General features: G+C 49.7%; 111 protein-coding genes, 3 tRNA genes and 2 pseudogenes (2 of these 116 cut by a window edge). 56 read left to right on the plus strand and 60 right to left on the minus strand.

Going from position 1 to position 115,343, the window contains the following annotated elements; genetic code table 11:
• A protein-coding gene (locus KDW_RS14615) for a SirB1 family protein (RefSeq protein ID WP_162005239.1) crosses the window boundary here: on the minus strand, window positions 1–655 show its 5' portion. The gene continues 242 nt to the left of window position 1, outside the view; 655 of the gene's 897 nt are visible here — the first part of the coding sequence; its start codon is at window positions 653–655; the stop codon falls past the left edge of the window.
• A gap of 93 nt (window positions 656–748) precedes the next feature.
• On the minus strand, window positions 749–1,165 hold the full coding sequence (locus KDW_RS14620; protein ID WP_151756637.1) for a DUF983 domain-containing protein: 417 nt from the start codon (window positions 1,163–1,165) through the stop codon (window positions 749–751).
• A 218-nt stretch (window positions 1,166–1,383) separates the two neighbouring features.
• Here KDW_RS14620 and KDW_RS14625 point away from each other — a divergent pair, with 218 nt between their 5' ends.
• Both KDW_RS14625 and KDW_RS14630 read left to right on the plus strand, forming a co-directional pair.
• Complete coding sequence (locus KDW_RS14625) at window positions 1,384–1,827, plus strand: SRPBCC family protein (protein ID WP_151756638.1); 444 nt, start codon at window positions 1,384–1,386, stop codon at window positions 1,825–1,827.
• Window positions 1,828–1,943: 116 nt separating this feature from the next.
• On the plus strand, window positions 1,944–3,920 hold the full coding sequence (locus KDW_RS14630) for an acetoacetate--CoA ligase (protein ID WP_151756639.1): 1,977 nt from the start codon (window positions 1,944–1,946) through the stop codon (window positions 3,918–3,920).
• Window positions 3,921–4,018: 98 nt separating this feature from the next.
• On the opposite strand, the gene KDW_RS14635 is transcribed toward KDW_RS14630, so the two are convergent.
• Window positions 4,019–4,579: a hypothetical protein gene (locus KDW_RS14635; protein WP_151756640.1), complete on the minus strand. Its 561-nt coding sequence runs from the start codon at window positions 4,577–4,579 to the stop codon at window positions 4,019–4,021.
• Between the two features lie 28 nt (window positions 4,580–4,607).
• A complete protein-coding gene (locus KDW_RS14640; protein WP_151756641.1) occupies window positions 4,608–5,846 on the minus strand; it encodes a hypothetical protein in 1,239 nt (412 codons plus the stop codon).
• 635 nt (window positions 5,847–6,481) lie between these two features.
• On the opposite strand from KDW_RS14640, the gene KDW_RS14645 reads away from it, so the two are divergent.
• Both KDW_RS14645 and recQ read left to right on the plus strand, forming a co-directional pair.
• On the plus strand, window positions 6,482–7,447 hold the full coding sequence (locus KDW_RS14645) for a response regulator (RefSeq protein WP_151756642.1): 966 nt from the start codon (window positions 6,482–6,484) through the stop codon (window positions 7,445–7,447).
• Between the two features lie 323 nt (window positions 7,448–7,770).
• Entirely contained in the window at window positions 7,771–9,984 is a 2,214-nt protein-coding gene (recQ, locus tag KDW_RS14650; RefSeq protein ID WP_233097704.1) for a DNA helicase RecQ, read from the plus strand.
• A 67-nt stretch (window positions 9,985–10,051) separates the two neighbouring features.
• Here recQ and xylA read toward each other — a convergent pair whose 3' ends face one another.
• The gene (xylA, locus tag KDW_RS14655) at window positions 10,052–11,266 is read right to left on the minus strand and encodes a xylose isomerase (protein WP_151756644.1); all 1,215 of its coding nucleotides are present in this window, start codon (window positions 11,264–11,266) and stop codon (window positions 10,052–10,054) included.
• Window positions 11,267–11,513: 247 nt separating this feature from the next.
• Window positions 11,514–11,714, minus strand: a complete 201-nt coding sequence (locus tag KDW_RS14660; protein WP_151756645.1) for a hypothetical protein — start codon at window positions 11,712–11,714, stop codon at window positions 11,514–11,516.
• A 323-nt stretch (window positions 11,715–12,037) separates the two neighbouring features.
• Between KDW_RS14660 and KDW_RS14665 the strand changes: the two genes are divergently transcribed.
• Both KDW_RS14665 and KDW_RS14670 read left to right on the plus strand, forming a co-directional pair.
• Complete coding sequence (locus tag KDW_RS14665; RefSeq protein WP_162005240.1) at window positions 12,038–13,030, plus strand: DUF3558 family protein; 993 nt, start codon at window positions 12,038–12,040, stop codon at window positions 13,028–13,030.
• Window positions 13,031–13,114: 84 nt separating this feature from the next.
• The gene (locus KDW_RS14670; RefSeq protein ID WP_151756647.1) at window positions 13,115–13,759 is read left to right on the plus strand and encodes a DUF4870 domain-containing protein; all 645 of its coding nucleotides are present in this window, start codon (window positions 13,115–13,117) and stop codon (window positions 13,757–13,759) included.
• 110 nt (window positions 13,760–13,869) lie between these two features.
• Here the strand turns inward: KDW_RS14670 and KDW_RS14675 are convergent, their stop codons facing one another.
• The 5 genes from KDW_RS14675 to KDW_RS14695 form a co-directional block, all read right to left on the minus strand.
• Entirely contained in the window at window positions 13,870–14,322 is a 453-nt protein-coding gene (locus tag KDW_RS14675; protein ID WP_151756648.1) for a hypothetical protein, read from the minus strand.
• Window positions 14,323–14,330: 8 nt separating this feature from the next.
• Window positions 14,331–15,323: a serine/threonine protein kinase gene (locus tag KDW_RS14680; protein WP_151756649.1), complete on the minus strand. Its 993-nt coding sequence runs from the start codon at window positions 15,321–15,323 to the stop codon at window positions 14,331–14,333.
• Between the two features lie 175 nt (window positions 15,324–15,498).
• Window positions 15,499–15,732: a PLD nuclease N-terminal domain-containing protein gene (locus KDW_RS14685; RefSeq protein ID WP_151757374.1), complete on the minus strand. Its 234-nt coding sequence runs from the start codon at window positions 15,730–15,732 to the stop codon at window positions 15,499–15,501.
• Window positions 15,733–15,937: 205 nt separating this feature from the next.
• Window positions 15,938–16,594, minus strand: coding sequence for a nitroreductase family protein (locus KDW_RS14690; protein WP_151756650.1), 657 nt, complete (start codon window positions 16,592–16,594; stop codon window positions 15,938–15,940).
• Between the two features lie 125 nt (window positions 16,595–16,719).
• Window positions 16,720–17,907 (minus strand): lactate 2-monooxygenase, encoded by a 1,188-nt coding sequence (locus tag KDW_RS14695; protein WP_151756651.1) that lies wholly within the window; start codon window positions 17,905–17,907, stop codon window positions 16,720–16,722.
• A gap of 494 nt (window positions 17,908–18,401) precedes the next feature.
• Between KDW_RS14695 and KDW_RS14700 the strand changes: the two genes are divergently transcribed.
• The 8 genes from KDW_RS14700 to KDW_RS14735 all read left to right on the plus strand — a co-directional run bounded on the left by KDW_RS14700 (window position 18,402) and on the right by KDW_RS14735 (window position 25,681).
• Window positions 18,402–19,700, plus strand: coding sequence for an acyltransferase family protein (locus KDW_RS14700; protein WP_162005241.1), 1,299 nt, complete (start codon window positions 18,402–18,404; stop codon window positions 19,698–19,700).
• A 79-nt stretch (window positions 19,701–19,779) separates the two neighbouring features.
• A complete protein-coding gene (locus tag KDW_RS14705) occupies window positions 19,780–20,022 on the plus strand; it encodes a DUF6582 domain-containing protein (protein WP_151756653.1) in 243 nt (80 codons plus the stop codon).
• A gap of 672 nt (window positions 20,023–20,694) precedes the next feature.
• On the plus strand, window positions 20,695–21,759 hold the full coding sequence (gene pdhA, locus KDW_RS14710) for a pyruvate dehydrogenase (acetyl-transferring) E1 component subunit alpha (protein WP_151756654.1): 1,065 nt from the start codon (window positions 20,695–20,697) through the stop codon (window positions 21,757–21,759).
• Between the two features lie 2 nt (window positions 21,760–21,761).
• Complete coding sequence (locus KDW_RS14715; protein ID WP_151756655.1) at window positions 21,762–22,751, plus strand: alpha-ketoacid dehydrogenase subunit beta; 990 nt, start codon at window positions 21,762–21,764, stop codon at window positions 22,749–22,751.
• Window positions 22,752–22,758: 7 nt separating this feature from the next.
• The gene (locus KDW_RS14720) at window positions 22,759–24,063 is read left to right on the plus strand and encodes a dihydrolipoamide acetyltransferase family protein (protein WP_151756656.1); all 1,305 of its coding nucleotides are present in this window, start codon (window positions 22,759–22,761) and stop codon (window positions 24,061–24,063) included.
• A 177-nt stretch (window positions 24,064–24,240) separates the two neighbouring features.
• Entirely contained in the window at window positions 24,241–24,552 is a 312-nt protein-coding gene (locus KDW_RS14725; RefSeq protein ID WP_151756657.1) for a hypothetical protein, read from the plus strand.
• A complete protein-coding gene (locus KDW_RS14730) occupies window positions 24,552–25,247 on the plus strand; it encodes a hypothetical protein (protein ID WP_151756658.1) in 696 nt (231 codons plus the stop codon). The genes KDW_RS14725 and KDW_RS14730 overlap by 1 nt, the downstream gene beginning before the upstream one ends.
• Before the next feature lie 89 nt (window positions 25,248–25,336).
• A complete protein-coding gene (locus KDW_RS14735) occupies window positions 25,337–25,681 on the plus strand; it encodes a hypothetical protein (RefSeq protein ID WP_151756659.1) in 345 nt (114 codons plus the stop codon).
• A 54-nt stretch (window positions 25,682–25,735) separates the two neighbouring features.
• Here the strand turns inward: KDW_RS14735 and namA are convergent, their stop codons facing one another.
• From namA to tnpA, 4 genes and pseudogenes are all read right to left on the minus strand, one after another.
• The gene (gene namA / locus KDW_RS14740; RefSeq protein WP_151756660.1) at window positions 25,736–26,851 is read right to left on the minus strand and encodes an NADPH dehydrogenase NamA; all 1,116 of its coding nucleotides are present in this window, start codon (window positions 26,849–26,851) and stop codon (window positions 25,736–25,738) included.
• A gap of 378 nt (window positions 26,852–27,229) precedes the next feature.
• Window positions 27,230–28,315, minus strand: a complete 1,086-nt coding sequence (locus KDW_RS14750) for a family 8 glycosyl hydrolase (protein ID WP_307767741.1) — start codon at window positions 28,313–28,315, stop codon at window positions 27,230–27,232.
• Window positions 28,215–29,733: pseudogene (locus KDW_RS14755) on the minus strand (zinc ribbon domain-containing protein). The gene KDW_RS14750 and the pseudogene KDW_RS14755 overlap by 101 nt, the downstream one beginning before the upstream one ends.
• A 26-nt stretch (window positions 29,734–29,759) precedes the next feature.
• Entirely contained in the window at window positions 29,760–30,170 is a 411-nt protein-coding gene (tnpA, locus tag KDW_RS14760; RefSeq protein ID WP_151755659.1) for an IS200/IS605 family transposase, read from the minus strand.
• A 29-nt stretch (window positions 30,171–30,199) separates the two neighbouring features.
• Here tnpA and KDW_RS14765 point away from each other — a divergent pair, with 29 nt between their 5' ends.
• The 7 genes from KDW_RS14765 (at window position 30,200) to KDW_RS14790 (ending at window position 36,355) form a co-directional block, all read left to right on the plus strand.
• Window positions 30,200–31,369, plus strand: coding sequence for an RHS repeat-associated core domain-containing protein (locus KDW_RS14765; protein ID WP_162005242.1), 1,170 nt, complete (start codon window positions 30,200–30,202; stop codon window positions 31,367–31,369).
• Window positions 31,370–31,663: 294 nt separating this feature from the next.
• The gene (locus KDW_RS31745; protein ID WP_162005243.1) at window positions 31,664–31,948 is read left to right on the plus strand and encodes a hypothetical protein; all 285 of its coding nucleotides are present in this window, start codon (window positions 31,664–31,666) and stop codon (window positions 31,946–31,948) included.
• A gap of 255 nt (window positions 31,949–32,203) precedes the next feature.
• Window positions 32,204–33,844, plus strand: a complete 1,641-nt coding sequence (locus tag KDW_RS14770; protein ID WP_151756665.1) for an IS1634 family transposase — start codon at window positions 32,204–32,206, stop codon at window positions 33,842–33,844.
• A gap of 173 nt (window positions 33,845–34,017) precedes the next feature.
• On the plus strand, window positions 34,018–34,605 hold the full coding sequence (locus KDW_RS14775; RefSeq protein WP_151756666.1) for an RHS repeat-associated core domain-containing protein: 588 nt from the start codon (window positions 34,018–34,020) through the stop codon (window positions 34,603–34,605).
• Between the two features lie 162 nt (window positions 34,606–34,767).
• Window positions 34,768–35,064 (plus strand): hypothetical protein, encoded by a 297-nt coding sequence (locus tag KDW_RS14780; protein WP_151756667.1) that lies wholly within the window; start codon window positions 34,768–34,770, stop codon window positions 35,062–35,064.
• Window positions 35,065–35,076: 12 nt separating this feature from the next.
• Window positions 35,077–35,418 carry an RHS repeat-associated core domain-containing protein gene (locus KDW_RS14785; RefSeq protein WP_151756668.1) on the plus strand — a complete coding sequence of 114 codons (342 nt, stop codon included), beginning with the start codon at window positions 35,077–35,079 and terminating at the stop codon, window positions 35,416–35,418.
• A gap of 553 nt (window positions 35,419–35,971) precedes the next feature.
• Complete coding sequence (locus KDW_RS14790) at window positions 35,972–36,355, plus strand: hypothetical protein (protein WP_151756669.1); 384 nt, start codon at window positions 35,972–35,974, stop codon at window positions 36,353–36,355.
• 102 nt (window positions 36,356–36,457) lie between these two features.
• On the opposite strand, the gene KDW_RS14795 is transcribed toward KDW_RS14790, so the two are convergent.
• From KDW_RS14795 to KDW_RS14805, 4 genes are all read right to left on the minus strand, one after another.
• A complete protein-coding gene (locus KDW_RS14795; RefSeq protein WP_151756670.1) occupies window positions 36,458–36,661 on the minus strand; it encodes a hypothetical protein in 204 nt (67 codons plus the stop codon).
• A gap of 192 nt (window positions 36,662–36,853) precedes the next feature.
• Complete coding sequence (locus tag KDW_RS14800) at window positions 36,854–38,017, minus strand: aldehyde dehydrogenase family protein (protein WP_162005244.1); 1,164 nt, start codon at window positions 38,015–38,017, stop codon at window positions 36,854–36,856.
• On the minus strand, window positions 37,951–38,604 hold the full coding sequence (locus KDW_RS31750; protein WP_162005245.1) for a hypothetical protein: 654 nt from the start codon (window positions 38,602–38,604) through the stop codon (window positions 37,951–37,953). The genes KDW_RS14800 and KDW_RS31750 overlap by 67 nt, the downstream gene beginning before the upstream one ends.
• Window positions 38,605–38,693: 89 nt before the next feature.
• The gene (locus KDW_RS14805) at window positions 38,694–39,464 is read right to left on the minus strand and encodes a 2-phosphosulfolactate phosphatase (RefSeq protein WP_151756672.1); all 771 of its coding nucleotides are present in this window, start codon (window positions 39,462–39,464) and stop codon (window positions 38,694–38,696) included.
• A gap of 310 nt (window positions 39,465–39,774) precedes the next feature.
• Between KDW_RS14805 and KDW_RS14810 the strand changes: the two genes are divergently transcribed.
• Together KDW_RS14810 and KDW_RS14815 are read left to right on the plus strand one after the other, a co-directional pair.
• Complete coding sequence (locus tag KDW_RS14810) at window positions 39,775–43,050, plus strand: S41 family peptidase (RefSeq protein WP_151756673.1); 3,276 nt, start codon at window positions 39,775–39,777, stop codon at window positions 43,048–43,050.
• Window positions 43,051–43,234: 184 nt separating this feature from the next.
• Window positions 43,235–43,810, plus strand: a complete 576-nt coding sequence (locus KDW_RS14815; RefSeq protein WP_151756674.1) for a DUF4870 domain-containing protein — start codon at window positions 43,235–43,237, stop codon at window positions 43,808–43,810.
• Between the two features lie 100 nt (window positions 43,811–43,910).
• Here the strand turns inward: KDW_RS14815 and KDW_RS14820 are convergent, their stop codons facing one another.
• Window positions 43,911–44,402: a hypothetical protein gene (locus KDW_RS14820; protein ID WP_151756675.1), complete on the minus strand. Its 492-nt coding sequence runs from the start codon at window positions 44,400–44,402 to the stop codon at window positions 43,911–43,913.
• A gap of 596 nt (window positions 44,403–44,998) precedes the next feature.
• On the opposite strand from KDW_RS14820, the gene KDW_RS31755 reads away from it, so the two are divergent.
• Window positions 44,999–45,571, plus strand: a complete 573-nt coding sequence (locus KDW_RS31755; RefSeq protein ID WP_162005246.1) for a S8/S53 family peptidase — start codon at window positions 44,999–45,001, stop codon at window positions 45,569–45,571.
• A gap of 2 nt (window positions 45,572–45,573) precedes the next feature.
• Entirely contained in the window at window positions 45,574–46,374 is an 801-nt protein-coding gene (locus KDW_RS14825; RefSeq protein ID WP_162005247.1) for a S53 family peptidase, read from the plus strand.
• A gap of 70 nt (window positions 46,375–46,444) precedes the next feature.
• On the opposite strand, the gene KDW_RS14830 is transcribed toward KDW_RS14825, so the two are convergent.
• Window positions 46,445–48,250 (minus strand): WD40 repeat domain-containing serine/threonine protein kinase, encoded by a 1,806-nt coding sequence (locus KDW_RS14830; RefSeq protein ID WP_151756677.1) that lies wholly within the window; start codon window positions 48,248–48,250, stop codon window positions 46,445–46,447.
• A 346-nt stretch (window positions 48,251–48,596) separates the two neighbouring features.
• On the opposite strand from KDW_RS14830, the gene KDW_RS14835 reads away from it, so the two are divergent.
• The 3 genes from KDW_RS14835 to KDW_RS14845 all read left to right on the plus strand — a co-directional run bounded on the left by KDW_RS14835 (window position 48,597) and on the right by KDW_RS14845 (window position 51,005).
• Window positions 48,597–48,899: a GlsB/YeaQ/YmgE family stress response membrane protein gene (locus KDW_RS14835; protein WP_151756678.1), complete on the plus strand. Its 303-nt coding sequence runs from the start codon at window positions 48,597–48,599 to the stop codon at window positions 48,897–48,899.
• 192 nt (window positions 48,900–49,091) lie between these two features.
• A complete protein-coding gene (locus KDW_RS14840) occupies window positions 49,092–49,436 on the plus strand; it encodes a peptide chain release factor family protein (RefSeq protein ID WP_151756679.1) in 345 nt (114 codons plus the stop codon).
• Between the two features lie 69 nt (window positions 49,437–49,505).
• The gene (locus KDW_RS14845; RefSeq protein WP_151756680.1) at window positions 49,506–51,005 is read left to right on the plus strand and encodes an outer membrane protein assembly factor BamB family protein; all 1,500 of its coding nucleotides are present in this window, start codon (window positions 49,506–49,508) and stop codon (window positions 51,003–51,005) included.
• Between the two features lie 53 nt (window positions 51,006–51,058).
• Here the strand turns inward: KDW_RS14845 and KDW_RS14850 are convergent, their stop codons facing one another.
• Together KDW_RS14850 and KDW_RS14855 are read right to left on the minus strand one after the other, a co-directional pair.
• Window positions 51,059–51,562, minus strand: coding sequence for a hypothetical protein (locus tag KDW_RS14850; RefSeq protein ID WP_151756681.1), 504 nt, complete (start codon window positions 51,560–51,562; stop codon window positions 51,059–51,061).
• 309 nt (window positions 51,563–51,871) lie between these two features.
• A complete protein-coding gene (locus tag KDW_RS14855) occupies window positions 51,872–52,201 on the minus strand; it encodes an aldo/keto reductase (RefSeq protein WP_151756682.1) in 330 nt (109 codons plus the stop codon).
• A gap of 138 nt (window positions 52,202–52,339) precedes the next feature.
• Here KDW_RS14855 and KDW_RS14860 point away from each other — a divergent pair, with 138 nt between their 5' ends.
• Window positions 52,340–52,762: a PPOX class F420-dependent oxidoreductase gene (locus KDW_RS14860; RefSeq protein WP_151756683.1), complete on the plus strand. Its 423-nt coding sequence runs from the start codon at window positions 52,340–52,342 to the stop codon at window positions 52,760–52,762.
• Window positions 52,763–52,919: 157 nt separating this feature from the next.
• Entirely contained in the window at window positions 52,920–53,408 is a 489-nt protein-coding gene (locus KDW_RS14865) for a DinB family protein (protein ID WP_151756684.1), read from the plus strand.
• An 11-nt stretch (window positions 53,409–53,419) separates the two neighbouring features.
• Here the strand turns inward: KDW_RS14865 and dhaM are convergent, their stop codons facing one another.
• From dhaM to KDW_RS14890, 5 genes are all read right to left on the minus strand, one after another.
• Complete coding sequence (gene dhaM, locus KDW_RS14870) at window positions 53,420–53,824, minus strand: dihydroxyacetone kinase phosphoryl donor subunit DhaM (protein WP_151756685.1); 405 nt, start codon at window positions 53,822–53,824, stop codon at window positions 53,420–53,422.
• A 16-nt stretch (window positions 53,825–53,840) separates the two neighbouring features.
• Window positions 53,841–54,473 (minus strand): dihydroxyacetone kinase subunit DhaL, encoded by a 633-nt coding sequence (dhaL, locus tag KDW_RS14875; protein ID WP_151756686.1) that lies wholly within the window; start codon window positions 54,471–54,473, stop codon window positions 53,841–53,843.
• 19 nt (window positions 54,474–54,492) lie between these two features.
• The gene (gene dhaK, locus KDW_RS14880; RefSeq protein ID WP_151756687.1) at window positions 54,493–55,494 is read right to left on the minus strand and encodes a dihydroxyacetone kinase subunit DhaK; all 1,002 of its coding nucleotides are present in this window, start codon (window positions 55,492–55,494) and stop codon (window positions 54,493–54,495) included.
• A 78-nt stretch (window positions 55,495–55,572) separates the two neighbouring features.
• Window positions 55,573–57,252, minus strand: a complete 1,680-nt coding sequence (locus tag KDW_RS14885; RefSeq protein ID WP_151756688.1) for a glycerol-3-phosphate dehydrogenase/oxidase — start codon at window positions 57,250–57,252, stop codon at window positions 55,573–55,575.
• 102 nt (window positions 57,253–57,354) lie between these two features.
• A complete protein-coding gene (locus tag KDW_RS14890; RefSeq protein ID WP_151756689.1) occupies window positions 57,355–58,248 on the minus strand; it encodes an MIP/aquaporin family protein in 894 nt (297 codons plus the stop codon).
• Between the two features lie 390 nt (window positions 58,249–58,638).
• Here KDW_RS14890 and KDW_RS14895 point away from each other — a divergent pair, with 390 nt between their 5' ends.
• Complete coding sequence (locus tag KDW_RS14895) at window positions 58,639–59,805, plus strand: aminotransferase class I/II-fold pyridoxal phosphate-dependent enzyme (RefSeq protein ID WP_151756690.1); 1,167 nt, start codon at window positions 58,639–58,641, stop codon at window positions 59,803–59,805.
• 242 nt (window positions 59,806–60,047) lie between these two features.
• Here KDW_RS14895 and KDW_RS14900 read toward each other — a convergent pair whose 3' ends face one another.
• Window positions 60,048–60,245 carry a helix-turn-helix domain-containing protein gene (locus KDW_RS14900; protein ID WP_151756691.1) on the minus strand — a complete coding sequence of 66 codons (198 nt, stop codon included), beginning with the start codon at window positions 60,243–60,245 and terminating at the stop codon, window positions 60,048–60,050.
• Between the two features lie 547 nt (window positions 60,246–60,792).
• On the opposite strand from KDW_RS14900, the gene htpG reads away from it, so the two are divergent.
• Both htpG and KDW_RS14910 read left to right on the plus strand, forming a co-directional pair.
• The gene (gene htpG / locus KDW_RS14905; protein ID WP_151756692.1) at window positions 60,793–62,673 is read left to right on the plus strand and encodes a molecular chaperone HtpG; all 1,881 of its coding nucleotides are present in this window, start codon (window positions 60,793–60,795) and stop codon (window positions 62,671–62,673) included.
• Between the two features lie 477 nt (window positions 62,674–63,150).
• Complete coding sequence (locus tag KDW_RS14910; protein ID WP_151756693.1) at window positions 63,151–63,390, plus strand: hypothetical protein; 240 nt, start codon at window positions 63,151–63,153, stop codon at window positions 63,388–63,390.
• A gap of 150 nt (window positions 63,391–63,540) precedes the next feature.
• Here KDW_RS14910 and KDW_RS14915 read toward each other — a convergent pair whose 3' ends face one another.
• Complete coding sequence (locus tag KDW_RS14915; RefSeq protein WP_151756694.1) at window positions 63,541–64,401, minus strand: aldo/keto reductase; 861 nt, start codon at window positions 64,399–64,401, stop codon at window positions 63,541–63,543.
• Between the two features lie 300 nt (window positions 64,402–64,701).
• Here KDW_RS14915 and KDW_RS31760 point away from each other — a divergent pair, with 300 nt between their 5' ends.
• The gene (locus KDW_RS31760) at window positions 64,702–64,869 is read left to right on the plus strand and encodes a hypothetical protein (RefSeq protein WP_162005248.1); all 168 of its coding nucleotides are present in this window, start codon (window positions 64,702–64,704) and stop codon (window positions 64,867–64,869) included.
• Entirely contained in the window at window positions 64,838–65,854 is a 1,017-nt protein-coding gene (locus KDW_RS14920) for a M20/M25/M40 family metallo-hydrolase (protein ID WP_151756695.1), read from the plus strand. The genes KDW_RS31760 and KDW_RS14920 overlap by 32 nt, the downstream gene beginning before the upstream one ends.
• 55 nt (window positions 65,855–65,909) lie before the next feature.
• Here the strand turns inward: KDW_RS14920 and KDW_RS14925 are convergent, their stop codons facing one another.
• Window positions 65,910–67,025 (minus strand): glucose 1-dehydrogenase, encoded by a 1,116-nt coding sequence (locus KDW_RS14925; RefSeq protein WP_151756696.1) that lies wholly within the window; start codon window positions 67,023–67,025, stop codon window positions 65,910–65,912.
• 462 nt (window positions 67,026–67,487) lie between these two features.
• On the opposite strand from KDW_RS14925, the gene KDW_RS14930 reads away from it, so the two are divergent.
• Complete coding sequence (locus KDW_RS14930; protein WP_151756697.1) at window positions 67,488–68,705, plus strand: acyl-CoA dehydrogenase family protein; 1,218 nt, start codon at window positions 67,488–67,490, stop codon at window positions 68,703–68,705.
• 86 nt (window positions 68,706–68,791) lie between these two features.
• Here KDW_RS14930 and KDW_RS14935 read toward each other — a convergent pair whose 3' ends face one another.
• From KDW_RS14935 to KDW_RS14945, 3 genes are all read right to left on the minus strand, one after another.
• Complete coding sequence (locus KDW_RS14935) at window positions 68,792–69,970, minus strand: GNAT family N-acetyltransferase (protein WP_162005249.1); 1,179 nt, start codon at window positions 69,968–69,970, stop codon at window positions 68,792–68,794.
• A 177-nt stretch (window positions 69,971–70,147) separates the two neighbouring features.
• On the minus strand, window positions 70,148–72,328 hold the full coding sequence (locus tag KDW_RS14940) for a beta-galactosidase (protein ID WP_198925268.1): 2,181 nt from the start codon (window positions 72,326–72,328) through the stop codon (window positions 70,148–70,150).
• Window positions 72,329–72,430: 102 nt separating this feature from the next.
• Window positions 72,431–73,288 (minus strand): helix-turn-helix domain-containing protein, encoded by an 858-nt coding sequence (locus KDW_RS14945; protein WP_151756700.1) that lies wholly within the window; start codon window positions 73,286–73,288, stop codon window positions 72,431–72,433.
• Between the two features lie 139 nt (window positions 73,289–73,427).
• Here KDW_RS14945 and KDW_RS14950 point away from each other — a divergent pair, with 139 nt between their 5' ends.
• The 3 genes from KDW_RS14950 (at window position 73,428) to pheA (ending at window position 76,212) form a co-directional block, all read left to right on the plus strand.
• Window positions 73,428–74,372, plus strand: a complete 945-nt coding sequence (locus KDW_RS14950) for a phytanoyl-CoA dioxygenase family protein (protein WP_151756701.1) — start codon at window positions 73,428–73,430, stop codon at window positions 74,370–74,372.
• Window positions 74,373–74,649: 277 nt separating this feature from the next.
• Window positions 74,650–74,838 (plus strand): hypothetical protein, encoded by a 189-nt coding sequence (locus tag KDW_RS14955; protein ID WP_151756702.1) that lies wholly within the window; start codon window positions 74,650–74,652, stop codon window positions 74,836–74,838.
• 489 nt (window positions 74,839–75,327) lie between these two features.
• Window positions 75,328–76,212: a prephenate dehydratase gene (gene pheA, locus KDW_RS14960; RefSeq protein WP_151756703.1), complete on the plus strand. Its 885-nt coding sequence runs from the start codon at window positions 75,328–75,330 to the stop codon at window positions 76,210–76,212.
• Window positions 76,213–76,285: 73 nt separating this feature from the next.
• On the opposite strand, the gene KDW_RS32810 is transcribed toward pheA, so the two are convergent.
• From KDW_RS32810 to iscB, 3 genes and pseudogenes are all read right to left on the minus strand, one after another.
• Window positions 76,286–76,432 carry a hypothetical protein gene (locus KDW_RS32810; RefSeq protein WP_198925269.1) on the minus strand — a complete coding sequence of 49 codons (147 nt, stop codon included), beginning with the start codon at window positions 76,430–76,432 and terminating at the stop codon, window positions 76,286–76,288.
• A gap of 5 nt (window positions 76,433–76,437) precedes the next feature.
• Window positions 76,438–77,319: a P-loop NTPase gene (locus tag KDW_RS14965; protein ID WP_198925270.1), complete on the minus strand. Its 882-nt coding sequence runs from the start codon at window positions 77,317–77,319 to the stop codon at window positions 76,438–76,440.
• 182 nt (window positions 77,320–77,501) lie between these two features.
• A pseudogene (gene iscB / locus KDW_RS14975) lies at window positions 77,502–78,789 on the minus strand (RNA-guided endonuclease IscB).
• 574 nt (window positions 78,790–79,363) lie between these two features.
• On the opposite strand from iscB, the gene KDW_RS14980 reads away from it, so the two are divergent.
• From KDW_RS14980 to KDW_RS32820, 5 genes are all read left to right on the plus strand, one after another.
• A complete protein-coding gene (locus KDW_RS14980; protein WP_162005251.1) occupies window positions 79,364–80,053 on the plus strand; it encodes a Crp/Fnr family transcriptional regulator in 690 nt (229 codons plus the stop codon).
• A gap of 115 nt (window positions 80,054–80,168) precedes the next feature.
• Entirely contained in the window at window positions 80,169–81,200 is a 1,032-nt protein-coding gene (locus KDW_RS14985) for a decaprenyl-phosphate phosphoribosyltransferase (RefSeq protein WP_198925271.1), read from the plus strand.
• Window positions 81,201–81,215: 15 nt separating this feature from the next.
• Window positions 81,216–82,301, plus strand: coding sequence for a lysylphosphatidylglycerol synthase transmembrane domain-containing protein (locus KDW_RS14990; RefSeq protein ID WP_151756705.1), 1,086 nt, complete (start codon window positions 81,216–81,218; stop codon window positions 82,299–82,301).
• The gene (locus tag KDW_RS32815; RefSeq protein ID WP_198925272.1) at window positions 82,298–82,795 is read left to right on the plus strand and encodes a glycosyltransferase; all 498 of its coding nucleotides are present in this window, start codon (window positions 82,298–82,300) and stop codon (window positions 82,793–82,795) included. Before KDW_RS14990 ends, KDW_RS32815 begins: the two co-directional genes overlap by 4 nt.
• 68 nt (window positions 82,796–82,863) lie before the next feature.
• Window positions 82,864–83,067: a hypothetical protein gene (locus KDW_RS32820; protein WP_198925273.1), complete on the plus strand. Its 204-nt coding sequence runs from the start codon at window positions 82,864–82,866 to the stop codon at window positions 83,065–83,067.
• Between the two features lie 131 nt (window positions 83,068–83,198).
• On the opposite strand, the gene KDW_RS15000 is transcribed toward KDW_RS32820, so the two are convergent.
• Together KDW_RS15000 and KDW_RS15005 are read right to left on the minus strand one after the other, a co-directional pair.
• Window positions 83,199–83,768 carry an NYN domain-containing protein gene (locus KDW_RS15000; RefSeq protein ID WP_151756706.1) on the minus strand — a complete coding sequence of 190 codons (570 nt, stop codon included), beginning with the start codon at window positions 83,766–83,768 and terminating at the stop codon, window positions 83,199–83,201.
• A gap of 264 nt (window positions 83,769–84,032) precedes the next feature.
• The gene (locus KDW_RS15005) at window positions 84,033–84,989 is read right to left on the minus strand and encodes a hypothetical protein (protein WP_151756707.1); all 957 of its coding nucleotides are present in this window, start codon (window positions 84,987–84,989) and stop codon (window positions 84,033–84,035) included.
• A 230-nt stretch (window positions 84,990–85,219) separates the two neighbouring features.
• On the opposite strand from KDW_RS15005, the gene KDW_RS15010 reads away from it, so the two are divergent.
• A tRNA-Asp gene (locus tag KDW_RS15010) sits at window positions 85,220–85,295 on the plus strand.
• A 361-nt stretch (window positions 85,296–85,656) separates the two neighbouring features.
• Here the strand turns inward: KDW_RS15010 and KDW_RS15015 are convergent.
• Window positions 85,657–87,057, minus strand: a complete 1,401-nt coding sequence (locus tag KDW_RS15015) for a hypothetical protein (protein WP_151755362.1) — start codon at window positions 87,055–87,057, stop codon at window positions 85,657–85,659.
• Between the two features lie 245 nt (window positions 87,058–87,302).
• Window positions 87,303–87,956: a hypothetical protein gene (locus KDW_RS15020; RefSeq protein ID WP_151756708.1), complete on the minus strand. Its 654-nt coding sequence runs from the start codon at window positions 87,954–87,956 to the stop codon at window positions 87,303–87,305.
• A gap of 274 nt (window positions 87,957–88,230) precedes the next feature.
• Between KDW_RS15020 and KDW_RS15025 the strand changes: the two genes are divergently transcribed.
• Entirely contained in the window at window positions 88,231–88,404 is a 174-nt protein-coding gene (locus tag KDW_RS15025; protein WP_198925274.1) for a type II toxin-antitoxin system HicB family antitoxin, read from the plus strand.
• A 153-nt stretch (window positions 88,405–88,557) separates the two neighbouring features.
• A tRNA-Asp gene (locus KDW_RS15030) sits at window positions 88,558–88,633 on the plus strand.
• Between the two features lie 232 nt (window positions 88,634–88,865).
• On the opposite strand, the gene KDW_RS15035 is transcribed toward KDW_RS15030, so the two are convergent.
• From KDW_RS15035 to KDW_RS15045, 3 genes are all read right to left on the minus strand, one after another.
• Entirely contained in the window at window positions 88,866–92,108 is a 3,243-nt protein-coding gene (locus KDW_RS15035; RefSeq protein ID WP_151756709.1) for a bifunctional cytochrome P450/NADPH--P450 reductase, read from the minus strand.
• A 23-nt stretch (window positions 92,109–92,131) separates the two neighbouring features.
• On the minus strand, window positions 92,132–92,755 hold the full coding sequence (locus KDW_RS15040) for a TetR/AcrR family transcriptional regulator (RefSeq protein WP_151756710.1): 624 nt from the start codon (window positions 92,753–92,755) through the stop codon (window positions 92,132–92,134).
• 219 nt (window positions 92,756–92,974) lie between these two features.
• A complete protein-coding gene (locus KDW_RS15045) occupies window positions 92,975–94,492 on the minus strand; it encodes an alpha/beta hydrolase (RefSeq protein ID WP_151756711.1) in 1,518 nt (505 codons plus the stop codon).
• Between the two features lie 397 nt (window positions 94,493–94,889).
• Here KDW_RS15045 and KDW_RS15050 point away from each other — a divergent pair, with 397 nt between their 5' ends.
• Entirely contained in the window at window positions 94,890–95,897 is a 1,008-nt protein-coding gene (locus KDW_RS15050) for an alpha/beta hydrolase (protein ID WP_151756712.1), read from the plus strand.
• Here KDW_RS15050 and KDW_RS15055 read toward each other — a convergent pair.
• Complete coding sequence (locus KDW_RS15055) at window positions 95,894–96,808, minus strand: ribonuclease Z (protein WP_151756713.1); 915 nt, start codon at window positions 96,806–96,808, stop codon at window positions 95,894–95,896. The two genes, KDW_RS15050 and KDW_RS15055, sit on opposite strands and share 4 nt — an antisense overlap.
• A 291-nt stretch (window positions 96,809–97,099) precedes the next feature.
• On the opposite strand from KDW_RS15055, the gene KDW_RS15060 reads away from it, so the two are divergent.
• The 3 genes from KDW_RS15060 (at window position 97,100) to mutM (ending at window position 99,930) form a co-directional block, all read left to right on the plus strand.
• Window positions 97,100–98,077: a hypothetical protein gene (locus tag KDW_RS15060; RefSeq protein WP_151756714.1), complete on the plus strand. Its 978-nt coding sequence runs from the start codon at window positions 97,100–97,102 to the stop codon at window positions 98,075–98,077.
• Window positions 98,078–98,231: 154 nt separating this feature from the next.
• Window positions 98,232–98,879, plus strand: coding sequence for a DUF3267 domain-containing protein (locus tag KDW_RS15065; RefSeq protein ID WP_151756715.1), 648 nt, complete (start codon window positions 98,232–98,234; stop codon window positions 98,877–98,879).
• 94 nt (window positions 98,880–98,973) lie between these two features.
• A complete protein-coding gene (gene mutM, locus KDW_RS15070; RefSeq protein WP_151756716.1) occupies window positions 98,974–99,930 on the plus strand; it encodes a DNA-formamidopyrimidine glycosylase in 957 nt (318 codons plus the stop codon).
• 77 nt (window positions 99,931–100,007) lie between these two features.
• On the opposite strand, the gene KDW_RS15075 is transcribed toward mutM, so the two are convergent.
• Window positions 100,008–100,454 carry a hypothetical protein gene (locus tag KDW_RS15075; protein ID WP_151756717.1) on the minus strand — a complete coding sequence of 149 codons (447 nt, stop codon included), beginning with the start codon at window positions 100,452–100,454 and terminating at the stop codon, window positions 100,008–100,010.
• Window positions 100,455–101,198: 744 nt separating this feature from the next.
• Here KDW_RS15075 and larB point away from each other — a divergent pair.
• Window positions 101,199–102,071: a nickel pincer cofactor biosynthesis protein LarB gene (gene larB, locus KDW_RS15080; protein WP_151756718.1), complete on the plus strand. Its 873-nt coding sequence runs from the start codon at window positions 101,199–101,201 to the stop codon at window positions 102,069–102,071.
• Window positions 102,072–102,161: 90 nt separating this feature from the next.
• Window positions 102,162–102,437 (plus strand): hypothetical protein, encoded by a 276-nt coding sequence (locus KDW_RS15085; RefSeq protein ID WP_162005252.1) that lies wholly within the window; start codon window positions 102,162–102,164, stop codon window positions 102,435–102,437.
• A gap of 240 nt (window positions 102,438–102,677) precedes the next feature.
• On the opposite strand, the gene ftsZ is transcribed toward KDW_RS15085, so the two are convergent.
• The 4 genes from ftsZ to KDW_RS15100 form a co-directional block, all read right to left on the minus strand.
• Entirely contained in the window at window positions 102,678–104,177 is a 1,500-nt protein-coding gene (gene ftsZ, locus KDW_RS15090) for a cell division protein FtsZ (RefSeq protein ID WP_198925275.1), read from the minus strand.
• 452 nt (window positions 104,178–104,629) lie between these two features.
• Window positions 104,630–104,755 carry a hypothetical protein gene (locus KDW_RS34940; protein ID WP_269822445.1) on the minus strand — a complete coding sequence of 42 codons (126 nt, stop codon included), beginning with the start codon at window positions 104,753–104,755 and terminating at the stop codon, window positions 104,630–104,632.
• Window positions 104,756–104,857: 102 nt separating this feature from the next.
• Window positions 104,858–105,295 carry a response regulator gene (locus tag KDW_RS15095; RefSeq protein ID WP_151756720.1) on the minus strand — a complete coding sequence of 146 codons (438 nt, stop codon included), beginning with the start codon at window positions 105,293–105,295 and terminating at the stop codon, window positions 104,858–104,860.
• A 156-nt stretch (window positions 105,296–105,451) separates the two neighbouring features.
• Window positions 105,452–106,039 (minus strand): LOG family protein, encoded by a 588-nt coding sequence (locus KDW_RS15100; protein ID WP_151756721.1) that lies wholly within the window; start codon window positions 106,037–106,039, stop codon window positions 105,452–105,454.
• Between the two features lie 502 nt (window positions 106,040–106,541).
• Here KDW_RS15100 and KDW_RS15105 point away from each other — a divergent pair.
• Together KDW_RS15105 and KDW_RS15110 are read left to right on the plus strand one after the other, a co-directional pair.
• Window positions 106,542–106,724 carry a hypothetical protein gene (locus KDW_RS15105; RefSeq protein ID WP_151756722.1) on the plus strand — a complete coding sequence of 61 codons (183 nt, stop codon included), beginning with the start codon at window positions 106,542–106,544 and terminating at the stop codon, window positions 106,722–106,724.
• A gap of 2 nt (window positions 106,725–106,726) precedes the next feature.
• Entirely contained in the window at window positions 106,727–107,392 is a 666-nt protein-coding gene (locus KDW_RS15110; RefSeq protein ID WP_151756723.1) for a sensor histidine kinase, read from the plus strand.
• Here KDW_RS15110 and KDW_RS15115 read toward each other — a convergent pair.
• Window positions 107,377–107,604: a hypothetical protein gene (locus tag KDW_RS15115; protein WP_162005253.1), complete on the minus strand. Its 228-nt coding sequence runs from the start codon at window positions 107,602–107,604 to the stop codon at window positions 107,377–107,379. The two genes, KDW_RS15110 and KDW_RS15115, sit on opposite strands and share 16 nt — an antisense overlap.
• A gap of 338 nt (window positions 107,605–107,942) precedes the next feature.
• On the opposite strand from KDW_RS15115, the gene KDW_RS15120 reads away from it, so the two are divergent.
• Window positions 107,943–108,019: transfer RNA gene (locus KDW_RS15120), tRNA-Arg, on the plus strand.
• A gap of 157 nt (window positions 108,020–108,176) precedes the next feature.
• On the opposite strand, the gene KDW_RS15125 is transcribed toward KDW_RS15120, so the two are convergent.
• From KDW_RS15125 to KDW_RS15165, 9 genes are all read right to left on the minus strand, one after another.
• Window positions 108,177–109,157, minus strand: coding sequence for a tyrosine-type recombinase/integrase (locus KDW_RS15125; protein ID WP_151756725.1), 981 nt, complete (start codon window positions 109,155–109,157; stop codon window positions 108,177–108,179).
• Between the two features lie 165 nt (window positions 109,158–109,322).
• A complete protein-coding gene (locus KDW_RS15130) occupies window positions 109,323–110,270 on the minus strand; it encodes a TOTE conflict system archaeo-eukaryotic primase domain-containing protein (RefSeq protein ID WP_151756726.1) in 948 nt (315 codons plus the stop codon).
• Between the two features lie 343 nt (window positions 110,271–110,613).
• Window positions 110,614–112,140, minus strand: coding sequence for a hypothetical protein (locus KDW_RS15135; RefSeq protein WP_233097705.1), 1,527 nt, complete (start codon window positions 112,138–112,140; stop codon window positions 110,614–110,616).
• A 108-nt stretch (window positions 112,141–112,248) separates the two neighbouring features.
• Window positions 112,249–112,974, minus strand: a complete 726-nt coding sequence (locus tag KDW_RS15140; RefSeq protein WP_151756727.1) for a sigma factor — start codon at window positions 112,972–112,974, stop codon at window positions 112,249–112,251.
• Window positions 112,971–113,576 carry a glucosaminidase domain-containing protein gene (locus KDW_RS15145; protein WP_151756728.1) on the minus strand — a complete coding sequence of 202 codons (606 nt, stop codon included), beginning with the start codon at window positions 113,574–113,576 and terminating at the stop codon, window positions 112,971–112,973. Before KDW_RS15145 ends, KDW_RS15140 begins: the two co-directional genes overlap by 4 nt.
• Window positions 113,573–113,869, minus strand: a complete 297-nt coding sequence (locus KDW_RS15150) for a helix-turn-helix domain-containing protein (RefSeq protein ID WP_151756729.1) — start codon at window positions 113,867–113,869, stop codon at window positions 113,573–113,575. The genes KDW_RS15145 and KDW_RS15150 overlap by 4 nt, the downstream gene beginning before the upstream one ends.
• Window positions 113,870–114,251: 382 nt before the next feature.
• A complete protein-coding gene (locus KDW_RS15155; protein WP_151756730.1) occupies window positions 114,252–114,464 on the minus strand; it encodes a hypothetical protein in 213 nt (70 codons plus the stop codon).
• Between the two features lie 29 nt (window positions 114,465–114,493).
• The gene (locus tag KDW_RS15160; RefSeq protein ID WP_151756731.1) at window positions 114,494–115,015 is read right to left on the minus strand and encodes a hypothetical protein; all 522 of its coding nucleotides are present in this window, start codon (window positions 115,013–115,015) and stop codon (window positions 114,494–114,496) included.
• Between the two features lie 18 nt (window positions 115,016–115,033).
• Window positions 115,034–115,343, minus strand: the 3' end of a protein-coding gene (locus KDW_RS15165) for a hypothetical protein (protein WP_151756732.1). It continues 830 nt past the right edge of the window; 310 of the gene's 1,140 nt are visible here — the last part of the coding sequence; its start codon lies beyond the right edge, outside the window — the gene reads right to left on this strand; it ends in the stop codon at window positions 115,034–115,036.

Consider the following 115,343-nt stretch of genomic DNA (forward strand, 5'->3'; position numbering starts at 1 on the left):
TACTCTTCAGATTATTCAACATGCGAATCAAGATTTTCCGTGAGGAAAGAGCTTCCAGCCAGCGTGGATTGATCGTGTGTTGTCGTTGCGTAATCTTCTGGATACGCTCCAGGCATTCCGCTTCATTCAGCAGCTCTCCATTGGCAAAAGGATCAATATAGATACTACCCTCAGACCAGCGGTAGCGCACCATAAAGTGGTGGGGAAATCCAACCCCCTCAAGCTCAATACCTGCGCGTTTAGCAACTTCCATATACAATACTGAGAGCGTGATCGGGAGGCCTGTCCGTTCTTCCAGGACTTTATTCAGGAAGCTGTTATTCGGATTATAGTAGTCGCGCTCGTTGCCGTGGAAATGTTCTTCGGTGATCAATACCTGATTCAATGCGTGAATCAGTACTAACGGATGATCCGTATCAGGAGCAGAGGTTTCAGCCTGCTCAGAGCGGAATTTTTCTAATAACAAGCGAACCCGCTGCGCGAGCGCATCGAGGTGCATAAAATGTGGAACGGGATCTAAGTCTGGATAAGCCACACTTGCGATCAGCAGTGCTGCTCGTGCGAGGTCGATCGTCTTCTCATTCCCACCAACCAGGTCTGCAAACTTCTGGTATGTTCGTTGTTGTGCTGTCTGTCGTGAAAAATTATCTGCCATGCTCCTGGCATTTAACCATAAAATGCCAGGCATGCGCAAGTTGCTCGGCTTGTTGATCGCGTTTCATCAGCGGCTGCGGCACAGTGCATGCCCCTATGATTGCTTATCGTTGATGCCGCGTGAACGCTTCAAAAGCGGTGACTCATCGGGCAGGTCGCTGCCGGAGGTAGGATTCAGATAGTGATCCATTGCCAGCCAGAGCCCACGGCTCGGACGGAAAAAGAGTAGCGGTAGAATGACCACAAACGGGCCACCAATCAACAGCACCGGTAGCACTGGAACCGTCTGGATCGCTGCCAGTGGCAGGACAATTCCGGCTGCGATAAACTCGCTGATCACCAGGTTGATCGCCATCGAACTGGTATAGTAGCCCTCTTCACGCTCAAAGCGGAAATGGCAGACGGGGCAGCGTTCATTCATTTTAAACACGCCACAAAACAATTTGCCCTGACCGCAGACAGGACACCGTTGGAGTAATCCGCGTAATAGAAGTTTGGAAAATCTATTCATATAGTACTTCTCTGTAACTTTCCTATGGGAGAGATGATAACTATTGTTGTACCTGTACGTAAATTAATTCATAGCCATTTGAACATTTACTTATACTATATTGTACCACGCTGAGTCGCGTATCTGTCGACACACCGCTTCTGAGCGCTTGCTACGCCACCGAGGAATATGTGGGATAATGTTTAAAGGTGCTATCGTTGCCAAAGGAGGAAGTTACCATGATTCGTTTAGAGAGAAGCATCACCATCGCCAGACCCATCGAGGCCGTGTTTGCCTACGTTACCGATATGAACAAAGTTAAATCATGGTTACCGGTCAGGGATATTCGTGCCCTCTCACCCGGTGTTATCGGTGTTGGATCCACCTACGCCCAGACTGCGGTCTTTATGGGCCGTGAATTCGCCTCTACCATCGAAGTCACCCAATACCAACCCACGCGGCTCTTCGCCTTCAAAATGATCCAGGGTCCCTTCCCACTCTCCAATACCATGACCCTGGCGCCCACCCCTGGCGGAGGCACGATCCTCACCATCATCGGAGAAGCCGAACCCGGCAGCGCCCTCAGCTTTATCGGCCCCTTCGTGACCCCTATCGTCAAAAAGCAAATGGAGACCCAGGTCAATCAGCTAAAACAAGCCATAGAAACCACCGTTGGACGCTGATGGGCAGCAGTGATATAAGGTATACTATTGATACGCAGGGACGATGTCGTTCCTGTGACTGACATCGCTCACCAGAGCCCCATACTGCACCGTTGAAGATGAAAGGCAGCATGATAATGGATACCCCATTTGGCGAAGAACAGCCCCTCTGGACCCCGTCTGAAACCGTTATTCGCGACGCTAATATATCACAGTATATGCATTGGTTGACTCAGGAACGTGGCCTGCACTTTGAGGACCGTGAAGCTCTCTGGCGCTGGTCGGTTGAAAAGCTAGAGGATTTCTGGGCCTCCCTCTGGTCCTATTTTTCGATCAAAGCCTCGCAGCCATATAATGCCGTGTTGAGTAGCCATACTATGCCGGGAGCCAGCTGGTTTTCTGGCGCGCGCCTCAACTATGCCGAGCACATATTTCGCAACGCGACCAGCGATCGGCCCGCGCTACTCTTTCGCTCCGAGCGCCAGGCGCTGACCGAGATATCCTGGCAAGAACTGACCAAAAATGTGGGTGCGCTGTCCCAATCATTACGAGCCATGGGTGTACAGCCAGGCGACCGTGTGGTTGCATATGTTCCCAACATTCCCCAGGCTATTACCGCCTTCCTGGCCTGTGCCAGCGTTGGTGCCATCTGGTCCAGTTGCTCACCGGACTTTGGGATCAGCAGCGTCACCGAGCGCTTTCAGCAGATCGAACCCAAAGTTCTGTTTGCGGTAGATGGCTATCAATATGGCGGTAAAAGCTTTGATCGCTTGCCAGTCATCCATGAGCTACAGAAGCAACTGCCCACGCTGCAAAAGATCGTGGTCATTCCTTATTTAAAGACTGAGCCCTCGCTTGAAGGCATCGGGCATGGCGTGCTCTGGTCCGAAGTGCTACGCGAGCCAGCCGAGCTCACCTTTGAGCAGGTACCTTTTGACCATCCTCTCTGGATCCTGTATTCATCGGGCACCACCGGACTCCCCAAAGCGATTGTCCAGGGCCATGGTGGCATCTTACTTGAACACCTCAAAGCGTTGACGCTGGATGTCGATTTAAAGCCCGGCGACCGCTTCTTCTGGTTCACCACCACCGGTTGGATGATGTGGAACTTCCTCGTTGGTGGTTTGCTGACGAAGTCCGTCATCCTGTTATATGATGGCAGTCCCGGCTATCCCAACCTGGAGACCCTCTGGCAATTTGCCCAGGAAAGTCAGATGAGCTTCTTCGGGACCAGTGCCAGCTATATCGCTTCCTGTATGAAGGCTGGCATCGAGCCAGGACAGAGCTATGATCTGAGCCATCTACGCGGCATCGGCTCCACTGGTTCACCGTTGCCACCAGAAGGTTTCCACTGGATCCATGAGCATATACGTGAGGATCTGTGGGTAGCCTCGGTCAGCGGAGGCACCGATATCTGTTCGGCCTTTGTGGCCGGCTCCATCGTGCTGCCCGTCTATGCCGGAGAACTGCAATGTCGATCCCTGGGAGCCAATGTGCAGTCCTTTGACGATGCTGGCCAGCCCTTGATCGAAGAGGTCGGTGAACTCGTCGTCACGGAACCGCTGCCCTCCATGCCCCTCTTCTTCTGGAACGATCCCGATCAGCAGCGCTATCGCGAAAGCTACTTTGCCACCTATCCCGGCATCTGGCGTCACGGTGACTGGATCCGCATTACCGAGCGTGGTAGTGCCGTCATCTATGGTCGCTCTGACTCAACTATCAACCGTATGGGAATTCGGATGGGTAGCAGTGAAATCTATCGCATCGTCGAAGGCCTGCCCGAAGTCCTGGATAGTTTGATCGTCGGCGTCGAGCGTCCTCATGGCGGCTATTACCTGCCCCTCTTCGTAGTCCTGCGACCCGGAGTAGAGTTGGATGACAGCCTGAAAGCCAGAATCAAGAGCGAACTGCGCACCCACATCTCGCCGCATCACGTGCCCGACGAAATCCTCGTCATCTCGGAAGTCCCGCGTACACTCAGTGGCAAGAAGCTAGAGGTACCTGTCAAGAAGCTCCTGATGGGCCTTCCCATGGAAAAAGCCGTCAGCCTGGACGCCCTCAGCAACCCCCAGGCCTTCCGCTACTTCCAGGAATTCGCCAGTCAGCGTAATTAAGACAACTTAAGCATAAGAACTTAAGAAGCGAGAGAGCCAGCATAGTTTACCGAAAAAAAACCATGCTGGCTCTCTCATGTATCAGTCGCATTCAGCGTTTATGCCATATTTGCTCTGGATGTGAGCAGGCGCTGGCGATAGCGGTGTTGATGAATAATCCAGAAGGCGATAAAGACCAGCGGGGAAGAGCCGATGAGCCAGGCCAGCCAGGGTGCCATCGCCCCTGGTGCCCCGACCACGACCTGGATGCTGGCCTGCCCTGCCCCTTTGGGTCCATCGAGTTGTGTGACGATATTCCATGCCCCTTGTACTGGAATATGGACACTGGCTTTCAGACTGCCTTTCCCGTCTCCGACAGGAGTTAGATTCGTGGGTAGATTGATGCCATTGGTGCCAGGACCCGGCTGCATAATTACTTTGCCGTTCAGCTTGAGGGAGGCATCACGCGGCACAATGGTGATATCGAACTGCTCATCAGTAATTGGTGGATCCTTTGAGAGATTGACCGCAATGATATAAGGACCCGCCGACACCGTATCGATACGGGCTGCCTGCGTACCACTATCCTGACTGGCTGCCCGGGCCATGCCACTGGTCAGGAGCAGCATACTGAAGCCAAGCATGCAGAGCAATGCGAGTGGGCGTAGAATTTTATCCATCGAAACCTCTTGTTTCTTTACCGGCCGTTTAGCGCTTACTCCAGCGCCAGATATCACCAAAATCGTCACCGAGCCATGCTCCCAGCGCACCGAAGCCCATCGCTATAATGACAGAGACTACCACGATCATACCCATCTGGACCGGCTCAACAGGAATCCCTTTTTCGGGTAGAAAGATCGGGGCATAGGGTGTGTATTTGAGTAGGATGAAGGGTGTGAATAACAATATTGGTAGTGAGGCCAGCGCTCCTATGATCAGTGTTGTGCGCATCGAGAAATTTGGGCTATCGGTCTTGCGCTGCTGGCGGTAGGCCAGGAAATCTATGATCAGCGCTGAGAGCAAAAAGGCTATCGGGAGCAAGGCATAATCCAGTTGAAAGTGTGGTATCAGGCCCGGTTGACGGTAGGGCATATGTTGCACATCAACCGCCGTCCGAATCGCCCAGGGCACAAAGAGTTCGACGACAATGGTATGCAGCATCAGCACAAAAATCAGGAGTGTGGCCGTTCCCACCTTCTGGGTACTCCGCAGTACTGCCAGCATAAAGAGGAGGCAACCGGCTACCAGAGGCAAAGGATAGGTGTCGATATGGATGGTACCAATAGTGATAATTGGAAATTGCAAAAAGCCGGTCAGGGCATAATTCAGAATACTACCCATCGTCATGACGATACCCAGTTCAAGCGCCGTCAGACCAAAGTAGCGCCTGGGTTCTCTGGTGGATGCGCGCTCAATTGCCGCCTCAGAGGCAAAGACATACACCATACCTAGCATACCGATCAGGCCGCCAGTCACACCCATCATATGGAAAGGAGCCCAGAGCGCAATATCAATGCCATAGAGCTCATGCCAGTAGTTGTCCAGTGGCGCGGAAATCAATGAGAGCAGTGCACCAAAGCCAAGTACGCTAAAGCCGAGTGGCGCATGGAAGAAACGAAAAATAGCCACGGTCGAGGTATCATCCACCCCGGGTGTATGGCGACGATAGCGAAACGTCTCCCACAGCACAACCGCCAGCGCCAGCAGGCCAGCGCCAGACACACAGGTATAGATCAATGTATGCGGTGGGGTCCAGAACTGATCGCGGCCGACATACGCATGCCATTCACGATCCCAGACCGCTCCCAACTCGCCTTGCAGTAAAAAAAAGAGTAATAGCCAGGCGCTGACGCGACGTAAGGTTCGCTCCTGAGAATGTGTTGTGGTCAGTGTTCGCGCAGGTATTTCAGTTGACTGTGGTGTTGCATGGACCTTTGATTGAGCCATATAGCAGACTCCTATCCTATTGATAAATGGAAAATAAAGAATAAGCTCAGAATGTGTTTGACTCTCTAGCCGACAATAGTTGGCCTTAACTCAAAGCAGCGATGCTTCCTCCCGCTCTCTTTCTTATGAGAGCTATTATCTATTTAACCTTTTGTATTTTATCGTATCATATGGTTTTTTACTATGCTATATCTTCCTCAATCTACTTACAGCTGTCTGTTTCAAGATATATCAATGATGTTCCTGTTACATTCCGTTTGAGCCATGGGAGCATAATGGATGGCCACCTGCTTGTGAATGAATACAAAAACCATGGCTATCTGCGTTAATCACTATGAATGCATTGCAATCTCAATCGTTCCAGGTTGTTTACTTTCAGCTTCACACCAGTAGTATTTTTTGCTATCAAAAGGCAGCATATTAAAGAAAGAAATTTCTAGCTGAAGAGTACATTTGGTGGAGAAATGTTCACATATTTGCTTAAATGCTCGTTTGAATGGTACTATGACACTGCCAGGATTGTAGAGTAACTAGCTGATTTACCCGCATAATTGTACGTACATTACAACATTCAAGATTGCTTTTTCAACGCTATATTGCACGAGCAAATAGCGAACAAAACGGGGGGTGTGTCCATGGCAACTACGCCGAAGGTGCTTATTATTGATGATAGTTCTACGCAGTGCTTGTTTATGCAACAATCTTTGCGGAGCGCAGGCTATCAGGTAGTAGTTGCCAATGACGGAAAGCAAGGGCTGCGCATCATCGCGCAAGAGAATCCACAGTGTGTCGTACTGGATATTGTGTTACCCGGGATGAATGGTTTCGAGGTATGTCGCTATCTGCGTTCTCAGGACGCCTGGCGCACGTTGCCTGTGATCATGATCAGTTCCAAAAATTCCTCTTCAGACCGCTTCTGGGCCATGCGCCAGGGCGCCAATGCGTATTTAACCAAACCATTCAAAGCTAATGAGTTAGTGGAAGCAGTCCAGGAGAACATCTCCGAACGTCCACGTACCCCCAATACATCCGTGCGTCCACCTGTTTCTCAGCGACCTCTTGATCCTCACACGCCTCTTCCCGCTACCAGACAGGACTCAGGCGCATATCGGCCGGTTGACGTGCAAGCGCCATTTGCTTCTGTACGTAACACGCCGGGGCGGCAGAGACCACCCACTGACCCATTCGCTGTACCTGTAGAGCAGCAGGCCATGCAGAACCAGCACAGTCAGGGTATACCACTCTCCTCGAATTCTCGTGCGCAACAATTTGCTTTTCCACCTTTGAATGTCCCGGGTAAGCCAGAAACCCCCACTCCATCTGGCGCAACTGGTCCTCAGCGTCCAGCTGCCACTAATCCTATCTTCCCATTGTTGCTCTTGGTCCCGAAACGCATTGATTATGTGGATCCGCCCCGCATCGCAGATCCTCGGACGCGCCAGCTCTATCAGATCATCGACGGCCAGAAAAATGTCGAGATGCTTCGAGTGCTGACCAACATGACAAAAGAGGAGCTGCTAAGCACCTTGCGCCAGCTTGTCCGGCAGCAACACATCCACCTTTATGAACCCGGCGGCCGACTCATCGACAGCAACATTTAAATCCAGCGTAGCGGCAGCGCTGGTCGCTGCGACCGTTGGGCGTTCGAGCAAGCAGGCCCGTACACCCTTGAGCGCACTATGCTCAAGGGTGTGTAGTGCGTAGTAAAACACGAAAACAGGTATAATCACAAAAAAAACACAATAATTTGCTCTATCTGTTTTGATCGCATATAGACAGCTGTGAGATACTATACTTTGTGTCTTTAGAATGCAAGCGACCAGATGCATCACCCGCTGAACCCATTAGTATGGTGACATGCTATCGCCGCCCGCATATTGATGTGACGTAGGGAGTCCATGGATTAGCTGGATCAGGGAGTATATTGAAATTGTTGCATGTCGATCAAGCGCTGAAGCAGTATTTTGGTTATGATAGTTTTCGTCCGGGACAGCAAGAAATTGTTGAAGCCGTCCTGGAGCAGCAGGATATGCTGGTATTAATGCCAACCGGTGGTGGTAAATCGCTTACCTATCAATTACCCGCCCTGTTATTACCAGGACTGACTATAGTCGTTTCTCCATTGATTGCTTTGATGCAAGATCAAGTCAGTCGCTTGCAGGAGAATGGTATCGAGGCTACTTTTGTCAATAGCTCGCTACCATATGAGGAGGCGGCACGTCGTGAGCGGGCGGCCATGACTGGTCAGATCAAACTACTCTATGTGGCCCCTGAACGTCTCCTTAAGCCCAGTTTCCTGGCCTTTCTTGAACATATCAACAACACCATTGGTCTCTCGTTGCTGGCCGTCGATGAGGCTCACTGTGTCAGTGAATGGGGACACGACTTTCGCCCTGAATATCGCCAGATTGGTTCGGTGCGCAACCGTTTTCCAGATATGCCGATTCTGGCTTTGACCGCCACGGCTACCGAACGTGTTCGTGAGGACATTCTGACCCAGTTACAGCTGCGGCAGCCACGTGTGCATCTGGCCAGCTTTAATCGTCCCAATCTCTCCTACGAGGTCCGCAAAAAGCACAAAGGTTCATACGATGAGCTGGTCCAGGTGCTGCGCGATAAAGCCGGCGAATCTGTCATCATCTATTGTTTGAGTCGCTCAGGTGTGGAGAAACTCAGCGCTGATCTTGAGGAAGATGGCATCGTCAATCTCCCCTATCACGCTGGCCTATCGCCCAAAATACGCAGCGAGCATCAGAATCGTTTTATTCGCGACGATGTGCCAGTGCTGGTGGCCACGATCGCTTTTGGTATGGGTATTGCCAAGCCAGATGTGCGCGCGGTCATCCATTATGATCTACCGAAAAACCTGGAAGGCTATTATCAGGAATCTGGCCGTGCCGGTCGTGATGGTCAGCCAGCCGACTGTATCCTTTTCTTCAGCTACTCCGATCGTGTGCGAACGCAATATTTTATCGCGCAGAAAGAGAGTGAGCAGCAGCAGGCCATCGCGCTCCAGCAATTGCAGCAGGTCTTAAAGTATAGTGAGAGTTCTCAATGTCGCCGCCGCGTTCTGCTCAGCTATTTTAGCGAGGAGTTTCCGGACGCCAATTGTGGTAATTGTGACAACTGCGTGCAGACCGCGCAAGTTGAAGAGCGTAGTGAAGACGCACGTCTGTTTCTATCGGGCGTCCATCAGACCCGTGAGCGCTTTGGCCTGTATCACATTGTTGATGTCCTGCGGGGAGCCAACACGCAAAAGATCCGTGATTTTCGCCACAACCTCCTCCCCATCTATGGTCATGGCAAACAGTTCAGCCGTGAAGAATGGGTCTCGCTCGGCCAGAATCTATTACAGCAAGGCTTCTTATCAGAGCGGCGCGATAACTATTCTACTTTCCGTTTAAACGCCAACTCGCTCAAGCTACTGGATGGCGAGGTCCAATTTTATCAGAAGGTGACCCCTAAAGCAGCCAGCCGTGGAGCCGCAGCCACCCCTGTTAAAGCAGCCCAGGTCGTTGAGCTAGATGCCGCCGACAACCAGTTCCTACAGCGCTTACGCGCCCTGCGCAAGCAACTGGCAGACGAGCATAATGTTCCGCCCTACGTTGTCTTTACGGATGCCGCCTTGCGGGCCATGGTCCAACAACTGCCCATGAGCCAGGCCCAATTTCTGAAGGTACCCGGTGTGGGTGAACAAAAGCTGAAGGCCTACTATACGCCCTTCACCGACGAGATCAAAGCCTATGCCGAGCAGCATCCTGACAAAGTTCCGGCCGCACCCGCCACACCTGAGCGTGCGAAGCCAGCGTCCGCACGCTCAGCCGTCTATATACGTCGCAATATCGTCAACCTGGCCCAGCAGGGATTTAGCCTGCGTGAGATTGCGCAGGCCTGTGATCGCGCACCATCCACGGTCGCTGAGTATCTCACCGCAGCCATCACCGAAGGAGAGGTCACTGATCTGGCCCATCTGGTCCCGAGCGAGCAGTATCAGGCCATCGCCCGAGCCATTCAAGAAGTCGGGGATGAGAAACTGAAGCCGATTAAAGAATCTCTCGGGGATCAGTATTCCTATGAAGATATTCGTCTGGTGCGTGCTCATTTGCAAGCCAGCCAGACAGAGAATGTGACCTCCTGAGCCAGCGCTTTTTGCAGACCAGACACAAAGAAGCCCGGTACCCGTTAATGGATACCGGGCGTTTGCTTTAGCGTACACCCAGGATATGTTCAATGGCCAGTTGATCCAGCTTCTCATACTGATAGCCACGCTGACCCAGGGCGGTTGGATCAAAGGTGGTCTCTCTCAGTTTGCTGGCCAGTTCCTTACTATAACCGGAGCGTACCTGATTCAGCAGGGCGATATGGTCCGCGTTGCCGCCGTTAACGGTCGCCAGCAACTGCTGTACCGCTGGATCCGCATCGAAGCGACGCGCCTTCTCACGCAGGATATTATAGGTACGCATACAGCCGGCCGCGAAATCCCAGACTCCCTGTTCATCCTCGGTACGATAGGCATGGGCATCAAAATGGCGTGGACCATCATAGCCACTGTTCTCCAGCAGGCGTACCAGGAAGAACATACTCTTGATACTCTCACTCCCAAAACGTAGATCCTGATCGTAGCGCGGACCTTTCTGATCATTGAGATCGATATGGAAAAGCTTGCCGGCCTCCAGTGCCTGCGCAATGCCATGGACAAAGTTGAGTCCAGACATGTGTTCATGAGCCACCTCGGGATTCACACCCACCATATCGGGATGGTCGAGGGTATAAATAAAGGCCAGCATATGTCCAACCGTCGGAAAATACGTATCCGAGCGGGGTTCGTTCGGCTTGGGCTCCAGCGCGAAACGCAGATCGTAGCCATTATCGATGGCATATTCGCACAGGAAATTGATCGCGTCACGCATGCGCTTTACGGCTTCGACAGGATCTTTGCTGACTTCGCTATCGACACCTTCGCGACCACCCCAGAACACATAGGTTTTTGCACCCAGTTCCACGCCCAGATCGATGGCACGCATCGTTTTCTGGAGCGCAAAGGCACGCACGCTGGGATCGACCGCCGTGAATGCGCCATCTTTAAAGGCAGGATGAAAGAAAAGATTGGTGGTTGCCATTGGCACAACCATCCCATAGTCATTCAGTGCCTTTTTAAAGTCACGCACGATCTGATCGCGCTGTGCTGGTGTTGCATCAAACGGAACCAGATCATTGTCGTGGAAATTGACACCCCAGGCACCTAGCTCTGAAAGTTTCTGTACACTATGGATAGGATTAAGGACCGGGCGCACCACATCGCCAAATGGATCCCGCCCCTGGTTCGCAACCGTCCAGAGTCCAAACGTAAATTTATCTTCTTTTTTCGGTGTATAGTGATCGCTGGTACTTTCCTTGGTTAACTCAGTTGGTAGCGTCATTGGTGGCCTCCATGTATCTGTAATAACGACGTTGAATGCAATTCATTATAGACTTTTGCTTCTCGTTTTGTAAAACCATGTTTGTCGTCATCCACTTATCCTGACCAGAGGCATATCTTCATGCGGAGGACAATAAAAAGCCCACTCCTCAGCGTGAGAAGTGGGCGGAGACAAAATGTACGCGTAAGCAACTGCCCTACGAAAATGAGTTCAGATTATTATTTATAGGAACCGACAAACACTTATATTAGCTCACAAACTCTGTCAATTTACCAGTTTGGAAAAGCCAGCGAAAAAACTCCAGACGGCGATGATTATCAGATGCTTGATCTAGTTCATTAGGAGAAAGTTGTTTACGAAACTTTGTAATTCGATCAATTTCTGTATCTCTGAAGCCCGCTTTACGTAACATTTCAAATGCTTCTTTATGATCCATATAGTGAAACATACATGTCTCCTTAATAAATTGTATTACCTCTATAAATTGTATTACCTCATAATGAGCAGGGCTCTTACTTTCATTACGAAATTTTTGGCCAGGTGGATGTGCATTCGGGTAGCAATTTTGTAAAGAGAATAGATATTCCCTGACGCTTTTTTGTCTGGATGGCGATGACATCGCTTTTCTGTTTCGTTCCTTTTTCAGGAATATCGGGGCAATCTGTATAATGGAAAAAGCAATTCCAATTGCTTTCCGTCTGAGGATAAGCATAAACGTATTTTTAAGCCGGTAAGCTCGTTTACCGGATAGTGGTAATAGAGGAGGGGAATGTGGTAAGTCGCCAAATCCGTGTTCTTGGTTTTATCTGCTTGTGTTTGCTCAGTCTGTCAGCCTGTGGTGCACAGAGCGACAAAAGTAGTTCTACTTCGAAGCCGGTAGCTCCGGCCAAACAGCATCCTGCGCAGATTGCATCGTTCGATCCCTGTACATTGTTTTCCAAAGATGATGTAAGTCATGTATTGGGTGGTGCGGTAGACGTACAGCCTGAATTTGGCTCTCCCATGTGTACCTATAAAGTACATGCCGGTTTCCAATCCCCGCGTGCCAAGGGACCCAAAACCGCTGATATGATGGATCCTGAACAGCGCAGGATCCTGGTAACCGTCGGAAATAGCGATGATGCTCGTGGTTATGTTGATCAGGACCGACTCAATACCGATAAAGGTATTCCGACCCGGATCATCCAGGGCGTGGGCAGCAGCGCATTTAGTGTGCCTCTCAAAACTGGTAAAGCCATTATTGGCTCGCAGGGCAACACGGTTTATACCATCACTATGATCTATCCACATATGGATGCTACTTTGATGGATAATTCCTTGAAAACGCTGGCCCAGGATGCCAGTCGCACGATCGCCGCTAATGCACCTACCCTGGCAGCGCCTGCTCCGCATCCCTGTAGTATGGTGAATGCCCAGAAAGCCAGTCAGCTTTTTCAGCAGCCAGTGAAATGGTTTTTCACGGTCAACGGTACTGGTGCCGCCAGTTGCGATTACATCACCACGAAGGGCACTCCTCATCGGGTAGAAGTTATTTCCGTGAATCGTGCGGATATTGCGAAAGAACTCTACAATAGCGTGGATCGTAAGCTAGCGAGCGATAACAAACAAACCCTTAAAGGTATCGGAGACGCAGCGCTCTACGATAAACGCAACTCCACCTGGATCCTGAAAGGTGATACCGTCGTCCATCTGATCATTCTAGGTGAAACGTCGGCGGAAAAAATGCTCTTACCTTTATCAAAAGATGTTGTCAAACATTTTTAGGTGAGTAAAAGGATCTAACCTTTCCTCTGTCTTAGCGTAAATACATCGTAGAAAAGTTTTTCGTTAGGGACGGAGGATGCTCAGATGAGTACAAATCCTAATCAAGGACAGCAACCCGATTCATCCAGGCCTTATGGTGGCTATGGTGGATATAATCCAACCAATCCTGCAGAGGATCCCTATGGAGCGAGCCAGCCACAACCCGCGACTGGCTCTCCACAGGGGGATCCGAATTACGCTTATGGGCAGGGCGGTCAACAATATGCAACTGGACAGCAACAACAGCAGCAGCAACAACAACAACAACAACAATACAATGCCTATGTGCCTCCCAGCAGTGTCAGAGGCACTCCTGGCAGCCAGGCTGGCGCAACAGATGCACGTTCCAGAAGATTAGCCTTATTCAGCTATCTTGGAGGATGTTTTACTGGCATCTTTTTCTTTTTCACGCAGCGAAGAAACAATTTTGTACGCTTTCATGCCGCACAATCCATTGTCGTGTTTACACCCCTCCTGATTGCTTCCATCGTGTTACAGTTAATCTTAAAGATATGGATTATCGGTGGCCTCCTGACCCCGCTCATCGGTGGTTGTTTGCTTCCTCTTATCGGGTTCGCTAGTTTAGTGCTCTGGGCTTTCCTTATGCTCCAGGCCTACCGTGGCGTCCGCTTTAAGCTGCCAATCATAGGAGATTATGCTGAGGCATTAATGGCGCGCTTTTCCAAATAGGATCGCCCATAGCCGTTGTAGTGTCCAGCCGTATGCTGACAGAAGAATACAAGCATGAATTGTATTCTTCTGTTAGCTCCCCTATGCTCTGGCAGTAAAAATGATTAAAATTAAGAAGTCAAGCGCAATATATAATATGTTAAAAATAAGAAGCCAATCACAATATAAATAGATGTAAAAATAGCGCTTAATGTCAGACCAGTAGTGGCTGTGGCTGTTTTTAGTTTCCGTTGCTTCGCAAATTTTTGACCTTTAAGCCCACAAATGACCCCTAGCAAAGAAGGCATCAACAGTGCTAAGTAGAATAAAATTGTGGTAGAAACATTTGATGCGAAAGCATGAGAAATATTTGAACATAAAAAGATTGGCCAGAGAATACTTATGATGCCACAGATAACGCTGAATCTGGCATAGGCATTGGGTGGTGCTGGTGGTGTAAAAGATGGCAATGCTTGAGCGGCAGGTGCATACATCTGTTGTTGTGGGTAATAATAGTTCGAGGTCACGCCTCCTCCAGCTTGATTGTTGAGGAGCGAGCCAGGAACCACACCTGGTGTAATCATCGTCGGATTTACGGTGGTATAGAAGGCTGGCTGGTAGGCAGCAGTATAGACGCCCGGCCGTTGATAATAGAGCTGTGACACTTCGTGTAGTAAGTGTTTTGTATCTCCTGGATTGATCCTGGACGTTGCCCACTACTAAGCGCTGTCATCTGTTGGATGAGGGCATTCAGTTTGGCCTGCACCGGATGGTGCAGATCTGGTAGCGGGGCAAAGGCAAAGGGCGAGAGACTGGGATCGTTTCCCGTTAGTAACTGATGCAGAATCGCACCCAGGCTATAGATATCTGAGCGTGGTGTGGTCTGGGCCTTACCATATTGTTCGGGGGCCGCATAGCCAGGTGAACCAAACGGGATCGTATCTTTTTGTTTGCCTGCTTTAAACTGGCGCGCGATACCAAAATCAATCAGAAAGATTTGTCCCTGAGTCGTGAGCATCACATTTGAAGGCTTGAGATCGCGAAAGATAATCGCAGGTTCATGGGCATGCAGGTAAGCCAGCACATCGCAGAGGATCTGCGCCAGATCCAGTACTTCACTTAAGGGGAGTGTAGTTGTCGGGTGACGCGCCAGATAGTTCTCTAACGTTTCGCCCTCGACATAATCCATCACGATATACCAGCATTCGCTATCCGCAAAATGTTGATGCAGGCGTGGTAGATTTCGCTGGGTCAATTTACTCAGCATAGTGACTTCGCGATTAAACGCATCGGTCGCTTCAATCTTTTCCGCTGCCGTCAGTCCGCGCAGGCTCACCGTCTTCAAAGCCAGTAGCTGTTTCGTCTGGAGATCTTCAGCCTGGAAGACCACACTAAAGCCCCCGGCCCCCACGCGTTTAACGAGGCGGTAGCGCTTCTGAAGGATGGCTCCCTCGACTGGCAAAGGTTCTGGCAGATCTTCCTGTAGGGCGGCTAGTAGATGCCCGCAGGCAAAACACTGTTCATCCTCTTTCTGGTTACTTGCTCCACAGTGTGAGCAATAGACATCCAATTGCTCCATATACATAAATCAACTCTCTATTGATACTATGATGGTATTTCTTGTTCGTATTATAGGCGACTGGATGCCAGATTTTACAAGGTCAAATGACTCATTTTTCGCAGTTCACGATTGTCTTTCAAGAGGGTGGTAGCCGAGCAGTTCAGGATACGTAGCGTGCTGCTTGGTTTCCCATTATTCCTTAGCGCCCAACCGTCTTCAGGCGCTCTGGACGGCGAATGAAATAGTATAGCAAGGCTCCAAAGAAAGGTACACACAGGATAAAGCTGAGCCATGCCATTTTATCATTGGTGTTTGCAGGCTCTTTTGTAAGACAGTCCACAATCACCCAGACCCAAAAGATCGCAGCCAGTGCGGCCAATCCTGGTGATCCAATACCCAGCAGATAGAGCAGAGCGTTGAAGGGATAGAACATAGCTTTCACCTCTTTTGATGCATGTATAGTAGCCACCACGAAGCACGATGGCTGTCTATAGATGTGACATTGAAACAAGGATATTATTGATGGGTTTATACATTTTAATAATACGTCATTTATAAATATGAGTTGCAAAAGGGCAGAAAAATAGCTACTGTAGTACTATCGTAACTGGATAGCACTACAGTAGCCAGGTGGCAGTTTACCAGCTGTTCAAGTGAATAATTTGATCCAGGGGTTTACGTGGGCCGGCCTTAAAATCAGTGCCAAGGGTATAAGCAACTGGAATCAAGGCCGTCTGGGTAAATTTTTCATAAGGGATACCCAGCAGTTCAGCTGCCTCTTTTTCATATATTAAGTGGAGTGTCGTCCAGGCAGTACCGAGACTGCGGGCCCGAGCTGCCAGCATAAAGTTCCAGACAGACGGCAGAATCGAGCCCCAGCTACCAGCCTGTTGCGGAAGCGAAGCACCCTCTAAACGGCCCCGGATGCAGGGAATTACATGCACCGGTACCTCGTGAAGATGTTCAGACAGATAATCCGCTGATGACACAACGCGTTCCTGTACCGCGGCCGCTTCAGGATTGGTTTCCTGGAGCTTTTTTAGTCCTTTTAAAGAATCAGTGCGATACGGACTAAAACTTTTTCGATAGAGTTCGGCGAGTCCCTGGCGTTTGTCGGCATCGGTCACGACCATAAAATGCCATTGCTGGCTATTACTGCCACTGGGAGCCTGAGTGGCAATCTCAATGCATTCGCGTATAAGTTCTGGCTCAACTGGTCGTGAGAGATCCAGGCGTTTACGAACCGTCCGGGTGGTTGTCAATAATTGATCTGGTGTAAGTTCTAACTGCGTCATACTCTTTTTTCCTTGTCTCTCTATACAAAACATTTCTATCTTTAGACACGTTTGATTATCCGGCCGGGTCTCTTCTCAACTGACTGTATCAGACGGGATGGATTGAAAAGGGAGCTTGTTGACTTTTATCTCACTGGCCTGGTGTTGACCAGCGTCGAGGCATCCAATTGTGCGATCGATGAATAGCCACTTAAAGCTAGCGAGAGATCCAGATCGGCCAGGATGTTTTCTAGCACCGTCTGTACGCCCTGCTCCCCTTCCAGAGCCAATCCCCAGATATAGGGTCTCCCCAGGAGTACCGCCTGCGCGCCCAGGGCTAGCGCTTTGATGATATCTGAACCGCGACGGATACCACTATCAAAAAGGATGGGCACCTGTTTATTCACGGCCTCAACGATTGCTGGCAGAGCATCCAGAGCCGCCAGTGAACCAGCCACCTGGCGACCGCCATGGTTGGATACGATAATACCATCCATGCCCATCTCAAGCGCTTTACGTGCATCATCTGGATGTAGGATGCCCTTGAGAATGATCGGCAGGCTGGTATGCTGGCGGAGAAAACTGAGCTGTTCCCAGGTGAGAGCAGGATTGAGGAAAATATCCGTAAAATAGCGTACTGCGGTCGCAGGATCTTTCTCTGGTGGTTGAGCTAACGCCTGGCGGAACACAGGATCACTGAAATAATTGGCCAGCCCTTCTCCTAACAGGAATGGTAGATAGGCGTTCTGGATATCCTGTTCACGCCAGCCGAGGAGTAGCGTATCCAGAGTAACCACAATCGCGCTATATCCGGACTGTTCAGCCCGACGCACAAAACTGGCGTTCAAATCTGGATTTTTACTCCAATAGAGTTGGAACCAGCGCAGTGTGTCGCCTGCTGCCTGTGCTACCTCTTCCAGGCTACGCGATGAGGCGGTACTCAGGATCAGCGGAACGTTAGTACTGTGGGCTGCCCTGGCCACAGCGAGTTCAGCCTCGGGGTGAATAATAGACTGCACACCAATGGGAGCCAGCAATAATGGAACCGGTAACTGCATCTGAAGAATGGTTGTGCTCAGTTGCCGTTGCGAAACGCCACGGAGCATGCGTGGTACAATCTGCCAACGGTGAAAAGCCTCCAGATTGGACCTCATCGTATCATCCATGCCCGCCAGATAGCCACTGGCCTCCGGCTTCAACCGTGCAACAGCCTGCCGCTCCAATGCTTCAGGACTTACTGGTAGCGACGGACGTTGTCCCTGAAGTCCCTGTAAATACACCTGCATCTGGCGCGTCAGACCATAAGCCGGGGAGATCGGTTGTTCATCTTTCATAAAGCCTCCTTTGCGCAAAACAAAAGCGTAACGCTAAACATCTCTCCTTGTTCGCTTCATTGTACCACTGTGCTTTATTGCATGCGTAGAAGCTCCAATAATCAAAAATGCAGGAAAAAATATGCCCGCTTTTAACGGCGCTGCAAAACGTCTCTTTGGCCTGAATGGTATTTTATATCCATTCAATGTGAAAAGTGGTCCTAAAAGTTTGACGGTATGTAGAGGATATGATAGGGTTGCTATAGGTTGCTATGTACGCATTTTATCGAATTCCATTCAATTGTGTGAGTGGAGTTGCCTGACAGGCGATACCCTTTTCGCAGAACTGATCAGCTTCTAAGTGCTGGTCTGTGGTGACTTCGCGCGCCGTGTATGCGCGGCAGTCACGATGGCTTTTCAATACTATGCCATCATCGATAGCAAATAAAAATAAATCTACGAAACCACATTAAGCAGAAAAATCATATCTAATTTGGATAGGATCTATGGCATTGATGACATCCCCTAAAACTTCTAATCAGAAAAATACGATCGCCGTTTTAGATGGAGTGCGTGCATTTGCGTGCTTCCTTGTGATTGGATATCACATCAACAAATTTTCGCATGATGCACATGTCTGGAATTATGGACAATTTGGCGGTGTCACGACTGGCTTTGCTCTGGTTGGTGGATATGGAGTAACGCTCTTTTTTGTGCTGTCTGGCTTTCTCCTATTCATTCCGTTTACGAAATCCCTCTTATTTTGTGACGCCTGGCCATCGCCTCGTACCTATTATCTCAGACGTATCTTCCGTATCTGGCCGGGCTATTATTTTTCGCTGGCTATTCTGTTGTTATTGGTAGCGCCAAATTATTTACACTTTGATCATTTAAAGCAACTCTTTCTCTTCGCGACATTTTTAATGGATTCGTCTAAACAAACCTATCAAGCTATCAATGGACCTTTCTGGACGCTGGCGGTGGAGTGGCAATACTATATGCTGTTGCCGTTGATTGCTATAAGCATACGTTGGGTGGTGAGTAAAACAGATGACCAGAAAAAACGTGGAGTACTCCTGTTTCTGTGTTTGCTGGCGTTAGTCGCGTGGGGATTGGTAACGCGTGCCTGGGGACGGTCATTTGATATAAATCCTAACCAGCAATTGTGGCTGCCTGTCTATTTGCATAATTTCGTCAGGTTTTGTTTGTATGGACAGAGTGGAAAGTACCTGGAAGATTTTGCGATTGGCATGATGGTCTGTGTTGCCTACCAGTTGATCCAGCGCCATCCTGAAGCACTGGCAAGCCGTTTGATCAAACAGAGTAGCTGGGGTATCTGGCTGCTGGGCGTCGCCTGCTTCTGTTTCATGTCCCTCTGGTTCCTGACTGGCTACTACTCCGTACTGGTTCCATACATTGGTGCCCACAACTGGCTGGTTGAACTGGGCTTTGCGATTAGTTTTGGACTGTGTGTTCTCGCATTGCTCTGTGGACCAATTAGCCTGCGTTGGTTCTGGGAAACGAAGCCTTTGCGCTGGTTGGGCCTGTTATCCTATGGTCTATATATCTGGCATGAGCCACTCTTATTCTTTTTCCAGGATTACCTGTTGCGGCCGTTCATCGGCTGGCCAAATCCGGTGCGCTACGGTTTATACTGGGCCAGTATTATCCTGATCGCGATTCCTCTCTGTTATGCTTTCTATCGTATTATTGAGCTCCCATGGATCGAGGTCGGGGTAAAATATATTCGTTCCCGTAAGCCGATAGACAATGCTCAGCCAGCCGCAAAGGCCCAGGTAGAGCAAGCTGTGTAATGATCATCCTTTTGTTATGGTCCTGCGTGTATAAAGAACAAACACAAGTTTCTTTATACACACAGGAAGGATGTTCATCATGTCAACGCTTAATGAGCACGATCGGGACAAATTGTCTGATAGCGCCTATGCCTTTCCAAAGGAGCGCAAAGAGCCATTGAATGATGCCGCTCATGTGCGCAACGCACTGGCGCGCTTCGACCAGGTCCATGGTGTTTCAGATGCTGAACGCGATGAAGCCTGGAAGCGTATCAAACAGGCCGCCAAAAAATTTGATGTTGAGATTCAAGAAAATGATTGGCGTGAGCTGAAAAAGAAATAGAGCAAAAAGAGCACTTGCCTGTCAGGTGCTCTTTCTTTTAGCGATAGCATGCAAAAATGCCCTCTGTATGCTCCCCATGCCCTCCATCATTTCTCTGCATGAGTTTTCGCACCTGCGGTGCGAACAAGGGTTTTATTATGTGATGTCAAAAAGTGTTTGAAGAACACTTTTTGACATCACATAATAAAAGAAGTATGGGCACTTTAGTGCCCGCGTGCGGCTGGTTGTACGCTTCCCGATGAGAGTGGGAATCAAACGCTATGATACGAATCATCCTGTTACCTCAAAAATAATTTAACTCTTCCTGAAGAACAAAAACAGGTTAAACCTGGTAATTACATCCATTCATAGCTAAAACAACCAGGGAATATGCACGTATATAAGATATAGCCAGATAAATCGGCCTTGTGATATGATAGCCAATGATTTCAGATGGGGATGAAATCCAACGTATGTCAGAATTGATAGCTAGCTAACAGTATCTTCTACCTATAGGGATGTCCTGTACCCGTGACAGCGTGGTAAACTTTTCAATACGTGTTACAATTATGTGGGATATATCTGTTAAAACACTGAGCATTTGGGTACACACTCCAGGCAAGTCAGAGTTATCCTGGACAAACGAACATTCTCCAACTCCAACAAATAGTAAAAAGAAAATCAGGAGACATCATGAGTACTGAGCAGCAAAAGCGACCGGATGGACGCGATGCCACCACTACAGATAAGCCTCGTGTCGTCACGCTGCCTGAAGACGAAAATCGAGAAACGTTGGTAAACTACTATCACCAGATGTTACTCGTCCGCCGTTTTGAAGAGAAATCGGATGAGATGTATAAGATGGCCCGCATTGGCGGCTATTGTCATTTGAACCTGGGTGAAGAGGCCACTGTTGTCGGATTCTGTGCAGGCTTGGAACCGAAAGATTACCTCTATACGAATTACCGTGAGCACGGATATGCTCTGGGTCGTGGCATCGCACCAAATGCTGTAATGGCTGAATTGTTTGGCAAAGAGACTGGTTGCTCCTTTGGTCGCGGTGGTTCTATGCATATGTTTAGTCTGGAGCATCGCCTGTTGGGTGGATATGGAATTGTTGGTGGACAGGTGCCATTGGCGGTTGGTGCTGCCTTTGCGGTCGCCTATCGTGGAACAGATGAGGTAGTGGCCGTTCAGATGGGTGATGGCGCTACAAATGGTGGTCCTTTCTATGAATCACTGAACCTGGCCAGAATTTATAAGTTGCCAGTTATTTTCTTTGTGGTGAATAACCAGTACGGCATGGGCCTGCCAGTTGAAAAAGGCTCGGCCGTTTCAGAGCTTTATCGCAAAGGGTGCGCCTTTGATGTACGCGGTGAACGTGTGGATGGCAATGATGTGCTGGCTGTCCGTGATGCTGTTCGCAGGGCTGCAAAAGTTGCCCGTGAGGAGCATGAGCCATATATCGTTGAAGCGGTCAGCTTCCGTCATCGTGGCCATTCTGTCATCGATCCTGATCGCTACCGTGACGAAGAACTGGTGAGACAGGGCCGCTCCCTGGATCCCGTTCCCGCCTTTGCCAGACATCTGTTAGAGGCACATATTATTGATGACCAGGGCTTGCGTGCCATTGATGAGCAGGTTGAGCAGGTAGTGAGTGAAGCCGTCAGATTTGCTGAGGAAAGTCCATTTCCAGCGGTTGAGACCCTCTTTGACCACATCTATGCCTCTGACGAGCATCTACAGGAGAGTAAGTAACAATGGCCGAAATAAGTTTTCGACAGGCGCTCAATGATACATTGCGCGAGGAACTGAAGCGCGATGACAATGTCTTTTTGATGGGTGAAGAGATTGGTGTCTTTGAAGGTTCATATAAGATCACGGCCGGCTTGCTCAAGGAATTTGGTGCCCGACGTGTCGTGGATACTCCCATCGCTGAAAATGGTTTTATCGGTATGGCGGTCGGTTCGGCGATGCTGGGCCTGCGCCCCGTGGTTGAGATTATGACCTTTAACTTCATTGCACTGGCAATGGACGAGATCCTCAATCACGCAGCCAAGATCCACTACATGTTTGGTGGTCAGACACCGGTTCCCCTGGTCATCCGCACCCCGGGTGGTGGTGGACAGCAGCTTTCAGCGACCCACTCACAAAATCTTGAAGTCTGGTTCGCTCACATCCCTGGCTTGCACGTGGTCGCCCCATCCAATCCAGCGGATGCTAAAGGAATGTTGAAGACCGCGATCCGCAACAACAATCCTGTTATTTTCATCGAACATCTGGGACTTTACAACACCAGGGGCAGTGTACCCGATGGCGATTATCTGGTGCCTTTTGGCAAAGCGAAAATCGCCAAAGAAGGAACAGACCTGACCATCATCAGCTATTCACGTATGGCTGCCATGGCCTTAGACGTTGCTCGACGTCTGGAGCAGGAAAACAAATGGAGCGTCGAGGTCGTTGACCTGCGTTCATTGCGCCCACTGGACAAAGAGACGATTGTGAACTCGGTCAAAAAGACCGGACGTGCCATTGTCTTTGAAGAAGATTGGCGCTCATATGGTATCGGTGCTGAAATCGCGGCAACCGTTCAGGAAGAGGCATTTGATTATTTGGATGCTCCCGTGAAGCGTGTCGCGAACGTTGAAGTACCTCTCCCTTATTCAAAACCACTGGAGTCAGCTGCCCTGACTGGCGCGAAGCAGCTGTTAGATGCGATTAATGAGCTTGCGCCCCGTCGGAGGAGATAAATAAACTATGCCTGAAGTAAATATGCCACGACTCAGCGATACTATGCAGGAAGGCACGATCACCCATTGGCTGAAGAAACCCGGTGATGAGGTGAAAAAGGGCGAGATTGTCGCTGAAGTTGAGACCGATAAAGCCAATATGGAGATCGAATCGTTCAGCGCAGGTGTGCTGGAGCAGATTCTGGTTGCCGAAGGGGAGACCGCTCCCATTGGACAACCTATCGCTATTCTTGGAACCGGTGCTAATGTGCAGTCACAGAAACAGGCGGTGGCGCCTCAGGTAGTTGCTGTTCCACAACAACAGCCTGCGACCAATAATGCGAGCATCCATCCCCAGTCACGACCTGCGATTGAGTCAAGTCCGGCGCAGAACGAGCGCGTCAATGGAGGAGCAGTCAAATCCTCGCCGCTGGCACGGCGCATGGCTGAAGAGCATGGTATTGATCTGCAACAACTCAAAGGGACAGGTCCTGGCGGTCGCATTGTCCGTGATGATATCGAGGATTACATCGAGCAGCAGCGTAACGCACCAGCTACCCGTCAGGCTGCTCCTGCCAGTGTCGCTCCAGTAGCCCCGGCTGCAAGTGCACCTGCCCCGATAAGCCAGCCAGAGGCGGCTCCAGAAGATGCAGAGATCATCACACTCTCAACCATGCAGAAGACCATTGCGCGCCGTCTGACCGAATCCAAGCAGAATGTGCCTCACTTCTATATCGGTAGCGATATCGATCTGACCGAGACCCTGGAGATGCGTCAGAAGTTGAACGCCAATGCCGGTGAGGGTGGTGTCAAAGTCAGCGTTAATGATCTGATCATCAAAGCCTGTGCACTGGCCTTAGAGAAATCCCCTGAGGTGAATGGTGGCTATCGCGATGGCCAGTTTGTGCTGCATAAGCATGTCAATATTGGTATCGCCGTTGATATTCCCGCAGGCCTGATCGTTCCAGTCATTCGTGACGCCAACTTAAAAGGTTTGCGTACAATTGCCCGTGAAGCCAAAGCCCTGGTTGCTAAAGCCCAGGCTGGTAAATTGACCCCGGCTGACCTGGATGGCGGCACATTCTCGATTTCCAATCTGGGAATGATGGATGTCACTGACTTTGCAGCCGTGATCAATCCGCCGCAGTCTGCAATCCTCGCTGTGGCCGCGGCTCGCAAGACATTTGTCCCCATTGATAACCAGCCAGTGATCCGGGACATCATGCACGTTACCCTGTCCGCAGACCATCGCATCCTTTACGGTGCAACCGTGGCGCGCTTCCTACAAGAAGTCAAGCGCGTGCTCCAGAATCCTTATCTGCTGCTGGGCTAGAATATAGTTAAAAACAATCGACCCGAGGTTACACTTCACAAATACATGAAGTGTAACCTCTTCTTTTTTACAAAGTATTTAATTGTATTTTGCTATACCAGAAGAAAAGAATGTAACAGCATGCATAAGACAAATAGGCTATGCACTGATGCTTATTATGTTCTGAAGGCGAAATAAATGATATTCTTGATAGGTATCAATTGGAATATTTGTATTAATTTATTGGTGGTGAATAATGTAGGGAGTGTAGGATGTACAGCCATGGATGAATATTCGCGATATCCACAGCAATCCGAGCAAATCATAGCGACCATTTTTACCTGTCGCAGTATTGTTAGATATAATCTGACCTTAAATGAGCCACAAAAAAACGACCTGCTCCATGATATTGACGCTGCTCTGGAGTTACTACGTAGCCAGTTGATCATCAGAGGAACGACCGCAGAGAAAAATATAACAGCCCCCGAGTGCCGGATAGCAGCACATTGATGTCCAGGGCAGATGACGCGCCAGCGGCGGAGAAAAAAGAGCATACTGACTCGGATCAAACTCTTCAGGCGCTGTATCGGATGTACCATGGATATCTGGATACGCAACAGACGAGTAGTATCGGCACTTTTGTCACACGCTTCAACGATGCTATGATCACTATTAATGATCTGCAACGCTTATTAGAGGCAAAGTACGGCTCGTATGAAAGCTTTGTGGCGCAAATGCCACTGGCAGATCCGTTGCAGCGTATACGGGTCTTTATCGCGGATATCTACTACATCTTTATGGAATTCATGCACCTGCTCTCTGAAGTGCTGCAGCACAATAATATGCATCGCGATACAGAAAAATTATCCTCTATGCGTGGAGACCATGGCGTTCCATTACTGCCAGCAATTGGAATTTCCAGGGATAAAGAAGCCTCTACGGATGTACAATATAACTTCACACATCTGGCCCGGGTCTATGTCAATCATCAGCAATTACATAAGTTGAAGGGTCATGTCTCCATGCGCGTTGCCGAGAGTACAGCTTTTCTGGCGTTTATTAAAGAACTGAGCAAGGGCACTTCCAGCACGCATGAGGAGATCGCAACACAGATTAATAATGTGGTGAAGGTGCTCTCTGATCTGCAATGCTTGCTGGCTGATTATGAGCGGGCCGCCTCGTTACTGCTACAAGCCAACCAGTAGGAGGGTCCTGCTTACCATTGTTAGTGAAGCGAAAAGCAGCGTTCAAGCTTATTATATAAAAGAGCTTATTGCTTTGAGGGGAGAAATTCATGAATGCATTTGCTATCGGCCACGCCGAATTATATATCTATCCAGAGAAGGTCTCGCCACAGGATCGTATTGCTTCTCCACAGCGTATAGATGTGACGGGCATGCAGGATCTGCTGGAGGTGCTCACTTCAATGTCGGCAGAGACAAGCTTTAGTGTCTTGCTGGTCATGAATGATTGTGTGGTGGGCAATGGAAAATATTTCATGACCCATGAAACTGTAACCATTCTGCACGAATATGGGGCCTGTGTAGGCTTTTTAGTCAAGCCACTGACAATGTTGCGTGAGGCACGCATGAAACATCATCAGCAGCGTTATAATAGCCAGGATCCAGTCCAGGAATAGCCAGCTGGCTATTCCTGGTGGCGCTAGCTACAGTGCCTACGTGTGATGAGCAGCTTAGATTTTTGCGCGCTCATATTGTTTGGGCCAGGCCAGATCATAGCCTAGCTCACGGGCGGCTCTCAGTGGCCAATGGGGATCACGCAGGAGTTCGCGAGCCAGCAAGATCAGATCGGCTTGCTGCTGCTGTAAGATCTCATTAGCCTGGGCCGGCTCGGTGATCAAACCAACGGCTCCGGTAGGCACGTCTGCGCCGTGGCGAATCCTTTCCGCGAAAGGAACCTGATAGCCAGGACCAACCGCGATTTTCGCCTGGGCGACATTACCGCCGGAAGAGACATCGATCAGGTCGACACCATGTATTTTAAGCGCACGGGCAACTTCCACGCTCTCCTCCAGTGTCAGACCATCCTCAATCCAATCCGTGGCGGATACGCGTACCAGCAATGGTAGCTCTGCCGGCATAATCTCGCGAATAGCCGTGACCACTTCCACCAGGAAGCGCATGCGATTCTCCAGCGACCCACCATATTGATCTTCGCGTTTGTTGGAATAGGGCGAGAGGAACTGATGGAGCAGGTAACCGTGGGCTGCATGGATTTCAAGTACCTCGAAACCAGCTTTCAGTGCGCGTCTGGCCCCATCCTGGAAGCTCTGTACGACTTCAGCAATCTCAGCGACTGATAGTTCTGTCGGTAAAGGAAAATTTTGCGCAAAGCGCACAGCACTTGGAGCGATTGTTTGCCAGCCACCGTTCTCTTTTGTGACCTCACCGCTACCGCTCCATGGTCGGAACGTGCTGGCTTTACGTCCCGCATGAGCGAGCTGTATTCCAGCCCGGGCGCCCTGAGCCTTGATGAAGGTTGTAATGCGGGAAAGCATCTCGATGTGCTCATCTTTATAGATACCAAGATCCTGTGGTGAAATGCGCCCACGGGCCTCAACGGCAGCAGCCTCGGTAATAACCAGTGCGGCACCACCAACGGCGAACGAGCCAAGATGGACAAGGTGCCAATCCGTGGCAAAACCATCGACCGAAGAATACTGGCACATAGGGGCAACCGCGATGCGATTGCGAAAAGTGATATCACGTAATGTATATGGCTCAAACAGTGTTACTGTCTGTTTCTTCTGATCATCCGCAGTAGTATTATTTATTGGAAGCGTAGTCATTAAGAAATACTCCTTGATAATGGGGGATCTTCTATCTCTAATACAAACGCATCCGTGAGGTTCCATTATTCCAGATCTGTTTTGCAAGCGGGGATGATGTATCATATCGTATCGTAGCGGTAGCCTTCACGGCTGCGACCTGTTGCGCGTATGAACAACTCCCTGTTCGCAACGGAAGCGCTTGCCGCTGCCCCTTCTCGACGTCCGATCGGCCCACGCCGCACATTGGACGTCATGGGGATGCGTCCCAACGACGTGGCTTGTCCGTACGTGGAACGGGGGTAGCGGCAAGCGCTCCCGTTGCGTGGTGGTTGCGTGTTGGTACGCGAACAGATCGCAGCCGCAAGGGCTGCCGCTACGGCGGTTTTTCCGCTTTTCTCAGGGCAGATGAATTGGACGATACGGTGGTTTGGCGACACGTTTGGAACCAATCACCGGCGTGTAGATGTGAAAATTTCCGCTGTCATGCAGGAGTGCTAACATATAGAGCATACCATCGTAATAGCGCCACTGACCACTGGGAACAGGTGCGTTCCAGAGTGCATCCACAAAATTGTGACTCATACTTTGTGTGGCCGCCAGACTGGCTACGGCATTCATGGCTATCAGTCCCGTGGAATGATCGGTCGAGAGGACCTGTCCATTGAGAGTATATTGATTGCCGTACGTATTCATACCCTGACTATTGAAAAAGTTTTGCACGCGATCACTCTGGTTTTTTTCCCAGCTATCGTTTGCAAACCACGCATAGTCAACGGCAATATTACTATTTACGCGCCAGGCATCAAAGCGAAAATCTCCGTGGCCATTATCCGGATGAGGTGTACCATCGAAATTGGCATAATCGGGTGCCAGACCGGTGGTCGTATTCACCGTGTTCTGCAAAAATTGGCGACTGGTTGTTGCTGCCTGTGCCCAGAAGGATTGATCTTCCGTAGCCCAGCGCGACCAGAGCTCATAATAGGCAGGAAAGTGATACGAGGGATCCGTATACGTGGCCGAATCCATATAGGGTACCAGCACAACTTGTTTCTGGTTCAGATCAAACATATTGGTAACATTATTGATCGTGCCATGATGTAACATATTGTGCAGTATTTTTTGCGCCTGATCCTGGTAGTTATAGATATTATAGCCATTCCCCCACCGACCCGAAGCAAAAAAGAGATCCATGGCAAACCACTGATCAGCATCAGACGCGGCATGATCGTCTATAATCTGACCCGTTGGCGTGCACTCCCAGGCAAAATAGCCCTGATTATCACCACTGCTATGATGCATATAGGTGACACTCCGCACGCCCTGAAGGGGCGGCGGCTTCTTCCACTCCTGCGTACGCCACTGTTCGAGATAGATAGCGTTGCTATGACTCACTGAACAGAGGTAATGGGCGAGGAATAGCTGAGGGCGCCACCATCCTGGCGTGATCCTCATGGGTGGTGCCATACCCCTTGCCCGTTCCATGCCTTCGTGCTCGGCGGCGTGATGGGCCACCTTCGCTGTTGGCATCTTGGGAACGAACAACACCTGATGATTTCTCATCCCTCTCTCCTGGACCCAGGAGAGGAGCGCGAGGCTTTTCCTGATGGTGAACCCGTCCGTGTACGCAAACGCTGACCAATGACCACGCTCGCATTGCGATCGGCATGGCCCTTCATGCCACACGCAGGACACCAGGCCAATGGTGCCCCAGGGGTGTAGCCTGCTGGCTCGGGCCCCTGCTTGGCATGGTAGCGCACAATCAGGCCATGACAACGGGCGCATTCGCGGCTCGTGTTGCGCGGGTTCACCCGACTCGTGATCATGCCCTCGTTCCACGCTTTATATTTGGCATTGGTGAATATACGCCCCTTCATCCAGAAGGCTCGTTTGCTGTTCCCTCGGCGACTGTAGCGGCCTTTTTGCGGCTTCAGCTTGCCCAGATGTTCAAATACCAGCACACTCGCCTGATGCTGACGAGCAAAGTGGACAATGCGCGCACTGATCAGGTGTGCCACCTGCTCATCCACATGACGGATTTTCTCCCATAATGCCACATTATCGGGTTCGTTTTCGGCCAGGATACCCGTCTTACGACGGTTGCGGGCGATACGACCAAGCAGCCACTTCCTACGGCCATTTACGCGTTTGCCGCCACTGAGAAAGGTGGTGGCAACGGTCGAGCCGTCGGCTGTTTGGATGGTACAGACCGCCAGATGATGGTCGAGATTGAGATCAATGGCACAGATGCGTGTCTGGGCATGAGCCAGTTGCACAGCCACCTTCCCCGGACTGGTGAAGGTCTTTTCGACCGGGGTATGCAACCGCCAATGTGAGCCATGGCGAACCAGCGACGGACTCCCCGGCTCATAGCCATCGGGCAGGTCACGGCTCAAGAGCCGAACGTTGACCCAAATCCACCTCGCCCCTGTCCAGAGCTTGAGAAGAATGGAGGACGCAGTTCGCCCTTTCCACTGGCCCTTGTAGAACGTCGGCGACCGATTCCAGGTCCGCGGGGGAACCGGTGGGTGCTCGGTGAAACGCTTCTTTTTGAGGGCCGCTTTCTCTTTGCGCGCACGCCACTTCTGCAAGCTCGTCTCAAAGGCATGGGCGGAGCCAAGAGCCGCGTGAATAGCGGCACGGCGAAAGAGGGCAGGAACCTGAGGAGCAATGGCATCGAGCGGCATCACCGGATCGGGGTTTTCTTCCGTCGCATGGGTCAATGTCTCAAGGGCATGCAAGGCTCTGTGTGAGGAAAGCAACAGCACCTGCTCGTGAGTTGTGATGACCTCAAAGTAGAAGGAAGCCACTGTGTTGAACAATGCCTGGGTGGTCGTAAACCAGGCAGCATACCGGGATGGATACTGCATTGCTTGTGTGATGGTTTTCGTTGCCTTTGCCATGCGATGACTCCCTCCCTTCCTCCCCGCTAGATTCCTTTTTGCGCATTGATATAGTGTTGAATGGTCTCAGCACTCACTGCACCAGCCGTGCTGGCAAAATAGGAACGGGTCCAGGTCGAAGGCATTTTCTTCATGATAGGGGCGAACTCCCTTCGTAAATGAAAGGACGTGATGCCCTTAAGTTCTTTCACCACATCAGCGGCACTTTCAGAAGGCCAGACGCGGATAAAAAGATGAATATGGTCAGGTTGAATCGCCAGGGTGAGAATACTCCAACCTTTTTCCAGACATTTCTCTTCGAGTATCTGTTGACACCGTTCTTTGATGGGACCCGTAAGAATGGCTTTGCGACGACGAGGACACCAGATGAGATGATACACAATAAGATGGACGCGGTGCTCGTCACGCTGATACTGCAATGTACTCGTTTTTTCCATTGTTGCAGTATACAGGAGAAAAGACGATATTGCAACAAGCGAGGGCTAAAGCCCACGAGAAACCCGCCTATCCGCCTGGGTTCAAACCACAGCGGCTTGCGGCGGGTTACGCTTATGTCAAGAAGGATGCTGCAACGCAGGTGACCGACCAGCAATGGACGGTCACCTACGATGCCAATGGCAACATGACCAAGAAGGATTACACCGGGGCATCCAGTTATTCATCAACCTATAGTGGTTACAACGCGGACAATGAGCCAACCTCGGCCAGTAGTACAGGAAGTGCGAATGGCAATCCGACTTCAGGAAGTGCGACCTATGCCTATGATGCCAATGGCAATCTAACCAGTGTTACCAATGGCAGCGCGGGCGCTGGAGCCGTCTCCTATGCGCAGAGTCATACCTATAATACCGCCAACCAGGATGTCAGCGGCACAGGCACCTTTAGTGGTTCCACCCAGAGCTATACCTTTGGCTATAGCGGAACAGACCAGACGGATCGTGTTACTAATGGAGGCACGGCCACGGTCTATACCAGCCTGGGCTTAAGCACCGAGAAGACCACGGGTGGCACCACCGAGTATGTGCGCTGTAGCTGTGGCCTGCTCAACAGTGAGCGCACCCCGGACGGCAAAGCCTACTACTATCTCTTTGATGGGCGTGGCTCCATTGTCCGAATGACCGATAGCACAGGCGCCGTCGTCAACCAGTATGGCTACGATCCCTTTGGCGGAGACGCCTCGCGCACCATCGTGGTCAACAATCCCTGGCGCTATGCGGGCGGCTACTATGAGAGCAACACCGGCCTCTACAAGTTCGGCATCCGCTATCTCGATATCCAGTTCAACCGCTGGACCCAACGCACCCCCGTCGGCGGCAGTCTGCAGGAAACGCTCAAGCCTAACCCGTATGAGTATGCTGATGATAATCCTGTCAATGAAACTGATAGTAGTGGAAGAGATCCCATTACTACTTTTGGAGAATGTGCTTCTGGTGGTCTCTCTTTTATAATGGCAAGGTTAGTGGGTGTTTTAGCTGTTGCTACAACGTTGGGACTTTTTACAGACTGGGCTGCTGGCGTCGCGACTGGGCTGGCTGCTAGTATATTCGGATTTTCGACCGGAGTTTTTGCTGGAATAGCATTCGGAGTAGGACTTTTTCTTGTAGGGCTTTGTGGTCTGATCGCCTTTGACCAGTAGCCAAAATCGTTCTGTTCATGAATGATTGCATGATTCTTCATGTGATAGGTTGATAGTAATCTTATGTTATCATTCTAATGACGTTATTACAGCTATTTCTTATTTTCTGGTTGGCTGAATCTCTATGATTGAGCCTCACTAATTGGTGAATGGGGAGGAAAAGGTTGAAAAAAGTGACGCGTCCCGGTATGGTTGCCTTATGCAAAAAATACAACCATACCGGGACGCGTCCCACCAAATTTGCCCCAAATTAGCGTGTTCAGCAAGAGGCAAGGTCGGAGGGGCAATATTGGCGTGCATTGCCGCAACCGCAGATGCTATCGGTGTCGCACATACGGGCACACCTTTAGTGAACGACGCGGAACGGTACTCGAAGGACTTCGCCAGCCAACAGAATTCATTGTTATTGTGTTCATACTACTCTCGTATGGCTGTCCTGTTCAAGCGATTGAGCATACCTATGGGTTGGATGAACGAACCATTGCTCATTGGCGTGATCGCGCAGGAGCGCCTTGCCACACCATCCACGGGGCTCTCGTGGAGTGGGAACAAGCCGAGCAATTGTTGCAGCGCTTTTGAGGCAAAACGATGCTCAATACAGCATTCATTGAGCGCTTGAATAGTAGTAAGAAGACTTTTCTGTATGTTACCTACATACTAACGAAACGTTTACTGATTTATTTAAGAAAGGGAGCAGGAAAATGAAACCATTAGGTAAGAATAATTGGATTAATCTTATTTTTTTATTTATTAGCCCACATTCCGCAGGGTAATTGACAGGAAATCTAAAATTCGATAAGGTAGTCTCAGCACAAAAAGGAGCAGAAAAAGAGCATGCAACGAGCTGAGGATTACCAGAACGAACGGTTGGATCATTTGGGTATTGTCGCGGGAGCCTGTCAGGAAATAGGCTTGGCCGCGTGGTTGGATGCCTTGGAACCGAAACAGCAACGTGTGGTGAGTTATGGAACTGCAACCGTCGCCATGATTCTCAACGGCTTGGGTTTTGCCAATCGCCAACTCTATCTGGTCCCACAATTCTTCGAGAACAAGCCGGTTGCCCACCTGCTGGGAGCAGGTATCAGCGCTGATATGCTCAACGACGATTGCCTGGGACGTACCCTGGATTGGCTCTACGCGCAAGATGTGACCACCGTGTTCGCTGGCATCGCCCATCAGGCCCGCCAACGCTTTGGGGTGAAAGCACGGCATCTTCATGTGGATACCACTTCCTTTTCGGTCAATGGAGCCTACGAAACCAACCAGGAAAACGAGCACGTGATTGCCATTACCCATGGCTACTCGCGGGATCATCGCGAAGATCTCAAACAGTGGATGTTGGCACTGGCGACCACGCATCAGGGAGATATTCCGCTCTTTTTGCAGCCTCTTTCGGGGAACAGCAGCGATAAAGAGAGCCTGGTTAAGGTTATTGCGGATCTGCATGCTCAATTGCGGCAGCAAGAGCCCGAAGAAAAAACCATCTACGTCTCCGATAGTGGTCTCTACAGTACGGCAAATGTGCGCCAGCTCAATCAAGCTGGGGTGAGGTGGGTCAGTCGTGTTCCTGAAACCAGCAAAGAAGCCAAAGCTGCCGTGATCCAAGCCGAGGATGCGTGGCAGCCCAGCGCTGATGGGACACGCAGCATGATTGTGCAGCAGATGGATCTGCCGCAAGGACCGGAGCGTTGGATCGTGGTTCGCAGTGTCGATGGGGTCAAGCGCGCGTTGCAGACGGCTCGCAAGCAAGCTGACAAGCAGGTAGACGCGTGGGCAAAGAAGCTGTGGCATGTGAGCACCAAGTCGTTTGCCTGTCGAGAGGATGCGCAACAGGCCTGGGAGCAGAGCTTGAAAGGCCTGCCGGAGTGGCTGGAAGTCTCGGTGGAACTCAAGAGCCAGGCGGTCTTTGAAGGACGAGGCCGTCCTGCTCGGGATGCGGAGCCAAGCGGGCTGCGCTGGAGTGTCACATCGCAGGTCATCCTCAACGAAACGAAGCTGCTGGCCTACGCTCAGCGCAAAGCCTGTTTTGTCATCGCCACCAATGTCGTGGATGAAGCGGACACCTCCAATGAGGAGGTGATCAGCCTGTATCTGGAGCAGGGCAGCGTAGAACGGGGCTTCCGTTTCTTGAAAGATCCCTTGTTTCTGGCCTCCTCGGTCTTTGTAAAAAAACCAGAACGCATTGTGGCATTGAGCTTGATCATGGTGCTCGCGTTGTTGGTGTACCGTCTGGCTGAACATCGCTTGCGTGAGCAATTGCTGGCAAGCGGGCAAACGATCCCCAATCAAGTCAACAAGCCTACGGCTCGACCAACGATGCGCTGGGTGTTCCAATGCTTTGAAGGCATTGAATTGTTGCAGATCCGCACAGGAACCAGAACGGAGTCGGTTGTCCTCCGCTTGCAGCCACTGCATCAAAAGATCCTTTCGTTACTGGGACCAGCCTATCAACAATTCTATTTTTTTTCAGATTGAAACTGCGGAATGTGGGTATTAGTATTGCTGGACTTATTATAATTTTCCTAGTAAAGGTTCCACCTTTCAGATATATAGGTATAGTACTAATTATGATTGCATTTTTTTATTTGCTTATCCAGGTATTTCGTAATCGAAAGCTATAGAGTAAGACTTTCGAGCGTGTCAGGCAGATGCCTTTTAAACTCTTTTTGCTCCATTTTGCATATGGTGATCACGCCTTGGATGGCAAAGCCTACTACTATCTCTTTGATGGCCGGGGTTCTATTGTCCGTATGACCGATAGCACGGGCGCCGTCGTCAACCAGTATGGCTACGATCCCTTTGGCGGAGACGCCTCGCGCACCATTGTCGTCAACAATCCCTGGCGCTACGCCGGCGGCTACTATGAGAGCAACACCGGGCTCTACACGTTCGGCATCCGCTATCTCGACGTCCAGTTCAACCGCTGGACCCAGCGCACCCCCGTCGGCGGCAGCCTGGCCGAGACGCTCAAGCCTAACCCGTATGAGTATGCCGGCGATAATCCTGTCAATGAGGTCGATCCGAGTGGAAGATTTGACGTTTCACAAACATGTTGGGATGCAGTAGCCGCTGTTTTTATTACAGCTGTAGTGGGTATTGTTCTTGCTACTATAAGCGCTGGCATAGGGCTTGCGGCATTTGCTGCTATTGTGACTGCCACATCTCCTGAGGTTGCTGTCGGAGCAGGTTCAGCCTGTATTGCAGCTGTTATTAGTAAGTCGTTAGGTATTGGTTAACTATCAATTAAATGTATTCCAAAGTGTCAGGATAAAATTATTTTATCCTGGCACTCGTATCTCTTTTCATTGAAAAGAGAGAAGGTATACACTATTAATTTTGGTATACTAGAATATTTTCTTGTGCGATGTGATGCACTAAGCAAAAGAAAGGTATAGTTAATGTCAAACTTTATCTTATCCTACAGTCAGATTATTCCCTTTATCATTGCCATTTTTATTGGTGCGGGTATTTTTGCTATATTTCCTTTAATTTCTTTTGAAAAGACACGAACAGCCCATAGAGTCGATCGTACTTCAGTCATCCTTGGCTTTACAGCCATTATCGTTGGGGTATTGATTTTTGTATATGCGCTTTTAATACTTGCTTCTTCTGGCTTTGTTGTTAAAACTCTGATATATACAGTAATAGTGTCGGTAACAATGATATGGCTAACTAAAAGATATCGTTCATCATAAATAACAAAGTGCTTGGCAAAAATATATCAGGGCAGCCTGGCCGAGACACTCAAGGCCAACCCGTATGAGTATGCCGATGATAATCCTGTGAATAATGTGGATCCAGGTGGAAATATATCAATAGCTGGAGCTTGTATCGCCGCAGCCTTAGCTGCTGTAGCTCTTGGTGCAGTGACGCTCAGTGTAACTTTATTTACTGGTGGAGCAGATATTCCAGCTATTATTGCTGCACTCGGCTTATGGGGTAGTGGAGAATTGGCTATTGCAGGTGTGACCATTGATGGGGCTGTCCTTATCGGTTGTCTTGGTGGCATTGCTACTGAGGCTTTTACCGAAGCTTCCTCGAGCATGTAGAGCATACTGTGGTAAAGTACTACCATGTCAACACTCTGAAAAATATTATCTTTCAGAGTGTTGACATGGTAAATAACGTGGAGACAAAAAATGATTGCTTTCCTTGTTAGAAATTGGTTTATTGTATCTTTAGCTATCGCTTCTTTCCTATCTATCGGATCAAGTCTCCTTACACTTATTTTACAAAAGAGACTTGGCATTCCTAAACCAGGGCTACGACCACGTAGAGGCTTCGGTATCTTTGTATCTCTCGTTTGTCTTTTTTTCGGCATTGCCCTTTTTGTATGTGCAATTGTGCTGTCCTTTCTTTTCTATCGATCACTTTTTCCACATTGGATTATTGGTTTTTTAATTGGTACCTTCATCATGACGCTTGTATTCACCTGGATGGCTTACAAAATAGGAGCAAATACATTTTCTAGTGTAAAGAACTTGTCGCATTAATGTGGCCATTTACTAAATGATGAAGGATAGGATAAATCAACACAGGAATTATCTTATTCTTCATTATAGTGATACATAAGTCCTATCATTAGACCTGGTAAAATAGTTGTTGTTCATAAGTGGTTATGTGCGCTGTAGCTGTGGCCTGCTCAACAGCGAGCGCACCCCGGACGGCAAAGCCTACTACTATCTCTTTGATGGCCGTGGCTCCATTGTCCGAATGACCGATAGCACAGGCGCTGTCGTCAATCAGTATGGGTACGATCCCTTTGGCGGAGATGCATCGCGCACCATCGTGGTCAACAACCCCTGGCGCTATGCGGGCGGCTACTATGAGAGCACCACCGGCCTCTACACGTTCGGCATCCGCTCTCTCGATATCCAGTTCAACCGCTGGACCCAGCGCACCCCGTCGGTGGCAGCTTGGCCGAGACGCTCAAGGCCCATTACATTTCGGTTAAGCCTTTTTATGGCTGAGAAAGACGTTGTGTAGAAAAGCAGCGAATCATACGTGGAGAGGGCGCCACACGCGGAGGCCGGCATGCGGCGTGATCGTTGAGCATCTCGCTCAACGAGCATCGCATGCCTGTGGCGCCTACACCGAGACGGATCCTGTTTCGCGATCCTTTGCACACCGGTACGGGTAGAAGCCACGCGCTCTCCCACCACGTTGCTGCGCGATCAGGCCACGGCACCGCCAACCACGATCCATGTAGGCGCCACAGCACTGCGCGTTGTGCTTGCACGCTGGCCTGCGCAAACGTCGCAGTGCGGCCTCCGCGTGTGGCGCCCTCTCCACGTACACCTTGCTTGCTGGTCACGTCGAACCTTCTCTCAACGTATCGCTACGTGAAAAGTATTAGCGACCAGCGCTGCCGGTACGACGCATCTGCCGCCGACCGTTGCTTCACCGAAAAGTATTGGCCCTTGCGGCAAACGTATTGTCTGCAAGGGCCAACCTGTATGAGTATGCTAATGAAATTATGATCTGTTAGCCGAACATGGCTGTCTTGACGATGCCGGGTATTTTCAGCCAGGAAGGGGCTTTTTCAAAGCGTATGAGTTTGGCAAAAAGCTTTGGGGAAATTTTGCCCTGTTTGGTAAACCAGGGAGGCACGAGGGGGCCACGGAAAGGTGCGTAAATCACGCTTTTCTGCGGCTGATCAAACATTAAAGAATTATGTACCACGCCATTGCCGGACCGGATCGCATAGATGTCGTGTCCAGGAAAGGCTCCCCAGGTGGTTGTGCCCAGTACAAACCCTGCTCCGGCCCAATAGTTGATACCAATGGTGCCATATCGCAGTCTGGCGATGGCTCGATCTATGGCAGTGGCTACCGCAGGATCTTTGAGTGAGCGCGGATGAACGAGCAAGGTAACGTTAAGCGTTCCCCAGAGTTGTTCATTCGCAAAATCCACCGCACGTTCAATATACTCGACGACCGTTGCGGCCTCCAGCGCGGTTTCTGCGAAAAGACTGCAGAAGGCTTCAGTGGTAAAGCAGATATCGTCTGACTGCGTGGCATCGACATCAGAGATCAAGGTCCAGGGGAGATCCTCATCATTGCTGGTTCCGAACTGATCTGCATCAGGATGGGCATCCAGGAATGCTTGATAGCGCTGACGTGCGCCTGGATAATAGGCTTTGCGGGTCGGGAGATGCGAGAGGACCTGGCGCAGTTGTTGCAGCAGTGGGAGCCGTTGTGACCAGTCTTTGTGCTGGATGATGACCCGGGTGGCATTACAGTTGTAGCCTGCGTTATTTGCCAGCATTGAGGCGATATGTTCGGCCTGAAAGGCGAGATCCTTCTGGTTCCAGGGTCCAGGGACCACAATAACTGGACTCACATTGCCCAGTTCGCCTGTGACGCGTTTCGTCACCAGGGGTTGTCGGTTCGCTTTCCGCTGCTGTCCCTCTTCACCAGGACCAAAGACAATGGCGTCAAATGTCTTGTCCGAACCTGTAATATGAATTTCATCGATATTGGGATGCTGGCACAGGTACGTGCCTTCTTCCGCACCACCATAGACAATGCGCAGATAGCCGGGCTTGATCAGTGACTGGAAGCTTTCCTCAAATAATGGTCCTAGATAAGCATTGACCGGATTCGCTTTAAAGAGGACGACCTGATTCTCGGTAAAGAGTTTATACAACACATCCAGTGGACCGATACTGGCGACGTTTCCTGCCCGAGCACCAGCGCCACTTTTCCTTTGAGTTCGGGATCGTGATAGCTTACGGCCTGGGTTGAGGCTAACGTCTCGGCGGTAACGCCTGGTTGCATCCAGATCTCTGCCTTGACCCCACTGAACAAAACTGGATCATAAGCGCGCCAGGGAAAAACCTGGGCCGTCACCTGACCGTCTGGTCGGGTATGGACTGGTCCTGGAATGTGTGGATGTCCATCTTGTTTGATATCGAGCAGCGCCTGCTTTAACTGCCGTAGACTATGTAAGAGCGTCCAGGCACCCGCCGACCACTCTTCACCCGCATAGAGTGAATCCTTTTGTAGTCCTTTGGCCTGTAAACTGGCGTCGACCCAGCGCGGTGCCAGCGCAGAAAAATCTGCAATCAAGGCATCAACAATCTCAATGCGTGTGGCAACGCTGGTCTGCACCCAATGATCTTTTTGTGCTACCAGTTCCTCAATCGCCACATCCATATTTGCGTAGCTAGAGGAACCCATGGCACTGCTCATAGCAGGAAATTGCGGCGCCCCATGGCGTGTATCAATCGTCATTGTGTCTTACTCCATCCCAGAGTAGCTCTCAACTGCTCTGATTTTCCTATCTCTGCTTATTTTATGTCAGAGACTTATAGATCGCAAGCTTAGTGTATGCCATGCCTGCTACTCCTAAATTGCTCAAAATGATCCCCGTTCATAATAGGAGCCGTAGTATACAGATCAAGTTGGGAGGCCAGGCGTACATCCTCGGCAAAGCCTTTTTCGCATAGCTCCTGACCACTCTCACAATTCCAGAGCAGGCTGGCTAGCTGATCCTGTGAGTGTACAAATGCACTGGCGCTAACCTGTGCATCAGGCGATTTGCTGTAAGGTAGCGCGGCCAGAATGGCTCCTGCCCCGAGAAAATCTTCGAGGGCAACCCGTAACTCTCCATCTTCGGTAGCGGGACGCCAGCGCTCGCCACAGGCTATCACGGTGACATTGAGTGTAGAGTGTTCTATTATCTCAGCGACCGCCCTGGCAACCGCCTGTGCATTTAATAACGAACCTGCAAAGAGAAATTGTATCTGTTGTGCATAACGGCTACAGGTCGCGCCATTTGGGGATTCTACTACGACACGAGTCCCGGGCTCTATCTGCAAAAAGGTGGGTGGTGAGAGTGAGAAACGCCCCTTGTGTGGTACTTCGTTGCGCCTGACTGCAACTTCACCCCCAACGCGGGTCGCCAGCGCGGCCGCATCGTCGTGATACGTGCAGGGATAAATAAACGCTCCTTGTTGAATGGCTACCGCCGTAGCGGTAGAAAAGCTTAAAATATCAACTACCACAACGATATCACCGCGTTGCGTGGCTTGAAGTACGCCATGGCGACCCCATGCAAGTGAACAACGATAGGAGGTCTTAACAGGCATCATGCTCACCTCTTTCTGATCTACGATACGTATGGTCAGGATGGCTCAATAATTATCTACATAGAACACGATGAATAGGAGTTTGCAGCGGTTTATTTTAACGATAGAAATCAGGGATACTGAAACAAATGTCGGTATCTCCGTTTGTGTGTTTTTGTTGTGCCATACTTAGACGGCCAGGTTACTACTATGTTACAATATGGTTCATCAAAAACAGAGACTATAACTTGGTATTGCCGTTATTTATCCTCTCTCTAGTAGGCCGTGTACAAGTATATTATGCCTTCACGTACACTTCAGGTAAGGAGTTAGCATGCCATCACAGGGTTATGTACGTTTTCCGAATATTTTCCAGGATCGTATTGTCTTTGTGGCCGAAGACGATCTCTGGCTAGTGTCAACCGCAGGAGGGCGAGCCGAGCGGTTAACGGCGGGTGTTGGTGAAGTTCGCTATCCCCATTTCTCGCCAGATGGTGAATCATTGGCTTTTGTGGGACGTGAAGAGGGTCCGAGCGAAGTTTATGTGATGCCGTCTGAGGGTGGGCCGGCCAGGCGTTTAACCTTTCAGGCCGGCAACTGTCGCGTACTGGGCTGGTCGCCCGATGGCGCTGATATCCTTTATGCAAGCAACTCAGGACAATTCGCTGGCCGTTTTGAAGTCATCTATGCGATCCAGGCGACCGGGGGCGAGCCACGCCAATTGCCTCTGGGTATGGCCAATGACATTTCGTATAGCTCTGATGGCGGCATGGTGATTGGACGCAATATCAATATTCGCGAGTTCTCACACTGGAAGCGCTATCGCGGTGGTACCGCAGGCCATCTATGGTGCGATCGCCAGGGTGATGGGACCTTTAAGCGTTTGTTACAACTGAGTGGCAACGTTGCCGATCCCTGTTGGATTGGCGAGCGCATCTATTTCCTGGCTGACCATGATGGGGTTGGAAACATCTATTCCTGCACCCCGGACGGCGAGGATCTGCGCCAGCATACGCAACATACAGATTTCTATGCTCGTCACCTTTCCAGCGATGGCAAGCGTCTGGTGTATCATTCAGCGGCCGATCTCTACCTGTTTGATCCGCAGAGCGAGCAACTGACACACCTGGAGATCACTTTGCCCAGCCTGCGCACCCAGCGCAGTCGCAAATTTGTGCCAGCCGCCAGTTATCTGGACACCTATGCACTGCATCCTCAAGGACAGATGCTGGCCCTGACCACGCGCGGCAAGGCCTTTACACTGGGTAACTGGGAAGGTCCCGTTTTACAGTATGGCGAACCAGATGGTGTGCGTTATCGTTGCCTGGAGTGGCTGAGCGATGGCAAGCATCTGGTCGGCATCCATGATGCGTCCGGACGCGAAGAACTAATTATCTTTACGCCTGATGCTTCAGTAGAGCCACAGACCTTTCCTGAGATCGAATTTGGCCGGGTCACGAACCTGATCGTTTCGCCAACTGAGAACGCGGTCGCGATCGCAAATCACCGCAACGAACTGATCCTGGTCAACCTCGATAAAAATACTTCACAGGTATTGGATCGTAGCGCGGCCGGGCGCATCCGTGGCCTTGACTGGTCCCCGGATGGAGCCTGGATCGCCTATGGCTTTGCGCTGACCGCGAATAAAGTTGCCATCAAGTTATGCCAGATTGAGACCGGTGACACGCATCAGGTCACCAATCCGATCCTGGAGGATACCAATCCAGCCTTTGATCCCGAAGGCAAATACCTCTACTTCCTGGGCCAGCGTATCTTTAATCCCGTCTATGATAATCTGCATTTCGACCTTGGTTTCCCACGTGGTAGCAAACCCTATGCATTGATGCTACGCAAGGATTTGCGCTCACCTTTTATTCCCGAAATTAAAAACTCTGAAGAGAAGGAAAAAGAAAAGGAGAAAGAGGAGAGCGGCGAGAAGGAAGTCGCCAGTGAGTCTGAAGATGGCCAGAATGGCAATGAGGACAACAAAGAGAAGCAGGAGGATGCGGCGAAACAAACGCCTGCTCTCGTCATTGATCTGGATGGGATCAGTGAGCGTATCCTGCCATTTCCAGTGGCTGAAGGTCGCTATGCCAGCGTGCGCGGCATAAAAGGCAAAGCGCTGTTCCTCTCCAGGCCAGTCGAGGGTTCCATCCAGCATACTTCCCATGGCAGAGGCACTCTTGAGTATTATGATTTCGATACCTATAAGACCGAAAAATTGTTTGATGGGGTTGGAAACTTTGATCTTTCGCTTGATCGCAAGATGCTGGTCTATAGTGCCAATCATCGTTTACGGGTAGTGAAAGCGGGCGAGAAACTCAAGCCGGAGAGCAATAATAGTGACCGTCCCAGCCGTGAGAGTGGCTGGATCGATTTCCAGCGCATTAAAGTTTCTGTGCAGCCATCCGCCGAATGGAAGCAGATGTTTACCGAAGCCTGGCGTTTGCAGCGTGAGCAATTCTGGGCTGAAGATATGTCGGGTATCGATTGGGATGGCATCTATAAGCAATACGCGCCACTGGTTGAGCGCGTGAGTTCACGTTCAGAGCTTTCCGATCTGCTCTGGGAACTCCATGGAGAACTGGGAACCTCACATGCCTATGAGATGGGTGGGGATGTACGCCATGGGCCCCACTATCGGCAGGGATTCCTGGGTGTGGATTGGACCTATGATGCTGAGCAGGAGCGCTATCGCATCGCTCAAATCCTGAAAGGTGATCCCTCGGAGAGCCAGACCACCTCGCCTTTTACCAGTCCTGGTTTGAATGTCAATGTCAATGATGCCGTGCTGGCGATCAATGGTCAGCGCGTCGGACCCGCCCGTGGACCTCAGGAATTGCTGGTCAATCTGGCCGGTCAGGAAGTACAGTTGACGATCGAGGAGGCCGAGAGCAAGAAGACGCGGGTCGTCGTGGTCAAGGCTCTTTCTACTGAGACCCCGGCCCGCTATCGTGAGTGGGTTGAGAGCAATCGGCGCTACGTCCACGAAGCCTCTAACAATCGTGTCGGTTATATTCATATCCCTGATATGGGTGGCAACGGTTATGCCGAGTTCCATCGTGGGTATCTCTCAGAATATGATTATCCCGCCTTGCTGATAGATGTGCGCTGGAATGGCGGCGGACACGTTTCTGGACTGCTCCTGGAAAAGCTGGCACGTCGTCGTATTGGCTATGATTTCCCACGCTGGGGCCAGCCTGAGCCCTATCCCAGTGAGTCACCACGCGGACCGATGGTTGCTTTGACCAATGAACATGCTGGTTCAGATGGCGACATCTTTAGCCATAGCTTTAAGTTGATGGGTCTGGGTCCACTGATCGGTAAAAGAACCTGGGGAGGTGTGATCGGGATCAATCCACGGCATAAACTGGTGGACGGAACCGTTACCACCCAACCCGAGTTCTCATTCTGGTTCAAAGATGTGGGCTGGAATGTTGAGAACTATGGTACCGATCCAGATATTGAGATCGATATCGCGCCCCAGGATTTTGTGCAGAAGCTGGATCCCCAGTTAGATCGGGCCATTGCTGAGGCCCTACGTCTGGCTGATGAATATCCAGCACTCGAACCTCAACCTGGTGAGCGTCCCCGCCTGGGTCGCTTATAAACCTTTTCAACATAGACAAAGAAACGCCTATCGCCATCTGGTGACAGGCGTTTCTTTGTCTATTTCTTATCCCAGGTCAAATCGCGACACTTTTGTGACATTCTGGTGATAGTTTCGCTACATCTGCATCTTATACTGACAGTGATTGATGTTATATGTCACAAATAAGAAAGGAACTACTTTGATGCAGCAACCATCTCGCGTCTGGCAGGAACACGCTCGCCAGCAGCAGGGCTATACGCCAGAAGAATATCCATCCGCCGCCTTTGATCCTCAGCAATATGAGCGTCAGTATAGTGTTCCGCAGATGGGGCAGGCCTATCAGCAGCGTCCGCCTCAACAGACTTACATCCCGCCGTTGTCCGCAGGTTATGCCGACTTTGTTTTTGTGCGTCTAGAGCCAACCATAGAGACAAGACTGGCTTCCGTACTTAGCTACCTGGCAGGCTGGTTAAGCGGGCTGGTACTGATCCTGTTTGTGCGAAACAATCGCTTCCTGCGCTTCCATGCCATGCAATCCCTTCTCTTCTTTGGCGGTTACACCGTCTTTTTCGTGACGTTTATCAGAATTATCGAGGCACACATCTTTCTTTTAAGTGGCTTTGCTATCTTTGCTTTTATCATGATGAATATCATTGCTGTTATTGGATGGTTTGTGGGTGTGATCGGGGCAATGAGTGGCAACTATGTCAAATTACCCTTTGTCGGTGAGTGGGCTGAACGCTTCGTGGATAATAACTCTACAGGTACAGTGAAGTGAGAAACGACTTGTGAGAAAAAGCTCGTTAACAAATAACTCCTCCTGGCTATATACCTTGTATGGATAGCCAGGAGGAATTATTGTATGGCTGATCTTGAATCTAGGCATTACCGGCTGTCTGGTGAATGTTAGTGAATTCGGCAGCGGTATTGGTGGTCATCAGCCCGGGTTGGGCTGGTCGGGCTGTTTCGAGCATCAAGAGCATCTCCTGGCCATCCAGGTAGATAATGGTCTGCTCTGGTTGTTGGACGAGGCGCAGGGTGTGCCACGTGGTAGGATCAAAGGTGGCGGGCAAAGAGAGGACATGATTAACAACAGGACTGATGTTGGCTGTCTCTATGGCCAGGCCCCAGCGTGCTTGCTGTTTAAGAAAGCATACCTGTAACTCTTCCTGCTCGCTATATTGCATCAGGATGCCGAAGGCTGGTATGGCCTCATCTTTGTGCTGGCGGATGCGCATAGTCGCGCTAAAATCGAAATGTTCAATGGACGCCCTGTTTAAAATCCTGTGTTCCGCAACTGTGTTTGCTGTCTGTACAAGTGTATTTTCCTGCATATGCCAATTTGAGATAACGGTCTGATCTGCAATCATTTGGGTGTTTTCCATCCTAATTGGGTCGTTGTATAACATTCATCTAAAAATTCATTATGGACTGCCTGGTCGGAGTAATGCCTTGGAAGGCGTTGATTTTGTGTTTGTTTGGATAAAGAATTTTTATGTGCTTTTTGTTTAAAAATATTTTTATCCACTTGCCGGGGTAAAACGGTTCCCATGGGTACTTTGCGCTTCTGGGAAGCCTGGACTGTAGAAAACAACACAGAGATTGTCTGAAACTCTAGCATATTCGCGCTGGCCCGTCAATTATACCTGCAACGAAATTTTGCGGGCTCATAGACCTGCAAGCGCGTTCTTATGCACCTCCAATGGTCATACCTTTTCTTACATAGCTCTGCCCACGGTGGGACTTTTTTCCTGAATTTTGGGGATAATCAAGTAGCTAGGCTTTCCTCCATTCCATCTTTACGTGCTTATCCGCCAGTTATATACATTGATCGAAGTGCACGCATGAGTGATGCTGATAAAAGGCCAGTCTATATAATGACCTTAAAGGAAATGTTAATGGATGACATGTTTGGTGTGCACCCGTCACATAGAAGTCATGTCGTGTGGTAGAAAGGATTGCTGTAGTGTTTGAATCTATAAAATATATTTCACGCCTGAATCGATCACTGCTATTTTTATTGGTTATGCTCTGTTGCGCTACGCCTTTGCTGAGTGTGTCTGCGCGCCAGAACGCTCCGATTGGAGCGCTGACGCATGTAGCAAAAGGCAAGTATATAGCGCGTTGGAAACTGAAAAGTCCTCCGGTTGATACAGACTGTCGCAAACAGATGCAGATGTCTTGCTATAGTCCAACTGAAATTCGCACAGCTTATGGCATAAATTCCATTCTAAATGCTGGCTATATCGGGACTGGAGAAACAATTGTCATTATTGATTCGTTTGGCAGTCCAGATCCTGAGAAGGATTTACATCAATTTGATACGGACTACAATTTGCCGGATCCCCCCAGTTTCAAAGTGTTGAGTCCTCTGGGAACCGTCAAATTTGATGCAAGCAATACTGATCAACTGGGTTGGGCGCAGGAAACAAACCTGGATATTCAGTGGGCGCACGCTATGGCTCCTGGCGCCAGTATTGTCCTGCTGACCAGTCCTGTCTCAGAGACCCAGGGTGTTCAGGGACTGCCAGATTTCTGAAATTGGAGCAGTATGCGCTGGAACATCATCTGGGAAAAATCTTCTCTCAGAGTTGGGGGGCGACCGAAGAGACATTGTTTACGCCAGCGGGCAAGAAAGTCCTCAATGATTTTGAGAAGTTTTATCAACGTGCCAGCAAGCATCACATTACCTTTTTAGCGTCAGCAGGAGATAGCGGCGTTTCCAATCCTGATGTCAATAACATAACCTATCCCTTTCCGACAGTTGGTTTCCCTGCCAATTCTCCATTAGTGACTGCGGTCGGAGGGACCAGCCTGTTTGCCGATACTTCTGGCAACTATCAGTCTGAGACGGTTTGGAATCAAGGTGTGGGTAGTTCAACTGGCGGTGGCTATAGCCGGTTCTACAGGGCACCGCAGTACCAGCAAAAATATCTTCCAGCCACGGTGAACAATCAATCCCATGGTTTTCGTGGTGTTCCTGATATTGCCTTCAATGGTGATCCCCTCACCAGTATCCCGGTATATCTCGGATTTATGCCCCAGCCGGGTTACTTTATGTTTGGGGGTACCAGTGCGGGGGCGCCGCAGTGGGCCGGCCTGATCGCCGACGCCAATCAGATGGCTGGACATCCACTGGGAAGCCTGAATGAGACCCTGTACAGAATTGGTTCTGATCCCTCTCTGGCTGCTCATGCCTTTAACGATATTACGCAGGGAGATAATAGCCAGGGACATATCAAAGGTTTCTCTGCCGCTCCTGGCTGGGATCCCGTGACTGGTTGGGGAACCCCTAAGGTCAGTTTTCTGTTACCGTTGCTGGTCAATCCACCCAGATCATAAAAGTTCCTGACCAGCGTATGTCTGTCCAATTATCCCGGGCCGTCCTTGCTAGCGAGGACGGTCTTCTTTATTATGAGGGGAGCTCATTTTTAACGTGCCAGACCTGCACCGAGCCATTGCCATTGGCGGAGACAACATGTTTGCTGTCTGAGAGCCAGGTGATCGCATAGGTTGAAGTTGTGCGCACTGGATAGATAGAGGCATTTCCGGCTGTCGCGGCATCCCAGATATGTACTTTTAAATCTTTACTACTAGAGGCGATCCAGTTCGCGTCTGGAGACCAGCGTACAGAATTGACCCAGGTTGTGTGGCCGCGATATTGACAGATAAGATGACCCTTGTTGAGCGGTTCCCAGATCTGGACTGTATTATCTTCGCCCGCGGAGGCGATGCGTGAGCTTTGTGGCGACCAATCGATGGCGCGTACCCAGCTAGCATGGCCACGATAGCCAAACAACTTTTTGCCTTGCTGCCAATCCCAGATATGAATATCGTGCCAGGCACCTGAGGCAATCACTTTGCCATTGGGCGACCAGGCGATGGCGCGCACCCAGTTTGTATGGTTGCTATACAGCAAATGTCGGTCACCACTATCGGCTTTCCAGATATGAATGGTGTTATCAGAGCCATTGCTGGCCGAAGCCAGATAGCGGCTATCGGGAGACCATGCCAGAGCTAGCACCATACCTTTATGTCCATCATAGGTAGTCTGGCGCTGACCAGTAGCGGTATTCCAGACATGAATAGCTTGATCCAGTCCAGCAGACGCGATCCAGCGTCCATCAGGTGACCAGGCAATCGTGGTGATGCTACCCAGGTGCTCTTTATAGAGTAAGAGACTTTCCCCGGTTGTGGCCCCCCGTATCTGAAGGACTCGATCGTGGCCCCCGAAGGCAATGCGTCGTTTGTCGGGTGACCAGGCAACGGTATAGACTGCTCCACTTCCCATTGTGCGCCCTGGTGATAGTTCTGTGTTGGTCTCGTGCGTGGATCCGGACGCAGGGACTGCTAGCGGCTCATATGGACTGGATGGAGAGGTAGTGGTCGTGCTGATCACTCTTTGTTCAGCGAGGGCCGCCTCCTCTAGCATATGCGCAAAATCCATCACGTTCTGGAAGCGCAATTTGGGATCTTTCTCCAATGCGCGCATAATCACCGCATCCAGAGCCGGCGTGATCTCTGGCAGCCCTTCTCTCAGCGAGGAGGGACGCGTAAAGGCATGCTGGACCACTACTTCTTCATAGGTACCCTGAAATGGGCGTGTACCACAGAGCCATTCATACGCAATGATTCCCAGTGCATATTGATCGCTGGCAGGTTGTGGTTTTCCTCGGGCCTGTTCCGGGGCCATATAGGCAATCGTACCTGATACATCGCGAAGCTCATTGCGTGAAGAGCTCTGGGCTACGACCGCCAGACCAAAGTCGCTCAACAGAATATCATCATTCTGTCCGAGCAGAATATTTTCGGGCTTGATGTCGCGATGTATTAGTTTGGCCCGATGAGCAAAATCTAACGCGCTGGCAATCTGCTTGATGAAATCCACTACCGTACGCACCGGCAGGCGGGTCCCTTTAGGATAGCGTTGGCGCATGGAGCCGTTTGGTGCATAGCTCATCACCAAAAACGGCACATCATTTTCCACTCCGAAGTCCAGGATACGTATAATATGCGGATGCTCGAGTTGCGCCACCATACGCGCTTCCTGGCGAAAATGCTGGACTTCATCGGGAGAGAAGCGCGTATCAAGTATTTTGATGGCGGCACAGGTGCCAAGGTGGATATGCTCGCCCAGATAGACATCAGCAAATCCTCCGTGCCCAAGCAATCGAGTCAGCCGATAATGACCAATGTGTTGACCGCTATGGTCGGACATACAAAATCTTCCTAGCGTGAATGTTGTTTGTTCGTTTGTGTAAAAGCAAAATATCTTTAACAAGAGTATAGACGGGATGACTTGAAAAGAAAAGGTTCTACGTTAAGTTTTCTCAGAAAGGCTCCTATTGAGCTTACAGTGAATTAGAACCCTTAGAAAGGATTTAAGAAATACTTAACCCTTTCCATAGAGTGCTGAAAACTGTATCCTATCTGCTTCTAGCAATCGTGTATATCTCAGAACGGAGAGAACACAAAATAAAGTTCCTCTCCCGACTTGAATAATTATCCAGTACTGAACATTTCTCAGTAAAATGAGTAGAGTTAGATTTGAAGGAGTTATCGTTATGACAGTTGCAAGCTTAATGACATTTGCTGCTATTGAAGTTGGTGCCATCATCTGGTGGTTGGTTGTTGGTCTGATCGCTGGTGCGTTGGCTGGACTGGTCATGCGCGGTGGTGGTTACGGTATCGTTGGTGACATCATCGTTGGTCTCGTAGGTGCTCTGGTTGGTGGATTTGTTGCAGGCTTGTTGGGCCTGGGTTCAAGCGGTTTTGTTGGTTCAATCATTATTGCCTTCATCGGTGCTTGTATCTTCATCGCCATCCTGCGCGCTGTTACCGGTAGCCGAAGTCGTAGCCGCCTCTAAGAAGTGCGTGCATACTGATCATTAATAACCTTTCAGAGATCCCCAACTGCCAGACAGTTGGGGATCTTTGCTTTTCGGTATAATTACCCGGAGCGATATGATATAGTGGGAAAAATATTCACCACGGTGTCTTTTTCCGTTTTTCCGCTAACTGGAGAGTAGTATTCATTATAATAAAGGTGAGATCTGACAATGTTTCATGTGTATCCAACGGATCGCGAGTCGCTGGAGCGGGACTGCGATCTCCATTTTTTTATTGCCAGCGGTCCTGGTGGTCAGCACCGCAATAAGGTTGAGTCCGGCGTGCGCCTCACACATCGCGCCACCGGCGTGGTTGTGACTGCGACTGAGCGTCGTTCGCAGCATGCCAATCGTGATGTGGCTTTTGAACGTATGGCTATGCGTTTAGAGGAACGCCAGCGACCACGTATCTCGCGTAAAGCGACCCGCCCAACCCTCGCCAGCCGTGAGCGGCGACTCGGTACCAAACGCATCCATAGTCAGCGCAAGCAGATGCGTTCGATGCCTAATGAATAGATGCATGGTGTGTTGTCTTTACTTGATTGAGAAAAAATAGAAGATAGCTGATGCAAGGAGTTTGCCATAATGTTCTGGGAAACCGTCTTCTTCTGTATGGTAGGTGCTCTGGTAACTGGCTTGTTCTGGGGATACAGTCAGCACTGGCAGGGTTTGTCTGGCCGCCTCAGTGCTATGCGGTATATTTTTTTGAGCTTATTTTGCCTGTCGACCCTTGTGCTGGCTAGCTGTGATCGGGGATCAGATCTCACTGCAAGTCAGCAGAGCACCCCAGTCACCTCAACAACCACAAAAGCGCAGGCCTCAGCCTCTCATAGTTGGGATGACTGGTTTACGTATCATCATGACGCAGCTCACAGCGGCTACCTGCCTTCCACACCAGATCCACAAAAGTTGGCCCAGGCCTGGAAAACCAAATTGAATGGTGCTGTTTATGCCGAGCCATTGATGGTTAAAAACCATGTGATCGTGGCCACCGAAGGGAACACTCTTTACTCGCTTGATCCTCAGACCGGGAATGTTACCTGGCAGACCAATGTCGGTGAGCCGGTGCAGCGCTCTACGTTACCTTGCGGTGATATCGATCCGCTGGGGATTACCGGCACACCTGTTTATGATCCCGGCAGTGGACTTATCTTTGCCGTGGCCGAGATCAGCGGCCCACAGCATATTCTGGTGGCGGTAGATGCTACATCCGGCAAAGTGCAGCAGCGGCGGAAAATAGATGTAGACGGGATGGATCCAGCCGTCTATCAGCAACGGTCAGCGTTAGCGCTGGCTAACGGTATGGTCTATATTGCTTATGGTGGCCTGGCGGGCGATTGTGGTAGCTATCGTGGTACTGTCGTAGCGGCGCACACAGATGGGAAAGGTGCCTTGCTTTCATATCGCGTGCCTACTCCCCGTGAAGGTGGTATCTGGAGTACCTCTGGCCCCATTATTAACACAGCTGGCAAAGTTTTTGTGTCGGTTGGCAATGGTGAAGTAACCAGTGGCGACTGGGATCACAGCGACTCGGTTCTGCGACTCTCGCCCCAGTTACAACTGGAAGATGGCTTTGCGCCCCGAGATTGGCAACAAGAAAATAGTAGTGACACCGACCTGGGTTCAATGGGTCCGGTCCTGTTAGCCAATGATCAGGTCTTTGTAGCCGGTAAATCTGGCAAGGGCTATGTCTTGCATGCCAATGCCCTGGGTGGGGTAGGTGGAGAAATATCTGAGACCCAGATCTGCAACGGCCTGGCTATGGGCGGAGGAGCGCAGGTGAACTCACAGGTATTTGTACCCTGTACTGATGGTGTGCGCAAGATCACGATTGCGCCAGATGGCAAAGTGTCCATTGACTGGCACTCTGATCAGATGAAACTCCCAGCGCTGATTGGTGGACATACCGTCTATGGACTGGATGGTGGTGGGAACCTGTATGCGGTCGATCTGGCGACAGGCAAGTCTCGTGCCAGCATCAGTCTGGGAGAGGATGTACCGCACTTTGCCACGCCAACCCTCTCTGGTAGAAGTTTGTTTATTGGCACCAATGATGGCGTGGCGGCCGTCACCTTCGCATCGTAAGCGAGCACATGGCACGTTCTTTTCTGCTTAACAACCAGGAACGTGCCGCTGCTTTATTTTTCATCTCCGATCGCCTGCTCCACCCAGAGCATAATCTGCTTAAAGGAAATCTTTCCCTGAGACATCAACGGTCTGATGGCTGGATGGCGTGTGATCTGATCAATAAAGCGATCCCGGTTCTCAGGAGCTAAGCTAGCGGGATATTGCGCCTGGGCGTTAGCGATCGCTTCCCGAATAATGTGTTGAGCCGTAGCCTGAGGGCTTGCTGCTGGAGTCACAGGTGTTGGAGCAGGCGGTGTGGTAATTGTCGATGCTGGTGTTGCCGCCTCTGAGGGTAGAGCCGTCTCGCCTGGAGCCGTTGTATCCGGCGTTGGTGCGTTATTCGTTACAGGTTGAGGTGTATTGTCGGTATAGATACCACTGAGCCAAGCCTGGAGCTCCTGAGCCTGCTGTGGATCTAATTGGAGTGGACGGAGCAGGGTTGGGGCCTGAATTTGTAGCGCGCCTTCTTCATCCACACTGATCGAATACATACCAATTTGTTTTTTACTCCTCATAACGAGATCCTTTCTTTTTCAGCATATTGTAAATAGAAGATATTATGATAAGAAGCCAGTTGCATAGCTTATTTGCTGCTTGAATCCAGCTATAATCGTACCATATGCTTACAGGCATTTCAAAAAGCCATTGTCGTCGCAGGGCTTTCCAATTCTCTTTTTGTCCCGCCTGCGGCGGGAGAAGAGGGAGGAGATGCGAGGACACCTCGCGCTCCGGCAAGGGGCTGGCCGCCCCTTGCATCCCCGCTTGCAACGAGAATTGGAAAGCCCTGTTGTCGTCGCGGCCGTCGCGACGACAATGGCTTTTTGTTAACGGCTGGCTTTGTCCAGGACCTGGATCTCATCCTGGGAGAGATTGAGGGCGGGGGCCTGGAGGAGCTCGCGTGTTTGTTCAACCGAGGTGGCACTCGCGATTGGAGCGGTAATACCCGGGCGTGCCAGGATCCAGGCAAGGGCGACCCGGGTCATGGTGGCGTTATGGGCCTTTGCAATCTTCTCGACCTGTTCCAAAACCGTGAAGCCTTGCTCGTTCATGTATTTCTGCTGAATGCCCTGCGCACGCGGACTGGAGAGCAGTTGTTGATTGGTGCGATATTTTCCTGTCAGGAAGCCGCTGGCCAGTGAGGAATAGGTGATCATGATAAATCTCTCTCTTAGTAGAACACGGTTTGCCTGCTATGAAAAGACTCCTGTTGGATTTAGCGGACATAGCGTGACCTTTTGAGGATGATAAAATGAGGATAATAAACTGTTTGTCTGTCGAGGAAAGGAAACGTTATGGTCTCGTTGAGTGCAGAATGTCGTGAGTTTCTGGCAAAGGATACTCGTACCGGAAAATTAGCTACCGTGAGGTCGGATGGACGACCCCATGTGGTTCCCATCTGGTTTGTCCTGGATGGTGATACGCTGGTCTTTAATACAGGTGAAGCGACCGTTAAAGGTCTTAATCTGCGTCGCAGCGGCCAGGCCTGTGTCTGTGTGGATGAAGAAATTGTGCCTTATGCCTTTGCCATGATTGAAGGGACCGTAGAGTTATCGGATAATCTGGTTGAGGTCAGAGAGTGGGCCACCAGGATCGCGGCACGCTATATGGGTGAGGATCTGGCGGAATCCTATGGAGCCCGGAATGGTGTGGCTGGTGAACTGCTTGTTCGTCTGAAGCCCACCAGAGTTATTTTCCAAAAAAATGTAGCGCACTGATCGAACGTTGATGAAGAGTCTCGGCAACGCTGATCAAACAAAATAGGATCAGCGTTGCCGGGCCTCTTTTTGTCTGCGGTATGATCTAGCGAAACGAAATGCTTTTCTACACAGTAATATGGATAGAGGATATATGTAAAAGATTGGAGAACGTCTTATGTCAGCGACTGAAACATTAGAGAATAGCCATCTGCTGGTTATTCAGACACTTGATGATCTACCTGAAGCGATGTGGGATATGCCAGGGGTTAGTGGTGACTGGTCAGCCAAGGATATTGTCGCCCATCTGACCTCCTATGAGTTGCTCTTGATAGATGTGTTACAGGCAGCAAAACAGGGAGTACAGCCTTCTCCCTATGTGCTCAGATGGAAAAGCTCGCAAGAAACATTTAATACCGAGGCGGTGGAGGCCAGACGTTATCATACAGCCCAGCAAGTCATGAATGAGTATCAGGATGCCCAGGTGCGTGTTTCCTCTGCCCTGGCCATACTCACTCCTGAATTGTTGGATCGCAAAGGCACTATGCCCTGGCTTCGTGATGGTGAGGGCAGTCTGGCTGACCTGATTGAGGTTCTGGGAAAGCATATCCAATCGCATTGCGAGCAGATTGAGCAATTCCGTAGCGCCAACAAGGCCAGCGAGTAAGAGTAGGATGCTTACGACCACCTTCCTTTAGGCATTTCATGGCCGTTATTTGCGGCCTCCGCCACTTCTTGTAGCGTGCTGCCAGCCGAAGCTTCAACGGCTGCCAGCACCGCTCCCTCAACCAGTGGTGCCGAACTGAGCAGGATGCGTTGACGTTCATCTGGATCAAGCATTTCCAGCGCCATTTCTGTCACCATCACCGCACTGCCAAGATCCAGCAGCACCAGTGTTCCCTCAGGATTAGAGGCTTTCTGCAGAGCGGCAGTCACCTTATCGATGGACGTGCCAATCGAGCCATCATCAGTTCCACCAGCCACCGCAATCGTAACCTCATCCATCGACATCTGTCCTGCCAACTCGGCTACACCCTCAGCCAGGCGAGCGCTATGTGAGACAATAACAATACTAACAGCCAAAATAAAACCTCCTTTATCAGGATGCAACGGTATCGGCAAGGGCCTGCAGGATCAGCCAGCTAGAGGTGGCCCCTGGATCCTGGTGGCCAATGCTGCGCTCACCAAGATAGCTGGCGCGACCTTTGGTAGCGAGCAGGTCTATGGTGGCTTTCATGCCGCTTTCAGCACTGCCCGCCATGCGTTGGAGTAATTCTGTGACCGGCACCTGTTCTAACTGCGCCTGCTTTCCCGCCTCCAGGGCAGGTATAAAGGCATCCAGCATCGTCTTTTCACCGGCCTGAGCCTTTCCACGTGCCTTAATACCCTCTACTGCCGCCTCGAACATCGCTACAATCTCAGCACCCTCCAGATGTTGCTTGCCTGCCGTGGCCATACCTGCACGTAGAAAGGCCGTGCCATAAAGAGGGCCGCTGGCCCCTCCAACGGTAGAGACGAGAGTCGTGCCTACCGTTTTCAGGAGTGTACCAATATCGGCCTCTTGCATCCCTGAAATTTTCGTAATAACAGCGCTGAAACCGCGATCCATATTACTGCCATGATCGGCATCGCCAATAGCGGAATCGAGCTGTGTCAGGAAAGCATTGTTTTCGTGTAGCACCTGTGTTGAGCGCTGCAACCAGTGTAAAATATCCTTATTCGTGACAGGCATGGTTTCCTCCAGACCTTTCCTAGCGGCCCCAGCGCAGCGCAGGCGTGTGAACCGGAGCATCCCAATATTTTTGTAATTGTTTATCCAGCCGCAACAGGGTAATCGAGCAACCGGCCATCTCTAGCGAAGTAATATAGTTTCCGACCAGTGAGCGAGTGATAGAAATAGCTTTTCCTTGAAGGATGCGCTGTAACTCATTAAATACAATATAGAGCTCAAGCAGTGGTGTTCCACCCATACCATTAACCATGGCCAGTACCTCATCGCCGGCTTTCAATCCCAGATCCTCAATCACTGGATTGGTCAGGATCTCGGTGATCTCGGCCGCAGTGGTCAGTCTGGTGCGCCGGCGTCCGGGCTCACCATGTATCCCGATGCCAATCTCCATCTCGTCTTCGCCTAACTCAAAGGTCGGTTTGCCTGCCGCAGGTACGGTACATGAGGTTAATGCCATTCCCATACTGCGACCCTGACTATTTACCTTACGGGCCAGATCAGCTACCTGACTCAGTGGAGCACCCGTCTCGGCCAGTCCGCCCACAATCTTTTCAAGCAATACGGTCACTCCGACCCCGCGCCGACCGGCTGTATACAAACTATCCTGCACTGCGACATCATCATTAGTGATAACGCTCGCGACCTCAATTCCCTCCGTGGCTGCCAGTTCAGCGGCCATCTCGAAGTTCATGACATCGCCAGTATAATTTTTAATGATATACAATACGCCCGCGCCACCATTGACCGCGTGGGTCGCCGTCAGCATCTGATCAGGAACAGGAGATGTAAAGACCGCGCCCGGGCAGGCGGCATCGAGCATGCCATAGCCCACATAGCCGCCATGTAGTGGCTCATGGCCACTGCCTCCGCCAGAAATAAGAGCGACCTTATTTTGGAGTGGCGCATCCTTACGCACGATAATTTGTTGCTCAAGATCTACTTTGATCAAATCGGCGTGCGCACTGGCCATGCCAGCCAGCGCTTCGCGCACTACATCTCCGGGTTTATTAATGAGCTTCTTCATTATGCTCCCTCTCGTCTCTATGAGAGGATAGGCACTACCCCTATCCTCTGTTCAGTCCATATTATACGAGGAATGCACTTAATGTTTCTCCGCGAGCACCTGATTCTGGATGCCTGAACGGTAGGTCTGGGTCAGGGTTTGCTGTTCTGTCGAAGGCCAGTTAAACTCACTGGACATCAAGCGAGCTACTTCATCCACCACACCCTGACCGCGCTCGCGATCCTCAAGCACGATAGAGGTACGACGCGCCAGAATGTCTGACGGTGTCATGGCCATTTCATACCGACAGGCATAAATGACCTCGGCTCTGATGTATGGCAGGTCGCTAATCAGTTGTTCTTTGAGTGTCGTATCCTGCTCAATCAAATCCAGGACCTGATTGGCATTTGAACCATACGCGCCACCCAGATGTTTAATGATGTCACTGCTCAGTCCAAGCCGCGTGCCACGCCTTTGCAGTTCATGTTGCGTAATCGGCCAGGCGGCACTGCCCTGTAGAGGGAGTGACTCGGTTGGATGGACCGGCTTCATACTATCCCGCCGATTAATCAGATCCAGTGTATCCTGTGCCATGCGCCGATAGGTTGTTAATTTTCCACCCGTAATCGTGATCAGGCCCGAAGGACTTTCAATCACGGCATGGGTACGTGAAAGTTTCGCTGTTGAGCCACCCTTCTGTCGTGGCTTGACCAGTGGACGATAGCCAGCGTAGGTACTGATAATATCGTCTTCGGTAAGATGAACCGTAAGATAGCGATTCAGATATTTCAGCAGATAGGCAATGTCTTCCTGCGAAGACGTTGGATGATTCAGATCACCCGAGCCTGTATCTGTCGTGCCATAAATGGCTCTGGACTCCCAGGGCACAATAAACAGGATGCGCTTATCTTCTGTCTCTGGCAGTACGATCGCATCATCGCCGATTTTGAGATCGTCACGTGAGAGGACCAGATGGACACCCTTGCTGGGTTCAACCTGGATTTGTGGGATCTCCCCGGTTAACGCTTCAACCTCTTCTGAGAAGACGCCAGTGGCATTGACGATATGGCGCGCACGGATACTGAATTGTTGGCCGGTCAGGGTATCTCGCACAACTGCGGCCGTAAGATGCTCATGCTCTTTTTCAAAACCAGTGACTTCAGCATAGTTGGCAATGATTGCCCCATAGCGAGCAGCCGTGCGAATAAGTGTCATCGTCAGGCGTACATCATTGGTCTGGCCATCGTAGTAAATGAAGCCCTCTTTGAGTCCCTCAGGATTCAGCGCGGGGGCGCGTTGGAGCACCTCTTCACGACTGATATGGCGATGGTGTGAAATGTTGCGGCGTCCCGCCAATCCATCATACATCCAGAGGCCGGCATCCAGCAGGCGATTAAGCCCAAAACCTTTGGGCGTCGTAAAAGGCATTCCCACAGGATGCATATCACCTTCATAAATCGGCAGCACAAAAGCTACAGGATTGACCAGGAAAGGCGCATTCTGTAGCAGGAGGCCACGCTCAACCAGCGCCTCATGGACCAGTGCGACATCGAAGTTTGGCAGGTAGCGGATACCACCATGCACCAGTTTAGTGGACTTGCTACTGGTACCGCTGGCAAAGTCAAGTTTTTCTACCAGTGCGACCGAATAGCCGCGCGAGGCAGCATCCAGCGCGACACCTGCTCCGGTGACGCCTCCGCCAATCACAAGAACATCAAAAAAAGTATTGGCGAGTTCATTTAAATTGTACGTGCGTTCGCGTGAGGATAAGGGTTGCATAGGTTCCTATCACGAAAAGCGAGGGAGATGGAACATATTTGTGCTATTTCCTCTCCCTCTAGCTTTTCGTCCTTTCTTTTCTCCTGAAACTATGATAGAGCGTTAATCGACTGCAGGTTCACGAACAGTTTCACCACTGGTGATGGTATCGCCAGAGTGCTGAAGGTTGCGCGCTGTTATAACACGTCCTATTGTATAGTCATAGATGAATGCACCGGCGACGCCACCAAGGATTGGGGCGACAATAGGGATCCATGTATAAGTTGTCAGGCTTCGTCCTCCATCTACCAGGGCAATCCATAAGCGCGGACCGAAGTCACGCGCCGGATTGATCGCATAGCCGGTATTGAGTCCAAATGAAGCACCAATAGCGACAATCAAAAAACCGATAATCAAAGGATTCAAGTTTGCCTGTACAGGTTGATTACGTGTATCAACGATCGCAAAGATCAGGCCTACCAGGAGAGCCGTTCCGACAAATTCATCACAGAAAGCACCGAAGGTATCGACAAAAGGCTTGGGGCTGGTGTAGAAGACACCACCCACCTCACTGGTAATTGTACCACCTTTGGCGGCTGCCAGGCCGACTGCAAAATTGATTGCTCCTCGATAGACAAAAAACACTATGGCTGCAGCAACAAACGCTCCAAGCAATTGGGCGCCCATATAGGGAAGAACTTTATTGTATGGAAACTTACCGCGAACAGCAAAGCCCAGCGTAACGGCTGGATTAAGGTGTGCCCCGCTGATCGCTCCGGCGACATAGATGCCGAGCATAACGGCGAGCCCCCAACCCAGGGCGATCAAAATCCATTGATTGGCAAATGGTGTTGGCTTTGTTAATCCCCCATTGGGGCCAAGATTATTAAAGAGTGCAAACGAAGCAACGCAGCCATCACCAAACAAAATCAGGACCATGGTCCCAAAAAACTCGGCGACGCATTCACCCATAGTACCCGCCAATGCTGGCGATGTCAGACGAACAGGTCTTTCCATCAGTTTTCTCCTGCTTGTAGCGTTAAATTACCCCGAAGTCTATATGTAAGGATGAGTTAACATCATGATGAGTGTAACGCAAGTCGTGAGTAACAGATTAATCCCTGGCCCAGCCAGGGGATCGTTCAACTGCGCGTTGCCAGTTACTGAACAGATTTTCCCTCTGAAACGTTATACTACTTTGTCAACACCTGGTTGGTTTAATACTATCTAGCACGCCAGATAGGGCTGGGTTGTTACGTGAAATTGTGTATATGTATTCCTATCGCTAGAAAATCTTCAAGGCAATTTGTGATTTATGACGTTCACACCGTATCTTTTGTTGCTCGTGTGCGGATAATATGCATATAATAAGCAACACAAAATAGCGTCGAAAAAGGAGTACGCTGCATGGCTATGTCTGCTCGCCGGGTAGAAACCTTTGGCACTACTATTTTTACGGAAATAAATATACTGGCGCAACAATACAATGCTTTAAATCTGGGCCAGGGAAAGCCCGATTTTGACACCCCTGCTGATATTGTGGCCGAGATGGTGCGAGCGGCTCAATCCGGTTACCATAACCAGTATGCGCCTGGTCCTGGTATTGCGTCCCTGCGTCACGCAGTCGCTGAGCATGCGGCCCGCTTCTATGGACTGGATATCGATCCCGATCGCGGTGTGATAGTCACGGCTGGAGCTACTGAGGGACTGCTTTCCTGTATGCTGGGCCTGGTAAATCCCGGGGATGAAGTTATTGTCATTGAACCTTTTTACGACTCATATGTCCCCAATATTTTGATGGCCGGTGGCATTCCCGTCTTCGTGCCGCTTCATCCACCAACCTGGACCTTTGATCCCGACGAATTGCGGGCAGCATTCTCATCTAAAACCCGGGCCTTAATCCTGAATTCACCACATAATCCCACGGGCCGTGTCTTTACGCGGGAAGAGTTGTCTTTAGTTGCTGAGTTATGTATTGAACATGATGTTATTGTTATTAATGACGAGGTCTATGAACATTTAACGCTGGGGGGATCGACCTACCTTCCGATTACCATCCTACCCGGTATGTTTGAGCGCACCGTCACCGTCAGCAGCGCAGGCAAGACCTTTAGTGCCACCGGCTGGAAAATCGGTTGGGCGTATGGGCATCCTGATGTCTTAGAGGGAGTGGCTCGTGCCCATCAATTCACCATCTTTGCTGTGCATCATCCCACCCAGGAAGCTGTAGCCTACGCACTCAGGCAGTCGGATGACTATTATCAGCAGTTCCAGGCTATGTATGAAGCCAAAAAAAACTTATTGATGGCTTCCCTGGAAGGTAGTGGGCTCAACTATCGAGCACCCGAAGGAACCTATTTTATTATGGCGGATTTCTCGCCAGTCTTTGAGGGCATGCCGCGTGATTTCACACACCACCTGATTAAAGAGATTGGTGTGGCCTGCATACCACCAGAATCCATGTATAGCAAAGAGCACGTTCACATAGGCCGCAACTACGTCCGCTTCTCCTTCTGCAAAAGCGACGAAGCCTTGCTTCAAGCCAAACCATTACTGGCAAAGCTTCAGGTATAGGTGGTGAAATAGAAATAAAGGAAGCCCGGCCTCCCAAATAAATTGAAGAGGTCGGGCTTCCTTTAAAACCATTCAGTATTTTTTGAATTCGGAATGCTTATATCTCTCTAATTAGCAAAAATTATAATTATGCATAAGAATTGTAAAAACTTTTGCAAGTTATTGCACATAAGAGCAGCTATCCGAATTACTCCAGATGCATCTCAGGCGTTGCATAGTGATGCTGAAAGGCTTAAATATGCCTATTCAGCGACCAGTTGACTGGCGGCATCGCCCAGAACACGGTTGAGGGTCTCACGTTTAATGCGGTACGCCTGACGCTCATTGACATGGGGCAGAACAACTGCCTCTAATGCGCCCTGCTTTACCCAGCGACGAACCGTTGTGTCATCTACACGCAAAATCTCAGCAACTTCTGATACTGTTAATAGCTCGCTCATGGTCTCTATCTCCTCTATGATTATATATTTTTATGCTTGTATTTCTTACTTAGATTATTTGTTAGCAGCGCTGTCGTAAAACTAACAGAACCTAAACAAATAACTACTGCGTAGTAAGAATACACAAGAAAACATTGTATGTGCATTGTACAACAATGTGTGATGTAAGTAAAGAGGTAGTGTAACTTTTGGTAGGCAATGTTGATAGCACATTAGAAATAATTCGTTAAAAATAACCTGTTCGCATATCCCAGAGAAAACAAGTAGGGGACTCATATTTATCCATGCCGATAAGTTAAACGGGTGTTACAAGTTTATACGAAAGTAATTTTATTCAGGATACATATTTATTGCTTAATAGGAAAAAGTAGCCATTTTGGTTGCTATACTACCCTTTTCTGGGTAAGAGGAATGAGAGTCCAAAAACGTAGCTTTTTTGAGTTGAAAAAGTGGCGTGATTTTGGTACAGTAACAAGTGATAATAAATGCCTCTTTGTGCCCTATTCTTTTCTCTCGATTCTTTGTTGTTGCTAGGGAGGTTTTGTCTATGTCACTCGATACACATAAGGAAACACTTGGTTTCCAGGCTGAAGTTAAACAGCTGCTGGATCTGATGATCCATTCACTGTATAGTAACAAAGAAATATTTCTGCGTGAACTGGTTTCGAACGCTTCGGACGCGATTGACCGTCTGCGCTTTGATGCTCTGTCGGACGCAGCACTGTATGAGCACGATACTGATTTTAAAATAAGTGTTTCTTACGACAAAGATGCACGCACGATTACGGTTGCTGATAACGGTATCGGTATGAACCGTGAAGAAGTGGTCGAGCATCTGGGCACGATTGCCAAGTCGGGTACACGCGAGTTTTTCCAATCCTTAACAGGTGATCAGCAAAAAGATGCCAATATCATTGGTCAGTTTGGTGTTGGTTTTTACTCATCCTTTGTTGTGGCTGATCGTGTCACGGTACACACCCGCCATGCTGGTCTGTCCTCTGATCACGGCGTGAGCTGGGAATCTGAAGGAAAAGGCGAGTACTCGATTGAGAATATTGACAAGCCGAGCCGCGGCACTGAGGTAATCTTACATCTACGTGATGATGAGGATGAATTGCTCAGTAGCCATCGTCTGCGCTCGATTATCCGCAAATACTCGGACCACGTCACACTTCCGATTGTGATGAAGTCAGAGGAGAAGGATAAAGAAGACGAGTGGGAAGTCGTCAATACCGCTTCGGCTCTGTGGACGCGCTCACGCAACGAGATTACTGAAGAAGAATACAACGAGTTCTATAAGCATATCTCACATGATTTCAGTGATCCGCTGGCATATGTGCACAGCCGAATGGAAGGTACCCAGGAATATACACTCCTGCTATACGTCCCATCCCAGGCACCATTCGACCTGTATACACGCGAAGTCCATCACGGGGTAAAATTGTATGTCCGCCGTGTCTTCATTATGGACGATGCTGAGAAGTTAATGCCACGCTACCTGCGTTTTGTACGTGGTGTTATTGACTCTAATGACTTGCCCCTGAACGTCTCACGTGAGATTTTGCAGCAGAATCGCATGATCGATGCGATCCGCTCCAACTCAACCAAAAAGGTCCTGAGCCTGTTCACCGATCTGGCCAAAAATTCACCAGAAAAGTATGCAACGTTCTGGACGCAGTTTGGGCGTGTGATCAAAGAAGGCTTGCTGGAAGATCACAGCAACCGGGATACACTGGCCCGCTTATTGCGCTTCGCCACGTCGACCTCTGGCAGTGAGACCCAGAACGTCTCATTGGAAGACTACGTTACACGCATGAAAGAAGGCCAGGAGAAGATTTACTATATCGTGGCTGACAGCTATGCCGCGGCCAAGGATAGTCCCTTGCTGGAGATCTTCAAAAAGAAGGGCATCGAAGTACTCCTACTCTCTGATCCCGTTGATCACCTGGCCGTTCCTGAATTGCATGAGTTTGAAGGCAAACAGCTGCAGTCAGTCTCCAAAGGCGAAGTCGACCTGAGCAAGCTTGAGGATGAGCAAGAAAAAGAGGAGCAGCAGAAGAACGCCGACGAGGCCAAAGACCTGCTGGAGCGCCTCAAGAAGGTCCTGGGCAACGAAGTCAAAGATGTTCGTACTACCAATCGTCTCACGAGCTCTCCAGCCTGTCTGGTCGTGGATGAGTATGGCATTGATCCCAGCCTCAAGCGCCTGTTACAGTCAGCTGGCCAGCAGATCCCCAATGACAAGCCGATTCTGGAGATCAATACACAGCATGCTATTGTTGTGCGTATCAAAAATGAGGCCGACGAGCAACTGTTTTCCGATTGGGCACACGTACTGTTTGATCAGTCCGTACTCAGCAGTGGTGAGCAGCTTGAGAATCCTGTGAGCTTTGTGAATCGCTTAAATAGCCTGTTAGCACAGCTCTAAACACACCAGTAAAGACTTTGAGGCCAGCCCCACACATTGTCGGGCTGGCCTCTTTCTATCTGTCGCGATGATAAGCTGGCAAACAGCGTTTTGGGGATCACTATTTTGCTTCTCCTCTGGCAGGCAATATGTCAATCTGTACAAACAAATTCACCAATATTTTTGTGCATAATGCACAAAGAATTGCTCTGAATCGTTGGTTAACTACATATAAATGCTAAGAGAAAAGAGACTTATCAGAGGCCTGTCTATAGAAGTGCATAAAGATTTTTGCGAGCTCTTTTTTTGGTCCATATTTTGCCCCTAAATGGCAAAATATGCCGTATTATTAACCATGTAAGCGAAAGCGAAACACACAAAAAAATCTATCGCTAAAGCGACAAGATTCGAGGCTGAATCTTTTTTCCAGTTAGCAAAAAATAAAGAGTTATCGGCATAAAAAATTTCCAGTTGAGTAAACCTCAAGGAGGAGCAAAGATGAACACAGCACAACACCACAAAGATCATATGAAAATTGGCCGCTACCAGTCCTGGTTAGAGGATGGGAAGCTGAAAATGTACTACCATGAGTTCGGCAATCCCAGTGGCATGTATTGCACACTGAGCGCTGAAGAGACACGTGGACTGCTTGAACTTCTGAGCCGCAATAGTGACGGCATTAATAATGCTCTCTACGTGAATGAGCAAGAAGCCGCTAACAACTACGCCAGCCGCTAATACAACGCATCCTCGAGGTTGAAGCGGATTAGTGCCAGATTGCTAACTTATTGAAAAGCCTTTGTTAAAAAGCCGTCGCCCTTTCCTGATAGATAACATGAGGAAAGAGGCAACGGCTTTTTTACGTATGTGTAACTTGAACGCTAGCTTTTAGACGAAAAGTGGCTGCATACCAAGGCGCTTGATCATGGCTTCCATATCAGCGTTGCTTGTTTGTTTCTCAAAGCGACTGGCAGCATCCAGGACTTTTGGCAGCAGATGGATATCTCCAACGGTATTCAAGAAGACTCCCTCATGACCCAGGACCCAATGGACGGCACGATCGATATCGGCCTGATCTTCGAGTGGAGCATACCAGGTACTGTGGGTCTGCTTCTCTCCCATCCAGGGCTTATAGGCGATGGACTTGATCGTCTGGACAGCGGTGTTGCGTTGCTTACAGGTCTCTACCAGGGCATTGAAGTTTTCCGCATAGTATGGATTCTGTAACGTAACATAGTTACAGGGCAGCAAGACAGAATCAAAGTCAAAACGCTCAAGGCTGCGACGATGGGTGGCTGCGATTTGTAAGCCATGGCCAGTGATACCAATCGCCTTGATCAAGCCTTGCTTTTTGGCTTCAATAGCCGCATCAAGTACACCACCAGGGCTCAAGGCAATATCCCATTCAATTGGATCAGCCAGATTATGGAATTGCCACAGATCGATATAATCGATCTTCATACGCTCCAGAGAGCGCTGTAGCTCTTCCTTCGCCTTAGGGGCGGTACGTTCACCAGTTTTGGTAGCCACAAAGAACTCGGAGCGATGTTGTGCCATCCAGGGAGCAATACGTAATTCTGCGTCACCATAGCTGGCCGCCACATCAATGTGGTTGACGCCATATTTCAGCAACACCTCTAAGGTCTGGTCCGCCTCTGCCTGGGTCACAGATCCCAGCGCTGCGGCTCCAAACAGGGTACGGCTACTCATGTGTCCAGTACGACCAAAGGGCTGTTTGGCAATAGTCATAAATAAATTATCTCCAGTACATATCTACCCTTGATGGGCAACTCCTACATACAATCCTTATAACCAATACGAATCAACCGCATGATCAGTTTTGTACTGACATGCAGGCGCTGGTATCGTAATATAATTCTACAACATATGTATTTACGAGCAATCGAGTAGGTCGCTTGAGTGAGCTATGGTGTATTACAAGCTTATTGTGCGTTTATGTGTATCAGTAGTCCGTTCCATTTTACTATATGGCGGAGTGACTGATGCGCACCAGGAAAGCTGTAAGGCAGCACGAACAAGGAGCAGAAGATGGAACTTTCTACGCAGGACTTGAAGCGTATTCTTGCAGATGCTATGGGACGAGCAGAGGATGTAGCAGCGCTGGCACAGCGTATCTGTGCGGTACCAGCGCCGACAGGGAGAAGAACATCAGCGCGCGGAGTTTGTGGCTACCCTATGGCGCGAGCGTGGATATAAGCCAGAAGTGGATGACCTGGGTAACGTCTATGTGCGCCGTGGAAACAAGAGCGATCGTCCGCTACTGATGATCCTGACCCATATCGATACCGTTTTTCCAGCCTCAACTCCGCTCACCATTCGGCGTGAGGGCGATCGGCTCTATGGTCCTGGTATTGGTGATAACAGTGTCAGTGTGGCGGCCATCCTGACGGCCATCGATTTATTGGATCTCTATGGCTGGGAAACAGAAGCAGATCTGTTGCTGGTCGCGAATGTGGGTGAAGAAGGATTGGGGGATCTGCGTGGAGCGCGCAGGGCAGTTGAGCGCTATCGTGAGACGCTTGGGGCGGTACTCGTCGTGGATGGCCACCTTGGCAGCATTGTCAATGCCGCGGTAGGCTCAAAGCGCTTAAAAATAACGGTCAAGGGTCCTGGCGGACATGCCTACGGTTCATTTGGTACTCCGAGCGCGATCCATGGATTGGGAAGAATTATCGCTGGCCTGGCCGCCATGCAGGTACCTGCTGAACCAAGGACAACCTTTAACGTTGGCCTGATTGAAGGTGGAACCTCAATTAACACCATCGCTGCTCATGCTACGGCCCTGGTCGATTTGCGCTCAATCGATATCCAGACCCTGGCCAGGCTGGAGGAGCAGGCTCGCACTATAATCCTCCAGCAGGTTGGTCCAGGTCTACAGACCGAGATTGAAGTGATAGGAGATCGACCAGCGGGCAAACGCAGTGATAATGATCCGTTGGTACAACTGGCAAAGCAAGCGCTGCACTGGGTCGGGTATGAGCCACGCCTGGGTGCATCCAGTACGGACGCTAATATCCCGATTAGTCTGGATATTCCTTCGGTGTGTGTGGGTGTGACAAAGGGAGAGAAAGCTCATACCACCGATGAATTCTTACACGTCTCGCCACTAGGCAAAGGATTGGCCCAGGTCGTGCGGCTATGTATCGAAGCCAGCAATCAGATAGCCCACTCGGGTTCCTGATTGCGTATCGCTGCTGGCCTGTGTACATGTGAGCAGACCAGCGGCTAGCGTGCAGTTAAGCAATTGAGACGATATGTTTGATACCGCCGGGTTTTTTTAGCAATACTTCTTTCGCCTGTTCCATTGGATAGCGACGGGTGATGAGCGCGGGCAGCACCTGTGGCCAGCGTTGTTGGAAGATGCTCAGGTGGTTGATGGCCGATTGGAAGGTAGCGGGTCCAGCATTCACCGTGCCGATGATAACCTGATTTTTGGACGTTATATGCTCGATGGCGTTCGCCGTATCGATATGAAAGGGATGATTGGGATCGGTACCACTGGTAAAGATAAAGATACCATTGCGATGAAGATTGTGTAGTACCTCGATGGCCAGTGGAGCCGCATCCAGGGCTTCATAGACCAGATCGATATGTCCAAGGCGCTCGGTGAGTTGTTCTACGCTGGTGGTCTCTGCTGAGAGATAGGTGGCGCCGATAGCTTCAACGATGGCAGATTTTTCATTGGGGGCCTGGGCGCGTGAATACACATATGTCTCAAAGCCAGCAGTCACAAAGAGCATAGCTCCCAGCAGCCCAATTGGGCCAGCCCCAAGGACAACTGCCTTCAGGCCACGTCCCGGTTCAGCGTTGGTGGCAGAGCCCGTGCGCCAGGGGAGACGGTCCTGTATTTGCAACGCCTGGACCAGCGCTTTCTCCGCGATGGTTAATGGCTCGGTAAGCACGGCTACCTGACGTAGCTCGGCCGGAACAGGATGCAGGTAACGAGCCTCATCGACCACGGTAGTAGCCATATAGCCATGCAGACCCTGGATTCCACGCTCTGTATATGAGCCGGTATAGCAGAAATCCTGTTGCGCGGCTCTACAGGCCCGACAATCCGGATCATTGCATGGACGACGTACCTCGGGTACCACCAGGTCACCGGGGCGAAATTGCGTTACGGCCTCTCCAACTTCAACCACCTCTGCCAGCGCTTCGTGTCCTAAAATAAGGTACTCGCTATCAACCGGCGGAGTCCCAAATGCCAGTGCGCAAATATGGCGGTCCGTTCCGCAGACGCCTACCTCTAAAATCTTCAGTTTGACCTGTGAAGGTTGTGTGATCTGTGGTTCAGGATGTTCGACCAGTCTAATCTCATGTGCCTCTGGAAAGACCGCAATTGCCTTAACCATCAATCTTCCTTTCAAAAATGGGGTGACCATGTACGTTATGAAGAACCAGGCTAGCATTATGCTATCTGGCTACTATATCACGTCTTTGGGGCTGTTTATGGTTGTCTGCGTACTGCCTTAACAAGGATGTAAGTGTCACAAACATAGGCCTGTGTTTATGATATGATATCCATAGCATGCATGTTATTGAAAAGCAATCGTGAACGCCGCTCACTCGTGGCTCACACGGTTGAGTGGAAAACTATATGTACCAGGAAATGGTACCCTTCTATGATGAGATAGCGGCGCCCCTCGCGGGGACCTCTTTGACTGTGACCAGCCAGGATAACAATGGCTTCATGGAGGTCTCCGCGAGGAATGCCGCTTGTATTTATTTGTTTCTACTTTACTTACCTGTACGCCTGCCTGTGGGATGGCGTGTATTCTGATCTGGCGATGACCATTTGAACTAAAGGAGCACTCATGAGTTTCCTCTCGTATCCAACCACCGAAGAACAAATAAAACTACTGGAAACGGCAGGAGCATTGGCCGATACCTTTGCGGCACGTGCACTTGAACATGATTGGGAAGGGCGTTTCCCATTAGAAAATTTTCATGACTTGCATCAGGCGGGTTATCTGACACTTTCGCTTCCACAAAATTTAGGGGGCCAGGGTGCTTCATTATTGGATCTTGCTCATGCTCAGTACCGTCTGGCCCAGGGCGATGCCTCAACAGCGCTGGTTGTGTGTATGCATCTGATGCACGTTGGTCGGCTGGTTGGTGGACGCGCAGAATTGCCGCCGGTAATCATCCAGTTATGCCAGGATGTGGTTGAGAAAGGGGCGATGATTAATAGTGCTGTAAGCGAACCCGCGACCGGTAGCCCCAGTCGAGGTGGACGACCACAGACAACCGCTCGACGACAGGCGGATGGTTCGTGGCGTATCACCGGACGCAAGAATTTTTCTACTGGCAGTCACGCGCTCAGCTATTTCATCGTAGGCTGTAGTATCGAGGACGAGGCAGGTGAGGCCTCTGGACTGGAACCCTTGAAAGCCGAGCGTGGGAATTTCCTGGTTCCTGAAAGTGTGGAAGGCGTCAGTATCATAGATACCTGGAACACCGTGGGTATGCGTGGGAGCGGTAGTAATGATCTGTTGCTGGAGAATGTTCAACTGGGACCTGAAGCCTATATGGATGCTCAGTTGTCCGCGATCCCTGATCTCCAGAAGCGTCAGGGAGCCTGGACTTTAGTGCTGGCGGCTGGCTATCTGGGTATTGCCCAGGCCGCGCGTGATGAAGCGGTACGTTTTGCCCGTAGCCGTCGTCCTAACTCGCTCAAGCAATCCATCGCCAGCGTACCCCATATTCAGGATAAGGTTGGTCGCATCGAGGTGCTCCTGCTGGAAAGTCAGGCAACCCTGTTTGGTCTGGCTGAACGTTACAGCCAGGACATTGAGAGCGTGGATCTTGCTCTGGTGGGAGCCGCCAAATATCTGGCCGTCAACAACGCGGTAGAGATTATTGACCTGGCTATGCGTGTGGTCGGAGCCGCCAGTCTCTCACTTTCCTCGCCGCTGCAACGCTACTATCGCGACATTCGCGCTGGTCTGCATAATCCTCCTATGGACGATGCCGCCCTGGCCGCCCTGGCCAAACGTGCCCTCGAAAATCCTGCAGAGCAGACGAAAGCATAATAAGCAAAAGATAAAAAAAGACCAGAGTCAGTGCCACTATGGCATACCAACTCTGGTCTTTTTTTATGATGGGGAAAGGGCGTGTACTAAAAAACCTCATAGAGGAAAGGCTGTAGCAGCGGGAACATCTGCTGCATGGTCGCCTGAACCTCAGCTGATGGATTGCCCCAGTCGCGTAGCGAGAAGGTGGCGGGTTCGTTGGTACCATAAATCAGTGAAGCCACCGCCTGAATTGAGAGTTCGCATTCGGCACTGTGGCTGGAACTGATGCTGAGTCGTCCATCAATGGTCTCGAAAAGATAGTTGCCAGTATTCCAGGGGCCATATTCATCGCTGACATGGGCGGTAAAGCGGCCTGGACCGGTCCGCATGCCATTGAGTCTGGTGACATTGATCACACGACCCAATGGGGCCTCAATCGAGGTAGTGCGCACATTCATATCTGGCCACCATGTTTCGGGACGCTCGAATGATGGCAACTTGATCTCGATCTCTTTCACATGATCGATATGGCGAGCAAACCATTCCAGCAACAGATAGCGACCCTGGATATCATCATACCAGAAGTGTGTAACCTGTAGATCATCTCCATTACCCTTGATTTTGTAGAGCATCATGCCCTTGATTTCGCCCTGAGCAGAACGCGCGATCGCCAGCCAGTGAGCATTTTTGTCGCGCAGGCTACTCTCAACCCTGGGTGAGAAGCGACCAAAGCCATGGATAGCCTGGTGATGTCTGGATAGATAATCCTGATACTGCGCGAAACCCTGCGCAATCTCTAGCATTTCAACCTCACCATCGAGATCCTTTTTCAGGAGTGGTTGCAGTGCTACTGGTGAGAAGCGTGCCAGTTTTGGCTGTAAGAAAGTAGTATAGCCCAGGCGTGTATAGAATGATTCCCTGAAGGGATAGAGCACAGAGATCGCCGCGCCATCTTCATAAAGCCTTTTCAGCAGGCCGGTCAGCATTGTTCTGGCATGACCTTTGCGTCGTCCTGTAGGATGTGTCGTCACGCCCCAGATACCGCCGCCACTATAAATCTGGCCGCGAATATTCTGCTGGATCAGTGAACTGCCAGCACTGGCCACTGGTTTTTCATCTTCAAAAGCTGCGAAAACCGTTGCCTCATCCAGATATGCAAACTCTTTTTGCCACGCAGCCTCCTCCGGAAGTGGTGGGGTCGCGCGAAAGGCATAGGCTGCTAACAGGCGATTTACCACTGGGATTTCAGCAGGCTGTAACTGGCGGATAGTTGATGTGCTCATAGAAAAAAATCTTTCTAGTGTATGTATGGATATGAGGATGGAGTTGTTCTTGATTGGGCGTCTGGCCTGAATGATATCGGTGAATATCGATGTATTATTTTTAATCATGCCACGAAGGAGGGGTGACTGTCCAGTTCTATGCCCCTCCTCTGGCGTTTCTGGTGTATGTTTTGCGGGTTAGTTTATCTCAGTTTCAGGAACTGTGCAGATGGAGACTGAAGTGGGATCTCCTCCCAGTTCTTCAAAGAGGACCAGCGTATTTTTATCCTGTAGCCATTCGTAGGGCAAATGATAGTAGCGCTGAGTGGGGTCATCAGTACCCTGAGCAAAGATGATATTTTTCTGCCAGGATTCATGTTCACCAGTAGCGGCTGCAAGCCAGTAGCGGCCGATACAACGTCCATTCAACCAGGCCATGCCTTTCTGCATGCTTCCTAGATCAACGGCATAGGGTCCTGCCGTCTGTGGGCGCTCAAAGGTCAGGCGCCACCAGCGCAGGGGCTTTTCGAACGCCTCAACGCTTGCTAGCTGCCAATCAACGAGAGCACCCCCAGCCGCGAAGAAAGCTGTTTGTTCTCCAACCAGACCTGGCTGCATAGACCAGGGACCCTCAAGCACCGTACTATTCCAGCGTGCGTGTCCCCAGAGTCCTTTGCGTTCCTGTACCATATTTGCATTGATCATCCAATCGCCCTTGATCAATCCCATGGCACAACTCAAAATGGTCAGCTCATGTTCTCCAGCGGCTAGTGAAAGGCTGAAGGATTGCGTAAAGGCAGAGCCATCAAAGGAGCCTCGATTCTCGATTAACGGCGTTGGGGTGGTAGCATAGAACTGGCCATCAATAAAGATATGCGCTACATCTGCAAAGCCGATCAAGGACAGGATGCCCTCTTCATCTGCAAGCGTTGAAAAGGTGATCGAATACCAGCAATAGTCGGTGTTGTCATGGGTCAGGGCGAGCTGTTCGCGTGGTTTGTCCGCTGTGACGATTGAACGTAAGGCGGTCGGCCAGGCGGAAGGTAATGGTTCTGCCGACCAGACTACCTCGCTGATCAGTTGCTCCAGTGGTTGAGCATCGCGTTGTACGACATGAGTAGTGGCGATATCAGAGGTATTGAACGCCAATCTGCCATTAACCAGGAGCAAGACGGAATGGGCTGGTAATGAGACCTGCTCCTCGTTCCAGGTACAGTTTGTGGGTAGCGGCGCATCATTGCAAAGGAATGTCAGTGTATAGTGTTCACTGGCATAAGTATATGCGACTTGCATCTCGCCCAGTGATTGGGGCTGAGCGCGTTCATTAGTCAGGAGCAGTTCCGCATAATCAGTGAGGATCTGGTGCAGGTGAGCCAGGTGACGTAGTTTGGTGGTTGGCTGTCCAAATTCATCAAGTGGAGCATTAAAATCATAGCTGGTGGTTTGTAGATACATTGCCTCACGGCCAAAATTGGTGCCCCCATGCCACATATAATAATTGACGCCTGTGCCACCAGCCGCCACAAAGCGTGCCACAGCGTACGCAACGTCCTGTGGGGTCCGAATATGGTGTGGATAGCCATAGGTATCATACCAACCTGTCCAATTCTCGGTCCATAGCGCGGGCTGATCTGGATGCTGGAACGTATGCTGCTCAAGCATTGAGTGGGCATAGTAACCGTTCATCGTCTCGATGGCTCCGGCCGTGGCACCCTCACACATTACCAGTGGTATACCTAGATTCAATGATTGTCCCAGTTCGCTCACCCAGCGCAGATAGTGCTGGCCATCCGCACCATAGCGATTGGCGATGTTCTCATATTCATTTTCCAGTTGCGCCAGAATGATTGGTCCTCCATTGGGGGCCAGCAAGGGGCGCATGTAGTCAACCAGGAAGCGCACCCAGCGCTCTTTTTCGCGCATAAATGGCTGGTTATAGGTGCGGATAGCCATATCTGGCACATCGCGTAGCCAGGTAGGCAAACCACCATAATTGATTTCAGCACAGACATAGGGACCGATCCGTAAAATCACATACAGTCCATACTGTTCAGCTACCTCGCAGAAACGGAAAAGATCGAGCCGCTCTGAAAAATCAAAGACACCGCGCTCGCGTTCATGCAGATTCCAGAACACATAGGTCTCGATTGTATTGAGTCCTGCCTCTTTACTCTGTCGCATCAACTCAGGCCACATAGCAGGCGTGCTGCGGGCATAATGAATGGCCCCACTCAGTAACAGCGTACGCTGTCCATGAATCAGCACCGCACGGGAATCATAACCAACCGTCGAAGATATTTCCATAAATACACAAAAGCCTTCTCTATAATGGTCAGGAAAATAATGGTCAGGAAACGTGTATGTATACTGATGAAACATCTCCTGACTCTTTATCAGTGAAAAACCAGCGCTTCAGTCTTTGTATCATAGTTGATATCGCTGAATATGCAATAGCTCTTGTCCCCGTATCTTTGCATATCATCAGTCAGGTTTCAGACGCAGGCCGCTACGATAGGCTCCAGGTAAGAGTCCGCAAGAGGCCTTGAAGACGCTATAGAAGCGGCTTACCGAGCCAAAGCCAGCCGCCAGAGCGATTTCCGTGATATTGATATCGGTCGTAATCAGCAGGCGCTGGGCATGAGCCAGGCGGTAGCGGGTGATATATTCCAGCATACTCATGCCGATATGTTTATGAAACAGCTTCATCGCGTAGTTGGGATGCAGGTGGGCAGCAGCGGCCACATCTTTCGTATGCAGTTGTTCGGTATAGTGTTCCGCGATAAAGCTGCTCATCAGCTCAACTTTACTCAAGAGATGCGGTTCCATGTTGGTGGAGGATGGTGTGTCGATGCGTCTCTCATTTGTGCTCTGAGTTGTCAGGGCCAGGCGACGCACACAGGCTTCAACTTCTAGCAACACAATCTGCTTCTGCTCTTCGGTATGGGCCTGTAAATCATCGCGCCACTGCCGAAACTGTGTCTGCATCAACGTGAAATCCAGCTTCCCAAGCGTACACGATCCACTGATAATCTGTTGCACAAAAGCCGGCGGCAGCCGCCAGTGTAGAAAAGACGAGAACGGAATGGTTAGCCAGTGAAAGATGGTTTTTTGCTGTACATCGATCACCTGATGTGGCAAGGTAGCCCAGAAAAAGGCCAGTTGCCCCGGCCCGACCGTGATGCGATCACCGCCAAATAAATAGGTAATCGCTCCACGCTCGGTAAAATTCAGCTCCACTTCTGCATGCCGATGCGCCTGTGGCATCAATGAGGGCTGCATATGGCCATGGGAGAGTCCCATTATTGTCATGTCAATAGTTAAATCATGGTGCAACATCATTTCTACCTAAAAATCTTCTTTCAACCTTAGGATCCGAGAAAAATACTACTCAGAACAGGAAGATTATTCTCACTTCATCAAGTATAGTTTGCATTAGAAGTCACTGTATATACAAGGTTGTAATCAGGAGGTCTATGTTATGACGACGATGACTACTATTCATCCCACTGCCTACCATTTAAGCGCAGAGCAGATCCAATTTTTTGATGAAAATGGCTATCTGGTGCTACGCCAGTGGATTCCACAGGACCTGTTGAAACGTTTGCAGGATTCAGGCACGTATTGGATTAACCAGGGCAATACCATTGCTGAGAGTGATCCACTGTATGAAGATTATATGTTTGCCCGGCGGGCCCATGGGAGAGTAATGTTTCGTGTCAACTACCTGCATAATAAAGGACAGGACTCTTCACTAGAACTGCTGGGTAGTCCTTATGTGCTGGGAGTTGCCGAAAGTCTTTGTGGCGCAAATTTTGTACCAACCTATGAATCGATGGTTTTCAAAGAGAAAGGTGATGGAGAGGCTATTCCCTGGCATCAGGATGCTGTCCATCCACGCAAGCATAGAATTTTTAACTTTGACCTCTATCTGGACACCTCGCGAAGCGATGCTGGTGCTCTACATGTTCTACCCAAAACGCAGCATGAACGACAGGATCTCTGTGCCTTGACCAACCGGTGGGGATGGAATCCACCGGAAGCCGTGGTGGTTGAGATGGAACCTGGCGATGTACTTTTACATGATGTCATGATCGTGCATGGCTCTGAGCAAGTTGAAGGCAAAGACCTGCGCCGCACCATCTACTACGAATTCCGCGCCGCCGAAGAAATTCTGGAAGATGGTCCCTGGGATCAGGAATGGATAGAGCGTCGCCTGCGCTTGTTGCCACCTGCCTTGCGCCATTTCGCCGCCGCCAATCCTGACGTTACACAATTCCAATGGAACGTCACACCAGAGTTCCAGCCGGAATCCAGTGAAAACGAGGAAGTGGCCTTGAAAGTGGCTCATATCAACCACCTGGCAGGCTCCTACTGTTCGTCCCTGCCAACCGCCAACGACGCTAAAAACTCAAAAAAAAGCTAGATCAGCGGGAAGAAATATGGATAGCGAGCGATCTTGGTTGATTAGTTTCCCGGATTGTATCAAGGAACTTCTTATGATATACTAGTGCAGTATCCTCAGGGCGGATCGTAGAAAGATTGGTTTATGTCAACTTCCATAAGCAAAAAATGTGTGGGAGTAGCAAGCCATGGTCAATTGATTGCGCACCAGGGAACAATATGTGGGCTACATTTGTTCTAATCTGTAGAAGCCACAAAACTTCTAAGAAGACAATTTTAGGCGAAAGGGGAATTAAGCAATGCCTAAGAAGGGTGAACTTTCAAAAACCGCCCGTGCCTCGCTGGCTAACCGCGAGACCGTCAACCATCAGACACAACACATCTGCGCTTCCTGCAACGAGCCAATCTGGCTGACCGATCTCTATCCAGTTAAAGTGCTTGGTAAAGGAATGTCCTACTATCACAAGGACCACTACAAAGTACAGTAAGCATTGGGTACATGAAGCCTGATTCATATGGATCGGGCAAAAAAATAAAAAAACAGGCTCCTATTAATAATATAGGAGCCTGTTTTTTGTATCTGTCTTTATATAGTTTTTGATGCTTTTACTTTTATGGGCGGGCGTACAGCTAGCCGCACTCGGGCGCTAAAGCGCCCAGAACTTCTTTTATGCGGTGGTGGAAAAATGGCGCATCGCGCGCCATTTTTCCACCACCGCATAAATTTTTGAGCGCCGCAGGCGCGAAAGACTGCGACGCAGTGCCCTATGGAAGTAAGTTACAGATACTCTCTTATGCGAGAGCTGATGGTGGTGGACCTTGACAAACGGCCGGTTAACTGGCACAATCGGCCCAATACTTATGGGAATGATATCTGATACATTCTGCCAGATAATTATGCCGCTCTTGATGCTTTTTATGGCTTATGATGAAGCGGGGTAGCATAGTATGCGGTCAGGGTGAGAGGAGTTGGATGTATGGGGCAAACAGCAAAAGACGTGCAGGCGCAAGAAAATTCAGGGGCCGCTGAAGTGACCCGCGTGGCCTTTCAAGGCGAACGTGGCGCGTTTGGAGACGAGGCGGTGCGCTCTTACTTTGGTCGCCATTTACCGTCCACGGCAGAAGCGATACCATATCGTGCTTTTTCCGATGTCTTCCGCGCCGTGGCTGCTGGCGAAGTCGACTATGGATTGGTACCGGTAGAGAACTCGCAGGCTGGCAGTATCAATGATGTCTATGATCTTTTAAGACAGCATGATCTTTTTGTCATTGGTGAAATTGGACATCCCGTGAATCATTGCTTGCTGGCTTTGCCTGGACAAAAAATTGGCGACATCAAACGCGTCATCTCACATCCTCAGGCGCTGGCACAATCCGACATTTTTCTGCGTGAACTTGGAGCAGAGATCGTGGCGACCTATGATACTGCTGGTAGTGCCAAAATGGTGCGTGAGGAGCAGTTACAGGGTGTGGCGGCCGTCGCCGGGGCTGGTGCGGCCGAGTTATATGAGCTTGATATTCTGGCCCGGGGTATACAGACGATCAAGGATAATTTCACGCGCTTTATTGCTCTGGGAAGAGAGCCAGCGCCGCGACGTGCTGGCCAGGCCAAAACAATGCTGGTGATGGCCACCGCCCACCAGCCTGGTTCACTCAACAATTGCCTGGCCTTCCTGGCCAGCAACCAGATCAACCTGCTCAAACTTGAATCCCGCCCTTCGCGCCAGCGCGCCTGGGAATATGTTTTTTACCTGGATCTTGAAGGCCATCGGGAAGATCCCGCGGTACGTAGTGCTCTGGCCGATCTCGCCAGTCATACCACCTTTTGTAAAGTACTGGGTTCTTTCGAGCGCAGTATTTAATCTTTGCAAGACAAAAGAAAAGAGACCTCCATTGCTGGAAGTCTCTTTTTTTATATGCTATAAGTGTTTTAGTTTAGCGTTTGATGCGTAATGTGCTGGTGAAGTTCGCAGCCAGTTCTTCATAAGCCTCTGCATAATACTCTTCAACGCGGCCAGCGTCACATAAAGTTGTGAGCGCAGAGTCAATCGGCAGGTTGCCCAATAATGGAGCGCCAGTCATACCGACTAAATCTGTCCATTGCTAGGGCCAAAGATCTCATAGCGTTCGCCTTTAGGGGTCTCGAAATAAGACATATTCTCAACCACACCTACGATTGAGCCTTTGAGTTGCTGCACCATATTGACACATTTCATCACAATCATGGTGGCCAGCATCTGTGGCGACGAAACGATCACCACACCATCCAGTGGCAATGCCTGCATGACCGTCATTGGAGCATCGGATGTACCAGGAGGTAGGTCGACCAGCAGATAGTCCAGATTACCCCAGTCTACATCGCTATAGAACTGTTTGATCGCGCTTGAGATCATCGGGCCACGCCAGACGACAGGATCGCTCTCTTTTTCCAGGAACATATTCATCGAGACGACCTTGATGCCGCCTTTACTGCGCAATGGCTCAATACCACCGTTGGCAGATTTCGTTGGTTGACCCTTTGTGCCAAACATACGGGCAATACTCGGACCCGTGATATCCCCATCCAGGATACCGACCTGTTGTCCCTGTCGGCGCAAAGAAACAGCCAGCAGGCCAGTGACCAGAGATTTACCGACGCCGCCTTTACCACTCATAATCGCGATAACCTGCTTGATTTTGCGGTCAGGAGCACCGGTTGCCATGGTTAAAGGCACGCCTCGGCCCACAGGAGCCTTCTTAGGAGCAATCGAGGTTGCCTCACCGTTGGCTGCAGCATTTAAATCTTTAATCAGTAGATCTAACTTCTCAGGTGGGAAACGGTGAGTTTTGGCACCACCAGCCACACTTTCCCGAGCACCTACCGCACAGGCTGTACAAGGTAAACCATGACCGTGAAATACCTTGACCGTTGCGGGGTACCTGGTCACGACATCATGTATCACCATGTCGGTTGTAATAGTTTCCGCCATGTTTTGTATCCTCATGTGCAATCCAGAACAGGAAAGTTCTGGGTTGTCCTTTTCTTTCGATAGATAATTAAGATAGAGAGCGCAGTAATGCGCTTAATTCCGACTTGTGTACTCAGATATTATAGCACACCACGGTAAAAAGTAACCATCTAAAAATTCGCGTGATGCGGGTACCCCTGCCTTCAGACATGGGGAGGAGTATCACGCACTCCTATACTCATACCCGTCCGCACGATGCACATGGCGCATATATTTGGGATGAATGTCTTCTTTTCCCAGGTGAAAACTGGGGCGGTAACGGATAGCAATGCGCCCATGAAAGGTGCCTTTTGGCGTGATTGCCTTGACCATATCACCCGTTCGGTATCCCAGGTAGGAGCCCTTGCGTTCTTTGTGTTGTTTGGGGAAGCCATAGGCATCTGTCACACACATTTGGCGCCTCCCATGCCCTGTTGCTTTGATCAACAATGGTCTGATGCCCGTCATGACTAAGGTCTCAGGTGTTGATTTTCCGACACAGGCAGCATCTAACCAGTGCGCTTTCGGAAGGTTCCTCTTTGCCCGATTAAACTTCGTCAAACCACCAGTGCCACATTCAACAGACAAGCCCGTTGTTTTCAATCGCTCAAGAAGTGCCCAACGGGTCGCATTCACTGCCGCTGCGTCCTTCAACGGTGCCCTGGCCTGAGCCTGAATACGCTTCAAGAGGTCTGGTTTCTTCTTGAGGAAGACTGCGATATCTTTGCTGCCTTTGGCCGTGTTACACTTTTCACAGGCCAGACAAAGATTGCTGACTCGATTCGTGCCACCATGGGCACGGGGGTGAATATGTTCAATTTGGAGAGGAATATCCTTTGCCCCACAATAGGAACAGTGACGGTTCCACTTCTCAAGGAGATATTCTCTCAGCTCATATCCCATCAATGCCCCCTGTTGATACTCAACTCCCGATATCTCAGCATTCTCCATCAGTTGCATGTCGAATCTGACCAACTCCATACTAATAGCTGAGATAGGAGCAGAGCAAGAAAGGCGACGAACCCACGTAAGCACATTCGCTATTCGGCTTTCTAAGGATGGTGGGAGCCAGCCCTTTTGCTTGTTTTTGCGATTGGCCCAACGCGCCTTGCGATACCGGGTTTTACGTTGCCGCCGACTCCTACGAACAACACGACGATCATCCAATGCCGCCTTTATTGCCTGCCCACGGTGGGAAAGTTCAGCGGCAAAGACGACTTCCCCGGAGTCATCGTTGACAAGTGCCACCCCGGTTGTTTTTGAGCCAGGATCAAGCTTGAGTCTCAACGGTTGAAGGGTTGGTTTTTCTACCATCCTTTTGAGCATCAACGTAAAAGGATAGTGCTTCATCAAAGCAACCGCTTTTCCTGCGGTTAAGAGTCGACGGGCGCGGGCAGGATGGAGAGGATTTAAAGGTTGCTTGTTGGCATCAACAAGAAACACATAGCTCAAAACCAACTCCTTTGCTTTTTCAAGCTCACTGGTTTCCCAGGTAAAGTTTTCCTCGACACTGTTATCAAGCGGTTTATCGCACAACACACTGGCTTCACCCTGTACACCTGTTTAATGCTGTGCCGTAGAGGGCAGGGCTGGAAAGCACCCTGCCGTACCTAATTTCGCCTGTAACGTAGTTACATACATAACTGAGTCTGGTCAGGTCTGGACTTGTTTTCACAAGCCCCCGGATGTATCCGTGGGGTTCCTGACAGCGTAAGCTAAATAATAATAAAGAGTATACGTTTCATCCTTAAGGCATGCAAGTGACTAGTAGAATATTCAATGCTATTTAATTCCCCTCACTCGTGAAGACTGATCAGTTTGCTATCTTGCGCACCTGTTACCAGCATTGAAGTGCTGTGCCGGAAATTGGCTACCCACTGCTGATAATCGGGCTTTTTTATGCCTGTCCCCAGGGGCCTTTATGCCAGCCTATCGTCTGGTTTTTATGCAATTGCATGCCGTAAATGGTTATGCTATGATGAACGCACTGTACAGAATGCATTATTGCGCCATAAAGGAAGCCAAGATGGAGACAGAGAACGAGTTTACCTATTTCCAACAAGTCAATATTTTTAATGGCCTGGGAGAAGACGAGATCCGTGAACTTTCAGCGGCCGCCAGGAAAAGAACCTTTCGTTCCGGAGAAGTGATCTTTCATCGTGATGATCCAGGCCAGGTAATGTATGTAATCAAAGAGGGCAAAGTCAAGATCTGCCTGATTAGCCCGGATGGACAAGAAATTTCGCTGATTGTCTTTGGCAAAGGTGACTGCTTCGGTGAGTTTGCCTTATTGGATGGACTCCCCCGATCGGCTGATGCTATTGCCCTGGAAAAAGTTGAATGCTACACTTTACAACGTAGCGATTTTCATAAAGCTATCATGAAGAATCCGAAGATTGCGATTAGCGTGATGGAAGTGCTGTGTGCACGCCTGCGTAAGACGAATCAGCAGGTTGAAGATCTTATCTTCCTGGATGTCTATGGTCGTGTAGCTAAAAAGCTGCTTGAGCTTTCTAACACCCATGGTAAAAAGGTGGAGGATGGCGTACGCATTGAAGTACGGTTAACCCAGCAAGAACTGGCTTCAATGGTTGGTGCGTCCCGTGAGAGCGTGAATAAAGTACTGGGCTATTTCACTGATAAACGCTATATCAGTACGGACAAGCATCGGATTACCCTTCATCGAGTAGCTGATTTGGAGCGACGCATTTACTAGCAAGCGAACCTGTACTTTTGGGCTTCGTGTTACCTGTTTCGATAACGGTACGTCCCATGATTTCAGGTACATGTTTTCACGTATGTTTCGTATGCGTTGAAGGGGAATCAAACTCTTGGAGAAAGTTATCATTAATAGCGACAGTCAGTATAAAACGAAAGAGGATGAGCAGGTCCTAGATCGCCTAGCAGTGGAAAAGCCCCAACAAACGCCAACAGGTTTTTTCGCACGCATAAAAGCCCTCATTGCCTTGATGCGACCTAAACAATGGACGAAAAATGGGGCAGTTTTTATCGGTCTGGTTTTTGCAAGTCAGTTGTTTCACTTTTACCCTTTAGTACGAGCGATTCTGGCTTTTATTACCTTTTGTTTTGTCTCTAGCACTATTTATGTTTTGAACGATTTGCTGGATATTGAAAAAGATCGTCAGCATCCAACCAAGCGTTATCGACCACTGGCCTCTGGTGCTTTACCCATTTCATGGGCTAAAGCAGCCCTGGTTGGCTTGCTGGTGGTGTGTGCGGCTTTGACGCTGACAATTTTCTTCATTCCTTCTCCTCCTGATATCTATAAATCCCTGGGTGGTGCCAACGTTTTGTTTGCCCTGAGCGTGCTGGCCTATCTGGTTATGATGATATTCTACAGCTATCGCTTAAAACATGTTGTGCTGATCGATGTCTTTTGTATTGCCGCTGGTTTCGTGTTGCGTATCGTTGCCGGAACCGTCGTCATTCCTGTTGTCATTTCACCATGGCTTTATCTGGTCACGTGTTTCCTTTCCCTGTTTATGGGATTTGGCAAGCGACGCAACGAACTGGTATTACTCCAGGGGCAAGCTGGCAGTCATCGGAAGATCCTCAAAGAGTATAGTATTCCTATGCTAGATCAGATGATTACCATCGTTGTTTCTGGTACACTGATGTCGTATAGCCTGTATACCGTCCAGGGACAGACTGGAAATCACCGCTTAATGATTACCGTCCCATTTGTACTCTATGGAGTATTTCGTTACCTCTATCTCGTTTATATGCGTATGGATGGCGGAAGTCCTGATGAGATACTCTTGCGTGACCGTCATATATTAGCGGCCGTTTTATTATGTATCATCACTGTGATTGCCGTACTGTACTTGCTACCACAGTCATAGTCATGGAGCATGTGTTTGTTTACTCGTAAAATGCGTACCAGTATCATCCTATCATTAGTGCTGGCTTTTGTAGTCATCGTGGCAATTGCGCTATATTCGGATCTTCCGCATATGGTGGAAGCGATCACACACTTTCAGTGGATGTATATTCCACTGATTCTGGGATTTACCTTGATCAACTATGGTGGACGTTTTATCAAATGGCAATATTACTTAAAACGTTTGCAGATAAAGGTTTCAAGCCAGGAAAGCCTGTGGATTTTTCTGGCAGGCCTATCCATGGCCATCACGCCCGGTAAAGTTGGTGAGCTACTAAAGTCATATCTCTTGAAGCGATCTACTGGAGCACCGATCAGCCGTACTTCACCGATTATTGTGGCTGAGCGTATGACTGATGGGATTGCTATGCTGGGTTTAGCATCCGCGGGTTTATTTCTCTATGGTATCGGGTGGGAGATTCTGCTGGTCTTGCTGGTCCTGGGATGTGGAGGAATCATCCTGCTGCAGAATCGTTCACTGATGCTGGCCCTGTTACGAAAAGGTGAACAACTGCCCCTGACGTCCAAATTTGCGCACCTGATACGTGAATTCTATGAGAGCGCTTATACCTTACTCCAATGGCGGCCATTAGTGTTCGCCATTTGCCTTGGTCTTCTATCCTGGGCAGGGGAATGCATCGCTTTATATTTTGTCTATATCGGGCTTGGTGTGGTTGCAGGTCCTGAACTTTTTATTAAATCAATGTTCATTTTAGCAGTATCTTCATTGATTGGGTCCGCCTCTGGTTTACCAGGAGGACTGGGAACTGCTGATGGAAGTATGTTAGGGCTTACACGTTTATTGGTTTCGCCATCGGCAACAGTAGGCGGTGCAGCAACTCTGCTCATTCGTCTCTGTACCCTCTGGTTTGGACTTTTTATCGGGGTGTTCGCAGTATTGCGTATCCGCTGGATGCAACGCCGCCTGGATCATAAGTCAGCAGTCGGTACATTGGAAGATACCAGGCAGGGCCATGAAACTACTCAGCCTATACCTGATGACCTGACGTATAGAATTGATGCTACGTCGGCATCGACTAGCACAGGAGAAAAGATTGTATGAAAACGTTAATTATCATTCCTACATATAATGAATACGAAAATTTGCGTCCATTATTGGATACGGTATTCTCGTATGCCCCGGGATGTGATGTTTTAGTTGTTGATGATAACTCGCCTGACGGAACCGGTCAGCTGGCTGATCAGATTCACGAAGAAGATCCTCGTGTGCATGTCCTGCATCGCGCTGGCAAACTTGGTCTGGGCACAGCCTATGTCGCGGGTTTTAAATATTCAATCGAGCATAATTATGATGCCGCTTTTGAAATGGACGCCGACTTCTCGCACGATCCAAAATATCTGCCAGATTTCTTGAAAGCTATTGAAAATGCTGATCTGGTGATTGGTTCGCGCTACATTCCTGGTGGTAGCACCCCCAACTGGTCATTCAGTCGTCGTTGTATCAGCGGATGCGGAAATATCTTCGCTCGCTTTATGCTCGCATTAAAGTCCATGACTGCACAGCGGGATTCCGTTGTTATCGCCGTGAGGTATTAGAGAGCATCGATCTCGATACCGTTCAGTCGCAGGGATATGCCTTCCAGATCGAGCTTGCGTATCGTGTCATGAAACAGGGTTTCCGCATCACTGAGATCCCCATCACCTTCATGGATCGCCGTGTTGGCCAATCCAAAATGTCCCGCAAGATCGTCGTCGAAGCCTTCACCTATGTTACCCGCGCACGCTTTGGTATGGTGCCCATGCCATCGCCCGCCATGCGCAAACAATCTTCCCGCATCGAAGAAGTTTCCACCGTCGCCCATAAATAACAACTTCTTCTAGATACACCAAACTCTGTGACAAAAGGCGGCCCCACGCGGGCCGCCTTTTTGCATAAAAAAACACCTGAACTGCCACAGGCAGCGAGGTGTCAAAAAATACCCACGCAGGAGACGCTACATTATTTTAGCGTCTTTTTATCTATGCGTAATGACTTATAGCGACGTGACGACTTTCCTTTTTTACTGGAATGTGGCTTACGAGCCTCCTCATCATCCTGCAAATACTTGGCAGCAGGATCAACCCCATAGACCTTGCGCATCTCCTGGCGATGCTGTGAGCGCAAAGCCATATCCTGTGGAGCCGCATTTAACGATGACACAAGCCCCTTTGTGGTCAGCGCGTGTCCACCCTGTTTGATAACGTTCTGCTTTACCTCTCCGTCATCGCTATACATCATCACCTCCACCCCACGATCATTCGCCTCGGTCGCCAGTCGCGCAATCACACTATCGGCAGTTTCCCCATAGCGCGAATAAATAACACAGATATGATCCACATGCAGCATTTGTTCCCGGGCACCCTTACCATCAAACACGACCACAACACGATCAGTTGTATTGCGATAGCGATTTTTTAATTGTTTGATGAGCAGGTTACGTGCCTCCGCCTGGCTCTTATCCTCTACGTATTTAAACATAGCATTATTTTTGATTACATTATAGCCATCAACTAAAATATCAAACCCCATGCTGCAACTCCATGTTCAGGCTTTCTTGCGCTTACTAAAAATTCACACCTGGCGGGACGCCTATCATGCCTGTGTGCTTGAGCGTATACCCCTTCTTTTTATGCGATCTGGAGAAAGCCAGACCAGAAATTGTTATTGGTGATACAACGTATTGTATCTCAATTTTTCCAGTCTGCCAGTATGTTTATCCAATTAGGCTAACCCATAGCTTTGAGAGATCGCTTTCTTTCGAGCTGTCATGGTTTTCTGAGCGCGTGTCGGATCCTAGTGGTGTAGTTGATTGATCAGTTGCCAGAGGTAGGCGATTTCGGCGCGTATGTCAATATGGAATAGCTGTAGGATCTGACTATTTGCATCGGCTGACCAGAGGGCCAGTGTGATGGCACCTAACAGGACGAGCAGTAGTATAAAAAGCAGACCTGTCATGATTTGCTCGAAACGCTTCCCCATGCTCTTTTTTGATGAACTGGCAGGTGGGTACGGCAGAGGATCGTTCAATGTGATAGTCCGGCGGGCGCGAGGTGGCTGGGTCGCAATATCATCAATATCGCTGATCGTACCACTCTGGCTGAGTCCCTGTGCTCTATACTGCATTTTTCCCGTCTGATACTGGCGGGCGGGCTGTGGATTAACCTGCCGCTCATATGTTAGGCGCATGGGCTCAGGCCGGGGAGGCCGAGTCGGAATATGTTCTATCGGTATATCGGAAGGATTTCGTGAGGCTGGACGCGGCGCAGCCTGACGGGGCGAGGTGGGTGTTGGCAGAATCCTGCGTGTAATCGCGGTCTGAAGTGGCATGGTTTCGGCGGTATCGATCGAAGCCAGCTTTTGAAAACGGCCTGGTCGGATACAGATCAGGCGAACTGGCATCGCATGTTTCCGATGTAACTGAGCCTGTCGTGTGGCCGCAAACAGGACGCCCTGCAGCGGAGCCGCCTGAGCTCGAAACGGTAACTGTGCCTCCTGGCAACACTCACCACAGACGCCGTGAACATTATCCCAGCACTGTGGGCAGGCGGGCCGACGGCAGCGGAAGCAGAAGTGACACATACTCATAAAGGCCGACTCCAGAGCCATCGGAGGAGCCTGCAAAAGATAATGATGCTCTTGTGATGGCGCGTAGGTTGCCTGGCAAATACGGCATGAAATGGTCGCAGTTGCCCTTTTGTTATTTCCCTGATCAGCGAATGCAGAATCGTGTCCGGGTACAGTGTCAGTCACAAAGGCCTCCCTGAACATACACAATGAGCTATTTAAGTGAACTTCTGTTGTTATTATACCTTGTTTCCCACAAACTCTGTGCCTGAAAAAAGATAAACAACCAACGCCTGTTTAAACAAACGTAATGGGGAGCGAAAACTGGTTGAAAAAACATTTGACATTTCGCTGCAATTCTGATAATATCTATTCACGCGAGGCGGTACAACAAGTATCGACGAGCGAATTGGTATGGAGCCGTGGTGTAGCGGTTAACATGTCTGCCTGTCACGCAGAAGATCGCGGGTTCAAGTCCCGTCGGTTCCGCCATAAACATGAGTCATCCCAGATTTTAGGGATGAGCTTGTGAAAGAAGCGAGCATTTCTCCTCAAGAAGTGGAGAAATGCTCGCTTCAGTTCTCTCCAAGAAAAGCGGTTGATGAAGTGCTTCTTGCTGGTGATCTCCTTCTCCTAGAAAACCAACGGGAGAAAAGAGAACAGAACGAAGACGTGTTCACACCAAGAGCATCACCTCGGTTTCCAGCGAGAAAACAGGCATCCATGTTTTGTGTGCGATCGCTCCATATGCTGGTTGCGATCGTTGTGCTGGATGAACACCGGTCACACGCCCCCGCGGTCAGGCAGTCCTGGCCATGGAATGGTTCAGCGGTGGTGCAGGCTCAACGCCTCATCAGAGCATGGTCACCGAGACCGTTGGCTGGCCTCGGCCCGACAGGGACTCCCAGTGCGGAGGCACACTTTGCCACAGCCGGCTCAGCGCCATGCGCATCCGCGCAAAGGGAGCATGAGCCTGTCGGCAATGGCGACCCGTTCGATGACAGTAGCGGCGCAGCAGCCAGCGGCGCAAGAGCGTGTAAAACGGCGCCAGCAAGGTGAGCAGAAATGCGTACGCCAGTGCTGCCAGCAGCAAGAGTTTTTCCCGTGGTTCCCACTCCCACACACGGGGGCTTTGGAAGGCCAACTCACTTTTGTTCTCTTTCCAGGTTAATTCGATTTGCCAGCGACGGGCATACGCAAACATGATCCTCCAAGCATCGTCCGCATTGGCGATCGGCTCAGCGGTGAGCAGATACCAAGGGAGGCCACCTTTGCGTCGGGCTACCACCAACCACAATGGTTGTTCACGATGGTCTGGGTGCGTAACGGGCAAAGCGAGAATGCTGGCCATGACCCACTGGTGACGACGGCAATCCCAGACCAGACGTTGTTGCCATCCCCGTTTGCCACGTGCGATTTTCCAGGCAGCGCGCCGTTGGCCTTGTTCATCCACCAGCTGATAGTCTTTTTTCCAACGCAATACAAAACGAAGCGAGAAGGCCACGAGCAAACCAAGCCAGAAACTGCTGGCGAAGCCTTGGTCAAAGACATGCATCACCTCGCGCCCCCAGAGCAGAACTCCTTGCAGCAACAGCTTGGCTTGCTCATCGCGTTTGAAGGAGGCACGCGCCCCGCGGCTGGTCCACCAGCGCATGCAGGCCAACGCTGGAGGGTCAGCCGACTGGTCGCAGCCCACCAGGACTACCGCTAGCCAATGAAGGCCAGGCACAAAAATGGGGCCACGAGGCGGGGTGTAGTAGCCCTTCTTCACATGGGTAAGTCGAGCCGCCTTACTGGAGCGCACCGGACCAAGATCGTCAGAAGCGATACTTTCCGGCTTCTCCCAAGCGCTCTCATCCCAGAGCGCCAGCGCATCCATTCCAGCCTGTTTCCACGTCGCCAAACGTTGGGTGGCTCGATGCCAGAGATAGGATCGGATCAGCTCGGCAGACCATTTGGAACAATGCAACAGACGCGAAAGGCGCTTGGTGCCAGCTGGGGCTTTGTCTGGCGTGTCGAGATAGCCACCCATTTCTGAGAGGAGCAAGCCATTCACTCGATCACGGAAAGTCAAAATCACCACCACGGTTTGCAACAACGTTCGCACGAGCCGCTTATCAATGCGGGTATCGACTTCGATGAGCAAGGGTGCAAGAAACTGAGCAAGACTCCCATACAATCCCTGGGCCATCTTGTCTGGAGGATATGGTGGAACTTGTGGCTCCTCAAGCCGTGTGAGATACTGAGAAGACATGAAAAACACCTCCTGGATTGACTGAATATTCGTTACTTTCTTCAGTCTCTCTCGGGAGGTGTCTTTTTACAAGCCCGACCTTAAAATTCGGGATGACTCATGTTTTGTTACGCGGTGAATTGTCTGATATAAGTTATCAAACGGCTTAGCCACTTGCCGTAAAGGCATTCCCGGGCGGATAAACATGATTACCCGTTCCCTCTTGAGAAGGAGTCAATCCCATACTCCTAAAATCACAATAGATGCTAAAGTGTCAGGGTCAATGGGTCGAACGTAATATATGTTGATGGTGCATTTATATCGTTGCAATATATTTCTGCGGTTAATTGGTATGAGATTGGTTTTTGATATGGAATAAATCCAAAAAACACTTGAGACGCTTCAGTTCCGTCTTGCATATTACCTGCATAGCCTATCGCAGATATTAACTTACCTGTACCTTCAAATATTTTATCTGGATTATCTTCATCACAAGAGCAATGGAGGGAAAATTTGTTAATACTATAGTAACTATTACTTCCATCTATACTCTTTACTGTAATGTCCCATCTCATTCGGCCTTGGTCATTTTCAAACGTGATAGAATTGATGATTATTTGCAGGAATGCATTACAGTTACACGTTAATCTTTTGTTCAGAGTAATTTTTCCTGGCGCAACTTGCTGGGGCTGCGAAGATTTAGAAGTTGCGGTTAGAGGAAGTTGCGGTTGAGAGTTCTCAAGAGAAGTTCCATTGCTCGTGTTAGTTGTGTTATGTTGTGTATTAGTATTGAAAAATGTGGATGCGCTTGGCACGACCCATATGAATAAGGCCCAGATAAGAGTTGCTATCGCTGCTAAGGCTCCTATAGCCTGCCAGCGAAGGTCATAGAAGCAGCCCTGGTTCTTTTTAGGCATCATCTTTCCTCTTGTGAATTTTACAATTACTTCCAATTCAATGTAAATATTACATGATACACAATGAGCTGTGAACCTAATAAGTACTAATTTACCACTAAAACATTTCTATCATTTATACTACTCTAGAGTACACCTACAATTTCCTGATGTGTATATAATACTCTCTGGTAAAGACGGAAATGATGCAAAGTACTATCAGATTGAAGATGTACAAGACGTATTGAGAAAGGCAGGCAAAGAATATGAACCCTAATCACTATTCAATGCTCATCCAGTGGGATCCCGAGATAATATCTATGTTGTTACCATTCCAGAGCTTGCTGAATGCCGCACACACGGTAATACCTACGACGAAGCAATCAAAAACGCATTAGAAGTTATCGAACTATGGATTGAAGATGCGCAAAAAGCTGGTGAGCCTGTCCCACAGCCAACATTTGCCGCATAGCTTACACCTGGATAGATCTTTGTCCAGTGGCTAATGTTTATCTTTCAATTTCTATAAAAATTGAAAGATAAAGGGGTTGACAGGATGAGCCTGTTCTGATATTATCTATATCACGCGAGGCGGTACGGCAAGTATCGACGAGCGAACTGGTACGGAGCCGTGGTGTAGCGGTTAACATGTCTGCCTGTCACGCAGAAGATCGCGGGTTCAAGTCCCGTCGGTTCCGCCAATTTTCCGAAAAGCACATCTTTCAATGATGTGCTTTTTTTGTGTCCACAACCTATCCTTTTAGCCACCTTCCCCACAATAGTTAACAACGATAGCTCATCTCTCTGGTGATCAGCCACATGTAAGGCAAAGCTCTTTAGATGGTAGATAGTAAACAGAAGGCCCACATCCCTACTCTAGAGTAGAAATGCGGGCCTTCTGTGGTTAGTGACTATACAATCGTTTGATGGATATTAAGCAGGCCAGACATCGACCAGATAGTGGCCATTGCGGGTCTGCTCATCCAGCCATTGCTCGGCCTCGTGGGCTGAGACATTGGCTTTTTCCTGGTAGAGCGTGATAAAGGCCTGGCGTACATCTGGCGCCATATTGCCAGCATCGCCACAGACATAGATCATCGCACCCGCCTGAATCAGCTCCCAGACGCGATCTTTATGCTGGATCAGTTGATCCTGGACATACATCTTGTCGTGACCTTCCCAGCGCGAGAAGGCGGCAACCACTTCTGTAATACCTTGCTCTTCAAGAGCGGCAAACTCATCTTTATACAGGAAATCATGTTCTGGATGACGGCAGCCAAAGAAGAGCAGCGATGCTCCTACTTCTGTCCCCTGAGCTTTCAGGGCTGCGCGCTCCTGCAAGAAGCCACGGAAGGGGGCTACACCCGTACCAGGACCAACCATGATCATCGGAGTACCGGGATTCTCTGGCAGTATAAAGGTTGAGCGTGTATCCTGAATGAAGGCATTCAGTTGTTTGCCCTCTTGTAGATTGCTCAAGTAGTTGGAGCAGACTCCCAGGTACTGTCCATGTCCAGATCTGGCTGGTGCATCGACGACCGCGACAGTGATGCTACAGCGCCGTGGATCCTGCAAGGGAGAGGATGAGACGGAGTAGTAGCGTGGGCGCATCATCGAGAGTAGTTCCAGATAGACATGGAAGGGTAGCTCACAGGCTGGAAAATCTTCCAGTAAATCAATGATCGATTTGCGCTGAGCCAGGATCTCGGATTTGTAGCGGACGATACTCGCCTCGTCATCGCCAGAAAGCGCCTGCAGCTTCATTTTGTCCGGTGGACATTGTGTGAAGTCCGCCATGGCCTTGATCTGTTTGCGAGTTGCCACATCCTGTAGCTCTACATAGTCGCCGAGCAAGTGGTAGACCGAGATGGGCATTTCAACCGGCAGGTTGGTCTTTTTATTATCGTTCTTGCTCAGTACGATATAGGTATCTTTTTTGAAGTTGAAGTGCCGGGCCACGCGCTCAACCTGTGCTTCTGTGTTATGCGGGATAATGCCCAGATGGAAACCTGTCTGATATTCAACTCCCGCGGGAAGCTCAATCTCAAGATGACGTGCCGAGCGTCCAGCAGATGCTGTATACAACTCACGATTGCGCAGTACTGTAGCCGGTTTGGCTCCAAAGGTCTCAATGAGCGGATGCGAGTGCATTGAATTGATGACCTCTACTGCATACGTGTTACCCACATTGCTGGGCTCAGGTATGCTGGCCTCAATGTCAAATTCCTCGAACAGTGATTTCCAGAGTGGCTGATACCAGGACTCAAATTGTCCATCGAAATCTTCACGGGCATCGCCTTCGCCGCGCTGATAGATGCGCTGTGCGCCAAATTTCTCCAGATTGCTATCGATCAAGCGGGGAATAGCCTGGAAGGTTGCTGACCAGTCACGGTTACCACAGCCAAAGACCATGTATCTGACACCCTTGAGGCTTTCTGCGTCCAGATCACCGGAGCGGAGCCAGTTACAGAATTTTGCTGCGTTATCTGGCGGTGTGCCATTATATGATGAGGATACAATCAGAACAGTTCCCTCTGTCGGCAACTGGTTTGTATAATCATCCAGATCGGCAATCGTGGTTTTGAAGCCATAGGCATTGCCGTCCTCAACGATGCGATTGGCCAGATCCTCAGCGGTACCCATGTTGGAGCCGAAAAGGATCAACAGCGGAGTATCGTGTTTAGGAACCTCGGGTTTCGGGGTTGTTTTGGGTGCCGTTGTTTTAGCCGGTGTGATTTCCTGCTGAGTCTGCACGATAATCGAGCGATCCGCGTCCGTACGTTTGCGAATCTTGATCTTAAAGTTATCGGGCTTGATCGTCAGTGTCTCTTTGATTTTAAATTGATAGTTTGTATGATCGATAAATTTGTAGCGCTGGAGTAACATACCCAGCACCAGAACGGCCTCCTGTAAAGCGAACTGACGTCCAATGCAGGCGCGTTGACCATTCCCAAATGGCTTATAGGCGTCGCCTGGTCGGTTCTGCTCCGCGGCAGGAGAGAAGTGTTCTGGATCAAATTCGTCCGCGTTCTCACCCCAGATCGAAGGATCGCGATGTAGCATCGGAATCAAGACCGCCACATCTACATCTTTGGTGATTCTATATTTGCCACCGATGATCTCCTCGTTCTTCAGTGGCTGGATGGCGAAGGCGGGAGCCGTTGGCCAGAGGCGCAGGGTCTCATTGAGAATTTGAGAGACATAGCGTAACTGATTGACCTGATTAAAGGTTGGTGTAGCTGTCAGGTCGTTGCCCAGCACACGATCGACTTCATCATAAGCTTTAGCCAGGACCTCAGGATGCTGCAGCAGCTCATAGAGCGCGAAGGACAGGAGTCCACTGGTGGTTTCGTGCCCGGCGATTAAGAAGGTGATAATCTGATAGCGAATATTCAGATCATCTAGTTTTTCGCCGGACTGCTTGTCGGTGCCCGAGAGCATATAGCTCAACAGATCTTTTTTCTGTGAGAAATCCTCACCGCTCTCGCGGCGCTCGCGGATAATACGATCCACCACCGAGTTCATGTATTCAGTATCATGTTGGAACTGGCGATTTTTATGGATCAGCAGCTTATCTTCAAGTGGTAAGCGGCCACCGCGCTCCATCGCCTCTTGCAGGGCGCGCACCATGCTATCTACAAAAGGATGCATATCCTCGCGGTAGAATGAGTTAAAGCGATAATCAAAGCCACACAGCCCGATTGTATCCAGGGTGAGGCGGGTCATATCACCGGCAACGTCTACCTCATCATCAGAGTTCAGACGATTCCATTTGCCTACCAGTTGCTCAGCAATATCAACCATCATCGGCAGATAGCCCTGCATAGCGCGCATGCTGAAGTTTGGCATCAGAATATTATGGGCTTTGTGCCAGTTTGGCTCATCGGTCCAGGAAGTGAAGAGGCCATCACCAGCAAATGCACGTACATTTTGTAATGGAGACCAGACTTTTTTATCAAAGCGGGTCTCGTCGGAGAGCTCCTTAACCAGTTCATAGCCGGAGGCAACGATAAGTGAGCGTCCAGGCATATTTAATTGATAGATGGGCCCGTATTCGCGTGCCAATTTCATCATATCCTGCACGCGTCGGCCAGAGCTCAGCTCAAACAAATTACCAACCAGTAATTTTTCTTTAGGATGGGGTATGGTATTTTCAATAACTTTATGGGTGGTCATTTGAAGGAAAACCTCCACGGATACTAATTATTATGGGTGAATAGTGAGGCTGGTAGACCATGGGCCAGGAGGGCGAGCACATTATTCGCCATCTCCTCGGGTCCTGGTTCATCCTGATCAAACCACCAGATGATGCCCTGGGCGATCACCCCTGTTACCAGCCGTGCCAGTAGTTGAATGTCATAGCCTTGCAAGTCTTCTGGCTGAGGAACTTGCTCAAAGACACGAATGAGGCCTCCAGCGATAGTATCTTCTACTCGAATTGTGCGTGAGACCTGGGCACCGCTGGCCAGGGCGATACTAAACAAATCGCGTTGTGCGTAGGCATGGCGAAAAATTGAGTGCACTGTAACTGTCAGTGTGATTGCCTCATGGCTGCGCACCTCTGTGATGACCTGTTCTTCCAGGATATGGAAAACCTCGTCGATCAAGGTATTAAATGCTTCATCTTTGTCCGCGAAATGAAGATAAAAAGTTCCCACGCCAACATCAGCAGCTTCTGTGATATCTAATATGCTGGCATCATGGTAGCCTTTTTTCGCAAAGACCTTGCGTGCAGCAGCCAGCAGGTCGGCACGTGTTTTCGCACGCCTCCTGGCTCCTCTGTGTTGTCGGATTGTGAGTTCCGTTTTTGAATCTTCGTTCATAACTGAATTATAATTCAGTTTACTGTGAAAAGTCAAGAGGCACAGGACTTTTCAATGGACTTGATTGGCGTGTGCAAGCCAGGTGAAGCCAATGTATGTAACATAATAATCGCTACCATACACAGGCTTGCACACACACAAAAAAGTGGCACCATTGGTGCTTGCATATTTATGCTTGCTACCAATGATGCCTGGTATATGTAGAGTATTCGTGTTTGCTCAGGACTTTTTTACCGCCTTAGGTGCTTGATGGAGTGGGCCCCAGCTAATCCAGGTGAATGCTTTATACATCTGATCCGTCCAGACTTTCCAGGAGTGGCCACCATGTTCAGTGACCATCAAATAATTCACGTGCAATTTATGTACTACCTGAGCATAGCGTAACATTCCTGAATAGAAAGCTTTGTCCTCAGTGGCGTCACCCAGGAACATATGTAACTTTTGTGCTTGAGGCTGGCGACCAATCTGTATAATTGGACTATTATACTGGCGATACGCCTGACTGGGACCCCAGATCGTGCCATCTGCTTTATAGTAGCCACCCAGTGCAACTACCCAGTGAAAGACATCATAATGGTGGATCGCAATATTCATGGCGCCGAAGCCGCCCATAGATAAGCCACCAATAGCCCGGTGATCGGCATCAGGGATGGTGCGATAGTGCTGATCAATATATTTGACGAGCTCTTTGGAGACATAATCCTCGATGGGCTGTTTACCATTGCCACTATTTCCCCATTCACTGGTTGCACCAGGGGCACCATTGCCATCCGGCATGACCAGGATCAATTCGGATATTTTTTTTGTGTCGATCAGCGTATCGGCCGATTCAGCCGCTTTGCCAGCAATGATCCAATCGACAGGTTGACCTGGTGAACCATGTAAAAGATATGCGGTTGGATAGCGCTTATTTTTTCCTACAGCGGTATTATAGGAAGGTGGGAGATAAATCTCAAACTGCCGCATGCGATTGCCCAGGAGTTTGCTGCGCACCTTGAGGATCTGGGTGTGGCCAAATGCTGGAACATCGCTATTGGCGGTACCGACCAGGGGAGCGCTATGAAGATCTGCATCAGGAGAAATAATAAACAGGTTACCCGATTGGCTGGCCAGGAAAAAAAGCCCGATCATAATGAAGAGGGCGATCCAGCGCTCAAGATGCCAGCGTTGGATGTTGCCTTGAATGCTCATGCTATGGGTTGTCTGAGCACTCAGATCTTGTTTGTTGACATAGTGTTGCCAGATGTTATGTATCAATAGAGCCGGGGGCTTAACAAAGATCTCATAGAGGGAGGCCCCGATGGCGCTACCGATAAATGCACTGAGAATAGCCAGTGCTCCCATCATCAGAGTGGTATGGTTCAGCGCGTCAGGTTGGAGTGGCTTAATATGTCCACCTGCGTCAGTCACAGGAATCAACTCGGTTTGAATAAAAGTAATCATATATCTCAGTATAAACACAACGGTTGCACCGAGTACTGCACCCATTTTGCGATTGGTAAGCAGGGCGCCTATTATTGCTGCTAGCGCTGTAAGCAGGAGGGCGGCAATCAATTGGGAGCGCATAGCATCCAGGCTTGTGGTAATAAGGGTTGCTGTTAGCTCATCGTATACAGTATGTCTGAAGAGGAAAAAGCCACTCAGCAAGGCCACAAGGAAAGAGACGAAAAACCATAGAATTGGGATCAGCCACTTATTGTGCTGCCATCGGGGAGTAAAGATTTGTTTCTGTTTCATTATTGCTTATTTCTACAAGCTCTCCAAAGAGCACCTCTCATTTGTCTAAGCCTCGGCTACGTAATGATGGTACTACTTATCCGAGTGAGGGAGAACTAGCTGCCCTTTTTGTTCTTCCACCGTATTATACGATAGAAGGTCTGAAAATTTCTCTATCAGCCTGGTCAAGAGGGACGAAATATCTATGCCTTGTCTCTGTCTGGTTAAGCTTTCACTCATTGATAGATGATTTTGGATGATCATAGCGAACATTTTAGTTAAATGCCCTGTTGTGTATCCGCTAAGTAGTGATATGGTTGGAATTATAAATAGTAAAATTGCGGGCATATAACGCAAGAAATTTTTGTTGTTATAGATAGTGAAAAAAATTTTTATACTAGAAAGGTTGTGGATTTTTATGTTCAAACGAACGAACGTAAGATATCCCCGCCCTTCATTGAAGAGCTTATTATGGGGAAGTCTGGGCGGAAGCGCCGGAATTCTGGCGGTAATTATCGGTGTTGGTCTTTATATTGTTGAAACACTGACCCGTCCAAAGCGGCTGGCCACGTTTGCACTCTATACCTTTAGCCCTTTTGAATTAGGGATTCCCGCAGAGGATGTGACATTTCCTTCTTTGCATAATGATTATCAGGTGAATGGCTGGTATGTTCCTCATCCTGGGGCTACGACTACTATTGTGGTTTCGCCTGGATATCGCGGCAGCCGGTCAGATGTGTTAGGACTCTGTGCCCTCTTGTGGAAAGCTGGTCATAATGTGCTGGTTTTTGAGTATTATGGGCATGGTACCGTTGTAGGTATGCCAGTTACCCTGGGATATCGTGAAATTAATGATTTCCTTGGCGCTGTCGCTTATGCAAAGCAGCGTGCTCCTGAAGCACGGCTGGGAGCCGTTGGCTATTCTATGGGTGCAGCGGTTTCCATTATGGGTACAGCTCGATCTCCTGAGATTGAGGCCCTGGTTGCCGATAGTGCCTTTGCGACCCATCGTCGTGTGGTTGAGTTTGCAGTCAGCCGAACGCTACATCTGCCCTTTATCATTTTTGAATGGGTCACTGATTTAATTCTCTGGTTGCGTGCGGGTTATCGTTTTAATCAAGTCGAGCCTTTACGTGATATTGCGCGTATCTCTCCCCGACCTGTCATGATTATACATGGTATGAAAGACACTATTGTGGATCCCCATGATGCACCCCTTTTGTACAAGGCAGCGGGTGAGCCCAGGGAACTCTGGCTGGTACAGGATGTAGAGCATTGTGGTGCCTACTTCTTTGATCGGGTCGAGTATATGCGTCGGGTGAACGAGTTTTTTGATGTGTACCTGAGGCAGCGAACACCAGTCAGTCCAGATACTGACACGGACGCACAATCTGAGGGTCCAACGTCGTTGTCTGAAGCCATTTAGCGCGTATTATCAAAGTCGAGCGAGACCACCAGACCATCCTTAGCGGCGCGCGTGTTTGCAAATACCGTGCGCGCCGCTTTCTCCGCCTGGCGTGGATCATTGATCTTGGGACTGAAATGGGTCAGGATCAATTGATGCGCTCCAGCCGCTTTCGCTATTCCAGCACTCTCTTCTGCATACATATGGGCATTGGCCTTTGCCAGTGGTAAATCCTCAGGATTATCATACATACTCTCACAGATGAGCAAGTCTACATCCTCGACCAACTTGTTCAAGGTTGGAGTGGGCCGGGTATCCGTAACATAGGCAAATGAGATACCGCGCCTGGGCTCCCCTAGCACCTGTTCCGGCAAGATAGTCTGGCCATTGAACTCCAGCGTCTCTCCACGTTGAAGCCTGGACCACAACTGTACTGGAAGTCCCAGGCTCTGCGCTTTTTCTGCCTGGAATGCAGGACGCCTGGGCAAATCGGCGCGATAGGCGAGGCAGGGTATTCCATGCGAGGCAGGAGCACAGCTTGCTTGTAATCCACCAGGTAGCTCGAAGTGTTCATCACCTTTTAGCTCATGAATAAGCAGCGGATATGGCAACTCGGGTGCAATCCTGCGTAATCCTTCGATGACATAGCCAGTGCCAGCAGGACCATAAATATGTACAGGCTCTGTTCGTCCTGCATGAGCAACCATAAAGAGGACACCGGGTAAGCCAGCCACATGATCAGCATGCATATGTGAAAAGCAGATGGCGCCAAGTTGACGAAAGCCCCAACCGACGCTTTTCCAGGGAACCTGGGTACCCTCTCCACAATCAAACAATGTCAGTGTTGAACCATTTCGCACCAGGGCGCAAGAAAGCCAGCGGCCTGGCAGGGGCATCATCCCACAGGTACCTAAGATACAAATATCGATCATCACTTATCCTTCGTCTACTCGTAGAAATCATCCGCTCAAAAATCACAAGTGACAACGCTTCCCAGCAGTGGCGGCAGTGCTTTGTCCTCAGTGCCCATCATATCATGGATAGGCAGAGAAATAAAAGCGGCCAGTTTGAAGCTGATCATGTAAACTCTTCAGGTTAGCGCGAAACATTTAATATCACTTTGTGTATATTCTTTGACATTTTTAATCTCATCTGCTATTATGAGTCCGGGGATGCTAGCTTTTGATCGTTTCTGCGTTTAAAAAGAGATCTATGGAGGCGCCATGGATTGGCGTGAATTTCTAGGAAGTATTATCAGTAACGCATCTGAACGCGACCGAATTGCGACCGAGATCGGGGTACATTCTGTGACCTTGAGTCGCTGGGTTAGTGGTGAGTCATCTCCACGGCCTCATAATATGCGCCAGTTACTGCGTTCTATCCCAAAACAACAACGGAACCAGCTGCAGTCCTTGCTAGAGAAATACTCATCAGATGTTTCTGATTTCGAGATCGATACATCCGAGCAAGAGATACCCTACAAATTTATCATGGAAGTTCTGGACGCCCGAGCAAGTATTCCGGATTTACTACGCTTCTGGTCTATTACTCGTCTGGTCTTACAGCAAGCATTGCGGCAATTGGATCCCGAAGGTGTGGGCCTGGCGATCACAGTGGTGCGCTGTATGCCGCCACGTGATGGCAAGATCCGTAGTTTGCGTGAAAGCGTTGGCTTAGGGACGCCCCCCTGGGGCGGAGATCTGGAAGAAAAAGCTCTTTTATTGGGCGCGGAATCGCTGGCTGGACACGTCACCGTTTCATGTCGACTGGAGCATATTGGAGATCTACGCGCGAACAAGACATTTTTACCTGCCTATCAGGTTGAGCACGAAGTTAGTGCTGTGGCCTGTCCGATTATGCACGCCTGTCGTGTAGCTGGCTGCCTCTTGCTTTCAAGCACCCAGATCGATTATTTTGCTCCAGAAGCGCGTCTCTCGCTGGTACGAGGCTACACCAACCTTGTCGCGCTCGCCTTTAATCCTGACGAATTTTATGATCCAGAAAAGATCGCTTTACACATTATGCCGCCACAAAAGCGTCAGCAAACCTTCTTTGACGGCTTTCGTCAACGCGTCCTTAAACTGATGCAAGATTCATCCAGATCTGAGAAGCGCCTGGCGAGTCCTGAAGCTGAGCAGCTTGAATGGCAACAAATAGAATCATCTTTATTAGATTTTCCGCCTGAAAACAGAACCGGTTAAATGTGTAACTACCTGTAATTGAAAAGCCATCGTGAACGTGGCTAGTTATGCTTAAACGATTTTAGCTGTAGCGTTTCTCTCAACCTCTCGCTTGGATGCTTTTTCCGGGATGATGATGTGGTATCATAGCTGAAGCGAGAGGATATTTTTTGCTATGACATTGTTTCTTGTTGATCGATTTAATCCGCAGCGGCGCAATGAACAACAGGCTCTGATCAACGCAGGCCAACTGCACAAAAAAGAAGAGCTGGCCTTATTGGAAGAACAACAGCTTCGTCCACTGGCACTCCTCAGTTTCAAAATGCTGCTGGGCGGAGGCCTTTTTTTTCTGGCGTTGGACCTGCTCTCCTATTACTGGCACTATCAGCGCTGGTGGTCCGAGCCTTCGGTGGGTGGGAGTATTCGTTGGATCATTCTGAACATTGTTGGCTATGTGCTGATCTTATGCGTGCATGAAGCTATTCACGGCGCCTTCTTTGCTTTGTGGGGTGGAACCCCGCACTTTGGTGCTAAATTGCCTCTGGCACTGTATTGTGGTGCCCGTCAACAACTTTTCCGACGCAATCACTATCTGGTGGTTGGTCTGGCTCCCCTGCTTATTCTTACCATATCTGGTATCATTGTGACCCTGCTGTTTCCAGGTCCTGCTTCCTATCTGTTGTTTGCATTAACCGGCAACTTTTCAGGCGCCGCTGGAGACGTACTGGTTGCACAGCGCATTGCGCGTCAGCCCGCCTCAGTTCTGATCGAAGACACAGAGGTTGGCTACACTGCCTGGCAACTTGACGGAAGCGCGGATTGAAAACTACACTAAGTACAATAAAGTGACAATGCCACGAAGGATTACGATCTGTAGCAACCCGATCAGATTTTTATGAAGATGGAAACGGAAAATTATGCCAGAGTTACCAGAGGTTGAGTATACCGCACGGCAATTGCGTGCATCAGTGGTAGGGGCGACGATACGCGAGGCGCACATCTTCTGGGAGCGCACCATCAGTCATCCTGCTGCTCCCGATTTTCTTGCTGAAGTGGCCGGTCGACGTATCGAGGCGGTGCGGCGGCGAGGAAAGTTTTTGTTATTAGATCTGAGTGGTGGACTATTCCTCAGTATCCATCGGCGCATGACCGGTAACTTCTTATTGTTGTCTCCCGGTTGGAGGCTGGATACCAGTCTACGGGAACAAGATCCTGCTACCTGGAATACGAAGGGACCCACCTTTTATGTCGAGGCTGAGGATGGTGCTGCTACCTATAGTTCCGAGCTTAAGTATTGTCGTGTCTGTTTTGTCTTTGAAGATGGACGATGCCTGCTCTTTACTGATCCGCGCAAATTTGGCAAGGTTGGATTATGGCCGCAGGAGCAGGAGCAGGAGGCTCTGAAAGGATTAGGTCCTGAGCCGCTGGAGGAGGATTTCTCGCTGGAACGCTTTAGCCGGTCACTGGCAGGGCGGAGGACCGTGATCAAGCAGGTGTTATTGGATCAGACGGTTGTGGCCGGTGTGGGCAACATTTATGCGGATGAAGCATTGTTTTACGCATATATTCATCCATTACGGCGTGCTGAGAGTTTGATGCCGAATGAAATTCAGCTCCTGCATGAAGGCATCATCACCGTGCTGAGGCGTGGTATTGAGCATGGTGGTACCTCCTTTAACGATTATCGGGATCTCTGGGGTGAAGCCGGGGATAATTATAACCATGTACAGGTCTATCATCAGGAGGGCAAGCCATGTAGGCGGTGTGGAACGCTGATTGAGCGCATGGTCATTGCCCAGCGTAGCGCCCACCTATGTCCTACCTGTCAGCCTGCTCCAGTTCAGACCGGGGATGTGGTTATCGCTGTCCCATAAAGCAGAGTGTCTGCTTCCTTCTGGTATGTTATGAAGAAGGAGGCAGGCACTCTGCTTTATGGTTTGTTCTGAAATGTTTATTGTGGAGTAAAGAAGGCGGGACTACAACGGATCGTCTTGCCATTGACATTAAATGACACATCTACCGTGGCAGCCGAGAGGCGGGGTTGTTGTCCTTGCAGTGGCAAGTAAAAGATTACATAGCCACCGCTATCGCTAACCGGAGCTTGATCCAGATTGACATCCCCATACTTAAAGTGGGCGGTCGCCTGGGCTGACATGCCGACGACTGGTTTTACATTCTGAGTCAATCGAGCGTAAATACTGATCACACTATATGCGCCAGGATTATTCGCCGATGACCAGGCACCACACAGATACGATGGAAGTTTGGGGACCCCGGTCACCCCTTGCTGGAAAGACTTCTTTATCGTCACGGTTGGCTGTGGCTTGGGCTTATTCACCTCAATCGAGGGGCCACAAGCAGAGACAGAGAGCAGTATTGTCAGGAGCAGTGTGCTCATTAAACATAAATACGTTTTTTTCATAACACTCAAAAATGAATTTCTACGGTGTCCCCGAAACATTACAATACATTGTCAGGAGTATGCTATGCATACTTTGCGCATAGTTATAGATATGGTGGCTCCCCCAGGGAATCACCTATAGTATATCATAGCTGTGATAGCATACCAGGACGTATGGCCTGGTAACATTTTTTTATACGGTGCCTGCTTTCATCTAAATACCCTTAATGTAGTAAAGACAGGTATAGCTATTTATATGTAGTGGGCTTGCTGAAAAAGTTGGACTTTGGTATTATGAAGCGAGAAATCCTCGTCAATGCACGCACGGGGATGAAGCGTCATTGCTTTTTGATTGACGTTTCCCCTCCCATAATGTTACAATACATGCGAAGTAAGTAGAAGATGGCAAGACAAGACCAAACAGATAGTGCGTACCTTCTCAGTAGAATTATTGAGACACGTATGTATCTATACTTCACGGTTTGATTGTTATTCACCGAGGTCTTCCTTGTCGTTGCTCTTGCGTACTGTCGGACAGGCAGGCACAAACATGCCTCCGGGTATGTCTGACGCTTCTGGACATTTGACCTGCGCTCATTGTTAGCGGTCGCTACGAGCGCGTTGAATGGATGAAAGAAGAATTTTCTGTTTCATATATACCGGAGGAGTGGCAATTGATGATGGGGGGAGGATCGAGAAGAATAGTCATGCGTGCAAAGATAAATATGAGGTGGTATTTTTGTGAATCACGAAATTGATAGACAATTCGAACTTTTTGATCAATTGCTCGGTAAGGAACCATTCGGGCACAGTACATCACAAACAGGACAAGCTGAGCAAGGATTGAAATCGGCCGGTTCTATTGATACTACGGAGGCACAGCAAACGGCACCACCGAATGCACAGATTGGACAATCTTCTGTCATCCATACCCGTCCTGATCCTGGGCGTGAGCAATGGAAAGGAGCTCCTGAGGTCATTCTGGGGGCTACCAAAGAAACGGCGCAAATCATTTCAATGGCGCATGGACTTTTAGAGGGGACCGGGCGTGCCATCATTAGTCGCTTGCGTCCAGAGTCCATCCTTCCTCTCCAGACAGAGTTTCAAGCATACACGGTTCGTACGCTTGCGGCTGCTCGTGCCATGGTTATCTATCGTCCTGACTATATACGGAAGCAGACCGGTGGTCATATTGGTGTGATTAGTGCCGGTACTTCGGATATTCCAGTAGCGGAAGAAGCGGCCCTCATCGCGGAAGAGATGGGATGCCGGATCACAACTATCTACGATGTCGGGGTTGCAGGCTTGCATCGCCTGTTTGGACCATTGCGTGAACTGCTCGCGCAAGAGGTAGATGTGATTATCGTCGCTGCAGGTATGGATGGAGCTTTACCTTCAGTTGTTACAGGACTGGTGCCAGTTCCAGTGATCGGGTTACCAACCTCGATTGGTTATGGTCTGGGCGGTAACGGGGTTGCCGCATTGCTTACGATGTTGCAAACGTGTGCGCCAGGACTTTCAGTCGTCAACATCGACAACGGTGTTGGCGCGGGTATCACGGCGGCGCTGATTGCCAATCGTGTGGCGCAGGCGCGTGAACATCAGTCGCAGTAGGGAAGCAGCGAGATGTTCTGAATGTAGAATGTCTCACCGCTAAATGTTGGGTAAATGTGGGTACGAAGTTTAAGAGAGGCGGGACTTTCTATGGCAAATAATAAACGTGGGCCTGAACCGGGATCACAAAAAGCCAAGCATGGTGGCCAGGCTGTACGCGAAAAATATGGTCCAGAATTCTACTCCAAAATTGGCAAGAAGGGTGGCGAGACCGTGAAAGAGAAACGCGGGCCAAAATTCTATGCTGAGATTGGCAAGAAGGGTGGCGAGTCGACCAAGCGTCAGCAAGGTTCCGAGTTCTACTCACGGATTGGAAAGAAGGGCGGCGAGCGTGGCCGCACTCCTGCAGAAAATCAGGAGGAGTAATTTGCCGGGACCTATCCCCTCTCTGCGGTCCCTTTCCTCCTGGTTCCTGAAAGGTTCTGTTGAGTCGGGAGTACTGTCCTGACGACAAAGTTGCTTTCCAATTAAGAAGAGACCGCATCCCGCCGCTGTTGGACCTTACATATGAGAAGGAAGGAACGGGTGGATTGCGGTCTTTATCTTTATACATACCGGTTATCGAATATGCTACTTATTACCCCTTGTAATCGCTAACGGCCAGTCCTAATCCTCATAATATGTCATAAATGGTTGTTGGACAGGCTTATTGGCACCATCTGTTATCTGATTGTAGGCTGGCATCTGCCGTTGACCCATGCCGCGAATACCACGTAGATCATCCAGGCTGCGTTGCGGTCGCCCAGATTGTCCTGGAGGTAGTGCAACTGCTGAGTGTAATGGTGGAGGCATGCGTGTGAGTGGAGGGGACGCTGGTTGTGCCTGCGGGGCAGTACGTGGCAGAAATGGCTGCTGTGGAGCATGTCCGCTATTCTCCATACCACTGGTTGAAGTAGCAGGTCGACTTGTTGGAGACATGCCAGAAGGAGAAACCCGTCCTGGTTGCGCCTGGGATGTGTAGTGTCGATCCTGGCGTGAGTTATGCAAATCTTCCATTCCTGCCGCGATCAGTGTCACGCGAATGGTATCGTTGAGCGCGGGATCAATGACTGCACCAAAAATAATATCCGCGGCATCATCAATGGCCGCTCCAATCCGTTCAGCGACTTCATTCACTTCAAATAACGTCATATCCTCGCCGCCACTGATATTGAATAAGACGCGTTTAGCACCACGAATAGTGACATTCAGGAAGCCACCAGCAATAGCTTCATCTGCAGCGCGTTCCGCACGATCGTGTCCCGACCCCTGTCCAATACTCATTAAGGCCGTGCCGGCTTCTAATAATACGCTGCGTACATCGGCAAAATCCACATTAATCATACCGGGTACATTGATGACTTCAGCGATACCCTGGACGCCCTGGCGCAGCACATCATCCGCCACTTTAAACGCATCGGCCAGGTTGCGATCACGGGCCACGGTATTCAGCAGGCGATCATTAGGAACCGTAATGAGGGCATCGATCTCGGCACTTAACTCTGCCAGACCCTGTTCAGCAATTCGGCGTCGGCGTGAACCTTCAAAGGTAAAAGGCAAGGTGACAATACCAACTGTCAGTGCACCTAACTTTTTGGCGATTGAAGCAACAACCGGAGCCGCTCCCGTCCCGGTACCACCACCCATACCTGCCGCAATAAAAACCAGATCGGCCTTGCCCAGTGCGGCCTCAATCTCAGTGGCACTCTCAGTAGCAGCACGCATCCCTACAGTTGCATTGCCGCCCGCACCCAGTCCCTTGGTCTGATGCTGGCCGAGACAGATACGATTGGGGGCCTGCGACAATGCCAGTACCTGAGCGTCAGTATTCAAGGCGACGAAGCGCACGCCACGGACATGAGTATGAATCATTCGATTAATGGCATTCATGCCACCGCCACCAACGCCGACTACCACAATATCCACATGGTGTGGAGCATCCTCTGCGGTGCTGAAATCAAAAGCGGACCCGGGTGCAAGGGTATCGCTATCAGTAGAGCGTTGATTCCATTGTGACTGTGAGGGCTGATCCTCTCCTTTATACACGTCCGGTTCATTTCTGGCCTGCTTCATTGCCTTTTCCGAGGCCTTAGTGCGTTTGTATGCATTATTTGATTTTGGTTGCATGCACACCCCCATTTCCTCTCATAGAAACAGACGGCACGTTGCTTATCGCCGCGTACCATCCTGTTTGCTGGTATATTTTCTTTGAGGCTGGTCAGGTTCCAGAAGACGTTTCTATCCTACAACAATAAAAAATATACATATATTGGATATCTGTGTAAGGATATAATACAGGCTTCGCCTTTTATCGAGGGTACCTGACGCAATAAAAGCATTCCATCCGCATTGTAACAAGAGTGTCAAGTCATATAATGTGTCTGGGAGTATTCTCATGCCACCGTGGTCGCTTGCCTCTTATATAGAATAACGAATCAAACAGGAAAAAGTGATATCTTTTTTCTGTTCTGGACGGGATAATGTTTCATCTGGAACAGAAAAAAATTGATAGATAGATGTTATAGATCCTGTTTTTATCTGCATAACATCTATCTATCAGGTAACAGGCAAAAAAGATTTTAATCCTTTTTAAGTGAGAGAGATGGACCTGCTTTAGAAGCTTTCTTCTCACGCTGGGCTTCTTTTTTCTGCTTATTAGACTTAGGGGCTGCTTTCTGCACCTTCTTCTGTTCTTTGTTGGCCACGATACATATCCTCCTGAACTGTGGGATCTAGACCATAGACATGCCGTATGGAATATTCTTATTGTATCAAAATCTCCAGATGAGGTGTTAGCGCGGCAATCTTTAGGGATAATTGTACTGTTCTTGCAGACGTTTTTCCTCAAAAGTTGCCAGCGCGTGTGTAATCATACGAATAACACTGCCGATATCCATTGGTTTGCGGATCTGATAGATGCCGCGCTGTTCCAATTCTTTGACGGGTAACGTTGCACTCATCATGATTGCCGGGACGCCTCTGGTCTCTTCTTTACGCTGGAGCAGATCATAAAGTTCCAGACCATTTAATTTTGGTAAGCGATAATCCAGTAACATCAAACAAGGTCGGATTGTTGTTGCCTGTTCTAAGGCCGTCTGACCATTATCAATGACCGTGGTATGATAGGGCGTCTCCTCTTCAATCAATTGTTGCAGAAATTCAGCAATATCTGCATCATCTTCGACAATTAAAATTGTGGGATTCCGTGGGCCCTGAGCCGCTGGCGGAATGACCTCTCGTGGCATGATGAACTCCTTTTCCGCATGCGATAGTTAAGATGCGAATATAGTGTTATACCTTACTGTAACGGTTGTCGGGTAAAATTAGTGACGTGCGAGAGATGCAATTGTCGCGAAAACAATGGAACTCTCCTACTCACATTCTACTCTCTCCTATCTTAATTATCGCTCTGGCGGAAGCTCTGTCCATTTAGATTGCTGTGCGGGCGGTGTATACGCATGCAGGATAGCTAGTAGCGCGGCAGGCGTTGCTGCCTGAAGCAATAGCTGAGCATGAAATGGACTGATAAAACCTTCAGTAGATGCATGGGTAACTAACGAGAGTAAAGGATCAAAGAAATGAGTAACATTCAACAGACCAATTGGTTTGGTATGGATACCAATCTGAGCCCATGTCACAATCTCGAAAAGCTCATCGAAGGTCCCGAAGCCTCCGGGAAGAGCGATAAAAGCATCGGCCAGATCCGCCATCAATGCTTTACGCTCATGCATGCTCTTGACGGTATATAATTTCGTTAAATGTTGATGGGCAACTTCACGCTGAAAAAGGCCGCCGGGGATAACCCCGATTGCCTCGCCCCCTGCTGCCAGTGTTGCATCAGCCAGTGTGCCCATTAATCCCAGGCTTCCTCCGCCATAGACCAGGCCTATGCCACGGACCGTTAACTCCTGCCCAAGATCACGTGTCGCTTGAGCAAATTCGGGCCGTACGCCAGGATTTGATCCAGCAAAGACACAAATACGCCTCATCTCAAATTCCCTTCCTCATAAATACATTACAGAATTATATGCTATACATAATAATAGAGACCACTAATCTGACAGATTGTGAATATTTTTATTGATCTGTAATTATATCCATCGGGATATCGATGCTTTATTGTACATTGTATTGACCAGATTGGAAAGTTATCTTTTCTGCTAAAACAAGGCCGTGTCTGATTTGATGATGATATTGCTCTGCTGGCCAGAGGGACAATATTCCTATCCCATATTCATCCAGATCCTTCTTCCATAAAGCATCACTCAACAAACAAAAAACAGATGGACATTTATCCCCTGTTTTTCTCTCTACCCTGTTTTGATGATAGTAATGTATATATTGACAGTGTAAAATGAAAGAAGATACAATACGTGAAATATTGTCAGATCTTTGCCCGAACAAAGCCAGGTACTTCTTATAGTTTTTATGGTGGTTGGTTGATTGTAGATTGAAGGATCACGAGAGTGTTGTTGTGGGGAGGTCACGTGGATGAAAAGAAAAAAGCCAGCGCAGGATCCTGAAGTGCAGGTGAGTCCTGCACCAACCAAAAATGATCGGCTCGCGCGGCTGAAACGAGCGGCCGCTCCTTCAGACGAGGAGTCAGAGGAGTCATTTCATCAGCGTATGGATGAACTGCTGTCCTACCTCGTCCATGAGTTAAAGACCCCCTGACCGTGATTAAAGGCAATGTCCAACTTACCGAACGCCATCTCTTGCGACATCGTCAGCAGCCCGAAGTATTACCTGATTATCTGGCTGAGGGAGCTTTACTACAGGTAATCAATCAGCAAGTGGATCGTGTGAACACGTTGCTGAGCAATCTCTTAGATGTTTCCCGCATCCAGACCGAGAAAATGGAAATATATCCCATGCCATGCGACCTCGTGCACCTGGTCAGGCAGGCCGTTTTCTCCTATTCAACCAGAGCCAATGAGCGCGAGATACGGCTTGGCCTGCCAGAATCTTTAGTTATACCTGTCAACGTTGATGCACTGAAGATTGAACAGGTAATCATCCATTATCTGACCAATGCCAGTCAATACTCCTCTGCCGATACACCTATTGATATACAGCATACCGATACCCTGGCTTACTGCTTTGTACGGGATAGCGGTGTAGGAATAGAGAGCCAGCAACTTGAGCATATCTGGGATTGTTTTTCTCGTGGAGCAGGGGCGCACAAATATGGCGGGTATGGTTCAGGCCTGGGAGTAGGTTTATATATCAGTAAGACCCTGATCGAGCAGCACCATGGCCAGGTTGGAATGCAGAGCAAGCCAGGCGAAGGCAGTACCGCCTGGTTCACCCTACCTGTTGACCAGAATTATGCCAGCACATAAGAAATTTCACCCGAAAGCGTATAGCAGATAGCCTCGCTATTAGGAAAAAAAATCTTAAAAGCATTCTCAACCACGCGCCCATATTTATCCCGGCTTGGCTCCTCATGAATATAATGGCAAAGCACCGCCTCACATCCACTCACATCACCCTCATAGCTGCGAATTAGCTGCAACGCACGTGAGGTAATTGTTGTGCAATAAAGAGTTTTCATAATTGTTGTGAACCTCGCACTACCCCGGCTCATCCGGATCATGATGACAATCATCCTTCACTGTCATTAATGACACAGAGTTTCAATAATAACGTCATAAAAAGGACCATAGAGTTCAACATTGAAGTGGGTCACAGCTAGAAAGAGGAACCTCAAATTGTTCGCACGCTCAGTAGATATTCCCATGTATAAATGTTATTACGAGTGCCGTGTGTCATAGTGTGTCAAAGCAGGAGTTTAGTACTGGTGTAAGCTCGTAATGGCCCGGTAAAGCTGAGCAAGAAGACCACGTTCAAACTATTGACAACCAGGTAGAGGTATGCTACATTAATCGTGTTGCGCCCATAGCTCAGCGGATTAGAGCATCGGTCTTCGGAACCGAGTGTCGGGAGTTCGAATCTCTCTGGGCGCGCCAGCTAGAGAATGCAAGCACTAAAGCCTCTCTACAAGCCGATTTACACCCCTAAAGCTGATAACAGAAAAGTACAGCTTTAGGGGTGTTTTTTGCCCTTTTTTGGGGTAGACCGAGTGTCGGAAACGGCATTTCTGGACATGAAAACATCCCCATTATGTCAATTAGAAGCAGGTTTGCGCCTACTTTTCTTCTTCGCCAGGAGGTCTAAATTTGACACCGGGGAGAACTTATCGTATTCTCTGCGGGCCGCTCTGATATTGAAGTTTTTCAGGTATTCCTCGGTCACTTCTACACTGCTGTGTCCCATCAGTCGAGAGAGCTTATAAATCTCGCCACCTTGCTCCAGGTACATACAGGCAAAGGTATGTCTGAAGGTGTGTGCCGATACACGGACACCAGTAATACCAACCCGCTCTTTTATATCGATCAGCAGTTGCTCCACGCCACTGGGTGTAAGATGCCGTCCATATCGGTTGATGAAAACACGTGGATCGTCGATTTTGGTTGGGGTGCGATATTGATTGATGTACTTCCACAGTTGTTTACTGACGGCTGGAGCAATTCCAACCTCTCGTTCCTTTATGCCCTTACCAACGACGCGAATATAATCATCATGGATATCTTGTATCCGCATGCCACAAAGCTCAGAGACACGAATGCCAGTTTCTAATAAGACCAACATGATGGTACGATCTCTCTGGCCTAGCTTGTTCGTGAGATCGCAGGAGTCGAGCATAAGCCTGATATGTTCATGCGTAAAAGTTGGTATCAGATAGTCAGGCACTGTAGGAAGGCTCAAACGCTTGGATGGGTTCTTCTCTATAATCTCCTCTAATTCACACCAGGTGAAGAATCCCTTAATAACCTGTACATAACCTTTAGATGTGAGAGGTGATACCTGTGTTGTATCTTCCCCTTTATTAATTGTTCTGCGACCAACTTGAATTGTTTGAAGATGCAATATAAATGCACGTAGATGGGCAATGGTGATATCGCGTATCTCCTGAATATCTTCATCCTCATCAAGCCAATGTGCAAAGAAGTGCAGTTTTTGATCATACCATTGAATCGTTTTGATACTAAGATTGCGTACTCGGCAATCAAGTAAGTACCCCTTGATGGCTTTATCCAATTTCATATAGCTTCTATCTTTCTGCTAAATGATTTTTTTTCACGTTTCTGAGAGGGTTTGAAACCTGCAAACCTGCGACCCTCTTCACAAGCCGCTTTACGTTGCAGGTTTCATTTTTGTCAAACCTGCAACAAACCTGCAAACAGCAGATTTTTCTTTATAGTTGGCTCACTAGATAGCTTCATCTTTAATTCGTTGCCATAACTCTTGGGTATCCAGGTGGTAGTAGTATTTGAGAAAATCAAAGAGTGAGCCGCCTTTTTGCCAGGTGTAGCAGTACCAGCAATAGCCACCAGGAGCACCAGGCTCATACACTTTGAATGATGCCTGGCTATCTTTGCCGCCGGTGTGGTGGTCACCAAATGGACATTGCCCGACACCGTTGGCATTCAGATCGACATAGCGGCTGATCACCTGGTAGTGATCTTGTTCTGCGTTCCACTGCCGGATCGGTGATGGTCCGTTTGTGGTGCGCTGCTGAGGATGGGAAAACGATTGGTGTGTGGTTCGTGCTGGCGTTGGTTTCGGCTGCAGCACCAGCTGGGGAACATCCATCCGCCTGATTGAAGCAAACCAGGCGATACGCTGATCATCTGTTAGCGTCAGGGTAACCAGGTCAGTACCATGACGTTCCACGAATGGGTAGCGCCGGCCACTCTTACGATGCACACCCAGAGGCAACCGGATCAAGGATCCATACCCATTCCCTTCATCTTGCTTTGGATAGAATTCCATATCTGATGGACAGTACCGCAAGAGCCAGGCGCGAACCTGTGACGCTGGAGCCGGATGCGTGAAGAAGACCCACAGGTGACCGCCACGCCTGGAGCGTTCCACGTAAGAGATAATTCCGTGTGTCGCCAGCTGCTCCTGGATCAGCCAGAGTCTGTCTAAACCATCATCAGTATCAGCGTCAATCACCGCAAAGCGACAATTGCCAGCCGCATCCATGATATAGGTCCCATAGGTTCGTGTCCCTAGGAGGTGATCGAATATTGCTACGTCGGTGAGTGGTTCTTTCGCACGTCGATACCGGCCGCTACTCAGTTGGATGGCATAGTCATCGTGACGGCCCACAAACAAGTTCTTATAGGTGGTGAGATAGGTTGTGATTGACATACGGGTCCTTTCTCGAAATCGTAACAAGAAATGATGACATTTTTGTTGACGGTAGATGCTTTGCAGGTTTGCAGGTATACAGGTATGTGTAAACCTGACCCTTGGGTGGATCACGCACATGAAATACCCTCTCAGCTTGCTTTTGAAGCGCTTGGAGAGGGTATTTACTCAGTGTTTTTTCTCGCATTGAGAGATTTGAACCAGGGAAACCTGGAAACCTGCGTTTTTCTTTCTTTTAGGGGAAGGAAAACAATGGGGGGCACACACACACAATCGTTTTCCTTTTTAAAGACCACGCGTGAGCGTGTGCCTTATTCGTACCAGTTCGCTCACGTAGCACCCCCTAACTCACCGCTTCAATCGTTTCAGGAAACGCAACTGACCAGTAGACCGCACCGCTTCGTTTGTCTGGATCACCTTTGACCAGGTGTAGCCCACTCTCATCAAATTGTGTGCCAACACGATAGGAGAGGGCTTTGCCCAAGCGCCGCTTAAAGTCACCTTTCTTGATATCGGTGAGGTCATCAGGCAACGCGTTGTAGAGTGCGGCCAGCGTCTCTTTCTTGTCATCATCACTATCACAGATCGATCCTGTGATGATATCCCTGGCTAAGATTGCTGACAGGATCTGATCCTGTTTGTAGTGTGCCTGCCAGGCATGCAAAAATGCCGACCATTGCAAGGCGTCATCATCTTGCTGCAGGGCCTGGGTATTCTCAAGGAACCCTTCAACAAAACATCGCTCTAAGATCCCTCCAACGGTCTTCACCCATGACTCAAAACTCCCCATGGTCTTTGGGACCTGTGCTGGTGGTTGTCCCGCATCATACCAGGCACGAATTAACGTGAGCAATGCCGCAATGAGTTCACCTCGATGAGCAGGAACCCAGGTTTCAAGATCATGTTTGAAACCACCACGCGTCCAAGGTTTGGCTGTTCGTGCATCCATCCGTATCCAGTAACATCGACGGGGAAGATCCCCGCCGATCTGCATGTTATTGCCTGTCGCCATCCAGGTAGCTCGTTGTGGATACGCAGCGTTGCGACTTTCTCCTAAGATACGGCCACCATAGGTAAACGAGGTAAGCGCTGCGTCTAAGCTCGCTGATTGGAGTCGGCCTTTGATATTATCGATGGTGATAATGGTCGCACCTTCTCCCAGCGTGGAAAGAATCAATTTGCGCCATTCATCATCACCATAGGGAGCGGTCATCATGGTGGCTTTGCGGCCGGTGGCGATCATGGCGACGGTTTCCGCTAAGAGACTTTTACCGGTGCCTGGTCGCGTCGCATCGATCAGCGCAAGTGGAACATGTCCACCAATGGCCTGGCGGATAAGTGGTGTCAGGAGCAGCGCAATCGTATTGGCTTGACTGGCCTGGTTCTCATAGGGAAACTGTCCGATGGCTTCATCGATGAGCGTAAGGGCATTCACCACATCTTCATCCGTTGGATGTTCTGCAATGGATGGAACATAGAGTGAGGGTACCGGTGAGTAGTAGAGTTGTGTCATCTCATCATAACCTGGTGTCGTGAGGAGGGTTCCATCTGGACGCAACACTGGAAACTCGACGATGCCATCAAGGGCGGGAAACGGCCAATCCCCCAGTGAGAGAATATCTTTGACCATCCCATCTGGTGGAGAACAATGAACCGCTCCCTTTACGTTTATCTTCACAAAATTCATAGAACGTGCGAGGATACCTTTTAAAGTCGTTTCAGTCAGCGTATCAATAAAAGGAGTACCATCCTTTTTGCGTTGAATGCGGGCCAGTTGACCATCTCGCACATAGATAGCGGTGTGCGTGTTGACAAGGTGTGTGATGGCCGCCTCTGAAAGTTCGCGCCAGGGGCGGTTGGCAACTAACACCCTGGTAGCCCATCAGTTTGTAACATGTTTGCTAACGTTGCAGCATCTGCTGTATTCATTGGCACAACCTCCTAAAACACCATACGAGAACGCAAGAGAGTGTAAGCATCAAGCGCTGGCTCCTTCCCAAAGTAAACTTTGCAATTCCAGATCCTGGCGCAATATTTTGTAGGCATGTTTGCGGCGGGTCATCAAGACGGTTGAGGGAGATGAACGAGCCAGGCGTTGTCGATCTTTCTTGTGTGGATTGGGTCGGGGTACAAAACCAGGAATGTCAAAGTAGAGTGCAATGGCTTCTTGCTGGTGGTGTGTCAGATCGCGATAGATGGCCTCCTGTAGGACAGCGGATCGATGGTCTAAGCGATCATGGCGTGCTTCGGTATTCTCCTGTGTATCTATGAGCAAATCTCCGAAGGTCAACCCTTCATGTCCATCCTGTGATGGCACCAGACGATCGAGGCTCACGGTTTGATAGTCCCGTTCATCCTCATAGAGGAGATCAATGAACTTGCCTTGTACACATCGGTAAAGCCACTTGCTAGGTGCTGGGTGATCAACAGGCACATGCTCCAGACGTTCGAGAAGAATGCGACACCCATATTGAAAGAGATCGTCATAGTCCATCCTATAGGCGACGGCAAAGCGCCGTGCCAGCAGGCTTACAAAGGACACTTGCGCTAATACCAACTGCTCTTTGGCTTGTGCTTTGTTGCCAGGAACCAGGTTCCAGACCACCGCAAAATGGGCTCGTTCTTCCTGAACTGAAATGCGAGGACAGGACTGTGAGATATTCGCAGTGGTACAATTGATGGCAGGCGCTTGTGTGGTGTTCATGCGGTAGCCTCCTCTCGCCGATAGGTGAGGACATCTTGTTGCACGTTGGTGATGTATGCGCGCACGTCGTTGTTATCTTCGCTGGGTGCGTATACCGGCACAATCGTGGAGAGGGTCGAGAGCCCACGGCGATCGATGTATTCTTTTTTGATCAGGTCGTACCAATCTTCAGCGCCTAGTATCCATGTGGCATATTTGCGATAGCCACCAGTATGATCACAGTCATAGCCGTCGGTGCAGCGAATATTGCCTAAACTGTGGGTTTCCCTGGCGACTCCATTTTTGCCATAATCACTCTCGTGATGAAAGAAAGCCAGGGCAAAGGCATCATCAATCTGGTACTCTGCACTCAACTGGTACAGGGTTTCACCGAGCCCCCTGGCTGGTGAGTGTGCCTGTTCAAGCACCGTATTAATGTAGGCTGCTGAGAGCGTTGGGCGTCTCAGCATATGTTCAGCATCCGCAAGGGTTGAGGCCTGAGTGAGAGCGGTGGTAGATTTGGTTGCACCAGCTGGTGGCGGTTGTGGCGTAGCGAGCATGCAATAGCCAACATAGGCGACCACCAAAACCAGGAGAATGAGGCCGATTTTCTGTAGGCTCATGCTTGCACCTCCTGGCTGGAGATAAGCCCAAGTTTGTCTGCCGTGACTCCATAGAGGTAGCAAAGATGTTTGCGATACATGGGGCTCGGCTTACAATGTCCATTTTCCCAGCGGCTGACCTGGTCAACATTGATACCGACGGACGCTTTTCCCTCTTCAACACAGCATTGATAGAGAGCATCGACGACATCTTGTTGCGACCACCCACGTAAGAGCCGTTGATACTTGAGGGGTGATTGGAGAGGGATTGATGGGATAACGGCATGCTTATCATGTTGTGTCTGTGTTATCATAGAAAGGTAACTCCTAGACAGTGAGCCCCTCGTTTGGCGACGAGAGGCATGAAAACAAATTGAATAGCAAGGATCTGCAAGGGGTATAGAACTGGCCTCGGTGGTGAGACACCGGGGCCGTTTTTTTGTGCTGAGGGATATCTGCATGGGTGTCTTTTCGTTGGCGCAAAGAGACACCGGGGCCGATTGAGTAGCAAGGATCTACAAGGGATACCCTCAATCCTGAGAACAAGAGGCACAGGATGAACAGCGCGGATTGTGGCAGTTTCCGCAGTAGCTGCAGGTGTAGTACCCACAACTGCACAGCGTTGATGGCACGAGCGCAGCTAGTACCCGGCGGATCATGAATTGAATGGTCATGTGATCACTCCTTTGCTCTGTGTTACTTGCCTGGCGTGGCATGGAAGAACGCTTGAAAGAGGTGGGCCGCAACAGTCAGATGGTTTAAGGCATCCCAGTTGTAGACCACCAGGCTCACCAGGACAATGCCAACGACCACAGTCACAATACTACGAGTGTCAGTTCGTCGGTAGACAACCAGTGCCATGAGCATGCATGCAATGGCGAAGACGCCAAACCACATTGGATATGTCATGAGAAATGCTCCTTTTATTTCTGAAGGCGTTACGCGAGACTAAGTTTTGTCCCACGTTTCAAATTGGCATAATAGCGAACTTTCGCTTCATAGCGGTAGCGCGTTGAGATTGGGAAGCTGTCATCATTGAGGATATCGAGCGCTTCCTGTTTACTACATAAGAGCGCCGCGGTGAATAATAAGCTGCCATACTTCGTTCCTCGTACCTTAGGATCACGAAGAGAGGTGAGAGGTATAACCGTCTCTCCTGGCTCATAGGCTTTTGCGTCTTCAACACACCAGACTTGAATATCGACACATGAGTCATGTATTGCGCACACAATAGATTCGATCCCGGCCAGCTTGCCAAAGACATTGAGCCGGTATCGATACCAGTCAGAGCTTCTAATAAGTAAAGCTGCCTTGAGGGTGACCGGCTCATCATCTTTTTGTCTGGTTGACTCAATCGTGATGCGGCTGCTATGCTGGGGTCCAGTAGCGAGGAGCTTAATCTTTGTCTCTTCCTGGCTGGTACGTAAGACAGAAAGAATTTCTCGACGTGTACGCAACATAGGCGCTTCCTCCTACACTTACAATTTTCGCTTGGGTTCATCGGCATTGACTGTCTTCTTCCGCAGCTCCTCCCGTGCGCGCCTGGCATCTTCACGGGCATTCTCGCGAGCGTCTGCATACATCTCCTTCATGTAGCGTTCATTCTCACGACGGAAGTCTTGATCAGCGATCATATTCTCAAGCTCAATCTTGGCCTTCTGCTCCTTCTGCCGAGCTGTTCCCAATGCTGAAAGCACGCGAGAGACTTTCTCGGCCCGTTCAATCTGTTCATTGGCCACGACATCCACATCAGTCATCAGTTCTGTTCCGGCAAAGGACACCACGAAC

Source organism: Dictyobacter vulcani (assembly GCF_008974265.1).
Classification (GTDB): Bacteria; Chloroflexota; Ktedonobacteria; order Ktedonobacterales; family Ktedonobacteraceae; genus Dictyobacter; species Dictyobacter vulcani.

Bases quoted from the DNA above. Each gene is read 5' to 3' on its own strand.
- KDW_RS14940 (WP_198925268.1), bottom strand. From the start codon at position 72,328: ATGTTTCATCAGTATACATACACGTTTCCTGACCATTATTTTCCTGAC.
- KDW_RS14890 (WP_151756689.1), bottom strand. From the start codon at position 58,248: ATGGAAAGACCTGTTCGTCTGACATCGCCAGCATTGGCGGGTACTATG.
- KDW_RS15065 (WP_151756715.1), top strand. From the start codon at position 98,232: ATGACATTGTTTCTTGTTGATCGATTTAATCCGCAGCGGCGCAATGAA.
- KDW_RS14735 (WP_151756659.1), top strand. From the start codon at position 25,337: ATGAATGCATTTGCTATCGGCCACGCCGAATTATATATCTATCCAGAG.
- KDW_RS14775 (WP_151756666.1), top strand. From the start codon at position 34,018: ATGCCTTTTAAACTCTTTTTGCTCCATTTTGCATATGGTGATCACGCC.
- KDW_RS14835 (WP_151756678.1), top strand. From the start codon at position 48,597: ATGACAGTTGCAAGCTTAATGACATTTGCTGCTATTGAAGTTGGTGCC.
- tnpA (WP_151755659.1), bottom strand. From the start codon at position 30,170: ATGGAAAAAACGAGTACATTGCAGTATCAGCGTGACGAGCACCGCGTC.
- dhaK (WP_151756687.1), bottom strand. From the start codon at position 55,494: ATGAAGAAGCTCATTAATAAACCCGGAGATGTAGTGCGCGAAGCGCTG.
- KDW_RS15020 (WP_151756708.1), bottom strand. From the start codon at position 87,956: ATGATGCCTAAAAAGAACCAGGGCTGCTTCTATGACCTTCGCTGGCAG.
- KDW_RS14865 (WP_151756684.1), top strand. From the start codon at position 52,920: ATGTCAGCGACTGAAACATTAGAGAATAGCCATCTGCTGGTTATTCAG.
- KDW_RS15155 (WP_151756730.1), bottom strand. From the start codon at position 114,464: ATGACATATCCAATGTGGTTTGGCGTCTTCGCCATTGCATGCATGCTC.
- KDW_RS14945 (WP_151756700.1), bottom strand. From the start codon at position 73,288: ATGATGTTGCACCATGATTTAACTATTGACATGACAATAATGGGACTC.
- KDW_RS31750 (WP_162005245.1), bottom strand. From the start codon at position 38,604: ATGACGATTGATACACGCCATGGGGCGCCGCAATTTCCTGCTATGAGC.
- KDW_RS14950 (WP_151756701.1), top strand. From the start codon at position 73,428: ATGACGACGATGACTACTATTCATCCCACTGCCTACCATTTAAGCGCA.
- KDW_RS15140 (WP_151756727.1), bottom strand. From the start codon at position 112,974: ATGAACACCACACAAGCGCCTGCCATCAATTGTACCACTGCGAATATC.
- KDW_RS15160 (WP_151756731.1), bottom strand. From the start codon at position 115,015: ATGTTGCGTACACGTCGAGAAATTCTTTCTGTCTTACGTACCAGCCAG.
- KDW_RS14640 (WP_151756641.1), bottom strand. From the start codon at position 5,846: ATGGCTCAATCAAAGGTCCATGCAACACCACAGTCAACTGAAATACCT.
- KDW_RS14635 (WP_151756640.1), bottom strand. From the start codon at position 4,579: ATGGATAAAATTCTACGCCCACTCGCATTGCTCTGCATGCTTGGCTTC.
- KDW_RS14980 (WP_162005251.1), top strand. From the start codon at position 79,364: ATGGAGACAGAGAACGAGTTTACCTATTTCCAACAAGTCAATATTTTT.
- KDW_RS15100 (WP_151756721.1), bottom strand. From the start codon at position 106,039: ATGAGGCGTATTTGTGTCTTTGCTGGATCAAATCCTGGCGTACGGCCC.
- KDW_RS14840 (WP_151756679.1), top strand. From the start codon at position 49,092: ATGTTTCATGTGTATCCAACGGATCGCGAGTCGCTGGAGCGGGACTGC.
- KDW_RS14645 (WP_151756642.1), top strand. From the start codon at position 6,482: ATGGCAACTACGCCGAAGGTGCTTATTATTGATGATAGTTCTACGCAG.
- KDW_RS15055 (WP_151756713.1), bottom strand. From the start codon at position 96,808: ATGATCGATATTTGTATCTTAGGTACCTGTGGGATGATGCCCCTGCCA.
- ftsZ (WP_198925275.1), bottom strand. From the start codon at position 104,177: ATGCAACCAAAATCAAATAATGCATACAAACGCACTAAGGCCTCGGAA.
- KDW_RS14935 (WP_162005249.1), bottom strand. From the start codon at position 69,970: ATGAGCACATCAACTATCCGCCAGTTACAGCCTGCTGAAATCCCAGTG.
- KDW_RS14680 (WP_151756649.1), bottom strand. From the start codon at position 15,323: ATGTATATGGAGCAATTGGATGTCTATTGCTCACACTGTGGAGCAAGT.
- namA (WP_151756660.1), bottom strand. From the start codon at position 26,851: ATGACTACGCTTCCAATAAATAATACTACTGCGGATGATCAGAAGAAA.
- KDW_RS15115 (WP_162005253.1), bottom strand. From the start codon at position 107,604: ATGAAAACTCTTTATTGCACAACAATTACCTCACGTGCGTTGCAGCTA.
- KDW_RS14915 (WP_151756694.1), bottom strand. From the start codon at position 64,401: ATGACTATTGCCAAACAGCCCTTTGGTCGTACTGGACACATGAGTAGC.
- mutM (WP_151756716.1), top strand. From the start codon at position 98,974: ATGCCAGAGTTACCAGAGGTTGAGTATACCGCACGGCAATTGCGTGCA.
- KDW_RS32810 (WP_198925269.1), bottom strand. From the start codon at position 76,432: ATGACTGGCGCTCCATTATTGGGCAACCTGCCGATTGACTCTGCGCTC.
- KDW_RS14670 (WP_151756647.1), top strand. From the start codon at position 13,115: ATGAGTACAAATCCTAATCAAGGACAGCAACCCGATTCATCCAGGCCT.
- KDW_RS14845 (WP_151756680.1), top strand. From the start codon at position 49,506: ATGTTCTGGGAAACCGTCTTCTTCTGTATGGTAGGTGCTCTGGTAACT.
- KDW_RS15045 (WP_151756711.1), bottom strand. From the start codon at position 94,492: ATGAAACAGAAACAAATCTTTACTCCCCGATGGCAGCACAATAAGTGG.
- KDW_RS14715 (WP_151756655.1), top strand. From the start codon at position 21,762: ATGGCCGAAATAAGTTTTCGACAGGCGCTCAATGATACATTGCGCGAG.
- KDW_RS14685 (WP_151757374.1), bottom strand. From the start codon at position 15,732: ATGTTCTATCCCTTCAACGCTCTGCTCTATCTGCTGGGTATTGGATCA.
- KDW_RS14720 (WP_151756656.1), top strand. From the start codon at position 22,759: ATGCCTGAAGTAAATATGCCACGACTCAGCGATACTATGCAGGAAGGC.
- KDW_RS14810 (WP_151756673.1), top strand. From the start codon at position 39,775: ATGCCATCACAGGGTTATGTACGTTTTCCGAATATTTTCCAGGATCGT.
- KDW_RS14730 (WP_151756658.1), top strand. From the start codon at position 24,552: ATGTCCAGGGCAGATGACGCGCCAGCGGCGGAGAAAAAAGAGCATACT.
- KDW_RS15015 (WP_151755362.1), bottom strand. From the start codon at position 87,057: ATGTCTTCTCAGTATCTCACACGGCTTGAGGAGCCACAAGTTCCACCA.
- KDW_RS32815 (WP_198925272.1), top strand. From the start codon at position 82,298: ATGAAAACGTTAATTATCATTCCTACATATAATGAATACGAAAATTTG.
- KDW_RS14750 (WP_307767741.1), bottom strand. From the start codon at position 28,315: ATGGAACGGGCAAGGGGTATGGCACCACCCATGAGGATCACGCCAGGA.
- KDW_RS15125 (WP_151756725.1), bottom strand. From the start codon at position 109,157: ATGAAATTGGATAAAGCCATCAAGGGGTACTTACTTGATTGCCGAGTA.
- KDW_RS15130 (WP_151756726.1), bottom strand. From the start codon at position 110,270: ATGTCAATCACAACCTATCTCACCACCTATAAGAACTTGTTTGTGGGC.
- KDW_RS14855 (WP_151756682.1), bottom strand. From the start codon at position 52,201: ATGATCACCTATTCCTCACTGGCCAGCGGCTTCCTGACAGGAAAATAT.
- KDW_RS14900 (WP_151756691.1), bottom strand. From the start codon at position 60,245: ATGAGCGAGCTATTAACAGTATCAGAAGTTGCTGAGATTTTGCGTGTA.
- htpG (WP_151756692.1), top strand. From the start codon at position 60,793: ATGTCACTCGATACACATAAGGAAACACTTGGTTTCCAGGCTGAAGTT.
- KDW_RS14955 (WP_151756702.1), top strand. From the start codon at position 74,650: ATGCCTAAGAAGGGTGAACTTTCAAAAACCGCCCGTGCCTCGCTGGCT.
- KDW_RS14630 (WP_151756639.1), top strand. From the start codon at position 1,944: ATGGATACCCCATTTGGCGAAGAACAGCCCCTCTGGACCCCGTCTGAA.
- KDW_RS14675 (WP_151756648.1), bottom strand. From the start codon at position 14,322: ATGATTACACCAGGTGTGGTTCCTGGCTCGCTCCTCAACAATCAAGCT.
- KDW_RS14690 (WP_151756650.1), bottom strand. From the start codon at position 16,594: ATGACGCAGTTAGAACTTACACCAGATCAATTATTGACAACCACCCGG.
- KDW_RS15040 (WP_151756710.1), bottom strand. From the start codon at position 92,755: ATGAACGAAGATTCAAAAACGGAACTCACAATCCGACAACACAGAGGA.
- KDW_RS14965 (WP_198925270.1), bottom strand. From the start codon at position 77,319: ATGGCGGAAACTATTACAACCGACATGGTGATACATGATGTCGTGACC.
- KDW_RS14850 (WP_151756681.1), bottom strand. From the start codon at position 51,562: ATGAGGAGTAAAAAACAAATTGGTATGTATTCGATCAGTGTGGATGAA.
- KDW_RS32820 (WP_198925273.1), top strand. From the start codon at position 82,864: ATGAAACAGGGTTTCCGCATCACTGAGATCCCCATCACCTTCATGGAT.
- KDW_RS15085 (WP_162005252.1), top strand. From the start codon at position 102,162: ATGGCAAATAATAAACGTGGGCCTGAACCGGGATCACAAAAAGCCAAG.
- KDW_RS14700 (WP_162005241.1), top strand. From the start codon at position 18,402: ATGACATCCCCTAAAACTTCTAATCAGAAAAATACGATCGCCGTTTTA.
- KDW_RS14660 (WP_151756645.1), bottom strand. From the start codon at position 11,714: ATGTTTCACTATATGGATCATAAAGAAGCATTTGAAATGTTACGTAAA.
- KDW_RS14930 (WP_151756697.1), top strand. From the start codon at position 67,488: ATGAGTTTCCTCTCGTATCCAACCACCGAAGAACAAATAAAACTACTG.
- KDW_RS14805 (WP_151756672.1), bottom strand. From the start codon at position 39,464: ATGATGCCTGTTAAGACCTCCTATCGTTGTTCACTTGCATGGGGTCGC.
- KDW_RS15035 (WP_151756709.1), bottom strand. From the start codon at position 92,108: ATGACCACCCATAAAGTTATTGAAAATACCATACCCCATCCTAAAGAA.
- KDW_RS14815 (WP_151756674.1), top strand. From the start codon at position 43,235: ATGCAGCAACCATCTCGCGTCTGGCAGGAACACGCTCGCCAGCAGCAG.
- KDW_RS14910 (WP_151756693.1), top strand. From the start codon at position 63,151: ATGAACACAGCACAACACCACAAAGATCATATGAAAATTGGCCGCTAC.
- KDW_RS31760 (WP_162005248.1), top strand. From the start codon at position 64,702: ATGGAACTTTCTACGCAGGACTTGAAGCGTATTCTTGCAGATGCTATG.
- KDW_RS14695 (WP_151756651.1), bottom strand. From the start codon at position 17,907: ATGAAAGATGAACAACCGATCTCCCCGGCTTATGGTCTGACGCGCCAG.
- KDW_RS14620 (WP_151756637.1), bottom strand. From the start codon at position 1,165: ATGAATAGATTTTCCAAACTTCTATTACGCGGATTACTCCAACGGTGT.
- KDW_RS14820 (WP_151756675.1), bottom strand. From the start codon at position 44,402: ATGATTGCAGATCAGACCGTTATCTCAAATTGGCATATGCAGGAAAAT.
- KDW_RS15060 (WP_151756714.1), top strand. From the start codon at position 97,100: ATGGATTGGCGTGAATTTCTAGGAAGTATTATCAGTAACGCATCTGAA.
- xylA (WP_151756644.1), bottom strand. From the start codon at position 11,266: ATGACGCTACCAACTGAGTTAACCAAGGAAAGTACCAGCGATCACTAT.
- KDW_RS15075 (WP_151756717.1), bottom strand. From the start codon at position 100,454: ATGAGCACACTGCTCCTGACAATACTGCTCTCTGTCTCTGCTTGTGGC.
- KDW_RS15050 (WP_151756712.1), top strand. From the start codon at position 94,890: ATGTTCAAACGAACGAACGTAAGATATCCCCGCCCTTCATTGAAGAGC.
- KDW_RS14705 (WP_151756653.1), top strand. From the start codon at position 19,780: ATGTCAACGCTTAATGAGCACGATCGGGACAAATTGTCTGATAGCGCC.
- KDW_RS14725 (WP_151756657.1), top strand. From the start codon at position 24,241: ATGATATTCTTGATAGGTATCAATTGGAATATTTGTATTAATTTATTG.
- KDW_RS14885 (WP_151756688.1), bottom strand. From the start codon at position 57,252: ATGCAACCCTTATCCTCACGCGAACGCACGTACAATTTAAATGAACTC.
- KDW_RS14780 (WP_151756667.1), top strand. From the start codon at position 34,768: ATGTCAAACTTTATCTTATCCTACAGTCAGATTATTCCCTTTATCATT.
- KDW_RS15095 (WP_151756720.1), bottom strand. From the start codon at position 105,295: ATGCCACGAGAGGTCATTCCGCCAGCGGCTCAGGGCCCACGGAATCCC.
- pdhA (WP_151756654.1), top strand. From the start codon at position 20,695: ATGAGTACTGAGCAGCAAAAGCGACCGGATGGACGCGATGCCACCACT.
- dhaL (WP_151756686.1), bottom strand. From the start codon at position 54,473: ATGCCTGTCACGAATAAGGATATTTTACACTGGTTGCAGCGCTCAACA.
- KDW_RS14925 (WP_151756696.1), bottom strand. From the start codon at position 67,025: ATGGTTAAGGCAATTGCGGTCTTTCCAGAGGCACATGAGATTAGACTG.
- KDW_RS15150 (WP_151756729.1), bottom strand. From the start codon at position 113,869: ATGATAACACAGACACAACATGATAAGCATGCCGTTATCCCATCAATC.
- pheA (WP_151756703.1), top strand. From the start codon at position 75,328: ATGGGGCAAACAGCAAAAGACGTGCAGGCGCAAGAAAATTCAGGGGCC.
- KDW_RS14895 (WP_151756690.1), top strand. From the start codon at position 58,639: ATGGCTATGTCTGCTCGCCGGGTAGAAACCTTTGGCACTACTATTTTT.
- KDW_RS15145 (WP_151756728.1), bottom strand. From the start codon at position 113,576: ATGAGCCTACAGAAAATCGGCCTCATTCTCCTGGTTTTGGTGGTCGCC.
- KDW_RS14860 (WP_151756683.1), top strand. From the start codon at position 52,340: ATGGTCTCGTTGAGTGCAGAATGTCGTGAGTTTCTGGCAAAGGATACT.
- KDW_RS15105 (WP_151756722.1), top strand. From the start codon at position 106,542: ATGAAAAGAAAAAAGCCAGCGCAGGATCCTGAAGTGCAGGTGAGTCCT.
- KDW_RS14770 (WP_151756665.1), top strand. From the start codon at position 32,204: ATGCAACGAGCTGAGGATTACCAGAACGAACGGTTGGATCATTTGGGT.
- KDW_RS15000 (WP_151756706.1), bottom strand. From the start codon at position 83,768: ATGGGGTTTGATATTTTAGTTGATGGCTATAATGTAATCAAAAATAAT.
- KDW_RS14830 (WP_151756677.1), bottom strand. From the start codon at position 48,250: ATGTCCGACCATAGCGGTCAACACATTGGTCATTATCGGCTGACTCGA.
- KDW_RS14625 (WP_151756638.1), top strand. From the start codon at position 1,384: ATGATTCGTTTAGAGAGAAGCATCACCATCGCCAGACCCATCGAGGCC.